Genomic DNA, 115343 nt, shown 5'->3' on the forward strand with positions numbered 1-115343 from the left:
GCCAGGGCGAAGCGGGTCTTGGCGCTGAGCGCGCCGTCGCCGGCGTCGAGTTCGGCGATGAGCTCGGCGTACTGGGCCGGGTCGGTCGCGACCGCGACGCGGGCGAAGTTCTTCGCCGCCGAACGCAGCATCGCCGGGCCGCCGATGTCGATGTTTTCGATGATGTCGTCGAAGCTGCTGGCCGGGTTGGCCGCGACTTTCTCGAACGGATACAGATTCAGCACCAGCAGGTCGATCGCGGCGATGCCGTGTTCGGCCATCACCGCATCGTCGGTGCCGGCGCGGCCGAGCAGGCCGCCGTGGACCAGCGGATGCAGGGTCTTGACCCGGCCATCCATCATCTCCGGGAAGCCGGTGACCTCGGACACGTCGCGCACGGCCAGGCCGGCGTCGCGGATGGCCTTGGCGGTGCCGCCGGTGGAAAGCAGTTCGACCCCGCGTGCGGCCAGGGCCTGGGCGAGTTCGAGGAGACCGGTCTTGTCGGACACGGACAGCAGGGCGCGGCGGATTTTAACCGGCGTGCCGGGCAGGCGATCGGAGGTCATTCGGGGAGGTAGGGCAGCGGAAGGGCGCGGGAATTATAGGCTGCGGGGGACCCGGGCGCCGGCCGTTCATGCTGGTATGGCGGGGATTGCGTGGTTCCGGGCGGTTTGGCAGGACTCGGAGCAACGGGCAAATCCCCCGCGTCTGCTGCGCAGGCGCCGCCCCCTCTACCAAGGGGGCAACCGCCTGAGGGTCTGCAGCTCTCCGGCCTCGAACCTCCAACCGGTAACCGGCAGCGCGAAGCAGCAAGTTCGCCACTTCTGCGTCGGCCTCTGTCGTTCCCCCCTTTGGAAAAGGGGGGCAGGGGGGATTTCGCTCTCCGCATCCGGCGAAACGCCACGAGCGCGCAACTGCCCGGCGACCCCAGCGGGCACGGCACTGTCATCGCCCCGGCCAACGGCTAAGCTGATGCGCGACGGCCCACGCCGGGCAGGATGGAACGCACAGGGAATGGCATCGATCTACGCTTTGAAAGGGCGCTTCCAGGCGCTGCTGCGGCCGCTGGTGCGCCGCCTGCATGCGCTGGGCGTCAGCGCGAACCAGGTCACCGTCGCGGCGGCCGTGGTCTCGCTCGCGGTTGCGGCCGCGGTCGGCTGGGGCGCCGTCGCGCGGCCCTGGCTGTTCGCGCTGTTGCCACTGTGGATGTTCCTGCGCATGGCGATGAACGCCATTGACGGCATGCTGGCGCGCGAGTTCGGCCAGCAGTCGCGCCTCGGCGCTTACCTCAACGAGCTGTGCGACGTGGTCTCCGACAGCGCCCTGTATCTGTCGCTGTTCGCGGTGCCGGGCCTCGCCGCGGCGCCGCTGTTCGTGTTCGTGCTGTTGGCCGCATTGACCGAGTACGCCGGCGTGCTCGGGCTGATGGTCGGTGCGCCGCGCCGCTACGACGGGCCGATGGGCAAGAGCGATCGCGCCTTCGGCATCGGTCTGCTCGGGGTCCTGCTCGCCGGCGGCTGGATCGGCGCGGCGATTACGGAACTCGCGCTCGTCTTGATGGGTCTGATGTGCGTGTGGACCGTGGCGCGCCGGGTGCGCGCCGGTTTGCGGCATGATGCCGCGCAAGACAGTGTCGGCCAACGACAAGGAGAACAGCGATGAGGGAACATCAGGAACGTCATTACGCGAGCTTCGACGACGCGCAGTTGTTCTATCGCCATTGGCCGGCGACGCAGGCCGCGGCGGGACAGCCGCGCCGCGCCGTCGTGCTGTTGCACCGCGGCCACGAACATTCCGGCCGGGTCGCGCACCTGGTCGGCGAGTTGAACCTCAACGACTGCGACTTTTTCGCCTGGGACGCGCGCGGCAACGGCCGCTCGCCCGGCGAACGCGGCGATGCGCCCGGTTTCGAGGCCCTGGTGCGCGACCTCGACCGCTTCATCGCCCACATCGCCGAGGCCCACGGCATCGCCGTCGAACAGATCGCGCTGGTCGCGCAGAGCGTCGGCGCGGTGGTCGCGGCGACCTGGGTCCACGACTACGCACCGCGCCTGCGCGCGCTGGTGCTGGCCTCGCCGGCCTTCAAGGTCAAGCTGTACGTGCCGTTGGCACGGCCAGGTTTGAAGCTGATGCAGAAGCTGCGCGGCAACTTCTTCGTCAACAGCTATGTGCAGCCGCAATGGCTGAGCCACGACCCCGAACGCATCGCCAGTTACCGCAACGACCCGCTGATCGCACGGCCGATCTCGGTGCGCGTGCTGCTGGGTCTGTACGAAGCCGCCGACCGTATCGTCGCCGACGCCCAGGCGATCACGGTGCCGACGCAGTTGCTGGTGTCGGGCGCCGACTTCGTCGTGCACCGCGGCCCGCAGGACCGTTTCTACGAACGCCTGGGTTCGGGCATCAAGGAACGCCACCTGTTGCCGGACTTCTATCACGACACCCTCGGCGAGAAAGGCCGGGCGGCGGCGGTGAACCGCATCCGCAGTTTCGTCCAGGCGCGTTTCGCCGAACCCTTGCGCCGCGCCGATCTGCTCGATGCGCATCGCCATGGCCCGAGTTTCGAGGAATCGGAAAAGCTGTCCTGGCCGCCCGAGCGCTGGTCGCTGGCCGACCTGCGTTGGCGTTTCGTCCGTGCTGGCCTGCGCTTCGGCGGCAGGTTCTCGGAAGGCATCAAGCTCGGCATCGACACCGGTTTCGATTCCGGCAGCAGCCTGGACTACGTCTACCGCAACGAGGCGCGCGGCAGCGGGCCGCTCGGCCGCATGATCGATCGGAATTATCTCGAAGCGATCGGCTGGCGCGGTATCCGCGTGCGTCGCACCCATCTGCACGAGTTGTTGCGCATCGCCATGCGTCGCCTGCGCGCGGCCGGCCTGCCGGTCGATGCGGTCGATATCGCCGCCGGTCATGGCCGCTATGCGCTGGAAGCGTTGGCGGGCGGCGCCGAGCGCGCCGACTCGATCCGCCTGCGCGATTACAGCGAGCTCAACGTCGACAAGGGCCGCGCCCTGATCGATGAGCTCGGCGCCGGCGCGATCGCGCGCTTCGACCAGGGCGACGCCTTCGACCGCAACGCGTTGGCGGCCCTGGATCCGCGCCCGACCCTGGCGGTGGTGTCTGGGTTGTACGAATTGTTCCCCGACAACGAGCAAGTGCGGCGTTCGCTCGACGGCCTGGCCGCGGCGGTGCCGGTGGGAGGCTATCTGGTCTACACCGGCCAACCCTGGCACCCGCAGCTCGAATTCATCGCCCGCGCCCTGACCAGCCACCGCGGCGGCGAAGCCTGGGTGATGCGGCGGCGCAGCCAGCAGGAGATGGACGACCTGGTCGCCGCAGCGGGCTTCCGCAAGATCGACCAGCGCATCGACGCCTGGGGCATCTTCACCGTATCGCTGGCGCAGCGGGTCGAGGCATGACCGCTGCGCCGGCGCGGCGCGGCTCACAGTCTGGGGCGCCAAAGCGGCGTCCGTGGGGCAGGGCGCTGCTGTGGTTGCTGTTGCTGGGGCCGCTGTTCTTCCTGAGCTACGGCTACGCCAATTCGGTGGCGGCCGCGCGTACCGACGTGCCGCACATCGTCTTCGCCTGGGAGCACGCGATTCCGTTCTGGGCCTGGACCATCGTGCCGTACTGGTCGATCGACCTGTTCTACGGCATCTCGCTGTTCGTTTGCCGCGACCGCCGCGAGCTCGACAACCAGGCGCTGCGTCTGTTGACCGCGCAGGCGATCGCGGTCGGTTCCTTCCTGTTGCTGCCCCTGCACTACACCTTCCAGCGCCCCGACAGCGACGGCGTGTTCGGCTGGTTGTTCGACGTGCTGCTGGGTTTCGATAAACCCTTCAACCAGGCGCCGTCGCTGCACATCGTGCTGCTGATCGTGCTGTGGGTGCGTTTCGCCCACCATCTCGGCGGGATCTGGCGCTGGCTGCTGCACCTGTGGTTCGCCCTGATCGGCGTGTCGGTGCTGACCACCTTCCAGCATCACTTCATCGATATTCCGACCGGCCTGCTGGCCGGCTGGCTGTGTGTGTGGTTGTGGCCCGAGCGCGTCGCCGCACCCTGGCGCGGCGCGGCTCTGGCGCGCGATCGGCAGCGCTGGAAGTTGGCGGCGGCTTATTGCGCCGGTGCGGCGGTGCTCGCGTTCGCGGCGTGGTCGCTCGGTGGGGCGGCGTGGTGGCTGCTGTGGCCGTCCTGGTCGTTGGCGATGGTCGCCTCGAACTACGCCCTATTCGGCGCCGCGGGTTTCCAGAAACGCGACGACGGGCGTTTGAGCCTGGCCGCGCGCTGGCTGTACGCGCCCTACCTGCTAGGCGCCTGGCTCAATTCGCGCTGGTGGACGCGGCATGCGCCGCAACCGGTGGCGGTGGCCGACGGCGTTTGGCTCGGCCGTGTGCCGGGGGCGGGCCAGCGTGGCGAATTCGCCGCACTCGTCGATTGCAGCGCTGAGCTGTCGCTGCCGGCGTGGCGCGAAGGCGATGCGGTGCGGCCGATGCTGGACCTGGTCGCGCCGACGCCGACGCAGTTGCGCGAGGTGGCGCAGGACATAGAGCGTGTGCGCGAACGCGGCAAGACCCTGGTCTGCTGCGCCCTGGGCTATTCGCGCAGCGCCGCAGCGATCGCCGCGTGGTTGCTGCTCAGCGGGCGAGCCGCCAACGTCGACGAAGCCATCGCGATCCTGCACAGGGCGCGGCCGGCGATCGTGCTCGGCGCGGCGCATCGGAGCGCACTGGAGGCCACGCTCGGCAGTGGAGACGCTGTCGATGCTGGACTGCCGGGAGGGCAGGTGGCATGACGGGCTCAACCACGACGTCGTTCGACCTGCGCGCCATGGCGGCCCTGCTGGCGCAGGGGAGGCAACTGCACGCGCTGTCGCTGCTGTTGCTGGCGGCGGCACTGCTCCTGGCGGCGCTGCCCGCGGCGGCCGTGGCGACGGCTACGCCGGGCGCGTTGCCGCTCGCGCTCAGCCTCGTCGCCGGCTTGCTGCAGTGCTATTACGCGCTGCGGGTGGATTTCGACGCGCGCCTGTTCCAGGCCGCTTCCGAAGTCGAGGACAGTGCGCGCGCGGCACAACGGCTCGACGCGGGTCTGCTGGCGCTGGGTTTGCTCAAGCCCGGTCGCGAAGGCCGCGACTGGCCGGCGCGTTGGCGCGGTGCGCGTGGTCTGATGGTGCGCCAGGCGATCGCCCTGTCGGTGCAGACGGCGGCTCTGGTGTGGGCGTATGGACGAGTGTGGGCATGAACGGAGTTCCCTTGGACCACCACCATATCTGGACGCCGCAACGGCAGGCGTTGTGGCAGCGTCTCAGCGATTACCGCTTCAGCGGCGATCAGCCCGAGGCGTTCGTCGATCGCGTCGCGCACGCCTGCCAGTCGACCCGCGAAACCGCGCAGGCGGCGATCGAGGAGTACCGGCGCTTCTGTTTTCTCGCCGTCGGCGCCGGCCATGCGGTCACCCCGAGCGAGATCGTCGATCGGGTCTGGCATACGCATATGACCGACACCCGCGACTACTGGCTGAAGTTCTGCCCCGAGGCGCTCGAACAGCCGCTGCATCATTCGCCCTCGCTCGGCGGGCTGGCGGAAGACGAGCGCCATCGCCGCCAATACTTCGCCACTGTCGACAGCTACCGGCGTTACTTCGGCGATCCGCCGACGCGGTTCTGGGCCGGCGAGCCGCAGCCGGCGCGCCTGACGGCGGACGAATCGGTGTGGTTGCCGCTGACCGAGGTCAACTCGCCCTGGTTGTTCGAGCCGAAGGGGCTGGGCCGGTGGTTCTGGGGCTGGAGCGGGCTGTTGGCCGCGGTCTTTCTGCTTGGCGGCGCCGGGAACGGCACCTTCGATCCGCTGGAGTGGCGCGGCGGTTGGTTCCTGACCCTGTATTTCGCCGTGATCGGTTGGACGTATACGGCCGGCAACGCGGTGCAGCGCTTCATGCGCGGCCGCGACGGCCCGAGTGCGCAAACGCCGGCCGATTCGATCGAACTCGGCTTCCTGGCCGGCGGCGCCGAGCGCGCCGCCGATGTGGCGTTGGTCGAATTGCTCACCCGCGATGCGATCAGGCTGGACTATCCGGGCGCGGCGGAAAGAGTCGCTTCGTCGCGTTCGCCGGTGTGGCTGCGCGCCAGTGCCGGCGCAGCCGGTGTGCCGTCGCGATTGCTGGGGTTGGCGAAGATCGTGCAGCGCACCCAGCAGCTCGCCGAGGCGCTGCCGGCGCTGCAGGCGCACTACGCGCGCCTGGCCGAACCGATGCGAAGCAAGGGCTGGTGGCTCAGCGCGGGACAGCGTTGGCGCGGGCGCCTGGCCGCGGCGCTGCCGATGTACGCCGTCGTGGTTCTCGGCGTGACCAAGATATCGATCGGCGAAGCCCGCGGACGGCCGGTCGGGTTCCTGGTGGTGCTGACCGCCCTGGCCGGATTGATGGTGCTGGTGCAGCTGTGCACGGCGCAGCGCCGCACTCGCGCCGGCGACCGGGCGCTGCTGGACGCGACGATCAAGACGCGCCGTTCCGACGATCTGGCCGAGCGCGTCGCGCTGGCCGGGACGATGGCGTTGGTCGGTACGCCCTTGGCCGAATACCACACCTTGCGCACGCCGGTGTCGAGTTCCAGCGACTCGAGCAGCAGTTCCAGCGGTTGCGGCAGCGGCGGCGACAGCGGCGGCGGCGGTTGCGGCGGTTGCGGCGGTGGTGGCGATTGAACGGAGTACAGCGATGACGACACGACCCGATCCCGACCGGCCAGGCTCCGACCGGCCCGGCTTCGATCGAGACCAACCCGAACCGGCAACCAACGAACCGGTGCCGTTGCAGCGCCGGGACTGGCGCCTGGCCTTGGCCGCGCGCTTGCGCGCACACGGCGCCACGCCCAACGGTATTTCCCTGTTCGCCATCGGCTTGTCGGCGCTGGCGGGGCTTTCGTTCTTCTTCGCCTTGCGCGACCCACCGCATTACGGCGCGGTCTTGTTGCTGTTCGCGGCGCTGTGCCTGGTCGGGCGCTTGCTGTGCAACCGGCTCGACGGGTTGCTGGCGCGTCGCGGCGGCATGGTCGGCAAGGCCGGCGAGATCTACAGCGACGCGCCGGACCGGCTCGCCGATGCGCTGGTGTTCCTCGGCGTGGGTTATGGCCTGACGCCGTGGCTGGCGTGGGCCTCGGACCTTGGCTGGGCGGCGTCGCTGCTCGCGGTCGGCACTGCCTACGTGCGTGTGCTCGGCATGGCCTGCGGCCTGCGCGAACACGACGAGGGCCCGATGCCGCGGCGCACGCGCATGATCGCTACCGCCGTCGCCGCCGTGCTCGCGGCGATCGGCCTGGCCCTGGGGCATGCCGTGGTGGTCGCGTGGAGTTTGCTGGCGGCCCTGGCCGCGGTGATCGTCGGCGCCGTTTGGACCATCGCCCAGCGTCTGCGCGCGATCGTGCGCGAGCTGGAGGCGCGATGATTTCGCAGTGGCTGGCCAGCGGTTTCAGCGGCGCGATCCGCCTGCTGACTGGCGCACGCGCGCTGTGGCGATGCGCGCCCTCGTCCGATCATCGGGTCTATTACGGCAACCACGTCAGTCACGGCGATTTCGTGATGATCTGGTCGGCGCTGCCGCCGGCCTTGCGGCGCGAAGTGCGGCCGGTGGCCGGCGCCGACTACTGGCAGCGCGATGCGCTGCGCCGCTATCTGATCCGCGAAGTCTTCAACGGCGTGCTGATCGAGCGCGACCCGGCGCAGCGCAAGCAAGATGCCATCGAGACCTTGTGCGAGGCGGTCGACGAGGGCTGTTCTTTGATCCTGTTTCCCGAAGGCACGCGCAACCAGAGCGACGAGCCGCTGTTGCCGTTCAAGAGCGGCCTGTATCACCTCGCGCACCGGCGGCCGGAACTCGAATTCGTGCCGGTATGGATCGACAACCTGGCGCGGGTGATGCCCAAGGGCAAGCTGCTGCCCTTGCCGTTGCTGTGCACGGCGACCTTCGGCGATACCTTGCGGCTGGGGCCGGACGAGGACAAACAGCAGTTCCTCGAACGCGCGCGCAATGCCTTGCTGGCGCTGTCGGACCATGCCCATGCGCACGACCACGGCAGCCGGGGAGTCGGCGCATGATCGATATGCTGCGCGGCCTGCCGCATTCGCTGTTGCTGTTCATCGGCGTGGCGGGGGTGTTGCTGATCGCGACCGCGATCGCCGAATACCTGCGTTGGCGCACGCGCGAGCGGCCGAGTGCGGTGATCGCCAACCTGGTGGCGCGCATCCGCGCCTGGTGGGTGATGGCGCTGGTGGTCGGGCTGGCGTTCGTGGTCGGCCGGGTCGGCATGATCGTGTTGTTCGCGCTGGTGTCCTTGTTCGCCTTGCGCGAATTCATCACCCTGACTCCGACCCGGCGCAGCGATTACTACGCCTTGTTGGCCGCGTTCTATCTCGCGTTGCCGCTGCAGTATTGGCTGGTCTACACCGACTGGTACGGCCTGTACACCTTGCTGATTCCGGTCTACGCGTTTTTGCTGTTGCCGATACTGGCGACGGTCGGCGGCGACACCACGCGATATCTGGAGCGCACGGCGAAGGTGCAGTGGGGCTTGATGATCTGCGTGTTCTGCATTTCGCACGTGCCGGCGCTGATCAATCTGCGCATCCCCGGTTACGAGGGGCGTAACTTGTTGCTGATCGCGTTCCTGGTGATCGTGGTGCAGTCCTCGGACGTGCTGCAATACGTCTGGGGCAAACTGTGCGGCAAGCGTCTGATCGCGCCGAAACTGTCGCCGTCGAAAACCGTCGAGGGCTTCGTCGGCGGTGTCGCCTCGGCGACCGCGCTCGGTGCGGCATTGTGGTGGATCACCCCGTTCACGCCCTGGCAGGCGGCAGCCTTGGCTTTGGTCATCAACCTGATGGGTTTCTACGGCGGCCTGGTGATGTCGGCGATCAAGCGCGATCGAGGCATCAAGGACTGGGGCCACATGATCGAAGGCCACGGCGGCGTCCTCGACCGTCTCGACTCGGTCTGCTTCGCCGCCCCCGTCTTCTTCCATCTGATCAGATATTGGTGGGTGTGACCGGACCGCTCAGCGCGCACTGCGCGCTGGTCCGGTCACACGCCCGGCCAAGGATGGCCGGGCCGGGCATCACGAAGCCCGCGCAAGTCTTGCCAGGGACGGCAGCGAGTACAAGAAGAAGCGCCGTACACGCGCACTGCGCGCTGGTCCGGTCACACGCCCAACCGCAGCGACGTACGTAAGCGTCGTAGCCGAAGGCCAGACAATCGGAAGCCCGCAGAGTCGGCGCTCCGGCAACTGCGTGGTATTCGTCCCCTTCGCCTGTCGCGGCTTACGCCGCTCCTACCCCGAGGATTCGTCGCCTTTGTAGGAGCGGCGTAAGCCGCGCCAACCGCAGCGACGTACGCAAGCGTCGTAGCCGAAGGTCAGACAATCGGAAGCCCGCAGAGTCGGCGCTCCGGCAACCGCCTGGTATTCGTCCCCTTCGCCTGTCGCGGCTTGCGCCGCTCCTACCCCGAGGGTTCGTCGCCTTTGTAGGAGCGGCGTAAGCCGCGACAACCGCAGCGACGTACGTAAGCGTCGTAGCCGAAGGCCAGACAATCGGAAGCCCGCAGAGTAGGCGCTCCGGCAACCGCGTGGTATTCGTCCCCTTCGCCTGTCGCGGCTTACGCCGCTCCTACCCCGAGGATTCGTCGCCTTTGTAGGAGTGGCGTAAGCCGCGACCAACCGCAGCGGTGCACGCAAGCGCAACGGCCGAAGTCCGGACAGTCGGGAACTGCCCCGCAGAGTCGGCGCTCCGGCAACCGCGTGGTATTCATCCCCTTCGCCTGTCGCGGCTTGCGCCGCTCCTACCCCGAGGGTTCGTCGCCTTTGTAGGAGCGGCGTAAGCCGCGACCAACCGCAGCGGTGTACGCAAGCGCAACGGCCGAAGTCCGGACAGCCGGGAGCTGCCCCGATGAGTCGATGGCTGCAGAAACTGCGCGGTATTCGACCGCTGCGCCTGTCGCGGCTTACGCCGCTCCTGCACAGGGTTCGCGTGAGAGGGTTTGCGCGCGCAGGCCTTTCGCTGCGCTGCGACGGCTGTTATTCCAGCCCGTACTCGCGCAGCTTCTTGCGCAGGGTCGCACGGTGAATACCGAGCATGGCCGCGGCGCGGCTCTGGTTGCCGTCGCAATGCTGCAGGACTTCGGCGAACAACGGGATTTCCAGCTCGCGCAAGGCGATCTCGTAGAGGTTCTCGGTGCCGCTGCCGTTCAAGTCGCCCAGGTAACGACGGATCGAAGTCGCGACATGGTCGCGCAACGGAACGCGAGGTCCGGAGCGGGCGGCTTCGTTGCGGTCGTTGAGAGCGTTCAAGTGCATCCCCGTGGCAAGTGACTTCCGCCGGGAGCTTGCCGATACGCTCGCTGCGCATCGCCGACGGGAGGGGGAGTCTAGCGCGGGGGAGTCGCTGTAGACAACGCGACGGCGCGATATTTCAACGGAAATCGAACGTGAACGCGACTACGCGCGGCGCCGGTTCGAGCACGTCGAACTGCACCGCGGCGCTCTGCCCCGGCGCGATCAGTTCGCCTTCCCTGTACCCCTTGCGATAGTCCTCTGGAGAGAACGCACGTTGGCCGACGCGGCGGCCATCGACGTCCTCCAGGCTCAGCACCAGGGTCGGCCAGGGCTGCGCCCAGCGCGCATCGTTGCGGAAACTGGCCGATACCCGCAATACACCCGCGCGCTCTGCGACCGGCAGCACGTTGCGATTGAGCATGGTCAGCGCGGCCGGTTCGCGCCATGCCGGAATCGTGCACGGCAGCGTCCCGCACAAGGCGCCGACGAGCGGGCGCCAGCGCGCGTCGGCGGCCAGTTCGTTGCGTTGCGCAAGCAGCAGTTGCAGGGCCAGCAACAGGCCGAGCGCGACCGCCACCGCCGGACCGCTCCAGTGCCGGCGCGCCGCCGGCGCAGCGGCGCGGGCGCGGCTGCGTACGAAGCTCGGCGCGAGGCGCGCATGCGCTACCGCGGTTTCGGATTTGCCGGCGCGCTTGCGCGTCGCGCGCTTCGGCACGACCGCATCGGCGGCGGCGCTGAGTGGCGCCAGCGCGATGGTCGGGGCGGCCTTGACCGTGGCGTCGTCGCTCGCGTCGGCGGCGTCCTGCGCGCCGAGCGTTGCCGCCTCCGGCGAGGCGGCAAGATGGCCGGCCTGGTCGTGCTCGGCGACGGTATCGCCGGCTTGAACCGGTGTTGCGCTGGCCTGCGCCGCCGAAGCTTCGGCCGACAGCGCATCGGCGCCCGTCGCTGCGTTCGCAACCGGCGCGCTCGCCGCGCCGATCGCAGCCGATTCGACCAAGGCCGGTTCGTTTGTGGCCGGCTCGACGGCGGTCGATTCGGCGGGCGCCGACTCGATCGCCGCCGCGGCGGCGAGGTCGCCGCCGCAACGCGGGCAGGCCCGGGTCGGACCGTCCTTGGCGACGATGAGGGCGACGAGGTATCCGCAATGGGGGCAGGCAGCGAACATTTCAGTATTCAATCATGCCGTCGCGCTCAGCGCCGGCGTATGCCTGTGACGCGCATCCAGTCTTCGAGACGGTCGGCGCGCAGCCCCTCGAAGTCCGCGGCATAGCGCGCGAGCACCTCGTCTTCCTGCCCGGCCAGGATGCCCGACAGCGCGATGCGCCCGCCCGGTGCGACGCGCGCGGCCAGGGTATCGGCCAGGGCGACCAGCGCCGAGGCGAGGATGTTGGCGACCACCACCGGATAGGTCGCGGCCGGTTCGTCCTGCGGCAAATGCACCTCGATGCGTTCGGCGACGTCGTTGCGTTCGGCGTTGTCGTGGGTGGCGATGACCGCCTGCGGATCGTTGTCGACGCCGACCGCGTGCGCGGCGCCGAGCTTGAGCGCGGCGAGGGCGAGAATGCCGGAGCCGCAACCGAAGTCGAGCACGCTGCGCTCGGCGAGCGCGCCTTCGTCGGCCAACGCGTCGAGCCATTGCAGGCACAGCGAGGTGGTCGGGTGGGTGCCGGAGCCGAACGCCAGGCCCGGGTCGAGGCGCACCACCGCGGCATCGGCCGCATCCGCGCCCGCGGGCAGTTCGTGGTTCCACGGCACGATCCAGGTGCGGCGGCCGAACTGCAGCGGTTCGTACTGGTCCATCCAGGCGCGCTCCCAGTCCTGATCCTCGACCTGGCGAAAACGCACCTGGGTCCATTCCAGACCCGGGTCGAACGATTCCAGCGCGGCCAGGATCACCAGCGCGTCGGCATCGTGCGGAAACAGGGCGCTGAGCACGATCGACTGCCACAACGGCGTTTCGCCGACGCCGGGCTCGAGGATCGCGTGCTCGTTGCCGGTGTCGGCATCGGCGTCGAGCATCGTCACCGCCAGCGAGCCGACATCGTCGAGCGCGGCTTCGTAGCGCGGTTGTTCGGCTTCGCTGCAGCGCAGGGTCAGTTCGAGAAAGGGCATCGGTTACGGCGAGAGGCGAAAACGGCGGTCATTATTGACCCGTTTCGCGGCGATCAGATAGCGTGCGGGCTCTTCTCAGGAGTCAGACGCCATGGAATCGCAGGCCAACCCCTCTACCGCCGCCGTCGCGCGGGCCTGGATATTGCTCGGATCGCTGGCCCTGGGCGCCTGCGCGGCCGGCGAAGGCACTACCCCCGTCGGCACCGCTCCTGACCACGCTAGCCAGGTCGGCGCGAGCCGGGTCGATGCTACCCGGGCAGAGGCTGCCCGAGTCGACACGTCTCAGGTAGATGCTGCGCAAGTGGGCGCCAAGGGCCAGGTCGAGCAATTGCGCCTGGAAGCGGTGACCGAGCTGCCCCGCTATGTCGCGCCCACCCCGCCGCTGGCCGACGACGGCAGCGTCCCGGACTGCGCCGAGGATGCCAAGTCGAGCGAGGCGCGGGCTGCGGTCGCGGCCGGCTGGACCATCCGCGCCGACATGGCCTGGGGCAAGGACTACCGTGTGGTCGGGGTGGCGCCGCGCGCGACCCAGGTGGCGGGCTTCGGCTGCATGTTCCCGGCCGCGCGGGTGCTGTTCTTCCGCGATGGCCGGGCGGTGGCGCAGTTGCGCGACCTCAAGGCCGACGAGGAAAGCTTCGACAGTGGCGTGCAGGGCGTGTTCGAGCACAGCGCCGAACCAGCCGACCCGGCCGGCAAGGCGGGCAGCGAACTGCGGGTCGGCGAATGGCAGGTGGCGCGTGCTCGCGTGCTCGCGACCGCCGCCGGGCTGGAGCTGACGGCCTTACCGGCGCTGGACGCCTACTGCGGCGGCGGGGCGAAGGTGCCGCGGATCGAGGGCCTGAGCCTGCCGCAGGCGCGGGCGAAGTTGCTTGCCCAGGGCTGGCGCGGCGTGCAGCCGGACCGAGAGGAGGGCGCCGAGCGCTTCCTGGGCGGCCTGATCGAAGCCGGTTACCCCGAGGTCGTCGATTGCGCCGGCACCGGCCAGGGCTATTGCAGCTTCGAATATGCCGCCGACGCCGGCCACGGCCTGGCGGTCACCACCGCCGGCGAGCACGGCGAGGACGGCGGCAAGACCTATTGGCCCACGGTCGTCGGCAGCGAAGTGACCTGCGCGGCCAAGGCCACCGCGGCTCCCGCTCCGGGCGGCTGAAGCGCCGTCTCGCCGAAGTTCGAGATCCATCACGGTTCAGCGTCGTGCGGGCATCGGCACGGCGCTTGACTTACTATCGGCATCTCGACGAAACACAGTTCAGGCCGGCCCATGCCAGCTCATGCCGACCCCGGCCCTTGCGGGGCGGCAGGCGGGCTGGGTGGCGCCAGTGCGGCGGCCCGCACCTGCGTTGCGTCCGGTTCCTGCCAGCAGCGTAGAGGCTCAGAGAAACGGTCTTGATGTCCGATGCCTACCCCTCCGGTTACAAGCCAGGCCCTGGCGGGGCGCCGGTCGGTGTGCGCGTGTCCGGACGCTCGCTGATCGCGATCATGGGCTTCGCCTTGTTGGCCGCCGCTTTCGTCTATGCCGGCCGACGCAATGGCGGCGAACAGGCCGTGCCCGACGAGAGCGTGCCGGTCCGGGTCGCGGAGAAGGCGCAGCCGACGGCGCGCGGCCAAGCCGATGCGCCGCGCGACGACTCGGTGCCGGTGGTCGAAAAGAAGGCCGCGCCGCGGGGTGCGGTCGCGTCGTCGCCGCTGCGCGTGCAGTTCGAGCAGGCGCCGGACTTGTACGCGTATGCGCAGTCGATCCGCTCGCGCGCCGATGCCGGCGAGCCCGAGGCGATCTGGCTGTTGAGCCGGGTCTACGACTACTGCTCGAACTACGCCAATGCACCGGTCGACTACGGCAACGACACGCGCACGATCGAGAGCATGAAGCTGCGCGGCGCCTCGACGATGACCGAGGCGCGTAACCGGGTCAGCTCGCGCTGCGCGCGTTTCGCGCCGAGCGACAACCTCAGTTACCAGATGATCTTCCTCAAGCGGGTCGAGGCCGCCCAATCGGGCAGCCTGCCGGCCGAGGCCTCGTTGCTGGCCGCCGGCAAGCCGCTGGAGAAGACCGAGGAATACCGGCTCAACCTGGTCGATCGCGTGCAGCGCTCGAAGGACCCGGAAGCGTATTCGGCGTTGTCGCCCGGCATGGGCATCGCTGCGAACGGCCGGCGTTGGGGCGACATGCGCGTGGCCGGCACTCAATTCGCGGAACTGGCTTGGCAGTTGGCGGCATGCGAGCTCGGGCAGGATTGCAGTCCGAAAGGCTCGTTGATGACGTCCTACTGCGCCAACGGCGGAATTTGCTCGCAAGACGCCAAACAGGATTTTGCGAGTTTCGTATACGACGCGGCGATCCCGCGTCAGGGGGCGGATGTGGTGGAAGACATGGTCGATTCGCTGCTAGGCGAACAGAGGACAGTGCAATGAAACGCGAGCACTTCGTAAACACGGCCAAGATCGGTTTCTGGGCATTGCTGCTCAGCGCGTACTCGGTCGGCGCAGCCGGCGTGATGATCGACGTATTCGGCGAGGACTACCGCGAGCTGGGACAGGTCGCGGTGACCTCGGTGGATTCGAAGACCGAGTTGCGTTCGTTGAGCGCCGCCCAGATCGCGGCCGTCTATCGCGCCCAGAGCGGCGCGCCCTTCTCGACCCTGCCGCCCGGCAGCACCTTCAAGGTGGTCTGGCCGGACGGTTCGAGCGAGTACGTGATGGTGGTCAGTCCATCGACGAGCGGCGGCGTGCAGCCGATCCCGGGCACCCAGGTGCCGGGTTCGGGCAAGAAGCCGTCGGGCACCTCGGGCAGCTCGGCGAAGGGGCCGACCCTGTTGCCGGCTTCCTCGTCTACGGAGCTCACCGAAGCCGACGTGCAGGAGATGGCGTCCTGGGTCGAGCCGGTATTGCGATGAAGCCGGGCGCAGCACCGGCGACGGTCCGCTGGCGGTAGCAGCGGCCTAAACCGCGACCGCCGACGGCGGTGTCGCGGTTTAGGCTGATGCTGCGGCGCGGTCGCGCCGACGCGTCGCCTGGTGCGTCACTCAAAACGAAACGGCCCGCGTCGACGACGCGGGCCGTTTCGTTTTTGTCGCAGGCGTTCTTGCCGCAAGCCCGTCGAGTGCGGGCGCCGGCTCAGACGAGCGAGCGCAGACGATCGAGCTCAGACGATCGAGATCGTCTTTTCCTTCTGTTCCTTGAGCCGCTTTTCCAGGTAGTGGATGTTCATCCCGCCCTGCTGGAAGCCGGCATCCGACAAGATCCGCTGTTGCAGCGGGATATTGGTCTTGATGCCGTCCACGACCATCTCGCTGAGCGCCACGCGCATGCGCGCGATCGCGGTGTCGCGGTCGGGCCCGTGCACGATCAGCTTGCCGATCATCGAGTCGTAGTTCGGCGGCACGCGATAGCCTTCGTAGATGTGGCTGTCGACGCGCACGCCGGGGCCGCCGGGTGCGTGGAAGTGCTGGATCAGGCCCGGGCAGGGCATGAAGGTTTCCGGGTCTTCGGCGTTGATGCGGCACTCGATGGCATGACCTTCGAGGACGATGTCGCTCTGCTGGATCGACAGCTTGCGGCCGGCCGCGATCATCAACTGCTCGCGCACCAGGTCGATGCCGGTGACCAGCTCGGTGACCGGGTGCTCGACCTGGATGCGGGTATTCATTTCGATGAAGTAGAAGCGGCCGTTCTCGTACAGGAACTCGAACGTGCCGGCGCCGCGGTAACCGATGCGGATGCAGGCTTCGACGCAGACCTTGCCGATCTCGGCGCGCTGTTCCCGGGTGATGCCCGGCGCCGGCGCTTCCTCGACCACCTTCTGGTGGCGTCGCTGCATCGAACAATCGCGTTCGCCCAGGTGGATCGCGCTGCCCTGGCCGTCGGCGAGGACCTGGATCTCGACATGGCGCGGGTTCTCGAGGAACTTCTCCATGTAGACCATGTCGTTGCCGAACGCGGCCTTGGCCTCGGACTTGGTGGTCTGGATCGCGGCGTTGAGGTGGGCCTCGGTATGCACCACGCGCATGCCGCGACCGCCGCCGCCGCCGGCGGCCTTGACGATGATCGGATAGCCGATCTCGCGCGCGATCTTGATGTTGGCGGCGTTGTCGTCGCCGAGCGGGCCGCCGCTGCCGGGCACGCAGGGCACGCCGGCGTCCTTCATCGCGCGGATCGCCTCGACCTTGTCGCCCATCAGGCGGATGGTCTCGGCGCGCGGGCCGATGAAGATGAAGCCGGACTGCTCGACGCGCTCGGCGAAGTCGGCGTTCTCGCTGAGGAAGCCGTAGCCCGGGTGGATCGCCTGGGCGTCGGTGACTTCGGCCGCGGCGATGATCGAGGCCATGTTGAGATAGCTCTCCGACGACGGCGCCGGCCCGATGCAGACCGACTCGTCGGCCATGGCGACGTGCTTGAGATTGCGATCGACGGTGGAATGCACCGCGACCGTGCGGATGCCCAGCGCGTGGCAGGCGCGCAGGATGCGCAGCGCGATTTCGCCGCGATTGGCGATGACGACTTTATCAAGCATGGGATTGGGGATTCGGGATTTGGGATTCGTGAAGCGCGGGCGTCTCGCTGACGGCGCGCGGCGATGAGCCGAGCGAGCGGATCAGAGCATTCAGACGGGCGAAAGTTCGGTCCAGCAAGTCTGTGTCCGTGGCGTTGTCGGTGAGGTAGCCGAGGCGGCGGGCGATCTCGTACTGGGTACTGATTTCGGCGAGCGAGCCGCGTGCCATCGCCAGAAACCGCAAGTAGTCCGGTCTCGATCGCCGGGCTGCGCCTTCGGCGATGTTCGACGGAACGCTGACCGCCGCTTTGCGCAACTGCATGCTCAGGCCCAGCCGCTCCGTTTCGGGAAAAGATGCGGTGATGCGATAAATCGATTCGACCAACGACATCGCATCGCGCCAGACATCCAGGCGCTCGTGCGGTCGCTGCTTGTCCGAATCCCGAATCACGAATCCCTATTCCCGTCGTGACCGGCTTCAGCCGATCACGAACAAAGGCTGATCGAACTCGATCGGCTGGCCGCTCTCGGCCATGACCTTGAGCACCGTGCCGGAGACGTCGGCTTCGATCGGGTTGAACATCTTCATCGCTTCGATGATGCCGAGGGTGTCGCCGGCCTTGACCGCCTGGCCGACGGCGACGAAGGAGGGCTTGTCCGGCGCCGGCGAGGCGTAGAAGGTGCCGACCATCGGCGCGCGCACGACGTGGCCGTCGGGCAGGTCGCTGCCGGGCTTGGCGCTGCCGCCGGTGGCCGCTTCGGTCGGCGAATGCATCGGCATGGCCGGGGCCGGGCGCTGCTCGGCGTAGGGCGCGGCCTGCATCTGCGGCGGCGCGTAGGCATAGCCGCCCTTCGGGGTGCGGGCCAGGCGGACGGATTCTTCGCCTTCCTTGATCTCGATCTCGGCGAGGTTGGATTCCTCGAGCAGGTCGATCAGTTTCTTGATTTTGCGCAGGTCCATGGAGCGGGCCTCTGGTTGGATCGTCGTTGCGGCCCGCGCGAACGCGGCCCGGGCTGGGTGGGTATCAGGTCGCCAGTCGCTTGATGGCGGCGTCGAGCGCGTAGCGGTAGCTGTCGGCGCCGAAGCCGCAAACCACGCCGACGGCGTGGTCGCTGAAATAGCTGTGGTGGCGGAACGGCTCGCGGGTGTGCGGGTTGGACAGGTGGATCTCGATGAACGGGATCGCCACCGCGGCCAGGGCGTCGCGGATCGCGACGCTGGTATGGGTGAAGGCGGCCGGATTGATCAGGATCATCGCCGTGCCGTCGGTGCGCGCCGCCTGGACCCGGTCGACCAGGACGTGCTCGGCGTTCGACTGCAGGCTGTCCAGGGCGTGTCCGGCAGCCTGGGCGTGCTCGCGCAGTCCGGCATCGATCTCGGCCAGGGTGGTGCGGCCGTAGACCTCCGGCTCGCGCGTGCCGAGCAGGTTGAGGTTGGGGCCGTGCAGGACCAGAAGCTTGGCCATTGGGACCGGACGGTTGCCTTCAAAGGGCGGCAGTTTGCGTGAAGGCCGGCCAGGTGTCCAGAAGTTGCCCGCCAAATCGGCGAAGTTGCCGCGATTTAAGCGGTTGTTTGAGTGGCGACTCTAGAATGCCGGCACGTTCGCCGGCGTCGCCGTGTTTTCGTGACCGGTTCGGCGCATTTGCCGGCACGACGGCGATTCTGGGGGTGGTCCCCGGAGCCCATTCGAGCACGATCGGGCCAGGCAAGCCGGTAACCCGTTGGCGGAATCGGCGCGTGCCGGTCGTTCGCGGCTGGCGCGGCTAGCCGACGATCGGCGAGTTTTCGCGGAGGTTGCCGCCGCGAGGTGGCGCGGGCATGACGGCGCGGCTTCGGCCCCGGACCGGTTTCAGTCGACCCAGCCCTCGATCTCGCCGTCCTCGAACGGGCCGATGCGCTGCTTGATCAGCTTGCCGTCTGCGCCGATCAGCACCGTATACGGCAGCACGCCCTTGAGATTGCCGAGGCGGACGCCGGCGTCGCGCGGGCCGGGCGCGTCGAGCAGGATCGGGTAATCGACCGGCACCCGCTGCAGGAAGGCGGCGACGTCCTCGGCGTTGTCGAGGGCGATGCCGACCACTTGCGTACCCTGGCCGCCCTGGGCCTTGGCGTAGCGGTTGAGCTCGGGCATTTCCTTGATGCAGGGGCCGCACCAGCTGGCCCACAGATTGATCATGATCGGCCGGCCGGCGTAGGCCTGCGGCAGCTGCGACGGCCGGCCGTCGAGGCCGGGCAGGGTCAGCGCCGGCATGGCCTGGCCCGGGCTCGCCACGGCGAGGTCGGCCGGCGGCTTGGGCGCGCTGCGGGTCATGCGTTCGTGCAGGAAGTACTGGCCGAGTTCGGTGCGGGCCAGCCAGCCGCCCCCGCCGACGAGTTGCCCGGCGAGCAGGCCGAGCGCGCCCGCACCGAGCGCCAGGGCGACGAGTTTGACGGTCGAGGAGATCGCCATCGCCCGGCCTCAGCGAGTCGCGGCGCGCGCGCGTTGCGCGCGCTCGGCGAAGGCCGCGGCCTTCTCGAAACCGAACAGGCGCAGTTCGCGGCGTTCGGCGCCGGCGACGAAGTACAGGGTCGCCGGCGGGCCGATGATCTCCAGACGCTTCATCAACGCCTGGTCGATTTCGTCGTTCGCGGTCACGTCGACCTTGAGCAGGACGAAGCCCTTCAGCGCTTCGTGCACCTGCGGCTCGGGGAAGGTGTACTTCTCCATTTCCTTGCAGGCCACGCACCAGTCGGCATAGAAGTCGAGCATCAGCGGCTGGCCGGAGGCCTGCGCGGCGGCGATCTCGCGGTCGAGGTCGGCGCCGGACTTGATCTTGCGGAACGGTAGCTCGGTGCTCTGCGCGGCGTGGCCGCCGCGCAGGCCGGCGAGCGGCTGCAGCGGGTCGTCGCTGCCGGCGAGGGCGCCGACGACCTGCGCCGCGCCGGCCAGGCCCAGCAGCAGCGCCAACAACCAGGCGAACACGCGCACGCCCTGGCCGAGCGTCTTGGCGCCGGCCGACAGGGCGACCATCACCGCCGCGCCGAGCAGCAGTGCGCCCCACAGCGCCAGCGTCACCGGGCCGGGCAGGATGCGCGAGAGCATCCACACCGCCATGCCGATGAAGATCAGGCCGAACGCGCGCTGCACCGCGACCATCCACGGGCCGGTGGTCGGCAGGCCCCTGCCGGCGGCGACGCCGAACACGATCAAGGGCGCGCCCATGCCCATGGCCAGCGCGAACAAGGCCGCGCCGCCGAACAGCGGGTCGCGGGTCTGGCCGATATAGAGCACGGCGGCGGCGAGCGGCGGCGCGACGCAGGGGCCGACGATCAAGGCCGACAGCGCGCCCATGCTGGCGACGCCGAGCCAGGAACCGCTGCGTTGGCGATTGCTGGCTTCGCTGAGGCGGCTGCGCAATGCATGCGGCAACTGCAGTTCGTACAGACCGAAGCTCGACAGCGACAGCACCACGAACAGCAGGGCGAACAGCACGATCACCCACGGCGTCTGGAAGGCGATCTGCAGATTGGCGCCGGCCAGCCCGGCGACGATGCCGGCGAGGGTGAACACCACCGCGCTCGCCAGCACGTAGACCAGCGACAGCGAGAACGCGCGGCGCGTGCTCAGGCCGGGGCCCTGGCCGACGATCAGGCCCGACAGGATCGGCACCATCGGCAACACGCAGGGCGTGAACGCGAGCAGCAAGCCGAAGCCGAAGAACGTCAGCAGCGCCCAGTAGCGGTTGGCGCCCTTGAGCGAGGCGGCGAGCAGGCTGTCTTCGGCCTGCGGGGCGGCCGCGTCTGAGGGATCGGTCGCGGGCGTTGCCGCGTCGTTGGCGGGCGCCAGGTTGGCTGCGTCGGTGGCGGGCGTCGCATTGCTCGCGGCCATGCCGACGGCGGAGGCATTGCCGGCGATGTTCGCGGCGTTCGCTTGCGTCGATGCTGCGGCGGTCGCAGGCGATACAGCGCTCGCAGCGGCTGCAGCGGCCGTGGTGCCGGCGGCCGGCTCCGTCGGCGCGACCACGCTCGCCGCCACGGTGCCGCGCGGCAGATCCAGGGTCACTTTGCGCGTCATCGGCGGATAGCAGATGCCGTCGGTCTGGCAGCCCTGGAAGTTCGCGGTCAGGGTCAGCTTGGCGGCGTCGGCCTGCTTGCGCAGCAGCGGCAGCGGCACGTCGATCTGGTCGAAGAACACGGTGACCTCGCCGAAGTGCTCGTCGCGGTGCGCGGTGCCGCGCGGCCACTGCGGCTTGCCGGCGGCGATCGCGGCCTGGTCGGTCTTCAGCGAGGTCTTGTCGCGATACAGGTAATAGCCGCGCGCCGGGGTGAAGCGCAGCAGCAGGGTGTTGCCGTCGCTGACGATGGCCTCGAAGCCGAAGGCCTGCTCCGGCGGCAACGGCAGGGCATCGGTGCCGGTGTTGGCGGCCGAGGGCGCGCCGAGCGGGCTGCTGCCGAGCAGCGGATTGGCGCCGCCGCGCGGGCCGAAGGAAACCAATGGCGCGGCCGCCGGAGCCGGGTCCATCGCGGCGGCGGCGGGCGCAGCCAGCGCCACGCTGACGGTGCGGGTCTGCGGCGGATAGCAGATGCCGGCGTCGGCGCAGCCCTGGTACTTGATGGTGAGCTTGGCGCTGCCGGCCTTGGCCTGGCCGGGCAGGGTGGCGACGACGCGGTCGCGGTAAGTCTCGACGTCGCCGAAGAACTCGTCCTTATAGGCCTTGCCCTTCGGCAACTGCAGCGCCTGCGCGGCGAAGCCGGCGTCGCTCTTGACCGAGATGCGGTGCTTGTAGAGGTAGTAACCCGGCGCGACCTTCCACGACACCGCGATGCGATCCGCGCCACTGGCCTCGGTCGCGAGCACGAAGGCCTCGTCGACCGGCAGCAGGTCTTTTTCGTCGACCGCAAGCGCCGGCGCGGCGAACAGCGCGGCCAGGCAGGCGAGGGTGAAGGCGAAGGCGGCGCCGGCGCGCGGGCGCCGACCGGGAAGCAGGTCGTCAGTCATCGGTCTCGGGTCTGTTCGGCCACCCAGTGCAGGTACGGGTCGAGGCCGTCGCGGACTTCGACCACCAATGCCTCCGGCAGTTCATACGGATGCAGCTCGGCGATCCGCTTGAGCACGGCCGAGGCCAGGGCGGGGGTGGTCTTGATCAGCAACTGGACCTCGGTCGCGTGTTCGATGCGGCCTTGCCAGCGATAGGTCGAGCGCACGCCCGGCCAACGGCTCACGCAAGCGGCGAGCCGTTCCTCGACCAGGGCCAATGCGATGGCGTCGGCCGTGGCCTCGTCGGGGCAGGTGCTGAGCACCAGCCTCGGCAGCGGGGTGGAGTCGGTGAGGGACATCCGGGCAAGTGTAAGGCCGCCGCCGGGACCGGCCTAACCCGATCCGGTCGGATGGTGCAGGATCGAGGCCGGAACGGGCCGGACCGGAGCGGGCCGGAGCGGTGCCCGACAGGCCTGGAACTCCGCCGGCGTCACAAAACCCCGGGCTACGCGTTTCCCCCCTTTGAAAAAGGGGGCAGGGGGGATTTGTTTTGGGGCCAACCCCGGCCAACCCCGATGGTATAAGCCCTGCATCGAGGAGATGCCCCGCGTGCCCGTAACGATCCCTGCCCGCCTGATCCTGTTCCTGCTGTTGGCCACGGTGTTGTGCAGCGCGACGGCGCAGACCGCATCCACGGCCGCGCCTGCGCTCGCGCGCAGCGTCTCCCACGGCCGCTTCCACAACATTCCGGTGCGTCTGCCCTCCGGCGAGGCGCGCCGCTTCGTGCTCTGGTTCGCCGACGGTCTCGACGGCGCGCAACGCAAGGAGCGCGTCGACGCCTTGGTCGCCGACGGCGCGATGGTCGCGACCGTCGACGTCGCCGCGCTCGAACGCGACCTGCGCAAGGACGGCGGCGCCTGCGCGTTCTCCTCCGGCGACGTCGAGAACTTCTCGCGTTTCGTGCAGGCCTATTACCGTTTGCCGACCTACCGCCTGCCTTTGTTGCTCGGCGACGGCGAAGGGGCGGCGTTCGCGTATGCGATCGCTGCGCAGGGCGGCGGCATGCTGTTCGCCGGTGCGATAGCGGTCGATTTCTGCCCGCGCCTGGCCCTGGCGCGTGCAATGTGCCCGTCCGGCGCCTTGAAGCTGATGCCGGCTCGCAACGCGGGTTCGGCGCAGTTGCAGCCTTCGCCGTTGTCGTTGCCCTGGTTGGTCGCCGCCGCGCGCGCGGACGGCCATGGTGTGCAATGCCCGAAGGCGGCGAGCGATGCCTTCGTCGCGGCCATCCCGCAGGCGCGCCGTTTCGCCCGCGATGCGCGCGGCGATGCTACGCCGGGCCTGCGCGCGGCCTTGATCGGCCTCGGTGCGCAAGGCCATGTCAGCGCGCCGTTGCCGCCGGCCGATCTGAAGGGCTTGCCGCTGACCGAGGTCGCTGCAAGCAGCGGCGGCCACCGCGACAGCTTCGCGATCTTCGTGTCCGGCGACGGCGGTTGGGCCGGCTTCGACCAGAGCGTGGCCGACCGCTTGGCGAAGGCCGGCGTGCCGGTGGTCGGCATCGACTCGCTGCGCTACTTCTGGAGCCCGCGCACGCCGCAGGGCTTCGCCGCCGACCTCGATCGCATCGTCCGCTACTACCGCGCTCAGTGGCGGCGCCCACGCGTGCTGTTGCTCGGTTTCTCGCAAGGCGCCGACGTATTGCCGGCGGCCTATAACCGCTTGCCGTCGCTGAGCCGCGAGGCGATCGCGCTGACCGCGTTGATTTCGGTCGGCGAGAAAGCCGAGTACGAGTTCCACCTCAGCAACTGGATCGGCAGCAGCGACCGCGGCCTGCCGATCGCACCCGAGATCGCGCGCATGCCGGCCGCGCGCACGCTATGTTTGTACGGCGCCGACGACGGCGATGCGCTGTGTCCGAAGTTGCCAGTGGCTGCGGCACGGATCGAAAAACTGCCGGGCGATCACCACCTCGACGGCGATTACGACGGCGTCGCCGCGCGCGTGTTGTCGGCGGCCGGTATCGCGCCGGGTTCCTGAGCCTCGGGCGCGCGGGTCGGGAAACGCGCGATGCGCGGCTCGCCGTCGTCGTGCCGGCGCGGGTCGAGCGAGATCAAGCGGGTGACGTCGATCAAGGCCGCCGGCAGATGCATGCCGCCCGGCGCGGCGAGGTAGCGCGTGCGCCAGACCGGGTCGTACTTGGCCTTGAAGCGGCGCAGGCCGACGAAACCGTAGAAACGTTCGCCGTGGCGCGCGACCAGGTTGGCGAAGCGGTTCCAGCGCCCGGCAAGGCGATGCTGAGACAAGCCCGACAAGGGCGCCATGCCGAGCGAGAAACGTTCGTAGCCGTGTTCGCGGCCCCAACCCAGCAACTCGGCGAACAAGAAATCCATCGTGCCCTTCGGCGCGGTCTCGCTGTGACGCATCAGGTCGACCGACAGCTCGCGGCCGTTGGTGGCGTTCCACAGATTGGCGAAGGCGACGATGTGGCCCTCGCGTTCGACCAGGGCGACCGGCAAACGCTCGAGATAAGCGGCGTCGAAGTGGCCGAGCGAGAAGCCTTTCTCTTCGCCGGATTTGTGTTCCAGCCAATCCTCGGAAATTTCCGCGAGCACCGGCAGCAAGGCTTCGACCTCGTCGGCCGGGGCGATGCGGAAACTCAGCCCGGCGCGCTTGCCGCGGTTCCAGGCCTGGCGCAATTCGGCGCGGGTCGAGCCCTGCAGGCTGAAATCGGTCAGCGGCACCAACGCTTCTTCGCCGAGCTTGACCAGGGTCAGGCCGAGGTCGAGGTAGGTCTGCCAGTACTGCTCGCCGACCTGGTAGAACACCGGCCGCATGCCGAGCCGGTCGGCTTCCTCGCGAAAACGCCAGATCAGCGCGCGGGCGACCTCGGGCGGCCCGACCGGGTCGCCCATCGCGATCAGCGAGCCGCCGTAGCGCTGCATCATCGCGAAGCCGCGTTGTTGCGGATCGAGCAGCAGCGCTTTGTCGCCGGTCAAGGCCAGGTGCGCCTGGCTGTCGTCGGCCTGGGCGAGGATAGGCCGGATCGCCGCGAGTTCGGCATCGCTCGCCGCCGGCAACGGCGCGCGCGCCGCATGCAGCAAGCGCGCCAGGCCGAAGGCGATCACGGTGACGCTGACCAGCAGCATCGCGCGCAAGGCGCGCGGCGCGTTGCTCGACACCAGGAATTCCCACCACAGCTCGTTGCGGTATTCGACATGGCTGTAGGCGAAGAACAGCAGCCAGATCGCGGCGATCAGCACCAGGCCGAGATTGCGCAGCCAGCGCCACGACCAGGCTTCGTCGAGCAGGGCGCCTTCGCGATAGAACTCGCGCCGCGCCGCCCACAAGGCGACTGCCACCAGCGGCGGCGCCAGGGCCAGGCTGAGGTGGCCGCCGCGCAACCAGGTCGGCAAGGGCAGCACGATGCACACGGCCAGCGCCAGCGCCCACGCGGCATGGCTGCGGCGCTGCAGGCCCTGGCCGATCAGCAACAGGCCGACGCCGCCGAGGCTGGCGAGCAATTGCGAGGTCTCGATCAAGGGCAGCGGCGCGCCGACCAGGCGATGGCGCGGTTTCGGCAAGGTGCCGTCGAGGATCAGCGCGGCACCGAGCACGAACGCGGCGAGCGCGATCACATGCGGCAGCCACGGCCGGATCGCGAGCCAGGCGGTGCGCAGGGCGCCGGCGCGCGCCGCAACGGGTCCGCGCACGGCGCCGATCATGCCGACCAGCGTCGCCAAGGCCAGCGGCAAGGCGTAGTAAGTGATGCGATAGGCCAGCGCCGCCGCCAGCAAGCTGGCCGGCGCCACGCCCGGCAGCAGTTTGAGCAGGCTCCACTCGAACACGCCGATGCCGGCGGGCACGCTCGACAGCAGGCCGGCGACCACCGCGACCAGATACAGGCCGACGAAACCGATGAAGTCGGTACCGGCGATCGGTGCGAGCAGGACATACAGCGCGCTGCCGGCCAGGGCCAGTTCGACCACGCTCAAGGCGGTCACTTCGAGCACGGTGCGGCGATCCGGCAGCCACAGGGCATGGTCGCGCCAGCGCAGGGTGCGGCCGTCGCGCCCGACCGCGAACCACAGGCCGACGAAGGCGAGCGCGATCGCTGCGCCGATGGCGCGGATTGCGCCTTCGCCGAGCGGCAGCAACAACGCCGCCGGGGCCGGCTCGAACAACAAGGCGCAGGCCAGCAATACCCAGGCGCCGAACACGAAGCCGAGGGTGCTCATCAACACGACTTGGCCGATGTCGGCGAGCGACAGACCGGCCGCGCCGTAGCCGCGCAAGCGCACCGCGCCACCGGTCAACGCCGCGAAACCGAGCGTGTGCCCGACCGCATTGGCGAGGAAGGCGGTGACGACCAGGCGCAGCGGTTTGACCTTGCTCGCATTGCGGCGCAGGCCGATGGCGTCGAAACCGACCAGGCAGGCATAGCTGGCCAGGCCGAGCAGAAAGGCCAGGACGATGCGGCGGTCTTCCAACTGCGCGAAGGCATGCCGGATCGAGCGATAGCCCTGTTCGCTGAACTCGCCGGCGAGCGCATGCAGCGCCAAGGCGAGGATCGCCAGGCTGGCCAGCATCGACAGCGCGCGGCGCCAGGAACTGGAGGTCGTTGCAGCGGGAATCGGCGGAGTCATCGGCGGGCCGTGGGGGCGATGAGCAAGCTTTCAGCAAACCACGCGAAAGCGGAATGAGGGACGGGGCTTGGAGTTTGCCGGGGGCGGTTGGTTCCGGACTTGAGGGCAGGAGCAAATCCCCCCGGCCCCCTCTTCAAAGGGGGAATCCTTCGGGTGGGTGCTTGGTGGCCGGAGGTCTCGTGCTCCTGCCCGCGCTCGCGCTTTAGCGGCGAGTTTGAGCCGACAGGCGACACCGACATAAGCGCGATCGATCATCGCCCCCTTTGACAAAGGGGGAGAGCGCCCCGCACAGATTCGATGCCGATGCCGATGCAGAACCGCAGCGCGGGGGATTTGCTTTGTGCCCGAAGCCGGGCACGCGCCAAACGCGCGTCACGTCTGCCCGGCGATCACCCGGTCCCACACCGCCGGCTCGCCGATCGTCGCTTCGACGAAGTCGATGAAGGCTTCGACCTTGCGAGGCCGGTAGTCGCGGCTCGGGTACACCGCGTAGATGCCGATCGGCAGCAGGCTCCAATCCGGCATCACTTCGACCAAACTGCCGCTGGCGAGCTCCTCGGCGACGGCGAAGGTCGCGGTCTGCAGGATACCGCGGCCGTGCACGGCGGCATCGACCAGCGGCAGGCCGTAGTTCGCTTTCAAGCGCCCTCGCACCGGTACGCGCAGCGGTTCGCGGTCGCGATGGAATTCCCAGGTCGGGGTGTCGCGGAATAAGGTGTAGTGCAGGCAGTCGTGCTCGATCAGCTCGGCCGGCGTACGCGGTGCGCCGCGCCGTGCGAGGTAGTCGGGCGAGGCCACCAGGATCCGCCGCGTCTGCGCGATGCGGCGCGCGACCAGGCGCGAATCGCTGAGCGCGCCGATGCGGATCGCGGCGTCGAAGCCGGCGCCGATCAGGTCGACGAAGCGGTCGTCGAATTGCAGGTCCAGGTCGATGCCGGGCCAACGCTGCAGGAAGGCCTCGACGTGCGGCATCACGTACAGGCGACCGAAATTCATCGGCACCGACACCCGCAACTCGCCGCGCGGCTGCGCCGACAGGTCGTGCACGCGTTCGCCGGCGGCGAGGATCTGCGCCAGCGCCGGCGCGACTTCGGCGTAGTAGTGGCGTCCCGACTCGGTCAGGCTCAGCCGCCGGGTCGAACGGTTGAGCAACTTGGCGCCGAGCCGCGCCTCCAGGGTATTCAGGCGGCGAGTGATCGCGCCCGGGGTGACCTGCAGTTGCTTCGCCGCGGCGGTGAAGCTGCCGTGCTGGAGGATGGCCTCGAAGGCCTCGAGTTCGGAATAGAGCCCGCCGATCATTGTTGAGACATCCTCAATGATGAGTTGCCATCGCGATCCTATATCAGTAGTCGGCTCAACAATAGTCTGGGCATCCCCCCACCCGGCCGGTCCGCGCACCGGCAGCGGAGAACCACGATGGATGCCTACCAACTCCAGGGCCACAGCCTCGACAGCCTGCGCCGCATCGACTTGCCCGAACCCCAGCCCGGCCCCGGCCAAGTCCGGATCCGCGTCGCCGCGGCGTCGGTGAATTACCGCGATTACGCCCTCGCCACCGGCCGCTATCAGCCGGAACTGCCGCGGCCGTTCGTGCCGCTGTCGGACGGGGTCGGCCGCATCGAGGCGGTCGGCGACGGCGTCGAGGGCTATGCGCCCGGCGATCGCGTGCTCGGCCATTACACCACCGGCTGGATCGAAGGGCCGTTCAAGTCGGCGAACCACCTCAGCAAACTCGGGGGCCCGCTCGATGGCTGGCTCGCGCGCCAGATCGTATTGCCCGCCGGCGCGATCCTGCCCGCGCCGGAATTCCTCAGCGACGAAGCGGCCTCGACCCTGCCGGTGTCCGGTCTCACCGCTTGGAGCGCGCTGCAGCGCATGGACCTGCGGCCTGGCGCCAGCGTACTCGTGCAAGGCACCGGCAGCGTGTCCTTGATGGCCTTGCAACTCGCGGTCGCGCGCGGCGCCGACGTGATCGCGACCACCGGCGATGCCGGCAAGGCCGAACGCTTGCGTGCGCTCGGTGCGCGCGCGGTGATCGATTATCGGCAGCGCCCGGATCTGGCCGCGGCGGTGCGCGAACTCACCGACGGCCGCGGCGTGGACGGCATTGTCGACGTGGTCGGCGGCCCGCAGTTCCTCGAGCTGCTGCAGGCGGCGGCCGACAACGCCCATATCGCGGTGATCGGCTTCCTGCACGGCATGCAGGTCGACGGCAATCTGATCGGGCCGATCATGGCGCGCCAGCTCAACATCCACGGCATCAGCGTCGGCAGCCTGCGCGATTTCGAGGCCTTTCTAGCCGATGTGGAACGGCATCGCATCGAGCCAGTGGTCGGCGCGAGTTATGGCTTCGACGACGGCGCCGCGGCGATCGCTTCGATGGCCGGCGCGCGCGAGATGGGCAAACCGGTGGTGGTGTTCGATTGAGTGGGGATGCTATCGCCGGACCTTCATCTGGAGGTTATCGCCAGGTCGCTACGCCCCGGCCGGGGCGCTCCGCGCCCACCGGACTTTCATGCGAGGACGCTTGAGGTCTCTAGGACGATGCGGCGGTATCCCCTGCGCGGGGATGACGCCAGATGGGCTACGACCCATACGGCCATACGATCAATCAATATGGGCAATGCAAGCAAGCGCACTGCCCAGGTTGCGCGGTTCTCGTTCCCCAAAAAACGAACGCCCGCATCCGCGGGCGTTCGTTCTTGCGCGTTACTTGCCGATCACGGAATCAGCTGGCAGCTCGCCGGCTTGGCCGAGTTGAACAGCGAGGCGGTGGCCCACTCCGGATGATCGATGAAGGGGTTGCGGTTGCCCTGGAAGCTGAAGATCACTTCATTGCGCGCCTGTTCGGCGGCATCCGGCGGGTCGGCCTGGTGCCAGGACAGCAGCGTGGTCAACAAGCCCATGTAGGCCGGCGAGGACGAGGTGATGACGATCTTGCTGCGGTCGTCGGTCAGCTCCAGGTCCGGTTCGCTCTGGCCGTTGTTCGGATCGGTGCCGCCTTCGTAGCGGATCGCCATATACAGCACCGCGCGCGCCATATCGCCCTTGCGCTTGCCCCAGACCTGGAACGAACCGGCATTGCCGTCGGGCGTCTTGAACCAGTTCGAGTTGCCCGGGTACACGCCGCTGCCGCCGCCGTTGCCGTTGTTGACCTCGGTGACGCGCTCGCCGCAGCCGCTCGACAGCGAGCAGTCGGCGAAAGGCTTGTTGCCGCGGTCGGCGTTATAGCCGGCATCGGTGAGGTACAGCATGTGGGTGTCGGTGTAGGGCGCGTACGGCAGGCCGAGGTTGCCGGTGGCCGAGCCGAAGCCGAGCGAGTTCGGCCAGGTGTGTTCGCGGTTGTATTTCACGCCGCTGCCGCTGCCCGCGCGGTCGGTGACCTTGACGAAGCTGCGGTTCTTGTAAGCGTCGAGGATGCGGCCGGCGTTGTTGGGGTCTTCGTCGGCGATTTCCAGGATCGTCCAGGTGTTGGTGGTGCCGCCGCTGTACGGATAGACCGTGTGGCCCTTGATGGTTTCGTGCAGCGAGCAACGCAACTGGCTGGCGCTGCTGGTGTTGACGTGCGAGTAGTAGCCGGTGCCGCCACCGCCGCCGCTGGCGACGGTGAAGTTGGCGACCGTGTTGGCCGCCGGATGCGCGCCGCCGGCGTCGCTGACCTTGCTGGCGACGACGGTGAAGGTGCAGCTTTCGCCGGCGCGCAGGGCGGTGCCGGTGGAGGCGGTAATGGCGGTGCCGCTGGACGGATGGGTCAGGGCGACCGTGCCGGAGGTCGCGCACTGCAGGGTCAGCGCGCCGCTGGCCAGGGTCACCGCTTCGCTGAAGTTCGCGACCAGGTCGCCGGCGGCCGGGAAGTTGCTCGCGCCGTTGCTCGGCGTGGTCGAGGTGACGCTCGGCGGCGTGTTCGGCGTCGAGGTGGTGAAGCTCTGGCCGTTGTTGCAGGCGCCGAAGGTTTGGGCCGCCGAGTTCTGCCAGGCGAATTGCGAATAGGCGCTGCCGCTGCCCGACAGCTGCAGCGAGGTGCCGGCCGCGGTCGAGCCGGATTCCGACACCGGCAGGTTGGTGCTGGTGCGGCCCGAGGCGGGACCGCCGCTGGCGGTGATCTGGCCTTCGTAGCTCAGGAACTGGACCACGTTGCCGCTGCCGTCGACCAGGGCGAAGCCGTCGTTGGAACCGTTCTGGATGCCGTTGGTGGGATAGCTCAGTGTCGCGATGCGCACGCTGCCGCCGCAGGTGACGACGCTGCCGGCCGGCACCAGGTCGTTGTCGTAGGTCACCGCCGACGAGGGCGAGCTGCCGTTGTACAGATAGACGCGGTAGTTGCTCAGCGTTTCGCCGGCGGTCGCGACGATCTCGATGCGTTCGCCGACGTCGCCGGCGGAGGTCGCATCGTCGTAATGGAATTCGTTGATGAAGACGGCGGCCGAGGCCAGCGACGGCAACAGGGCGCAGATCGCCAGGGCCAGGCGCGCGGCTTGGCGCGGCAGGGCGGGGCGGGGGCGTGCGGGGTGTGAACAGCGCAGGGCGGTGGATCGGCCACGAACGGACATCGGCATCGAACGGCTCCTTATGTATTGACGACGCGTGCGTGCGGAACGACGCGGTCGATGCACCCTCCCCGGGCGCATACGGTCGAGTCTAGTCGGGGTTTATGACATCGCCCGCTGCCCTGCGTCACGGTTCGCGCCCGAACTTGCGACGGCCTTCTCAGGTCGTTGTGCGCTTGCCGCTGCTGGCGACCGAACGCACCGGGCGGCCGGTGCGCAATTCGGCCATCTGTTCGACGACCTCGACCAGCGGTGCCTTGGCGCGTGTCGGCGCCTCGCGGAAGGCCAGGATCAGGCGCAGTTCCAACGGGTCGTCGATCAGCAAGGCCTCGGCCGCGGCGACCGAGTCCATCGCCGTGTCCAGCGACAGGCTCATCTTGCCGCGACCGGTCGCCAGCCATTCGAACTGCACCCCGGTGACCAGGGCCAGTTCGCGCAGGTGGGCGACGCTCGGGAATTTGCTCTGCGCCGACTCCCAGTGACCGACCGCGCTGCGTTGCACCCCGACCGCCGCCCCGAGCGCGGCTTGCGAGAGTCCGGCGTGACGCCGGGCGAGGCGGATGCGCTGTTGCGGCGTCATATGACAGTTCCTGACAGGTTTGTGGCCGAAATCACACGTTCAGCTACCAATAGTCACCAGGTGATCGATAGTCGCATCAGCCCGTGCGTTTACGCTGTCGTGCTGCATCATTCAGCCTATTTATTACAATGACTTAGGCCGATAAGCAATCGTCAGCGCTACCAAAAGTAGCGTAATTTCCGGTCGCGCTCCCTAGCAACCGTAGCGTGGACTTTGGAATATGGCCGCACGCCGATAAGGACTTCGGAAAGACAAGAGGTCGGTTCGGGGGGAGGGCGCCGGATAGCGCCATGCAGAGGACAGGCCATCTCCGCACCAAAGAGCGCGTTCCACGGGACGCGCTCTTTTCTTTTGTGGCGTCGGGTCTTCGGCGTCGACAGCGAATCGTCCGGCCCGACCGGCCGTGAGCATCGGTAGCGGCAACCGCGATCGAGCGATGATGCGTCCATCGACGACGCGGCGGCTGCCAAGCCATCGCGTTCGCAGGTCGTCTCGTCGATAGATTCGGTCGCGTCGGCTCAGCCCAAGGGGCGCAGTTGCTCGTCGAGCGAGCGAGTCTTGTCGGTGACCACGTCGCCTGTGTGCAGGGTGGTCTTGCGCTCGATCAGCATCAGATGGCATTCCTCGTCGGCGATCGGGTTGTGGCGCACGCCCTTGGGCACGACGAACATCTCGCCCTCGCCGAGTTCGACCTTGCGGTCTTCCATCTCGATCACCAGCCGGCCCTTGAGCACGAGGAACAGCTCGTCCTCGTCGGCGTGGCTGTGCCAGGCCAGTTGCCCTTGCACGCGGGCGACCTTGATGTAGGCGTCGTCGACTTCGGCGACCACGCGCGGCGACCAGAATTCGGTCAGCGACGCGGCGATCTGTTTCGGTGAGGTCACGGATGACATGCGGCGGTCCTGGCGATGGCGGGGATGGCTGCAGTCTAGTGCGCGGCGTAGCGGGGCGCGCGGTAGGGAAGTCATGGGTAGCGTGGAATGTCGGGCACCGCAGCGACGCGGCAGGCGGAGCGATCACGGTCGCGGCTCGCGCCGCTCCTACCCAAGCGCCGCGACGATCGTTGCCGTTGCCGTTGCCGTTGCCGTAAGTGCTTGGCGCAGTTCCGAACTAGCGATGCAACCGTAGACCCGGAGGGCGCCGCACAGGACGTGCGGCGTTTTCCGATAAGACAAGGATGTCTTATCGGAAAATCCCGGCGCAGGCTGCGTGCTCGCAGGGGAGCTTCGTCAAGGAGAGCCCTTTTCTTTGGTTAGCTTTCTTTTGGGCTTAGCAAAAGAAAGTAACCCGGCCGCGTAGCGGACGGAAGCTTTAGATCTTGATGTTGTTTCACCGCTCTGCGGCAAGACACGTGGTCACGGCAAGCAGCGCGGTCGCGGCTTACGCCGCTCCTACAGGGGGCTACGGCCAGGAGCGCCGCGAGCCGCGACCGCGAACCAGGGACGCGACGAAACCTCGGCCCTTACGCGTCCGCCATTCCTATCCTTGCCCGGCAACCCACGCACGCAGCCCCGGATCGCGAATCTCCAATACCTCGAACAGACCCAACGCGCGCAAGGCCGGCAACGCCTCGGCGATATGCCGTTCGGCCTGCGCACGCGCATCGGCATCGCCATCCGACCAGACCCGCGCATTGGCGAGAAACGCGCCGACCGATCCTTTGCGGACGAGGACGCCGTCGATGCGGGTGTGGTCGAGATGGTCGGGCAACAAGTCTTCGGCTCGCATGGCGCGGCTCCGTTCGGGATGAAGCGATCATGCTGGGTTCGGCGACGGCGCTCTGCTACGTTGCCCCGGCCATTCGATAGCGCGTTCCAGCCAATGTCCGACCCTCTGCTCGCCGCGCTCCGCGCCGATTCCGCCGACGGACCGGTGGTGATCGCCGTGACGATGGCCCGCGCCGGCGTGCGCGACACCGCCGCGCACCGACACGCACGCGGGCAGTTGTTCGGCGCGCACCGCGGCTTGCTGACGGTCGGCACCGCGCAAGGGCGTTGGGTCGTGCCGGCCACCGATGCGGTATGGGTGCCGCCGCAGGCCGAGCATTCCTTATGCTCGCACGGCGCCGCCTTTTCCGGCTGGAGCGTCTACGTCGCCGAATCCGCCTGCGCGGCGCTGCCGGCGCAAGCCTGCGCCCTGCGCGTGTCCGGTCTGTTGCGCGAGGCGGTCGCGCGGGCCGCGCAATGGCCTGGCGACGCGCCCCTGGGCCCGGCCCAGGCCCGGCTCGCCCAGGTGCTGCTCGACGAGATCGCCCTGGGCGAGCCTGCTCTAAGCGGGTTCGCACTGGATGGGCCCGCTCTCAGCAGGCCCGCGGACCCGGCGCAGCGGCCGATCGGCCTGCCGATGCCGACCGACCCGCACTTGCTGCGCGTCGCCCAGGCCCTGGCCGACGATCCGGCCGACCCGCGCGGCCTGGCCGAGTGGGCCGCGTTCGCGCATCTGTCCGAGCGCAGCCTGAGCCGGCGCTTCGCCGCGCAGACCGGCCAAAGCCTGCTGCAGTGGCGGCAGCGCGCGCGCCTGATGCGGGCGCTGGAGCGCCTGGCCGCCGGCGATGCGGTTACCGCCATCGCCCTGGACCTGGGCTACGACAGCGTCAGCGCCTTCATCGCCATGTTCCGGCGCAGCCTCGGCGCCACCCCGACTGCCTACCTGAAGCGGCTCGGGACCTGAGCGGTCGGGCTGCGCGAGCGGGCCGGTACCCGGCCTGTCATCGGCCGGCGCCAGGATTTCGTCGCCCACCCCTTGAAAGGCTCCCGGGACCGCCTCATCTAGCGTGCAGTCCCGGTTCGTCCGGGCGCTTTTGTCCCCGGCGTTGGCACTCTCCGGGGGCGACTGCTAAAATTCCCGTCCTTTCTCCACCCATTCAAGCACTTACAGAGGGTTGCCATGAATCTCAAGCCGCTTTACGACCGCGTTGTGGTCAAGCCGATCGAAGCCGACGAAATCTCGGCCGGCGGAATCATCATTCCCGACGCCGCCAAGGAAAAGTCGACCAAGGGTGAAGTCGTCGCCATCGGCGAAGGCAAGGCCCTGGACAACGGCAGCGTGCGCGCGCCGAAGCTCAAGGTCGGCGACAAGGTCATCTACGGCCAGTACTCGGGCAGCTCCTACAAGCAGGACGGCGTCGAATACAAGATCCTCAAGGAAGACGACGTCCTCGCGATCGTCGGTTAAGAGCCGCGATTGGGGATTGGGGATTGGGGATTCGCAAGCGCTTGCGCTGCGATCTCCGGCCCCGCCCCGACCTCCCGCTTCCGCTCTTGCCAATCCCGAATCCCTAATACCAAATCCCGGAGTTACACATGTCCGCTAAAGAAATTCGTTTCGGTGAGGACGCGCGCGCCAAGATGGTGCGCGGCGTCAACGTGCTCGCCAATGCCGTGAAGGCCACCCTCGGTCCGAAGGGCCGCAACGTCGTGCTCGAGAAGAGCTTCGGCGCGCCGACGATCACCAAGGACGGCGTGTCCGTCGCCAAGGAAATCGAGCTGGCCGACAAGTTCGAGAACATGGGCGCGCAGATGGTCAAGGAAGTCGCTTCCAAGACCTCCGACAACGCCGGCGACGGCACCACCACCGCGACCGTGCTGGCCCAGGCGCTGATCCGCGAAGGCATGAAGGCCGTTGCGGCCGGCATGAACCCGATGGACCTCAAGCGCGGCATCGACAAGGCCGTGATCGAGGCCGTGGCCGAGCTCAAGAAGCTCTCCAAGCCGTCCTCGACCAGCAAGGAAATCGCCCAGGTCGGCGCGATCTCCGCCAACTCCGACGCCGACATCGGCGACCTGATCGCCCAGGCGATGGACAAGGTCGGCAAGGAAGGCGTGATCACCGTCGAAGACGGTTCGGGCCTCGAGAACGAACTCGACGTCGTCGAGGGCATGCAGTTCGACCGCGGCTACCTGTCGCCGTACTTCATCAACAACCAGCAGTCGATGTCGGCCGAGCTCGACGACCCGTTCGTGCTGCTGTACGACAAGAAGATCTCCAACGTCCGCGACCTGCTGCCGGTGCTGGAAGGCGTGGCCAAGGCCGGTAAGCCGCTGCTGATCGTCGCCGAGGAAGTCGAAGGCGAAGCGTTGGCGACCCTGGTGGTCAACACCATCCGCGGCATCGTCAAGGTCTGCGCCGTCAAGGCCCCGGGCTTCGGCGACCGTCGCAAGGCGATGCTGGAAGACATGGCCGTGCTGACCGGCGGCACCGTGATCTCCGAGGAAGTCGGCCTGCAGCTCGAAAAGGCCACGATCAAGGATCTCGGCCGCGCGAAGAAGGTGCAGGTCTCCAAGGAGAACACCACCATCATCGACGGCGCCGGCGACGGCGATTCGATCCAGGCCCGCATCAAGCAGATCAAGGCGCAGATCGAAGAGACCTCTTCGGACTACGACCGCGAGAAGCTGCAGGAGCGCGTGGCCAAGCTGGCCGGCGGCGTGGCGGTGATCAAGGTCGGCGCATCGACCGAGATCGAGATGAAGGAAAAGAAGGCTCGCGTCGAAGACGCGCTGCACGCTACCCGCGCTGCCGTGGAAGAAGGCATCGTCCCGGGCGGCGGCGTCGCGCTGCTGCGCGCCAAGGCCGCGATCTCGGGCCTCAAGGGCGCCAACGAAGACCAGAACCACGGCATCCAGATCGCCCTGCGCGCGATGGAAGCCCCGCTGCGCGAAATCGTCACCAACGCCGGCGAAGAGCCGTCGGTCATCCTGAACAAGGTCCAGGAAGGCAAGGGCGCGTTCGGTTACAACGCCGCCAACGGCGAATACGGCGACATGCTCGAGTTCGGCATCCTGGACCCGACCAAGGTCACCCGCACCGCGCTGCAGAACGCGGCTTCGATCGCCGGTCTGATGATCACGACCGAAGCGATGGTCGCCGAGCTGCCGAAGAAGGACGAGCCGGCGATGCCGGGCGGCGGCGGCATGGGCGGCATGGGCGGCATGGATTTCTGATCCACCGATCGCCATGAAGCAACCTAAGGAACCCCGCCGAAAGGCGGGGTTCTTTTTTTGCGGCATGCCGTGCGGCGCCGATCGCGCCGCGCACCACGATCGCGGTATCGATTTCCGATCCAGCCGTTCGCCGTCGCACGCATCGAAAAACCCCGTCGGAAGGCGGGGTTTCTGTCGATTCGGCGCGCGACCGCGGGCTAGAGAATCGTGCCGAGGAAATCGCGATTGAGCGGCATCACGTAAGCGGCCATGTCCAGCACGGTATGGCGCGCGCTGGCGCCGGAACCGGCGAACTGATCGATCACGCTGACGCAGCGGTCGCGTTGTCGGGCAGGCAGGAAACGCAGGATCGGCACCAGCCGGCGATGGCCGATGGTTTTCCATAGCTCCACCGCGTCCAATCCGGCCATCCATTGCAGGGCCAACTCGTCCGACAGGCCCAGCGCCGGATGCCCGCCGACGGTGCGGATGCTCTGCTCGCGCAACTGGCGGATGTGGCGATGATTGGAGCGCTGCTGGTCGGCGCTGGCGAAGCCGATGTCGCCGCTGGCCGGGCCGAAGCGGGTCGGCGCGTCCTTCGCGGCGGCGCCGAAACCGAAGCCCGACAGCAACTGCTCCTGCTCCTGCAGGTCTTCGCTGATCGCGCTGAGCGTGCGCATGCGCGTGCCGCCGAGCAAGGCCTCGCACGGGAAGAAATAACCGAACGCGGCGAACACGCGCTCGTGCAGCGCTTCGTATTGTCCGGCCCGGCCGGGCGTCGCCAGCGCGCGGTCGACGGCTTCGACCAACTCGGGCGCGACGTCCAGATCGGTGTCCGGGTCCAGCATCAGCACGACTCTGGGCGCGATCATCTCGTCGGTCAGATGGATCGTGGTGACTTCGTTGCGTTGCAAACGCTCGAGATCGCGGCGGAAATCCGCGGCCAGGCCGAAGCCGTTGACGCCGCCGCCGGCGTTGGCGTTGTGGATGCTGCGCGTGTGCAGTTCGTGCAGCACCCGGCTGGCGGTGGCGCTAATGGTCCAGCGCGAGGTGAAGGACACTCCGCCCGAACGCGGCGGCCGCTGCGGATGCCGGTAGACCACCGGCGAACGAGGCGAGCGTGCGCCGAACAAGGCGTCGCCCGGATCGGGGCCGAAACGCAGGCCGCGGTCGAGCCGGCGGGCGGCGAACAGCGCCTGCACCGTCGCCAGCGGCAGCGCGGTGAACTCGTCGGGCGTGCGCACGCTGAACCCGGCCAACCGGCCCTGCAGGTTCGCGAGCAAGTCCGGGGCTTCGTCTTCGTTGCGCAGCCCCCAGCTCGCTTCGGCGGGCTGCGCCGTGGGCGCGGTGGGGCGCAGCGCCGGACGCGGCGGCGCGGGCGCCGGTGCCGGTTCGGGTTCGGGCTCCGGCTCGGGTTCTGGCTCAGGTTCCGGTTCCGGCGCGCGCGGCGCCGGACGTACGCTGAGCACGTCGTCCTCGCCGATCACTTCCTTGAGTTTGGTCTCGGCCTCGATCGACGGATCCAGGCGGGCATTGCCGAAACCGAAGCGGTCCCCCGGCGCCATCGCGTCCAGGCCCGCGAGTTGTTCGCGAACCTGCCGCAACGAGGTGTCCGGCATCAGGCGCAGGACGAGGTCGCGATCGGGTTCGCCGGCGAATGCGATGGTGACGAGCATGCGGAGCCCTCGGTTGGGCGATGCGGCGGGCGCGGCGCGCGGCCGCTCAATCCGGATCGACGACGAAAAAATGCACCCGCAGCCGGCCGAAGAAGTCCCGATCCGGGTCGCCTTCGTCTTGCACCTGGATGCGTTCGAAGGTTTGCTCGGCGCTGCCGTCGGCCCAGACGACCCCGGCGTTGACCTGCAGCGCCGCGCCGCCGCCCGCCTCCAGCGCGGTGCCGCGCCGGGTGTCCAGCCGCCCGGCGGGCGGCGTCGGTGGGAAGCGCCGATTGTTCCGGGTATAGACCTGCGCGGTGATCGGGTCGAGAAACTGGTGCACGTCCCAGGTGATGATGTCGCAGGTCCACAGCTGTTGCAGCGCGGCCAGGCGGTGCGAATGGCCGAGCCGCGCGCGCATCAGATCGACGGTGATCAGATTCGCTTCGTGCTGGAACCGGCGCACGGTGACGCTACGAAAGCCCAACGGGTCGTCGCGCTGGACCGCGTAAAGGCGATCCACCACCGGCTCGGCACCGGTGGCGATGCGGAAACCGAAGCCCAGCGGCCCAGGCGATCGCGCGCGGATCTGGATCGACAGCGCCGCGCCGCGGCTCACCGCGAGCAGATTCGGAAACACGCGATCGGGTGCGAGCTGCGGCAGGCGCGCGTCGGTGAACATATGCGCCTGCGCGCCGCGATTGCGATGGCGGGCATCGGCATCCTCGTCGTTGAGGCCGAAGCGGACCAGCAGATCTTCGCTGTCGCGCAGCCAATCGGTGGATTGGCCTTCCAGCGCGTGGGACGCGGTCATGGTCGGACGCCTCAGATGCGGTTGATCGAAAAGCTCAAGGTAGTGCCGCGCACGCTGAAGGTAGCGGTATGGCCGTTCGGCGCGTAGGCCACCGACGGGCCGTCGCGGCGCGTCCCTCCGATCGCGCGCGCGCGCACGCGCACGCGTTCTCCCACGCGCAGCGCATCGCCGTGGAAGCGCATCGCGGACAGGTCGACGCTGCGGGTCAGCCCGGCCGCGAATGCGCCGCCGGCCGGGGCCTGGCTGATGGCCCGGTCGCCGTCCAGGCGCTGGATGATGAAACGCAGCACGAACGCGGCGTTGTTGGCGCAGGCGATGTGCTGCACGTGAAGTTCGGGCTGGCCTGACTCTGCGGGATTTCCGGATGGATGCATGACGGGCGCCTCGTGCGCGCAAGACAGAAAGCGGAGGAGTCGATACGGGGAACGCCCTGGCGGGCTGGGCGTGAAGGCGAGCCGGTGTTTACGCCGGAGCGGGCGCGCTCGACAATGCGAACGGTTTTTTGCCCGGTGGATAGGACATGCGTGCTTGGGTCGGCTTGTTGGCGGGACTGGTGCTGCTCGGCGGCAGCGGCTGCGCCGTGGTCAAGGTCAAGGAACGCGCGTTCGGCGAGGTCGCGGTCGAGCGCAACGTCGACGCGCTCAGCGGCGGGCGCCTGAGCACCGCGGCGGCGACCGCGCTGGGTTCGGCCGGCCTCGACCCCGAGCAATGCGCGCGCGAGCCCGAGCCCTGCATCGCGCAGTTGCGGCCGCTGGCGGCGGTCGAAGACTGGCTGGCGACCGCGGCGGAGTTGCAACTGCTGCGCATGAACGCCGCGCCGGCGACCGTGACCAAGGCCGCCGAGAGCGCCGGGATCGCGAAGCGGGCCGAACCGTCGGAGAGCCCGGTCGTGGCGCCGGACGTCGACAGCGACCTGCGCACGCGCGCGGCGATCGAGACCGCGCGCTATGCCTACGCCTATTTGTTCCTGAGCCCGCGCACGCCCGAGCAGCGCGTGTTCGAGGCGCGCCAGGAGCGCGTGCTGCGTTTCTACAACCGCGCCATCGACGTCGTCGCCCAGGCCGCGTTCGAGGCCAGCCGCGGCCAGATCGGCACTACGCCCCTACAGGTCGGCGGGCTGGAACTGAGCATCGCCCTGCACGGCTACGAAGCCACCGAGCTGACCCAGCAGCCCGAAGCCTTGCTCGCGTCCGACACCCTGGGTTTCGACAACCTGCGCGCGGTGTATCGCCGCGACGGTTTCGGCACCGCCCTGGTGGCGGTGTTCCCGCGCCGTTCGCGCAGCGACCCGGATGCCGCCGACACGCCCTACCGCGACACCCGCTACCTGCCGGTCACCGCGACCCTGCGTTTCGACGGCGACGGCGGGCTCGATGCCGTGCTCGCCAGCCGCACCGCGCGCATGGACGTCTACAACCCTTATCGCATCGACAGCGAGACCATCGCTGGGCGCAAGGTGCCGCTGGCGGCGAACTACTCGGCCGCCTACGGCATCTGGCTGGCGCGTTCGGAACTGGCGCGGCTGAGCCTGTCGAGCCTGTTGCGGCCGAAGCAGGCGCGCGCGTTCAAGCCGCGCATCTACCTCAACCAACCCTACGATCCGAACAAGCGCGTGATCGTGCTGGTGCACGGCCTGGCCAGCAGCCCTGAGGCCTGGGTCAACCTCGCCAACGAACTGCTCGGCGACGAAACCCTGCGCAAGCATTACCAACTGTGGCAGGTGTTCTATCCGACCAACCTCAGCATCCTGTCCAATCGCGCGGCGATCGATTCGGCCCTGACCCAGACCTTCGCCCATTACGACCCCGAAGGCGACGACGTCGCCGGCCGTAATGCGGTGCTGGTCGGGCACAGCATGGGCGGGGTGATCTCGCGCCTGCTCGTGAGCGACAGCGGCGACCGCGTCCTCGATGCGACCTTGCAGGCCTTCGACCCAGCCGCCGCGCAGCGCCTGCGCAACGAGCCGATGGTGCGCGAGCTGACCGTGTTCAAGGCGATGCCGCAGTTCGAACGCGCGGTATTCCTGGCCTCGCCGCATCGCGGCGCGGTGGTCACCGACGGTTGGCCGTTGCGGATGGTGCGCAAGCTGATCCGCTTGCCGTTCGACGTATTGCGCGAAACCGCCGAACTGGCCCAGCGCAACGAAGTCGGCCAGGACGAATTGCAGAAGATCGGTTTCCGCAAGGGGCGCCCGCCGACCGGCCCGGACGACCTCAGCCCGAACTCGTTGTTCATGCGCAGCACCGAAAACCTGCCGATCGAATCGGGCCTGCCCTACCACACCATCGTCGGCCAGCGCGATCTCAAGCTGCCGCTGCTGCAATCCAGCGACGGCGCGGTGCCGTACCGCAGCGCGCATCTCGATGGTGCGCTCTCGGAGAAGGTGATCCCCTCCGGCCACAGCGTGCAGGAGACCCCGCAGGCGATCCTCGAGCTGCGCCGCATCCTGCGCATCGACATGGCCGAGTACGCGAAGCGGGTGAAGCGCTGAGGCGCGGATCGCCTGGATCTGCGCTAGCGAGTAACGCCCCTTGTAGGAGCGGCGTAAGCCGCGACCGCGCTATCGCGGTAACGATGCCGGTCCGGTTTCGCGGGCGGGGCGCCGGGCTTCGGGATGAGGCGTGGGATCTATCGCTTCGGTCGGTCGCGGCTTACGCCGCTCCTACAGCAGACATGCGTGGATCGCGGCACGAGCGATCCGCTCGTGCCGCGATCTCGTCGTGCCTCAATGGTGGCCGTTGCCGATGCCTTTGCCCTTGCCGTCGGGCACCAGCATGCGCACGTTCTGCATCATGCCCTGGTCCTCGTGGTCGAGGATGTGGCAGTGCAGGACGTACTCGCCGATGTAGCGTTCGTAGCGGGTACGCACGAACAACTGGTAGCCGCCCTTGACGAACAAGGTGTCCTTCCAGGTGCCTTTGGTGTTGGCGTACTGCGAGTCGCCCGGGTCGCCGGTGACGCTGACGTCCTTGCCTTCCTTGTTCAGAATGCGGTCCACCTGGAACGGATTGACGTGGATGTGGAAGGGATGACTGCCGACGGTGGAGGTCAGGCGCCATTCCTCGACATTGCCGAGCACCAGGTCGCGCCCGCTCTTCGGGTCGTAGGTTTTGCCGTCGACCATGTAGTCCTCGCCCTTGATCGAGAATTCCAGTTCCTGCTTGCCGGTGAGGTCGCCGGTGGCGATGTCCTTGTGCGGCACGAACGCCGTCAGCCGCAGGCGGTCGTTGAGGTCGGCGACGACCTTGGCGCGGACGCCGTCCGGCATCAGGTACTTCGCCGAGGTGATCAGGTTCTCGGTCAGGTAGGCGCGGATGTCGGCGACCGGCGGCACCGCGGTCGCGGTGACGTTGGCCAGGCCGAGCAATTGCCGGTTTTCGGCGGCGTTGGTGATGCTGGCGGTGGCCGGTGCGGCGCCGTCGATCACGCAGTACTGGCCGGCCTGCGGGAACACGACCAGGGCGTCGCTGCGATAACCCGGCTGCAGGACGATTTCGCTTTTCTCGATCGCCTGGCCATGGGTCAGGCCGTCGGCGGCGACCTCGAACTGCGGCAGCAGCGGACCGGTGCAGTTCTGGGTCACCCAGCCGTCGAGCGCCGGTCCGGACAAGCCCTCGATGCTGGCGGCGCCCGCGCGTACCGCGCGCAGTTGCAGGTTGATGCTGTTGCGTACGCCGGCGTGCACCAGGCGCCAGCGTTCGATGCGGCCGGCTTTCAGTTCGTAGAAATTGGGCAGCACTTCGCCGTTGATGCTGGTGTAGCGGCCGGAGAGTTCCCACAGGCTCTTGCCACCCGGGAACCCGAACTGGTCGTAGGCTTCGATGCCGCCGACATCGCCCGGATCGCAGCGCCAGAAGCCGTTCTCGTCGGTCTTGATCTTGCCGAGCGTCTTGCCGGGCTCGGGCCGATCGCGACAGGCGTAGGCGACCTGCTGGAACAGCAACAGACGTTCCTGGTAGGGCGTGCCGCCTTGATCGCGCAGCAGCGTGTCGAGGTCGCCGTTGCGATCGTTCGAGGGCAGGCGGTTGCCGCGTACGATCAGCGCGCCGGCCATGCCGCTGGACACCTGCAGCGCGGTCGAGCCGTGCAGGTGCGGGTGATACCAGAAGGTGCCGGCCGGGTGATCGGCGGGCAGGTTGTACTCGTATTCGAACTTCACTCCGGGACGCAGGGTCAGCAGCACGTTGTCGCTGTTGCCGGTCGGGCTGACCCACAGGCCGTGCGAGTGCAGGTTGGTCGAGTTGAAGCAATGCGGCACGTTGATGCCGACCGGCGCGCAATCTTCTTTCGGCAGGCTGTTGTCGAGGCGCACGCGCACGGTTTCGCCGGGTGCGGTGACGATGGTCGGCGCCACGAACGGCACCTTGGGATTGGTGCCGGGGCTTTGATAGGAACGCAGCTTGACGGTGTCGAAGCGCGTATGCCCCGGGTCCCAGATCTTCGACTCGGTATACACGATGCGCAGGTCGAGCACGGCCTCATGCGTGTCCAGCGGTTGCGGGCCGCTCTTGGTCAGAAGCAGAGACGGCGTTTTGGCGTCGCCCGAGCGCAGCATGCGCGCCAAGACCGGTTCGTCGAAATTGCGCGGCGCGTTGTCCTGCGCGGCGAGGGTCAGGGGGGCAGCGGCGAGCAGGCAAGCGAGAGCGAGAGGTTGCGCTCGCGGTGTCGGCCAGCGTTGCGCATTCACAGCCGAGGTCTGGGAATTGCGGTCCATGCTTGGGTTCCTGGTGGCACTACGGTGAAGTGCCGGATCGGCACTGGAAGGTGTCTCGGTGGACCGCCGGCGCCTTGCGCGCCGGCGTTCTGAATCGCCGCGGTGCTGTTGCTGCTGTTTACAGTGCGGGGGTCGCTCGCGATGCGGTCTGTTGCTGCCCTTGCGCGGCCTGCTGGGCCGGCGCCTGGGCCTGGTTCAGGGCTTCGAGTTGGCGGAAGGATTCTTCCGCCGGCGCGGTGCGATCGGTCGCCACGCTGACGCGCGTATGGGTGGGGCTGGCGAGGTCGCCCTGGACCAGGAACGCGGTTTTGCCGACTTCCTGGGTGGCCGGATCGACGCTCAGCACGACATGGTCCGGAGTGAGCCGGTTGCGCTTGCTCTCCAGAGTCAGGCCGGCGGCGATGCGGTCGGCGTCGCGCTCGGACACGCTGCCGCCGTGCTTGTGGAACTCGCCGTTGACCTTGTCGAGGATGCCGCGGAACAAGGCGTGGTCGGGATGCTCGGCATGGCGCGGGTCGCCTTTGCCGTGCGCATGCGGGTCGCCGCGCAGTTCGTTGAGCAGGTCCAGCGGCGAGGTGTTGATGTTGACGTGGGTATGGGTCGACTTGGTGTGGTCGAAGTGCCCGGCCCTGGGCGGCGTGCTGCTGGTGTCGAAGTAAGGCTGGCGGTTGGCGGAATTGGCGCCGAGGTCGATGCCGTTCTGCTCCATGATGTTTTCGTTGAGCTTGAGCTGGGTCAGGTTGACGTGCAGCTCGGGCTTGCCGCCGGCCGCGGTCTTGCCGTGGGCGTGTTCGAGCTGGCTGACGTAGCTGATGTAGCCGGCGCCGTAGTAGTTGGCGTAGTCCGAATTGCCGTTGTGGCCCAGGCGCGCCTGCGCCGGCGGCATGTCGAAGTAGTACTTGCCCATCGCCTTGACGTTGTCGGCGCTCATCGCCATCGACAGGTTCGCATCGACGGTCAGGTCGGCCTTGAGCGCATAGGTGAAGTTGGGCGCGGTGCCGCCGCGGGTCATGAAGTCGCCGGCGCGGCCGGGCGAGGCGTTGTAGACGTCGGCCAGGGTCGCGGTCGGCTTGGCTTCGCGCACGCTGCCGACCAAGGCGTTCCAGCCGGCGATGTGCGCCTTGGCTTCGTTGTCGCGGTCGGCCTGGATGACCTTGCCGATGGTCGCGGTGTAGTCGTGCTTGTCGCCGACGGTCTTGGCCAGCGCGGTGGCTTCGGTGGCGAAGGTCTTGAGCGCGGTGTCGCGATCGGTGCGGTAGAAGCCGTGCTGCACTTCGTGGCCGAGCACGAAGGTCATGTTGCCGGCGTTGTAGCTGCCCGCCGGCGGCTTGGTCAGGCCGTTGATCGGCAACAGCATGGCCTGCTCTTTGCCGTTGTAGGCGCCGCCGGCATGTGCGTCGGTAAGCGGCTTGAACGATTTCAGGTGGCCCTTGGCGATGGCGTCGTCGACCTGCGCCGCCAGGGTGGGCGAATTGGCGATGGTGGTCTTGAGGTTCGCGGTGACCTCGGCGGTGACGCCGGGTTGCTTGGCGAATTCGTCGAGCAGCTTCTGCAGCTCGGTGCTGGTCGGAGTCGGCATGACGGCTTCCCTGCCTTATTCGATGGTGATGGTCTTGACGCAGCGATGGCCGATCTTCTCCGGCGAATCGTTGGACTCGCCCTCGATGAAGACCTGCAGCGTCAGCGTCGGGCGCTGGAAATTCCAGTGGTCGACGCGGCCGTGTTCGCCGTACGAGGCGCTGTCCTGGAATCCCATGCCCTTGAGCTCCTTGGCATAGGCGTCGAAGTCGAGGCCGCAGATCGGGGTCATCGGCGCACGCTCGTTGCCGGTGCGGGCGAAGTCGAAGATCAGCTTGTTCTTCTGCGAACCGGCCGGGCGGGTGACGTAGAGGTTGTACGACCAGTCCGGATGGATCTGGGCGCCGGCGCCGAACGAGCCGTCGCCGCTGTCGGCCTTCCGCATGGCCAGACCGGTGTGTTTCTCCAGGTGCTCGGCGGTCAGGTCGGCATTGGACGCCAGGCTGCCGATCAGCTTGAGCATGCGGCGGCTGACCTCGTCGCCGCTGAGTGGGGTGGTGCCGGTGGCGGTCATGGGGTCCTCCTTGGGTGCGTTGGTACTTGAACGGGGCGATGAGGCATGGCTGCAGGCCGACAGGGCCAGGCACATGGCCCAGGCCGTCAGCAAGCTGCGGGGGAATGCTGGATTGCGGGGCATGGCGCCTCCTCCGTGGACGCGGGTGGCTTCCATATAGATACGGGGAGCACGCCAAATCAACGGCAGGAGCGTGGCCGACAGGACAAAGCGGTTCATGAGCGCGCGCAGCGTCACGCTATTCATGCCGCCGGGCTGCGACCGTTTGGCGCAAGCGAGCGCAGGGCTTCCCTATTCAGGTTTCTTCGGCCGCGAGAGCGCCACGCGCTTACGGTCACAGCGATGAATCCGATGTCATCGGTAACATCCGCGCCGCGACAGGCTTTGCCGATCCGTATCGGGAATCGTTCTCAGTGCTTCAAATGAACTGGGGAGTTCTGTTTTGCAGTGCAGCGTGCAAAGGGGATAACGCTTCCTTCACGATCGCCCCGCATCCCGACGTGGGGGAGGGAGCAAGCCCGCAACCGGTTCTACCGGAAGCGGGCTTTTTTACGCCCGAAGGTTTTGTGGCGGGTCCGGCGTCGTCGCGAACGCCTACATCGGCCGATCGGGTTCGTGCGAACGGGGCCGACGAAAGCAAGGTGCGAGCGCGTTGACTGCCGCCACGCCCGGCGCCGCGCCGCACGGCCGAATGCAGGCATCGGAATCGCTGCTCGTTCGATGCACCGGTCAGGCGCGCAGCGAGCGCGGCATCGGTCGTCGCTCCGCTGGCCTCGCTTCTCACTCCTCGCTTCTCACTCCTCGTTCCTCATCCACGCCGATCGCGATTCCGATGCCGCGCAACGGCATGCCATCATCGCCGCATGTCCGCGTCTTTCTCTTCGACTCTTCCCCACGATGGTCCCGCACTCGAACACGCGCTCGCCGAGCGCGCGCTGACGCGCTTGCGCGCCGCCTCGCCGGAGGCGCGCGCCGCGCTCGACGATGCCGGCCTGGCCGCGCGGGTGGCGCGCGTCGCCGCGGTCAGCGACTTCGCCATCGACACCTTGGTGCGGCAACCGGCCTTGTTGCTCGCGCTCGGCGCCGACGACGGCGCGAGCGAACCGCCGCCGCCTTCGCTCGAGGCCGAGTTCCGCGCCGACTGGGGCGCGCGCCTGCGCCGTTACCGCGCCGCCGGTTCGACGCGCCTGATCTGGCGCGACACGCTCGGCCTGGACCGGGTCGAGGACACCTTGGAGGGCAGCACTCGCTTGGCCGAGGTTTGCCTGCAGGTCGCATTGAGCGCGCTCGAAGACGAATTCGAACGCCGCCACGGCGCGGTGCGCACCCGCGACGGCGAACGCGTGCGCCTGGTCGTGTTCGGCCTGGGCAAACTCGGCGGCGGCGAACTCAATTTCAGCTCCGACGTCGACCTGGTCTACGCCTACGAGCACGACGGCAGCACCGAGTTCGACGGCCGCGACGCCGCGCGCGCGCTCGACGCCGAGGCTTATTTCGCCAAGCTCGGCCAGCAACTGGCGCGCTTGCTCGACGAGATCACCGCCGACGGCTTCTGCCACCGCGTCGACTTGCGTCTGCGCCCCTACGGCAACGCCGGTCGCGTGGCCTGGTCGTTCGCGGCGATGGAACAGTATTTCCAGCGCGAAGGCCGCGACTGGGAGCGTTATGCCTGGCAGAAGGCGCGCCCGGTGGCCGGCGACCTCGAGGCCGGCGAACGCTTCCTGGATGCGTTGCGGCCGTTCGTGTATCGGCGTTATCTCGACTTCGGCGCGCTCGACGGTTTGCGCGCGATGAAGGCGGCGATCAGCGCCGAGGTCGCGCGCAAGGAACTGGCCGACGACATCAAGCGCGGCCCCGGCGGCATCCGTGAGATCGAATTCCTGGTCCAGGCCCTGCAACTGATCCGCGGCGGCCGCGAAGCCGAACTGCGCGGGCGCCGTCTGTTGCCTGCGCTGCGCGAATTGATCGCGCTGCGCCAGATCGCCGAAGAAACCGGCGAGTCGCTGGCCGAGGCTTATCGCTTCCTGCGCCGTCTGGAGAACCGCCTGCAGATGCTGCGCGACGCCCAGACCCATGCCTTGCCGGCGGCCGAAAGCGACCGCCTGCGCATCGCCGTCGGCCTGGGCTATCCGGATTGGTATGCGCTGGCGGGCGAACTCGAACGTTGGCGCGAACGCGTGACCGGCGAGTTCGAGGCCTTGCTCGCGCCGCGCCGCCGCCGCGCCGCGCCCGATGCCCTGACCGCGTACTGGCGCGCGCTGCCCGAGTCCGGCGATGCCGAGACCTTGGCCGAGGCCGGCTTCGAGGCCGCTGCCGATGCCGACGGCGCGCTGCGCGATTTCGCCCGCAGCCCCGGCGTGCGCGGTTTGTCGGATGCCGCGCGTACGCGCCTGGACCGAGTGTTGCCGGCGCTGCTGCAGGGCGCGGCGACCTCGTCGCAGCCGATGCTCGCGCTCAAGCGACTGCTCGCATTGCTGCACAACGTCCTGCGCCGCAGCGCCTACCTGGCCTTGCTCGATGAGCAGCCGGCGGCGTTGTCGCGCCTGGTCGAGGCGGTGTCGCGCAGCGCCTTGCTGGCCGAGCGCCTGGCCTCGCATCCGCTGCTGCTCGACGAGTTGCTCGACGCGCGCGTGGTCGGCCCCTTGCCGGGCCGGGAAGAACTGCAGGCGGCCAGCGCCGAGGTCGACGGCGGCGACGATGCCGAGGCGACGCTGCAGGCGCTCAACGAGGTGCGGCAGTCGCTGAGCTTCCGCATCGCCATGGCCCTGCGCGACGGCCGCCAGAGCGCCGAGCAGAGCGCGCGCCAGCTCGCCTGGCTCGCCGACGGCGTGGTTATGCGCATCCTGGCCTTGGCCGAGCAGGAAGTGGCGAGTGCGCATGGCCGCGTGCCGGGCGCGCGTTTCGCCGTGCTCGGTTACGGCAGCCTCGGCGGCGAGGAACTCGGCTTCGGTTCCGATCTCGATCTGGTGTTTCTCTACGACGCGCCGGCGATCGAAGGCGGGGCGCAGTCCGACGGCGCGCGTCCGCTCGACGCCGGGCGCTGGTTCGCGCGCCTGGCGCAGAAGATCGTCGCCCTGCTCGGCGCGGTCACCGCGGCCGGGCGTTTGTTCGACGTCGACGTGCGCCTGCGCCCGGACGGCGCCAAGGGCCTGCTGGTGTCGTCCTTGGCCAGCTTCAGCGACTACCAGTACGAGCGCGCCTGGACCTGGGAGCACCAGGCCCTGGTGCGTGCGCGCTTCGTCGCCGGCGATACCGGCCTGCACGAGCGCTTCGAGGCGGTGCGCGAACGCACCCTGGCGCGCGAGCGCGACCTGGCCAAGTTGCGCGACGACGTCGCCAAGATGCGCTTGAAGATGCGCGCCGAGCTCGACCGTAGCGACGCCGCCTATTTCGACCTCAAGCAGGGCGAGGGCGGCCTGGTCGACCTGGAGTTCTTGCTGCAATACCTGGTGTTGCGTGATTCGGTGCGCGAGCGCGCCTTGTTGTCGCCGCGCGACTCGGCCGGCCTGATCGAGGCGGCGCGTCGCTGCGGCGCCTTCGACGACACCCAGGCCGCCTCGCTGCGCGTGGCGCATACGACCTTGCTGGCGGCGGGCCTGGAATGCACGCTCGACCGGCGCCCGCGCCGGGTGGTCGAGACCGAGGCGATCGCTGCCTCGCGCGCGGCCATCTCCACGGCGATGCAGGCGCACGGCCTGCGCGAGGCGTCATGAGCGGGCCGCAGGCATGATCGACGACACCGCGCGCGGCATGATCTCGGTGTGGATGGGCACGACCACGCAATCGCCGCAGGCGTTCGAGCGCTATCTCGACGGCATGGAAGCGAGCGGTTCGGGCTGCCCGGCGCATCGCGACTTCGGCTGCGACTTTCTCGATGCGGATTTCTTCATCGCCTATGCCACCGCCGGGCATCGGCGCGTGCCGATCGAGGAACTGGTGCGGGAAGTAGACACGCATACGCCGCAGACCGAACGCGCGATCCTCGCGCGCTGTCATGAGCTCGGCGTGATCGAAGGCAATGCGCTGTATTTCTACGACCACGCCGTTTTCCACGAAGCGCAGCCCGGGCGGCGTTACAACGAGTTGTATTTCATCGGCAACTTCGCCAACCCGCGCCAAGCCCGCTAGGCGCGGCCGTCGGCCGAATGCTCAGTCGCGCAGGCCCAGCCGTTGCCGGACTTCCTGCGCGACCCGCGCGGTTTCGCGCAACGGCGTCACCGGGTAGGCCGACAAGCGTTGGTCGAAGGGCCGTACGCGGCCGAGGCTGAGCAGGCTGTCGACGAAACGGCCCGGGCGGCCGTCGACGCGCTCGATGCCGAAGGCGAACACCGGCACGCGCGTGGCCGCGGCTTCCGACAGCATGTTGACCGAGTCGGCGGTGCAGACGATGCGGTCGGCCCAGCCGAGCAGGCCGGGATACGGGTTGCTGCCCTCGCCGGGCTCGTACCAGGACACCCGCGGCAGGCGTGCCAGACGCTGGCGCAGGCGCGCGCGGATCTCGACCGGCGTGCGTCGCGAGGTGGTCGCCAACAGGCTGCCCGACTCGCGTTCGAGCAGGGTCTGCAACTGCGTCGCCAGCACGTCGAACGCGGCCTGGTCGAACTTCGCGTGCGCGCTCGGGCCGCCGAGCAACAAGGCCGTACGCGGCCCGGGCAGGGCGCCGAACGCGGGAAAGGCGCTGCGCGCGCCGGCCAGCCACAGGTCGTCGACCGGGTTGAGGCTGCCGAGCAGGGTGACGACGTTGCTGCCGTGCAGGCCGTCGTGCTCGGGCGCGATCACCAGGTCCCAGTGTTTCGGCGAGATGCGCGGGTCGAGGATCTGCACCGCCGCGCAGCCGTCGCCGCGCAGCAGCCGGGTGGCCAGCGCGGCCTGGCGGCCGCAACCGATCACCAGCGCCGGGCAGGCGCCGCGGGCGCGAACGAATTCGGGGCCGAAGGCCTGGCCGGCGCCAGGCAGGCACCGTGGCGAGGCCCAGCGCCAGGGCGCACGCGGGCTCAGCGTCCAATCGATCGCCGGCCGGCCCAGGGCCTGGGTCAGGGCATTGGCTTGGCGCTGATTGCCGGCATGGCCGTCGGTCAGGATCCAGGTTGCAGCCGTGGAGCTAGTTTTGGCAGAAAGACCGTTTCGTTGCACAGATGCGCTTAATCCGTTCCGGGATTGTCGGTTCTAAGGTCAGATTGAGACTCTACACTTCGTCTCCCGATCAATGCCCAGCGCGGCAGCCTCATGGAGAAGACGATGTCCAGGCCCCTGAACGACGAAGCCCTCGATCAACTGTTCCGCACCGCCCGCACGCATAACGAGCTCGGCGGCGAGGTCAGCGACGAGACGCTGCGCCAGCTGTACGACCTGGTCAAATGGGCGCCGACCAGCGCCAACGGCTCGCCGGCGCGCTTCGTGTTCGTGAAGTCGGCGCAGGCCAAGGAAAAGCTGCGCCCGGCCCTGTCGGAAGGCAACCTGGCCAAGACCATGGCTGCCCCGGTCACGGTGATCGTCGCCCACGACCTGGAGTTCCACGACAAGCTGCCCTACCTGTTCCCGCATGCCGATGCCCGCAGCTGGTTTGCCGGCAACGACGAGCACATCCGCACCACCGCGTTCCGCAACGGCAGCCTGCAGGGCGCCTACCTGATCCTCGCGGCGCGTTCGCTCGGCCTGGACACCGGCGCGATGTCGGGCTTCGACAACGCCAAGGTCGACGAGGCCTTCTTCGCCGGCACCCAGGTCAAGTCCAACTTCCTGATCAACCTCGGCGTTGGTGCGCCGGCGGCGCTGTTCCCGCGTTCGCCGCGCCTGCCGTTCGACGAAGCCGCGCGCATCGATTGAGGCGTGCGCGCCGCCACGCTTCCGGCGCGGGCCGAAGCCGGCCCGCGCTTGCTTGCGCAATAGTGCCGTGATGTCGTTACCCCCGACCCATACGATCCATCCCCTTACGACTCCATTCGAGGAACTCACCATGAAGCGCATCCTGCTTGCCGCTGCCCTGGGCCTGGCCTTCGCCGGCACCGCCAGCGCCGCCGCCGTGACCTACAAGATCGACCCCAACCACACCGACGTGGTGGTCGGCTGGAGCCACTTCGGCTTCTCCAACCCGGTCGCGCATTTCGGCAAGGTCGACGGCACTATCACCTACGATCCGGCCAAGCCGGCGGCGTCCTCGGTGCAGGTGACCATCCCGTTGGACGGCCTGGATTCGCACGTGCCGGATTTCGACGAGCACCTCAAGAGCGCCGATTTCTTCGACGCCGAGAAATTCCCGACCATCACCTTCAAGAGCACCAAGGTCGAAGCGGCCGGCGACAAGAAGCTCAAGGTGAGTGGCGAGCTGACCGTGCACGGCGTGACCAAGCCGGCCGTGCTCGACGTCACCATCAACAAGATCGGCGAGCAGCCGATGGCCAAGCGCGCCGCCGCCGGTTTCGACGCCAGCACCACGCTCAAGCGCAGCGATTTCGGCCTCGGCAAGTACGCGCCGAACGTCAGCGACGAAGTCAGCATCCGCATCACCACCGAAGCGTTGGTGCCCAAGCCCGAAGCCAAGAAGTAAGCGCGACCCCATGATCATCGAACGTCCATCCAGCGCCCGCGGCCAGGTCCAGGCGGGTTGGCTAGACAGCCGCCACACGTTCTCGTTCGGCGGCTATTACGACCCGGCCTGGATGGGCTTCGGTGCCTTGCGCGTGATCAACGAAGACCGCGTCGAAGCCGGCGCGGGCTTCGCGCCGCATCGCCACGCCAATATGGAAATCCTCAGCTACGTGCTGAGCGGCCGCCTGTCGCACAAAGGCAGCGCCGACGACGGCGGCGTCATCGGCCCCGGCGAGCTGCAGTGGATGAGCGCCGGTCACGGCGTCGAACACAGCGAGTACAACGGCTCCGACAGCGAGCCGGTGCATTTCCTGCAGATCTGGGTCCAGCCCGACCGGCTCAACGCCCAACCCGCCTACGCCAAGCGCGAGGCGGCCGAAGCGCGCGACGGCGAGTTCGTTCTCCTGGCCTCGCGCGACGGCGCCCACGGCGGCCTGCCGGTGCGCCAAGACCTGCGCCTGTATTCGCTGGCCCTGGCGCCCGGGTCCAGCGCGCGACGCCTGCTCGACGCGGGACGGCTGTATTGGCTGCAGGTCGCGCGGGGGCGGGTCGAGGTGGGCGGACGCACGCTCGAAGCCGGCGATGCGCTGGGGTTTCGCGAAGAATCGGTCGAGCTGGTGTCGACCGGGTTGGGCGATACGACGGCGGAGCTGTTGTTCTTCGATCTGCCGCCGGTGGGGTGAAGCGCAAGGGCAAGAATCAAGAGCAAATCCCCCCTGGCCCCCTTTTTCAAAGGGGGGAACCCGTTACGGGGATTTCGCCGATCTGAGCCTTGATCGCTTCGATCAATCTTTAGCTGATCGAGCCGTTCGCTTCGTCGTTACGAGATCAAGAGCACCCGGAGGCGACCAAGCCGCCAGTGCTGCCATACCCACCAGAAGGATTCCCCCCCTTTGAAAAAGGGGGCTGGGGGGGATTTGCTCCTAACGTACCCAACCCGGCCGCCGAGCTCCGTACACGGCCCGACCCCGCAACGCTGCTAAACTGCCACCCCCGCGTCGCCATCCGTCGTCCCTCATGACCGCAGCCAACGCCCATCCCACCCAGGCCAACGCCGAGCAGCGCTATACCGTCACGCGCGCCGACCTGCCGTTGAGCTGCCCGCTGCCGTCGATGGCGCTGTGGAACTCGCATCCGCGCGTGTACCTGCCGATCGAGGCCGAGCGCGAATGCCAGTGCCCGTACTGCGGCGCGCATTTCACCCTGGTCGACGACTGATCGCGGCCGCGTGACACCGCCCACGCCGACCATGCGCCGGCTGACGGTGATGCAATTGCTGCCGAAGCTGGAATCCGGCGGCGTCGAACGTTCGACTCTCGAAGTCGCCGAAGCGTTGGTGCGCGCCGGCCACCGCGCCATCGTGGTCTCGGCCGGCGGCCGCCTGGTGCCGCAACTCGTCGCCTCGGGCGCCGAACACATCGAACTGGCGATCGGGCGCAAATCGCCTTCGACCCTGCGCCATGGCTTCACCTTGCGCCGGCTGTGGGCCGAACACTCGGTCGACATCGTCCACGCGCGTTCGCGCCTGCCTGCCTGGATCGGCCTGCTGGCCTGGCGCGGCATGGACGAGGCGACGCGGCCGCGCTTCGTAACCACTGTGCATGGGCTCAATTCGCCGTCGCGCTACAGCGCGGTGATGACCCGGGGCGAACGCACCATCTGCGTCTCGCGCACGGTCCGCGACTACGTGCTCGAACACTATCCCGATACCGACCCGGACAAGCTGCGCATCATTGCGCGCGGCATCGACCCGGCGGCGTTCCCGCACGCGCCCTGGCCCGATCCGCAGGCGCGGGCCTGGGCCGCGGCGCGGCATCCCGCGCTCGCCGGCGACGGCCCCTTGTTGCTGTTGCCCGGACGCGGTACGCGCCTGAAGGGCCATGCCGATGCGCTGGCCTTGCTCGCCGCGATCCGCGCCGACGGCCGCGATGCGCGGCTGTGGCTGCCGGGCGCGCGCGAAGCCGGGCGCGAGGCGTATATCGTCGAACTGGAACAGGCCGCGCAGCAACTCGGCATCGGCGAGGCGATCGCCTTCACCGCACCGACCGACGAGATTGCCCGCGCCTATGCCGCGAGCGATCTGGTCCTGCAGCTCTCGCGCAAACCCGAGGCCTTCGGCCGCACCGTGGTCGAAGCCTTGTCCTGCGGGCGTGCGGTGGTCGGTTGGAATTACGGCGGTGTCGGCGAGCTGCTGACCCAGTTGCAGCCGCGCGGCGCGGTCGCGCCGTTCGACCTGCAGGCCCTGCGCGCGGCGGCTTGCGAATTGCTAACGCAAGCGCCCGCGGCTGTGGATACGATGGCGTTTTCCCTGCGGGCGATGCAGGAGGCCACGCTTGCCGTCTATGCCGAACTCGTCGATGCCTCACACCGCGCCTGATCCGGCGACGGCTTCGTCCGGGCCGCCGCCCGCCGAGGCACCTCATGCGATCGTCGGCTGGCGCTGGGCGCCGGCCTGGATCCTGGCCTATGTCGCGCTGTTGTTCGCGCCGGGCTATGCCGAAACCGTACTCACCCTCGGTGCGCTGACCGCCTTGGTGCGACTGGTGCTGGTGCGCTTCAACACCGGCGCGCGCCTGCTCAGCGATCCGGCCTGGGTGCTGACCAGCGCCCTGTTCGCGGCGTACTGGTTGCCGGAACTGATCTCGGCCACCGATGCGGTCGACCCCGGGCGCGCCTTGCGCGAGGCCGCAGTCGATCTGCGCTATCTGCCGTTCCTGTGGTTGGTCGCGGCGGCGGTCGCAACCCGGCAGGGGCAACGCACCACCTTCGGCGGCCTGGCCATCATCATCGGCCTGTGGACCGTCGACGCCTTGCTGCAAGGCCTCACCGGCACCAGCCCGCTGTTCTTCGGCATCGACTCGCTGAAGCAGGCGATCAGCGGCCACGGCATGTGTTCGGACGCCGAGATCGCCAGTGTCGACCGCCTCAGCGGCGTGCTCGGCCCGTGCAATCTCAAGCTCGGCCAGGTGATCGCGAGCTTCTCGCCGTTCGTGCTGTACGCGGTCGGCCGCCGTTTCCGTCTCGGCGGTTGGTTGGTCGCAGCGGCAGCAGTAGGCGTGGTCGTGGTGCTGGCCGGCTCGCGCGCGTCGTGGATCACCTACGGCCTGGTGCTGGTGCTGTCGGGTTGGCGCCTGCTCGGCTGGAAACGCCTGCTCGGCGTATTTGCGTTCGGCGTGCTGGCACTGGCGGTGCTCGACCAGACCAGCCCGCAGGTGCACGACCGCCTCGCCCGCACCGCGCACATCGTCAGCGCCGACGTCGAAGGCCTCGACAGCGCGCTGTCGGGGCGCACGCGCATCTGGCGCGCGGCGCTGTGCATGGTCGGCGAGCATCCGCTCAACGGCGTCGGCGCGCGCGGCTTCCGCGAAGCCTTCCCGGCCTGCGACCCGCAACCCGGGCGCACCACGTCCTGGGGCGAAGGCCCGGCGCTGCATGCGCACCAGTTGCTGCTCGAAGTGCTCGCCGAAACCGGCGCTTTCGGCTTGTTGCTGTGGCTGGCCGGCGCCGCATTGGCCTGGCGCGCGTGGGCGGTCGCCGACGTGCGCGCGCGCGAAGCCGCGCGGCCGGCGATGCTGGCCCTGCTGGTGACGGTGTTCCCGTTCAACACCCACCTGGCCTTCTATTCGACTTTCTGGGGCGGGCTGACCTTGCTGTTGGCGGCCTTGTACGCCGGCAGCCTGCTGGCGCAGCCGCCGGACGAGGGCGACGCGACGGCGTAAGCGGTCGCGTTGTTCTGGTCCCGACCGGGCCGATCAGGCCGGAGCGTTGTCGACGGGCTTCTTGTACGGCGAACGCAGCCCCGGCGGGCGGCGCTTGAAGCGGCGGTGGATCCACAGGTACTGGCTCGGCGCTTCGCGCACCATCGCCTCGATCTGGGCGTTGACGCGGGTGCTGTCCTGCGTGGCATCGCTGGACGGGAACTCGGCCAGCGGTGCGCCGACGCGCAATATGTAATCGGCGCCCTCGCGGCGATGGAAGAACGGCACCACCGCGCAGCCGCTGAGGCGCGCGAACTGGTGGGTGGCGGTGATCGTCGCCGCCGGCACGCCGAAGAACGGCGCGAACACCGTGTCCTTGCCGCGCATGTCCTGGTCTGGCGCATACCACAGGAAGCCGCCCTGCTTGAGGTGGCGCATCGCCGGACGGATCTCTTCGTTGGTGAACATGGCCGCGGCGTAGCGCAGGCGGCCGCGCTTGACCGCCCATTCCATGACCGGGTTGCGGTGCTTGCGGTACATGCCGGCCAGCGGCAAGTGGTCGCACATCAGCCGCCCGCACATCTCCAGGGTCATGAAATGGCCGGAGATCATCAGCACGCCGCGTCCGGCCGCGCGCACCTCGTCGAGCCGCTCCAGGCCTTCGATGCGCACCGTGCGCCGCATCGGCGCGACCCCGCCCCACCAGGCGCGGGCGAATTCGAAGAAGCCGATGCCGAGATCGCGGAAGCTTTGCCGCAGCAGGGTTTCGCGCTCGGCCTCGGTCTTTTCCGGGAAGCACAGGGCCAGGTTGATGCGGGCCGCGCGTCGGCGCTGGCCCGCCACGCGCAGGGCGAAGACCCCGATCAGGCGGCCGAGCGCACGTTGCAGGCCCCAGGGCAGGCGCGCGCCGAAACACATCGCGGCCAGCGCGAGCCACATCGGCCACAGGCGCGGCACCAGCAGGGAAGGGCGAGGGGGCAGGACAGGTTCGGCCATGGCCATAGTTTATGCGGTGAGCGTGCAGTGCCGGTGCAATACGGGCCACGAGCGCGACCGCGGCGGGCATCCGCACGTCGGGGTTCGATGCCGGCGGTGTGTGGTTTGCGCTGCGCTGCGGGCCTCGCAGCCTCCGCGCCGATGAGCTGCGAATGCCCGCGTATCGCCGGTTCTGCGCATCCGGTCGAGTCCGGTACGGTGCGCGATGACGGCATCCACGACCGGATCACCTCCGCAAGCTTTATCCTTGTCGGATGCGGAAGGACTTGATCGAGCGCCTGTTGCGCGGCCTGTATTCGGTCGCGCTGTATCTGTTGGCGCCGGTGACGATCTATCACCTGATCTGGCGCGGTTTCCGCCAGCCGGCCTATTTCCAGCGCTGGCTCGAGCGTTACGCGATCTATCGCGGCCCCGCGCAGACCCGCACCCTGTGGCTGCACGCGGTCTCGGTCGGCGAGGTCAACGCCGCGATTCCGCTGGTGAACGCCTTGCGCCGCGGCCGTCCCGATTTGCGCCTGCTGGTGACCACGATCACCCCGACCGGTTCGGACCGCGCGCGTTCGGCCTGGGGCGATTCGGTCGAGCACGTGTATCTGCCTTACGACCTGCCCGGCGCGGTCGGGCGTTTCCTGCGCCATCACCAGCCCTGCGCGGCGCTGATCATGGAAACCGAGTTGTGGCCGAACCTGTTGTTCGGCTGCCGCGACCGCGGTATTCCGGCCTATATCCTCAATGCGCGCCTGTCGGAGCGTTCGCTGCGCGGCTATCGCGTGTTGGCGCCCTTGGTGGGGCGCGCCCTGCGCACGGTGCGCACGGTGGCGGCGCAGTCGCGCGCCGACGGCGAGCGTTTCGTCGAACTCGGCGCGCGCCCCGAGCAAGTCACCGAGACCGGCAACCTCAAGTTCGACGTCAACGTGCCCGACGCACTCGACGAGTTTGCGCTCGAATGCCACCGCCACACCGGCGAACGGCCGGTGTGGATCGCGGCGAGCACGCACGAGGACGAAGAGGCCGCGACCGTGACCATGCATCGGCGCCTGCGCGAGCGTTTCCCCGACCTGCTGCTGTTGTGGGCGCCGCGCCATCCGGAACGCTTCCGGGTCGTCGCCGAACATGCCCGCAGCGCCGGCTGGCAGGTGTCGACGCGTTCGCGCGCGCGCTGGCCGCAGCCGGGCGACGATGTCTTCGTCATCGACACCCTCGGCGAACTGATGAGCTTCTACGCCTGTGCCGACGTCGCTTTCGTCGGCGGCAGCCTGCAGGCGATCGGCGGGCACAACCTGCTCGAACCGGCCGCGACCGGCACCCCGATCGTGACCGGCCCGCACCTGCACAACTTCGTCGAGATCGCGCAGCGCCTGGAAACCGCCGGTGCCTTGCGGATCGGCGCCGACGCCGAAGCGGTCGAGGCCGCGGTCGAGCGCCTGCTGGCCGACCCGATCGAACGCGCCAAGATGATCGACGCCGGCCGCGCTCTGGTCGAACTGGGCCGTGGCGCGCTGGCCCGCACCATGGCCTTGCTGCAGCCGGCCTTGCCGCCGCTGCGCTGAGCGCAGTGCATCCACCCCTGTAGGAGCGGCGTAAGCCGCGACCGCGGGGCGGGCGGAAACGCCATCGGCGTCGTAAATCGTCGACGCGAAATACCGGCACGCGGGTAGGAGCGGCGTAAGCCGCGAGCGCGAACCCGCAACCATTGCGCAGCCATCCGCAGAGCGTCGTATTCGCAGCGGTGCCCGCGGTTGCACGGTCGTTGCCAGGGCGCGGTCGCGGCTCGCGCCGCTCCTACCCTGGTCCCCTGACGGCCGCTGCTCTTAGGAGTAGGAGCGGCGCAAGCCGCGACCGCGAATCCGCATCCATTGCGCCGCCGTCCGCGGAGCCTCGTCTTCGCAGCGGTGCCCGTGGTCGCGTCGTCGTTGCCAGGGCGCGGTCGCGGCTTGCGCCGCTCCTACAGGGGAAGAAGGCGCGGCCACAAACGAAAAAACCGCCGGTGGGCCGGCGGTTTTTCGTGGGGCTCCGAAGGTATCCGGATCGCCGGTTTACTGCGCCCGCGGCGGTGCCAGGTTGGTCGCCGCGTCGGCGGTCAGCAGGCGGTTGATGTCCTGCACGTCGGCGACGTCGAGCGAGCCGGCGGCCTGTTCCAGCAACAGGCGATTCTGCAGGTAGTTGTACTTGGACTGGGCATAGGCCTGCTGGGCTTCCAGCAAGGTGCGCTGGTTGTTCAACACGTCCAGCACGGTGCGGGTGCCGACTTCCAGGCCGACCTGCGAGGCGTCGTAGGCGGCCTGCGCCGAGACCAGGGCGAGGCGGCGCGCTTCGACTTCGCTGATGCCGGCGACCAGGGTCTGGTAGGCGTTGCGGGTGGTGCGCACGAGCAGACGCTTCTGGCGTTCGAGTTCGTCCTGGGCGGCGTCGCGACGCGCCAGGGCCTGGCGCACGCCGGACTGGATGCGGCCGCCCGCGTACAACGGGACCGACAGTTCCAGGCCGATGCTCGGGCCGTGGTTGGCATTGCCGGGTGCGTTCATGGTCTGGCCCATGAAGGTGCGGTCGCCCCAGCTGGCGTTGTCGCCGTAGCTGCCGTTCAAGCTCAGCGTCGGCCAATGGCCGGCGCGCGCGGTTTCCACGCCGATTTCGGCGGCGCGCACCTGCAAGTCCTGCGCGCGCAGCGAAGGATTGTTCTGCACGGCATTGTTGACCCAGCCTTCGACGTCCTGCGCTTCCGGCAGGTTCGGCTTGAAGTCGGCCGGCAAGGCCTTGAGCGCGCGCACCGGTTGGCCGGTGATCTGGCTCAGGCCCTGGTAGGCGTCTTCGACCGCGTTGCGCGCGGTGATGGTGCCGGCGCGGGCGGTGTCGTACTGGGCGCGCGCTTCGTGCACGTCGGTGATCGGCGCCAGGCCGACTTCCAGGCGCTTGGAGGCGTAGTCGAACTGCTTTTGCAGCGCGGTTTCGGCGGCTTCGGCGGCGGCGAGGTTCTCCAGCTTGACCAGTACGTCGAAGTAGGCCGCCGAGGTGCGCGTGATCAGTTCCTGGCTGGCCGATTCGAGGGTGAAGTCGCTGGCCTGGCTGATCGCATTCTGACCCTGGTAGGTCTTGATGCTGGCGCGGTTGTAGATCATCTGGCTCGCGGCGAGCGAGTAGTTGCGCGAGGTGCTGTCGGAGCGAACATCGACGCCGGCCGGGATCGGGTCCGGATCGGTCGGATCGCTGCTGCCCGAACCGCCTTCGCTGGTGGTGCGGCTGCGGGTCAACCGCGCCGTGCCCGACAAGGACGGCAGCAACGCGGCGCGGGCCTGGATGCGGTCTTCCTTGGTCGCCAGACGGTTGGATTCGGCCGCCGACAGCTGCGGGTCGCCCTGGCGCGCGAGTTCATAGGTCTGCAGCAAGTCTTCCGCCGACGCGACGGCCGGCAGCAGGGATAAGGCCAGGGCAAGAACGAGAGGGCGGCGGGTCATGCGGCTTCCTTGAGCGTTCAGAACTCGAAGGCAGGCGCGGGGGCCGCGCCGACGAGATAGGGGAGGTCGGTTTCGAACAACGATTGGATGCGCACAGCGTTGACATCGTTGCGTTCGCCGGCGGTGACCCGCAGTCCTTCCATGGCCGGCGAACGGCCGCGGACGACGAACAAACGGCCGTTGGGCTGCAACCACTGCAACCACTGCGGCGGAATTTCCGAGACCGCGCCGGTCACGCAGATCGCGTTGAAGCGGCGGTCGGTGCGGTAAGTCAGGGCGTCGGCATCGACGACCTGGACGTTGTTGATCGATTGCGCGGCCAGGCGCTTGCGCGCGGTCGCGGCGAGGTCGGCGTGGCATTCCAGGCTGACCACTTCGCGGGCGAGGCGGCCGAGGCAGGCGGTCAGGTAGCCGCTGCCGGTGCCGATCTCGAGCACGTCGTCGGTCGGGTCGACCGCGAGCGACTGCAGCGTGCGGCCTTCGAGCACCGGCTTCATCATGAATTCGCCGTGCGCCAACGGCAGCTGCACGTCGGTATAGGCCAGATTGCGGTGCGCTTCGTCGACGAAGGCCTCGCGCGGCAAAGCGGCCAGCACATCGAGCACGCGCGGGTCGAGCACGTCCCACGGCCGAACCTGTTGTTCGACCATCAGTTCACGTGCTTTTGCGTAATCGAGCGTAGTCATCGGGGCGTCTTCATGTTGCGTGGGAACTGCGAATTCTACCGGGACCACGCGACCCCCGGAGCAAAAGAATTAACCACGCCCGGGCCCGGGCTTAGTGCCGAAAGTCACCGGAACTCTCGGCACCGTGCGGGTTTCGGGCCGTGCCAAGGCGGTTTCAGCGCTCGCGGCGGGCATAGGCGCGCAGGAACATCGTCACCGAGGCGTCGATGTGCGCGCGCACCTCGGTCCGGCCCGGCGCGCCGCAGCCGAACATCAGCAAAGCGTGCGGTTCGCCCTTGACCAGGCAGAAGAACTGCGGCGCGGCGCGGGGCACGTCGTCGATTTCCAACTCGCCGGCCTCGACCCGGCGCTGCAGCAAGGCGGTGAATTCGTCGTGCAGGCGCTGCGGCCCGGCCTCCCAGAACATCTTCGACAGCGGCGATTGGGCGACCTGGGGCGAGCACAACAGACGATGAATCTGGATCGCCTCGGGCGAGCTGACCATCTCGTAGAAGGCGTTGGCGATCGCCAGCAGGCGCTCGCGCAGCGGCGTGGCCGGGTCGGGCACGAACATCAGCGGCGGCAGGTGCTGCTCGCAATACGCCTTGACCGCGGCGCCGAACAGGGTCTCTTTGTCGCCGAAATGGCTATAGACGGTGAGCTTGGAGACCCCGGCCCCGGCGGCGATCTGGTCCATGCTGACCCCGTCGAAGCCGTCGACCAGGAACAGCCGTTTGGCCGCGTCGAGGATTGCGTTGCGCTTGCTGAGGTCCTTCGGGCGGCCTGGGCCGGCCGGCTTGGCCGGCGGCGTCGGGGGGCTGGAGGGTCGGGGCGAGGACATAGGGAATACTGGACTACCGGGTTCGTTATTTATACAGTACTGGCAAGTACATTAATTCGCGATGAGGCCAACCGCAATGCGCCACCGGACTTTTACCGCCGCGCCCACCGCTCCGATGCTGTTCGGCGCGGCGCTCATGCTGGTCCTGACGGCCTGCGGCAACGGCCCACAGGTCGAAGAGTCCCCGCGGCCGGTGCTGGTCGCCCGCCCGGGCGGTGCGGTCAACGGGGTCTCGGCCTTCGCCGGCGAGGTCCGGGCCCGCGAGGAGAGCCCGCTGTCGTTCCGGGTCGGCGGCAAGCTGATCGAGCGCAAGGTCGACGTCGGCGCCCATGTTGCCGCAGGCCAGGTGCTGGCGATACTCGACGCCGGCGATCTGGAGGCCCAGGCGCGCGCGGCCCAGGCCCAGCTCGCCGCTGCCGAGGCCGATTACGGCCGCGCCCGTGCCGACCAGGTGCGTTATTCGCAGCTGGCCAAGGACCAACTGGTCAGCCGTTCGACCCAGGACGCCCAGGACGCCGCGGCCAAAGCTGCGCTCGGCCAGGTCAACGCCGCCCGCGCCAACCTCGAGGTCGCGCGCAACCAGTCCGCCTACACCCATCTGCGTGCGCCGAGCGCCGGCGTGATCGCGAGCCGCAGCGCCGAGGCCGGCCAGGTGGTCGCCGCCGGCCAGCAGGTGTTCGCGCTGGCCGCCGACGGCGCCCGCGAAGTCGCCTTCGCCGTGCCCGAGGGTGCGATCGCGACCTTCAAGCCGGGCCAGCAGGTCTTGATCGAACTGTGGTCGCAATCCGGCCAGCGCTGGCCGGGCCGGGTCCGCGAAGTGTCGCCGGCGGCCGATCCGGCCTCGCGCACCTACGCCGCGCGGGTCACCGTCGACGCGCCGGCCGGCACCCTGGAACTGGGCCAGAGCGCGCGCATCTACCTGCCCAACCACGCCGCCAGCGGGCTCAGCGTGCCGCTCGCGGCCGTGCAGCGCAGCGCCAACGGCACGGCCGTATTCGTCGCCGACCTCAAGAGCGGCACGGTCAAGCTGCGGCCGGTGCAGACGGGAGCCTACGGCCCCGAGCGGGTGCCGGTGAGTTCGGGCCTGCAGCCCGGCGACTGGATCGTCGCCGCCGGCGGCCACCTGCTGCGCGACGGCCAGAAAGTCGTCGCCGTCGACCGCGACAACCACCCGGTTGAGCGCTGATCGCTGCGACGTTGAGCGTTAACCGCCTCCGCGACTCCGACCAGGCCGGCCATGCCCTCGCGCGACCGCCCGCACTCTCACCCCAACCCTGTCCCGCCGCCGGGACAGGGGCCTACGAAGTGAGCTGATCCATGCGCTTCAATCTTTCCGAATGGGCCCTGCGCCATCGCAGCCTGATCGTCTACGCCATGCTGGTGCTGGCTATCGCCGGTGCGATGTCCTACCTGCGCCTGGGCCGCAGCGAGGACCCGGCCTTCACCTTCAAGGTGATGGTGGTGCGCACCCTGTGGCCCGGCGCGACCGCAGAGGAAGTCTCGCGCCAGGTCACCGAGCGCATCGAGAAGAAACTCATGGAGACCGGCGAGTACGAGTTCATCCGCTCGTACTCGCGCGCCGGCGAATCGCAGGTGATCTTCGCCGCGCGCGATTCGATGCGCTCCAGCGAGATCGGGCCGTTGTGGTACCAGGTGCGCAAGAAGATCGGCGACATCCGTCCGACCTTGCCCAGCGACGTGGTCGGCCCGTTCTTCAACGACGAATTCGGCGACACCTTCGGCAACATCTACGCGCTGACCGGCGAGGGCTTCGACTACGCCGTGCTGAAGGACTACGCCGAGCGCGTGCAACTGGCGCTGCAAAGCCAGACCGACGTCGGCAAGATCGAACTGATCGGCGTGCAGGACGAAAAGATCTGGGTCGAGCTGTCCAACGTGAAGCTATCGACCCTGGGCGTGCCGGCGCAGGCGGTGCAGGAAGCGCTGAATCAGCAGAACGCGTTGGCCCCGGCCGGTTTCTTCGAGACCCCGACCAGCCGGGTGCCCTTGCGCGTCGGCGGCCAGTTCACCTCGGTCGAACAGATCCGCGAGTTCCCGATCCGCGTCGGCGACCGCACCTTCCGCCTGGCCGACGTGGCCGACGTGCGTCGCGGCTTCTCCGACCCGCCGCAGCCGCGCATGCGCTTCATGGGCCAGGACGCGATCGGTATCGGCGTGTCGATGAAGCAGGGCGGCGACATCCTGCAGCTCGGCAAGACCCTGGAATCGGAATTCGCGCGGCTGCAGAAAACCCTGCCGGCCGGCATGGAACTGCGCAAGGTCGCCGACCAGCCCGCCGCGGTCGAGGAATCGGTCGGCGAGTTCGTGCGCGTGCTCGCCGAGGCGGTCGCGATCGTGTTGCTGGTGAGCTTCTTCTCGCTCGGCCTGCGCACCGGACTGGTGGTGGCGCTGTCGATTCCGCTGGTGCTGGCGATGACCTTCGCGGTCATGGATTTCTTCGGCGTCGGCCTGCACAAGATTTCGCTGGGCGCGCTGGTGTTGGCGCTCGGCTTGCTGGTCGACGACGCGATCATCGCGGTGGAGATGATGGCGATCAAGATGGAGCAGGGCTTCGACCGCCTGCGCGCCGCCGCGTTCGCCTGGGACAGCACCGCCTTCCCGATGCTGACCGGCACCCTGGTCACCGCGGCCGGCTTCCTGCCGATCGCGACCGCTGCCTCGAGCACCGGCGAATACACCCGATCCCTGTTCCAGGTGGTGACCATCGCCTTGCTGGTGTCGTGGATCGCCGCGGTCGCCTTCATTCCCTTCCTCGGCGACAAACTGCTGCCCGACTACGGCCATGCTGCGGCGCCGCCGAAGCCCGGTTCGCTGGCCGCGCGCTGGCACGACGCGCGCGTGGCCTGGGCCGAGCGCCTGCCGATGTTCGCCAGCGTGATCGCGCCGAAGCCGCCGATCGACGGCCACGCCCACGATCCCTATGAATCCAAGTTCTACGTGCGATTCCGCGGCTGGGTGACCTGGTGCGTGCGCCGGCGCTGGCTGGTGATCGGCATCACCGTCGGCGCCTTCCTGCTGTCGGTGTTCATGTTCCGCTTCGTGCCGCAGCAGTTCTTCCCGGACTCGGTGCGCCCGGAGCTGATGGTCGACATGGAGCTGGCCGAAGGCAGTTCGCTGCGCCAGACCGGCGAACAGGTCCAGCGCCTGGAAGCCATGCTCAAGCAGCGCAAGGACCTGGCCAACTACGTGTCCTACGTCGGCACTGGCTCGCCGCGTTTCTATCTGCCGCTCGACCAACAGCTGCCGGCGGCGAACTTCGCCCAGTTCGTGCTGATGCCGAAGGACTTGCAGGCCCGCGAAACCCTGCGCACTTGGATCATCCAGGACGTGGCGCCGCGCTTCCCCGAACTGCAGTTGCGGGTGACGCGACTGGAGAACGGCCCGCCGGTCGGTTATCCGGTGCAGTTCCGCGTGTCCGGCGAGCACATCGACCAGGTGCGCAAGATCGCCAACCAGGTGCGCGAGAAGATCCGCGCCAACCCGCACGTGGCCAACGTCAATCTCGACTGGGACGAGCCGAGCAAGGTCGTCCGTCTGCAGGTCGACCAGGAGCGCGCGCGTGCGCTCGGCATCAGCTCGGCCCAGCTGTCGCAGTTCCTGTCGAGTTCGCTGTCGGGCTCGCACATCAGCACCTACCGCGAAAGCAACGAGCTGATCGAGATGCTGCTGCGCGGCCCCGACCAGGAGCGCCTGCAGCTCGACATGCTCGGCAGCCTGATGGTGCCGACCGGCAACAACCGCAGTGTGCCGCTGACCCAGATCGCCACCCTCGAGTACGGATTCGAGGAAGGCATCATCTGGCATCGCGACCGCCTGCCGACCATGACCGTGCGCGCCGACATCTACGACGGCACCCAGCCTTCGAGCGTGATGGCGCAGATTTCGCCGACCCTGGACGGACTGCGCGCCAAGCTGCCGTACGGCTATTCGATCGACATCGGCGGCAGCGTCGAGGACTCGGCGCGCGGGCAGAAGTCGATCAACGCCGGTATGCCGCTGTTCCTGTTCGCGGTGTTCACCCTGTTGATGGTGCAACTGCGCAGCTTCTCGCGCAGCTTCATGGTGCTGTTGACCGCGCCGCTGGGCCTGATCGGCGTGACCCTGTTCCTGCTGGTGTTCCGGGTGCCATTCGGCTTCGTCGCGATGCTCGGCACGATCGCGCTGGCCGGCATGATCATGCGCAACTCGGTGATCCTGGTCGACCAGATCGAACAGGATCGCAGCGAAGGGCACGAGCCCTGGAAGGCCATCGTCGATGCGACCGTGCGGCGATTCCGCCCGATCGTGTTGACCGCGCTGGCGGCGATCCTGGCGATGATTCCGCTGTCGCGCAGCGCTTTCTTCGGTCCGATGGCGGTGGCGATCATGGGCGGCCTGATGGTCGCGACCGCGCTGACCTTGTTGTTCCTGCCGGCGCTGTACGCGGCGTGGTTCCGGATCAAGGTGCCGAACGAGGCGTGAGACCTGCCCTCACCCCAACCCCTATCCCATGAATGGGAGAGGGGCTAAGGCACAGGGTTTGGCGTCGAACTTATCCGTCGCACCGAGCACTCCCTCTCCCGTTTACGGGAGAGGGCTGGGGTGAGGGCAGTCGGCATCGCAATGGCGTCGCGAGCCTGAGTTTCGCGTGCCCTCACCCCAACCCCTCTCCCATGAATGGCAGAGGGGCCAAGGCAGAGCCGTATTGCCTCAGGCGTGCTCGACGCTGAAGGCCAAGGTCGCGTCGATCGCCCGCTTCCAGCCCGCATACAAACGCTCGCGCTCGGCTTCCAGCATCTGCGGTTCGAAGCTGCGCTCGACCTGCCATTGCTGGGCAATCTGTTCGCGGCTTTCCCAGAATCCGACCGCCAAACCCGCCAGGTATGCCGCGCCGAGCGCGGTGGTCTCGCTGACCCGCGGGCGCTTCAAGGGCACGTCGAGAATGTCGGCCTGGAATTGGGCGGTGAAATCGTTGGCGATGGCGCCGCCGTCGGCGCGCAGGGATTTCAGTTCGATGCCCGAATCGGCCTGCATCGCGCTCAGCACGTCGCGAGTCTGGTAGGCCAGCGATTCGAGCACGGCGCGGACGAAGTGCTCCTTGCTGGTGCCGCGGGTCAAGCCGAACATCGCGCCGCGCACGTCGCTGCGCCAGTACGGGGCGCCCAGGCCGACGAAGGCCGGCACGAAGTACACGCCTTCGGTGGAGCGCGCGCGTTCTGCATAGGCCTGCGAGTCGCCGGCCTTGCCGAGCATGCGCAAACCGTCGCGCAGCCACTGCACCGCCGAACCGGCGACGAAGATGCTGCCTTCGAGCGCGTACTCGACCTTGCCGTCGATGCCCCAGGCGATCGTCGTCAGCAGGCCGTTGTCGGAACGTACCGCCTTGTCGCCGGTGTTCATCAGCAGGAAACAGCCGGTGCCGTAGGTGTTCTTGGCCATGCCGGCCTCGAAGCAGGCCTGGCCGAACAGCGCCGCCTGTTGGTCGCCGGCGACGCCGCAGATCGGTACCGAGTTGTTGAAGAAATGGCGAGCGCCGGTGTGGGCATAGACCTCGCTGCTGGAGCGTACCTCCGGCAGCATCGCCGCCGGCACGCCGAGCATCTTCAACAGGTCCGGGCACCATTGGCGTTTGTGGATGTCGTACATCAGCGTGCGCGAGGCGTTGCTGTAGTCGGTGACGTGGGCCTTGTTCTCCGACAGGTTCCAGATCAGCCAGGTGTCGATGGTGCCGAACAGCAGGTCGCCGCGTTCGGCGCGTTCGCGCGCGCCTTCGACGTGGTCGAGGATCCACTTGACCTTGGTGCCGGAGAAGTAGGCGTCGATCAGCAGCCCGGTGCGTTCGCGCACCAGTTCCTCATAGCCATCGGCCTTGAGCTGGTCGCAGATCGCCGCGGTCTGGCGCGACTGCCAGACGATGGCGTTGTGGATCGCCTGGCCGGTGTGGCGGTCCCAGACCACCGTGGTTTCGCGCTGGTTGGTGATGCCGATGCCGGCGATCTGCGAAGCGCTGATCTGGGCCTTGGTCATGACCTCGATGGCGGTGGTCTGCACGCTGGCGAGGATCTCCCGCGGGTCGTGTTCGACCCAACCCGGGCGCGGGAAGATCTGCTCGAATTCGCGCTGGGCCACGCCGACCACGGCGCCATTGCGATCGAACAGCATCGCGCGCGAACTCGTGGTGCCCTGGTCGATGGCGAGGATGTAGGTTTTGGTCATGGCCTTGATGAGGAATGAGTGGAGAGGAGGGAGAAGCTAGGAACTAGTACAGAGGAGTGAGTAAGAGCGGCTCTCGGCTGGTTTGAAGATGGTGGCTGTGCGAATTGCGAAGGAACTCGGATGACGACGTCAGCCGCTTCTACTCATTCCTCACTCCTCTTCACTCGTTCCTGGTCCTCTTGCCATCAACCGTAAACCGCCTGGAACGCAAAGGCGCCGAGTAAGGCGCCGATCACCGGCGCGACCACCGGCACCCAGGCATAGCCCCAGTCGGAGCCGCCCTTGCCGGCGATAGGCAACAGCGCATGGGCGATGCGCGGGCCGAGGTCGCGCGCCGGATTGATCGCATAACCGGTCGGTCCGCCAAGCGACATGCCGACCACCACCACCAGCAATCCGACGCCGAGTGGGCCCATGCCGGGCGCGAGCGTGTTGGCGCCGATCGCGAGCGCGCCGAAGGTCAGGGCGAAGGTGCCGATCGTTTCGGTCAACAGGTTGGCCTTGGTGTCGCGCACCGCCGGTGCGGTGCAGAAGATCGCGAGTTTGGCCGCCGGGTCGTCGCTGATCCGCCAATGGGCGAGATAGGCCAGCCACACCAGTACCGCGCCGGCGAAGGCGCCGGCGATCTGCGCGGCGATGTAGCCCGGCACCACTGCCCACGAGAGCTTGCCGATGCTCGCCAGGGCGATGGTCAGCGCAGGATTCATGATCGCGCCGCTGGTCGGCCCGGCGATGAAGATGCCGATCAGCACCGCCAGGCCCCAGGCCGCGGTGATCACGCCCCAGCCGGCGCCTTGCGCCTTCGACCGATTGAGCAGTGCGCCGGCGACCACGCCGTTGCCGAGCAGGATCAACATGCCGGTGGCGATGAACTCGCTAAGGTATTGCGACATCGGTGTGACCATTGCGATGACTCTCCTGATGCTGGGCTGTCGCTCGTGGTGTCGTCCTGTTCGCTGGCCGCTGCCTTAGGTGCCGGCGACGCGGCGGGCGAGGTAATCCTGCAACCTGCGATGCCCCGCCGCATCGATGCGCAGCCCGAGCTTCGAGCGCCGCCACAGAATGTCGTCGGCGCTGCGCGCCCACTCGCAATCGATCAGGTAATCGACCTCGGCGGTGTACAGGTCGGCGCCGAAACATTCGCCCAGCTCTTCCAGATGCGAGCAGCTCTCGACGATGCGCAGCGCCCGGCTGCCGTAGTTGCGGCACAGGCGCAGGGCCAGTGCGTCCGGCAGCCACGGCCGGCGCAGGCCGAAGTCTTCGTGGAAGGCGTCGAAATCGGCATCGGGCAGATCGCCGCCCGGCAACGGCGCGGTGCCGGTCCAGGCCGGGCGCAGTCCGCCGAACAGCGGTGCGAGCCGGTCGCAGGCTTCTTCGGCCAGCTTGCGCGCGGTGGTCAGTTTGCCGCCGAACACGTTGAGCAGCGGCGCGCCTTCGCGGTCGAGGGTGAGTAGGTAATCGCGGGTGATTTCCGAGGCGGCGTCGCTTTCGTCGTCGAGCAAGGGCCGCACGCCGCTGTAGGTCCAGGCCACATCGCTCGCTTGGATGGCGCGCTTGAAATAGCGCGAGGCGGCCTCGCACAGGTATTGGGTTTCGGCCTCGTCGATGTGCGGCGCCGAAGGATCGGCGCGGTAGTCGACGTCGGTGGTGCCGATCAGGGTGTAGTCGTGTTCGTAGGGGATCGCGAACACGATGCGGCGATCGGGTTGTTGGAAGATGTAGGCGTGATCGTGTTCGAACAGCCGCGGCACGACGATGTGGCTGCCCTTGATCAGGCGCAGGTTGTGCCGGTGCGGCGCCTGTGCGACTTCGTCGAGGAAGCGTACCGCCCACGGGCCGGTGGCATTGATCAGGACGCGCGCGCGCACTCGCCGCGACACGCCGTCGGCACTGCGCAGCTGCACGTCCCAGGCCTCGGCGCCGCGCTGCGCCGCGACGCAGGCGGTGCGGGTCAGCACGGTCGCGCCGCGTTCGGCCGCATCCATCGCATTGAGCACCGCCAGGCGCGCGTCCTGCACCCAGGCGTCGGAGTAGACGAAGCCGTGGACGAAGTCGTCGCGCAACGGCCGCCCGGTGATGTGCTTGCGCAGATTGACGGAGCGCGAACCGGGCAGTCCGCGTCCGCGCCGGCCGCCGAGCCGGTCGTACAGAAACAGGCCGATGCGGATCATCCAGGCCGGGCGCAGATGCGGTTGATGCGGCAGGACGAAGCGCAGCGGCCAGATGATGTGCGGCGCCATGCGCAACAGGCGCTTGCGTTCGGCCAGGGCCTTGCCGACCAGGGCGAACTCGAACTGTTCGAGATAGCGCAGGCCACCGTGGATCAGCTTGGTGCTGGCGCTGGAGGTGTGCGAGGCGATGTCGTCGCGTTCGCACAGCAGCACCGACAAGCCGCGGCCGGCGGCGTCGCGGGCGATGGCGACGCCGTTGATGCCGCCGCCGACGACCAACAGATCGATGTCGGGCAGGACGGCATCGGACGGGTTCGCGACGGGCGATTCGTGGGCGGGTCGGTCGGGAGAGGATGCGGGTTCGGTCATGCGCTCTCGCGAATGCTGCGGGCCGCGGCGTCGACCCAGGACACGTCAGGATGATGGCATACGGTGACGAATCGATTGTGGCCGGGGTTCACATCAACGACGGGTGACGGCGGTGTTGCGGTGCGGCCGGGCGAAGGGCAAAAAAAACCCGATGCACGAGCATCGGGCTAGGAGTTACCAGAACTTTGGAGAGAGCGGTCTTGCGCTTGTCGCAGGCCGCCGGGGCGGCCTGCGGTGGATGGAGCTAGCCAGATGGAGCCAGGCGTCAGTCGCGCAGTTCGGGGATGTGACAGGGCAGTTCGAGTTGCGCCAGCACCGCGTCGGTGACCGCACGGGTGCCGACGGCTTGGCCGGCCGGGGCGAGGTCGGCGGTCAGCACGCCGGCTTCGAGCACCGCTGCGACCGCCTGCTCGATGCACTCGGCCTCCGCATTCAGGCCCAGCGAATGACGCAGCAACAGCGCTGCGCTGAGGATGGTGCCGCAGGGGTTGGCGATGCCGCGGCCGGCGATGTCGGGCGCCGAGCCATGGATCGGCTCGTACAGACCGACCTTGCCTTCGCCGAGCGAGGCCGACGGCAGCAGGCCCAGCGAGCCGGCCAGCATCGAGGCCTCGTCGGTGAGGATGTCGCCGAACATGTTTTCGGTGACGATGACGTCGAACGCGCGCGGCTTGGCGATCAGATGCATCGCCATCGAATCGACCAGTTGATGTTCCAGGGTGATGTCGGGGAACTCGTCGCGGGCGACGCGGCTGGCGACTTCGCGCCACAGCCGCGAGGTTTCCAGCACATTGGCCTTGTCGACCGAGACCACGTGCTGGCGGCGGCCGCGGGCGAGCTGGCAGGCGCGGCGCACGACGCGTTCGATTTCCTCGACGCTGTATTCGCACAGGTCGCTGGCGCTGGTCTCGCTGCGTTGCTTCTGGCCGAAATAGATGCCGCCGGTGAGCTCGCGCACCACGATCATGTCGACGCCGGCCAGCAGATGCGGCTTGATCGGCGAAGCGCCGAGGGTGGCCGAGTGCGGCTGCACCGGGCGCAGGTTGGCGTACAGGCCCAGGCCCTTGCGCAGCGCCAGCAGGCCCTGTTCGGGACGCACTTTCGCCTTCGGGTCCGACCACTTGGGGCCGCCGACCGCGCCGAGCAGCACCGCATCGGCGCGTTGGCAGGCGCTCAGGGTCGCGGCCGGCAAGGGCTCGCCGCTGGCGTCGATGGCGGCGCCGCCGATCAGGTGCTCGTTGAGGATGAACTGATGGCCGTAGCGACGGCCGACCGCGCGCAGCACTTCGACCGCGGCGGCGGTGACTTCCGGACCGATGCCGTCGCCCGGCAGAACGACGATGTCAGCGCGCATGTTGATTCTCCTGGCGGGGGTTCAGCGCCGTCGCACGGCGCTGTTCGTATTGGTTGATGGTGTCGAGTTGGCGCAGCAGATAACCGAGCTGGTCCACGCCTTCGATCAGACAGGTCTGGGCGAAGGCGTCGAGGGGGAACTCGATCGCGCGGCCGTCGGGCAGGTGCAGGCGGCGTGTGCGTACGTCGATGCGCAGCTCGATGCCGGGCTGTTCGAGCAGTTCGTCCAGCAGTTCCTGCGACACCACGATCGGCAGCAGGCCGTTCTTGAGCGAGTTGCTGCGGAAGATGTCGGCGATCTCGCTGCTGATGACCGCGCGAAGACCCAGGTCGGTCAGCGCCCACGGCGCGTGTTCGCGCGAGGAGCCGCAGCCGAAGTTGCGGCCGGCGACCAGGATCGAGGCACCGGCGTTCTCCGGACGGTTGAACACGAACTCCGGGTTCGGCAAGCCGTCCGGCAGCGCGCGCCAATCGTTGAAGGCGAACCGGCCCAGGCCCTTGCGCTCGGTGGTGGTGAGAAAGCGCGCCGGGATGATCTGGTCGGTGTCGATATTGCGTTCGCGCAGCACCACGGTGCGCGCGATCAACTCGACGAAGCCGTCGCCGGACTGCGGCGCGGCGTGGTTGGGGGACTGGGACGCGGACATTACGCGACCTCCTTCACGGCAGTGAGATAAGGACGCGGGTCGGTGACGTGGCCGGCGATGGCGCAGGCGGCGGCGGTCAGCGGCGAGGCCAGCAGGGTGCGCGAGCCTTTGCCCTGGCGGCCCTCGAAATTGCGGTTGCTGGTCGACACCGCGAGCTGGCCGGGACCGACCAGGTCGCCGTTCATGGCGATGCACATCGAGCAGCCCGGCTCGCGCCATTCGGCGCCGGCCTCGCGCACGATGCGGTCGATGCCTTCGGCCTCGGCGTCGCGCTTGACCTGCTCCGAGCCCGGTACCACCAGCATGCGCACGCGCGGATGGATGTGGCGGCCGCGCAGCACCTCGGCGGCTTCGCGCAGGTCCGACAAGCGCGAGTTGGTGCAACTGCCGACGAAGACCACGTCGACCGGCCGGCCGGCCATCGCCGCGCCGCCGTCGAAGCCCATGTAGGCCAGGGCCTTGGCTTCGTCGGTATCGCGTGCCTGCGGCAGATGCGCATCGATCGCCGCGACCTGGCCGGGATGCGTGCCCCAGGTCAGGGTCGGCTTGATCGCGCTGGCGTCGATATGCACTTCGCGATCGAATACCGCGCCGTCGTCGGTCTTGTAGGCGCTCCAGCGTTCGACGGCGCGATCGAAGTCGGCGCCGCGCGGCGCGCGCGGGGTCGCGGCGAGGTAATCGAACGTGGTCTGGTCGGGCGCGATCAGGCCGGCGCGCGCGCCGGCTTCGATCGACATGTTGCACACGGTCATGCGCTGGTCCATCGACAGCGCGCGGATGGTCGAGCCGCGGTATTCGATGACCTGGCCGGTGCCGCCGTTGACGCCGATCTCGCCGATGATATGCAGGATCAGGTCCTTGGCGCCTACACCCGGCGCCAGTTCGCCCTCGACGTTGATCGCCAGGGTCTTGGGCTTGCGTTGCAGCAGGCACTGGGTGGCCAGGACGTGTCCGACCTCGCTGGTACCGATGCCGAAGGCGAGCGCACCGAAGGCGCCGTGAGTGGCGGTGTGGCTGTCGCCGCAGACGATGGTCATGCCGGGCTGGGTCAGGCCGAGCTCCGGGCCGATCACGTGGACGATGCCGCGGTAGGCGCTGTCGAAATCGAACAGCTCGACGCCGTGGCGCGCGCAGTTGCGGCGCAGGGTGTCGACCTGGCTCTCGGCCTCGGCGGTGAAATAGGGCAGGCGGCCGTCGGCGCCGGCCGGCAGGGTCGGGGTGGAGTGGTCGAGCGTGCCCTTGGTCAGGTCCGGGCGGCGCGGCGCGAGCCCGCGCGATTCGAGTTCGGCGAACGCCTGCGGCGAGGTGACTTCGTGGATCAGGTGCAGGTCGATGTAGAGGACCGCGGGCACGGCATCGCTTTCGGGCGATACCAGGTGCGCGTCCCACAGTTTGTCGAACAAGGTGCTGGGAGGAGCCGAGGTGGTAGTCATGGAGTCCGGTGTTCTGTCTGGCTGCTATGGCTGGAGTGGTTCGTAGTGGCGCCGGAGTTCGGTGGTTTCGTCCCTAGCCGAGTCTTTCGGCTGTCGTCCCCGCGACGGCGGGGACCCAGGGCTCTATCGCAGCAGCACTCTGAAGTCTCTGGATCCCCGCCTTCGCGGGGATGACGACTTCGGGAAGACGCGACGGCCGGAGAGGGGCGAGATTCATGCCGTAGCCGTCAGCCGCTGCGGCGCCTGTTGCGTGCGGCGAATGCGATTGGCGACATCGAGCCAGGCCAGGGCGCTGGCCTCGATGATGTCGGTGCTGGTGCCCGAGCCGGTCATCTCGATGCCGTCGATGCGCGCGGTCACGCTGGCCTGGCCCTGGGCGTCGTCGCCGGTGGTCACGCTCGATACGTTGTAGCTGTCGATGCGCAAGGCCACGCCGGTCGCGCGCGCGAGCGCGGCGAACAAGGCGTGCACCGGGCCGTCGCCGATCGCCGCCTCGCTGACCGCGGCACCGTCGGGATCGAGCAACTGCACGCTCGCGGTCGGCAGGCTGCCGTCGGCGACGCCGGTGCTGACGTGCGCGCGCACCAGGCGATGGCCGCGGGCGGCCTTGGCGTCGGCGCCGAGCACCAGCGACTCCAGGTCGGCGTCGAACACCTCGCGCTTCTTCTCGGCCAGGGCCTTGAAGCCGGCGAACACCGCGTTCAAGCGTGCCTCGTCCAGGGTGAAACCCAGGGTCTGCAGGCGGTCGCTCAAGGCGGCGCGGCCGCTGTGGCGGCCCATCACCATCTGCGACTGCGCCCAGCCCACGTCTTCCGGATGCATGATCTCGTAGGTGCCGCGGTGCTTGAGCATGCCGTGCTGGTGGATGCCGGATTCGTGGGCGAAGGCGTTCTGGCCGACAATGGCCTTGTTGCGCTGGACCACCATGCCGGTGATGCGCGACAGCAGGCGCGAAGTCGGCACCAGCCGGCGCGTGTCGATGCGGGTGCCGACGTTGTAATAGGCGTTGCGCACCCGCAGCGCCATCACCAGTTCTTCCAAGGCGCAGTTGCCGGCGCGCTCGCCGATGCCGTTGATGGTGCACTCGACCTGGCGCGCGCCGCCTTCGATCGCGGCCAGGCTGTTGGCCACGGCCAGGCCCAGGTCGTTGTGGCAGTGGGCGCTGAACACGGCGCGGTCGGCATCGCGCACGTTCGCGCGCAGGTACTCGAACAGGCTGCGGATTTCGCTCGGCGTGGTGTAGCCGACGGTGTCGGGGATGTTCAGGGTACGCGCGCCGGCCGCGACGGCGGCGCTGCAGATCTGCGCCAGATAGTCGTGTTCGGTGCGCAGCGCGTCTTCGGCCGAGAATTCGACGTCGTCGACGTACTTGCGGGCCTGCTCGACCGCGGCGATCGCGCGTTCGATCACCTGCTCCTTGTCCAGGTTGAGCTTGTGCTGGCGGTGCAGCGGGCTGGTCGAGATGAACACGTGGATGCGCGGCTTGGCGGCGCCTTCGAGCGCGCGCGCGCAGGCTTCGATGTCGCCGGAATGGCAGCGCGCCAGGGTGGCGAGGGTGGAGCCGCGCACCTCGCGCACGATCGCGCGGGTGCCTTCGAGATCGGCTTCGGAGCTGGCCGGGAAGCCGGCTTCGATGACGTCCACGCCGAGTTCGGACAGGGCGTGGGCGAAACGGAGCTTTTGCGAGGCGGTCATGCTGCAACCGGGCGATTGCTCGCCGTCGCGCAGGCTGGTGTCGAAAATGGTGACGTGTTGAGGCGCGTCGGTAATCGGTACTACCGGTCCTGGCGAGTCGTTCATGCGGGGACTTCCTCTGTTACAGCTGAATGGCGGATGGAATACGGGGCGTCGGTGGCGGGGCGGGAGTCGGGGCCGCTCGGGCCCCGGCTAAGTCGCAGCGCGGGAGGAAGATTGGCCAGCGTATAAATGTCCGCCTCGATGGTTGCGGTCTCGCGACCGAGCGCTTCGCGAGTGCGGCGGCGCGGGCGCCGCGGCGCGCGCGGGCGCACTTCCGAGAGCAGGCGTGCCAGCACGCCGGCATCCAGGTTGCCGCCGGAGACGACCGCGCATTTGCGCTTGCCGACGATGCGGCGGCCCGCGGCCAGGGCCAGGGCGCCGGCGCCTTCGGCGATGATGTGTTCTTCCAGGGCCAGGCGGACCAGGGTCTCGCGCAGCTCGGCTTCGCGGACGATGACGATGTCGTCGAGCATGCTCTCGAGCACGCGTTCGGTCAGGCGGCCCGGGTCCTTGACCCGCACGCCGTCGGCCAGGGTCGCGACCGGTTCGATCAGGCGGCGGTCGCCCTTGAGCGCGCGCGCCATCGAGTCGACGCCTTCGACCTGGGCGCCGATCACGCGGATGCGCCGCGCCGCGGGGGTGCGCGCCAGCAGTTCGGACTTCAGCGCCAGGACCACGCCGGCGGCCAGGCCGCCGCCGCCGATCGGCACCATCACCACGTCGGGCGCGAACGCCGCCAGTTCCAGACCGACCGTGCCCTGGCCGGCGATCACGTCGGGGTCGTCGAAGGCCGACAGCAGGCGGTAATCGTGCTGGTCGGCCAGTTCGATCGCGAAGGCCTTGGCCTCGTCGTAGGTCTCGCCGTGCAGGCGCACGGTGGCGCCCCAGTGGGCGACGCCGGCGATCTTGGTCTGCGGCGCGCAGCGCGGCATCACCGTGATGACGTTGATGCCCAGGCGATAGGCCGCCCAGGCCAGGCCTTGCGCATGGTTGCCGGCGGAAGCGGCGATCACGGTGCGGTGATCGCCGCGTTCGCGCGCCGCCAACAACGCGTTGAGCGCGCCGCGCACCTTGTAGGAGCCGGTGCGCTGCAGGTTCTCCAGCTTCAGCCAGCAACCGAAACGTTCGGCGTGGTGCAGCGGGGTGGGTTCCAGATAACGCCGCAGCCGCGCCTGCGCCGCCAACAGATCGGCGGCGCTGACTTGGGCCAGGCTGGCTACGTCGCAGTCCACGGCGTCAGACCGGGGTCAGCCACGAGGCGTAGCGCGATTCCTCGCCCCGCACCACGCGTGCATACAGGGCGGCGAGCTCGCGCGTGACCGGGTTGTCGCCGAACTCGCGGCGGTCGAGCACGGCGATCGCGGTCGCTTCGGCGGCGGTGCCGCAGACGAAGACTTCGTCGGCGTCGAGCAGTTCGTGCAAGGTCACTTCGCGCGACTGCGCGCCCGACAGCTCGATCATGGTGTCGCGGGTGATGCCGGGCAGGGCGTCGCGATGGTCGACCGAGGTGATCACGCCGTTCTTGACCATGAACACGTTGGCGCCGGTGCACTCGACGACATAGCCCTTGTCGTCGGTGAACAGCGCTTCGTCGAAGCCGCGTTGCTTGGCTTCGCGCTTGGCCAGGATCGAATTGACGTAGGCGCCACTGAGCTTCAGTGCCGGCAGCGAGGTGGCCGGGTTGCGCTTCCACGGCGACACCGTCAGTCGGGTGCGCGCGCCGCCCAGGTGCACGACCTTGGCCAGAGTCGCGATCATCAAATGCTGGGTCAGCGGATCGACGTCCAGGCCGATGGTGCCGGTGCCCATCCAGGTCAGCGGACGGATGTAGGCATCGCGATGGCCGTTGGCGCGCAGGGTCGCCAAGGTCGCCTCGCTCGCGCGTTCGACATCGAAGTCGATGCCGAACATCTGCGCGCCCTTGCGCATGCGCTCCATGTGCTCGGGCAGGCGGAACACCGCCGCGCCGCCGTCGGCGGTGGCGTAGCTGCGGATGCCCTCGAACACCGCGGTGCCGTAATGCATGGCGTGAGTGGTCAGCGGCGCTTCCGGAGTGTCGCCGGAGATGAAGTTGCCGTCGAACCAAATGAGCGGTTGATCAACCGCAATCGGGACTTCGCTGGCAATGCGGGACTCAGAACCACGAGCGGCGGTCGAACTAGCGACTTCAGCGCTTGGGACTTCACTGCGAGCGCGGGACTCAGAGTTTTCAGCAGAGGTCGGCGCTTCGACTTCAGCACGGGGGACTTCACTGCGAGCATGGGACTCAGAGCCACGAGCCGCGCTCGAACCATCGACTTCAGCGCTCGGGGCTTCGCTGCGAGCCGGCGCATAAGCCCGCTCGCGCATCGTCGAGGCGGCCTGTGCGGGCGATTGCGCCTCGGCTTGCGCCGGACGCTCCAGGATTTCGGCATTCAGGTGCATGGGGAAACCTCGACAACAAGACAGTCGTAAAGCTTGGCGAGCTGGCTCTGCAGGGCGGAGTCGGCGCGGTCGCCCTCCACCGTCATGCGCAGATGCCAGCGATCGCCGTCGGGTTGCGCCTCGCCGTCCACAGACAGGGGACGGAAGCCGCGACGTTCGGCGGCGCCCAATACGCGAGCCAGCGCGCCTTCGGCCTGGCGCAGGGTCAGTTCAAGCTGGTATCGCATGGGCGTCCTCCTTTTCGGCGGTGGTGGGGGGCGTCAGGCTGACGATCGCGTCGGCGTCGTTGGCCTCGGGGTCGAGCATCTGGGCGTTGTTGTGGTTCGGCGGCACCAGCGGCCAGACGTTGGCGGCCTGGTCGATGGCGACGTGCAGCAGCACCGGGCCCGGGGTGTCGAGCATGTAGGCCAGCGCTTCCTCGACCGAGTCGGCGCGGTCGACGTACATGGCCTTGATGCCGAACGCGGTGGCCAGGGCGCAGAAGTCCGGGTTGTCGGACAGGTCGATCTCGGAATAACGGCGTTCGAAGAACAGTTCCTGCCACTGCCGCACCATGCCCAGGGCCTGGTTGTCGAGCAGGACGATCTTCACCGGCAGGCGGTAACGCGCGGCGGTGGCCAGCTCCTGCACGTTCATCAGGAACGAGCCGTCGCCGCTGACGCAGATGACCTGCGGCTCCGGTTCGCCGTCGCGGCGCAGCGCCAGTTGCGCGCCGATCGCTGCGGGCAGGCCGAAGCCCATCGCGCCGAGGGCGCCGCTGGTCAGGTGCTTGCGCGGGTCGTCGAAGCGCCAATGCTGGGCGACCCACATCTGGTGCTGGCCGACGTCGCAGCTGACCACCGCTTCAGGCGCCAGTTCCGACAGGCGCTTGAGCAGCGACGGCGCGTACACGCTTTCGCCGGGCGCGTCGTAGCGCGGCGTGCAGTCGCGTTTGCGTTGCAGGCAGGTGTCGCGCCAGCTGCGGCGTGCGTTGCCGTTGCGGCCGCGCAGTTGCGCGGTGCAAGGCGGGGTCAGCGCATCCAGCGCACGGCGCAGGTCGCCGTTGACCGCGGCATCGGCGTGACGCAGCTTGCCGATTTCGCAGGCGTCCAGATCCATGTGGACCACGCGTGCGTTCGGTGCGAACTCGGCCAGCTTGCCGGTGGCGCGGTCGTCGAAGCGCGCACCGACCACGATCAGCAGATCGCATTCCTGCACCGACATATTGGCGGCGCGGTTGCCGTGCATGCCCAGCATGCCCAGGTTCAAGGGATGCGCGGCCGGCAGGGCGCCCAGGCCCTTCAGGGTCAGCACCGCCGGGATCTGGCAGCCGTCGACGAAGGCGCGGAAGGATTCGACCGCATCGCCCAGAGCGATGCCGCCGCCGCCGTAGATCAGCGGCTTCTGCGCATGTGCGATCAGCGCCGCGGCTTCGTGATACGCCGCGTCCGGCGCGCTAGGCACCGGATCGGTCGGCAGCGGCACGTGCGCGGCCAGATGGGTGGCGTCGGCGTTCTGCACGTCCTTGGGCAGATCGATCAACACCGGGCCCGGACGGCCCGAACGCGCCAGCCGGAAGGCTTCGGCGACCATGCCCGGCAGATCATCCACCCGGCGCACGATGAAGCTGTGCTTGACGATCGGCATGGTCATGCCGAACACGTCCAGTTCCTGGAACGCGTCGGTGCCCATCAGCGAGGTCGCGACCTGACCGGTGATGGCGACCATCGGCACCGAGTCCAGCATCGCGTCGGCGATGCCGGTGACCAGGTTCGACGCGCCCGGACCGGACGTGGCTACGCATACACCGACTCGCCCGCTGGCACGGGCATAGCCGTTGGCCGCGAAAGCCGCGCCTTGCTCGTGACGGACCAGCACATGCTTGAGGTCCGACCCGTGCAGGGCATCGTAGAAAGGCATGATCGTGCCGCCCGGATAACCGAACAGCGTGTCCACGCCTTCTGCGGCCAGTGCTTGCACCAGCCAGCGGGCACCGTTCATCAGGCGGCCTCTTCCTGTCGTTCGCCGCGGGGCGCGGCGGGTGCGGCGGTCTGCGCTTTGGGCGCGGTGTCCAGCCACTTCATGTTGGCGCGCAGCTTCTTGCCGACGGCTTCGATCGGATGATCGAGGTCGCCCTGCTTGAGCTTCTTGTAGTTGGCGTTGCCCGAGGCGTATTCGGCGATCCACTGGCGGGCGAAGGTGCCGTCCTGGATTTCCGCCAGCACCTTGCGCATCTGCGCCTTGGTGTTGTCGTCGACCACGTAGGTGCCGCGGGTCAGCGCGCCGTACTGGGCGGTTTCGCTGATGAACTCGTGCATGCGGGTCACGCCGCCTTCGTAGAACAGGTCGACGATCAGCTTCAGTTCGTGCAAGCACTCGTAGTAGGCCACTTCCGGCTGATAACCGGCCTCGACCAGGGTTTCCCAACCGGCCTGGACCAGCTTGGTCGCGCCGCCGCACAGCACCGCCTGTTCGCCGAACAGATCGGTCTCGGTCTCTTCTTTGAAGGTGGTCTTGATCGCGTTCTGGCGCGCGCCGCCGATGCCGCCGCAATAGGTCAGGGCGAACTCTTCAGCGCGACCGCTGGTGTCCTGGTGCACGGCGTAGACGCTCGGCACGCCGCGGCCGATTTCGTATTCGCGGCGGACCAGCGCGCCGGGGCCCTTCGGCGCGACCAGCACCACGTCGAGGTCGGCGCGCGGGGCGATCTGGCCGTAGTGCACGTTGAAGCCGTGCGCGAACAGCAGGCAGGCGCCCTGGGCGATGTTGGGTTCGATCACGTCGCGGTAGAGCTGCGCCTGGACCATGTCCGGGGTCAGTACGGCGACCAGCTCGGCGCCGGCGACGGCTTCGGCCGGCGACTTGACGGTGAAGCCGTCGGCCTTGGCCTTGATCTCGGTCGGGCCGCCCGGGCGCAGGCCTACGGTGACGTCGAAGCCGGAGTCGCGCAGGTTCAGCGCATGGGCGCGGCCCTGGCTGCCGTAGCCGACGATGGCGATCTTGGGGCGGGAGGCGGTGCTGGTGGTCATGACGGATCTCGGTAGGAAGGAGTGAGTGCGGAGGAGTGAGGAGTGAGCGGAGGTGCGGTCACGCGGGTTCTGGAAACGGGGTGTCGATCAGCGCTGCGTCGATCTTTTTCGATGACGGCGATTGCAGCGGGCCGGGCGCGGTAACCGCGCCCTGCGAGGCCGAGCCGACCAGGCGCGCGTACTTGGCCAACACACCGGTGGTCACGCGCGGTTCGATACGCGCGGGCTCGCGCGCGGCGAGGTCGGCGGCGACGTCGAGACGACGCGTCTTGACGTCGATGCTGACCACGTCGCCTTCGCGCAGACGCGCGATCGGGCCGCCGTGCGCGGCTTCCGGCGAGATATGGCCGACCATGAAGCCGTGGGTGGCGCCGCTGAAACGGCCGTCGGTGATCAACGCGACGTCGTTGCTCAGGCCCTGGCCGACCAGCGCGGCGGTGACCGCCAGCATTTCGCGCATGCCGGGGCCGCCGGCGGGACCCTCGAAGCGGATCACCACGATGTCGCCGGCGTTGATCCGGCGCGCCTGCACCGCAGCGAACGCGGCTTCTTCGGAATCGAACACGCGCGCCGGGCCGGCGAAGTGTTCGCGGCCGTGACCGGCCAGCTTGAGGATGCAGCCTTCGGGCGCCAGGTTGCCGTACAGGATCGAATAGCCGCCGCGCGGCTTCAGCGGGTCGGAGATCGGGCGCACCACGTCCTGGGTGTCGGCCATCCGGGCCTCGGCCAGTTCCTGGAAAAAGGAACGGCCGGTGACCGTCGGAATATCCTCGATCAAACCGGCCGCTTTCAATTCGCGAGCCACCAGTGCCGCACCGCCGAATTCGAACATCTCCGCGGCGGTGTAACGGCCGCCCGGTTTCAGGTCGGCGATGACCGGCGTATGCGCGGCGGCTTCGAACTCTTCCAGGTCGAAGGCGACGCCGGCTTCGTGGGCGATCGCCAACAGATGCAGGGCCGCATTGGTGGAACCGGCGGTGGCCGAGACCGCGCGCGCTGCGTTGCGCAACGCATGGGGAGAGAGAAGCGCTCGCGGTCTCGGCCCGCCATTGCGCAACTGTTGCATGACCATTTCGCCGCAGGCGCGCGCGGCCTCGGGCTTGTCGGCGTGGATCGCCGGGATGTCGTTGAGGCCCAGCGGCGACAGGCCCAGGAAGGTCAGCACCATCGCCATGGTGTTGGCGGTGAACTGGCCGCCGCAGGCACCGGCGCCGGGGCAGGCATGCGATTCGATGCGATGCAGCTCGGCGTCGTCGATGCGCCCGGCCGAATGCGCGCCGACCGCCTCGAACACGTCCTGCACGGTCAGCGGCTTGTCGTCCTGGCCGGCCTTCGACGGGCAATGGCCCGGCATGATCGTGCCGCCGTAGAGGATCACGGTCGGGATATCCAGACGCGCCGCGGCCATCGCCGCGGCCGGGATGGTCTTGTCGCAACCGACCAGCAGCACCATCGCGTCCAGGCAATGGCCGGACACCGCCAGCTCGATCGAATCGGCGATGGTTTCGCGCGAGGCCAGCGAGGCGCGCATGCCGTCGGTGCCCATCGCGATGCCGTCGGTGACGGCGATGGTGTTGAACTCGATCGGCGTGCCGCCGCCGTCGTGCACGCCGCGGCGCACGTGCTGGGCCAGGTCGCGCAGGGTGATGTTGCACGGCGAAACGTCGGACCAGGTGTGGACGACGGCGACCAGCGGTCTGGCGATGGCCGCGTCGTCGAGGCCGGTCGCACGCAACATCGCGCGTGCGGGGGCTCGGGCCGGGCCTTGCTTGATGGCGTTGCTTCTCACGAACAGGTGTTCCTAAGTCGTTGGCGACAGGAACCCAGGGCCTTAAAACGAAAAACCCCGCGCCTTTCGGGCGCGGGGTCTAGGTTCTTTCGACCTGGGTTGTGTGGTTTTGCTACACGAACCCGACTCCCGCGCTGGTAAGCGAGGTAATAAGTACGAGGACGAGAATAATCGTGGCGATGGCCGGACCGTGTCGGAGCGCAACGCGCGCGGCGTCGTTCGAGGCCTGCTGGGCCTGGACCGAAGTCGTCTGCGAGTGGTTGTTGCGCTGCGTCATGTCAGCGAGAAGAACATGCCCGTTCTGGGCTTGTCAATAGTTTCTGGAAAAACCATCCGGACGCGTGCGAGCGGTCACAGCCCGCCTGGTCCGGCGAATGTGTCTTGCCACCATTGCCGGTCCTTCTACTCCAAAGAGTGCGATCGCTGGCCGCCCCACTTTGGAGAGGGGGATTTGCTTTGGCTTCGATCTCAGCGGTGGAAGCAAATCCCCTCGCGTCGGCGCGTTCAGACTTCATGTTCACGCGCCAGGCGTGGCCCCGTCTTCAAAGGGGTACATAGACCGCGGGCGATCCCTTTAGGCGCCATCCGCCAACAAGCGCTCCCGCAGCGCCGCATAGTCGGCCGCCAACGGCTCCGCGTTCGCCGGCCGGGCCAACGACTCGGCCAGCGCCGGCGGCGGTTCCACGGCATGACCGATCAAGGGCTCGACGATGCTGTCGAACTTGGCCGGGTGCGCCGTCGCGACCACCGCCCAGGGGCGTTCGTCGCCTTGCGCGCGCAGGGTCTCGAGCAAGTGCAGGCCAGTCGCGGTGTGCGGGCAGGGCACGATGCCGTGGCGCTGCGGCGCGTTGCGGATGGTCTCGGTGATGGTGGCATCGTCGACGCCGGCCGCGCGCACCGCGGCACGCAGTTCGGCATCGTCGCGGTGCCAATGGCGCAGGCGCTCGAAGTTGCTCGGCGCGCCGACGTCCATCGCGTTGGCGAGGGTCGCCCGGGTCGGCTGAGGAAGATAGTCGGCGCCGGCGAAATAGCGCGGCAAGGTGTCGTTGGCGTTGGTCGCCAGCACGATCTCGCCGATCGGCAGTCCCATGCGCTTGGCCACGAAGGCGGCGCAGGCGTTGCCGAGGTTGCCGGTGGGGACGATGAAGTTGAGCGGCTCGCCGCGTTCGGCGTAATGGCGTGCGGCGGCATGCGCGTAATACGCCGCCTGCGGCAGCAGCCGCCCGAGGCTGATGCTGTTGGCCGAACTCAGCGGCCGTTGCGCGCGCAGGGCTTCGTCCGACAGCGCTTGCTTGGCCAGGCGCTGGCAGGCATCGAAATCGCCGTCGACGCGCAGCGCGCGGACGTTGTCGCCCCAGCAGCCCAGGCCGTGCGCCTGGCGCGGCGAAACGCGCCCATCGGGATAGAGGATCACCACCTCGAAACCGGGGCGGCGATGGAAGGCGGCCGCGACCGCGGCGCCGGTGTCGCCCGAGGTCGCGACCAGAATCGTGGTCTGCGGCGCATCGGCCTCGCGCAGGCCGGCGAGCGCTTCGGCGAGAAAACGCGCGGCGTAGTCCTTGAATGCGGCGGTCGGGCCATGGAACAACTCGAGCAACCAGTCGTCGGTACGGGCGAGCGGGCGCAGCGGCGCATCGAAGGAGAATGCGCGCTCGCAGATCTCGGCAAGTCGTTCGCGCAGGCGCGAGTGCTCGAAATACGGTGCCAGGACTGTCTGCGCCGTGTCGGTGAGGCGTTCGGCTTTAAGCGGCTGCGACAAAGGCGGGATGCGTTCGGGCACGTAGAGCCCGCCGTCGGGCGCGAGACCGGCGACGAGCGCCTGATCGATCGCGGTCGGCGGGGTGTTGCCGCGGGTGCTGAGGAAGTTCATGCGATGTCCGGAAGTGATGGTGTTGCGCTTGCAGGGAGAGCAGTCCCCTCGGTCCCCCTTTATCAAAGGGGGAAGACAAGCACGTCGAATAGGTGGAAGCAGGAAGTAGGTGAAAGCCGGAAGCTCTTGCCGTTGCTGTTCCCCCCCCTTTGGGAAAGGAGGCAGGGGGGATTTGCTCTGCTTTTCCGCTACCCGATCACCTCCGCGCGCGGTCCCGCCACCGGCGTGACGTAAGCGCGCGAATCGAAGCCGGCATCGGCGAAGGCTTGCTGCATCGCCGGTGCCGCCGCAGCGGCTTCGGCGCGCGAAGCGAACCAGGCGAAGCAACTCGGGCCGGCGCCGGAAATGCTCGCGCCGAGCGCGCCGTGATCGAGCGCCGCCGCCTTGACCGCGGCGAAGCCGGGGATCAACGGTGCACGGCGCGGTTCGACCAGCAGGTCGACCAAGCCTTCGCGCAGCAGGCCGGCGTCGCCGCGCTGCAAGCCGGTCAGGAACAGGGCCAGGTGCGCGCTCTGCTTCACCACCAAGGGCAGCGCATACGGATCGGCGAGCACGGCGCGGGCGCGCCGCGTTTCCAGCACCTGGTCGGGATGCACGACGACCGCGTACAGCCAGTCGGGCACCGACAGCGGAATCATCCGCGTCGAGGTCGCCATGACCACACCGCCCAGCAACATCGGCGCGACGTTGTCGCCGTGGCGGCTGCCGCTCGACACCGATTCGCCGTCGAGGGCGAATTCGTACAGCGCATCGCGCGACAGCGGTTGCGCGAGCACCGCATTGGCCGCTACCAGGGCGGCGACGCAGGACGCCGCCGAGCCGCCGAGCCCGGAGCCGAGCGGTATGCCTTTGTCGAGCTCGAGTTCGAAGCCGTGCTCGAGACCGAGTTTTTCGCGCAGCGCGATCAAGGCCTGGCCGGCGGTGTTGCGCGCGGCTTCCAGCGGCAGCGAGTCGGCGCCGGGCACCTCGCCGCGGATCGCGCGGATGCGTACTTCGGGCGCCTCGATGCGCCGCACCGTGGCGACATCGCGCGGTCCTTCGATCGAATGGCCGAGCAGGTCGAAGCCCACGCCGATGTTGCCGACGCTGGCCGGCGCGAACGCGCTGGCCTGGCGCCGCTGCGCGGCTGCGTCGGCGGCCGACGGAGCGGAGGAGGAGGCGGAAGAAAAAGCGGCGCTCATGCACGGGCTCCAAGGGTTTGCGCGATCGTCAGCAGGTCGCCGAATACGCCGGCGGCGGTGACGTCCGGGCCCGCGCCGGGGCCTTGCACCACCAGCGGATTATCGGCGTAACGGCGCGTGCGGAACTGGATCAGATTGTCGGTGAGCGCGCCGTGCAAGGCGGCATGGCCCGGCGGCGGCGAGACCACGCCGACGCTGGCGCGGCCTTCGCGATCGAGACGGGCGAGGTAGCGCAGGCTGAGGCCGGCGGTGCGCGCGGCGTCGAAGCGCTGCTGCAGCGGCGCATCGAGTTCGTGCAGGCGCTCGAAGAATTCTTCCTTCGATACGCTGCGCAGCGCTTCCGGCACCAGGCTCTCGACCTCGATCTGGTCGAGCGACAAGGCGCGGCCGGCTTCGCGGGCGAGGATCACCAGCTTGCGGGCGACGTCGGTGCCGGACAGGTCGTCGCGCGGATCGGGTTCGGTATAGCCCAGCGCATGCGCTTCGCGCACGAGTTCGGAGAACGCGGTCTGGCCGTCGTAGCGGTTGAACAACCAGGCCAGCGTGCCCGAGAGGATGCCTTCGACTTCAGTCAGTTCGTCGCCGGTGTCGAGCAGCGAGCGCAGGGTCTGGATCACCGGCAGGCCGGCGCCGACCGTGGCTTCGTAGCGGAACTGGCCGCCGCTGCGCTCGGCCTCGCGGATCGCCTCGTAGCGCGCCAGCGGGCCGGAACCGGCGTGCTTGCTCGGCGTGACGATATGAATGCCGGCGGCGATCCATTGCGGATAGAACGCGGCGACCGCGTCGCTGCCGCTGCAATCGACGATCAAGGCATGCGGGATGTGCTCGGCGCGTACGTGCGCGGCGAAGCGTTCCAGGTCCAGGGTTTCCATGCCATCGGCGGCCAGCGCCTCGTGCGCATCCTCGAAGGCCATCGCGCGCGGCGCCAAGTGCATGCGGCGGCTGTCGGCGATCGCGCGCAGGCGCAGGTCGACCTTGTTGTGGCGGCTGTCGCGCTGGAAACGCGATTGCGCTTCGTGCAGTTGCGCGAGCAGGGCGCGGCCGACCTTGCCGGGGCCGATCAACCCGATCGACAGGCAATGCGGCGACAGCCAGAACGCCGAATGCGCGGCGCGCAGGGCGCGGGTGGCGTCGCGCGCGGCGATGGCGACCGAGATGTTGCGCTCGCCGGCGCCCTGGGCGATCGCGCGCAGGTTGATGCGCGCCTTGGCCAGGCCGTCGAACAACTGCGCGGCGACGCCGGGCGTGCCGACCATGCCGTCGCCGACCGCGGCGAGCACGCAGATGTCCGGGGTGACGGTGACTTCCTGGGCCTGGCCGTCGGCCATGGCATCGGCGAAGGCGGCGACGATGGCGTCGCGGCCGCGTGCGGCCTGGTCGGCGCGCACCACGCAGCAGATCGAATGCTCGGACGAGCCCTGCGAAATCATCGTCACCGACACGCCGGCGCTGCGCAGCGCGCCGAACAGGCGTTCGGCGGTGCCGGGCACGCCGACCATGCCGTTGCCGATCAGTTCCAGCACCGCCAGGTCGTGGACCAGGCTCAAGCCCTTGACCGGCGCCGCATCGGGTTCCGACACCAGGCTGATCAAGGTGCCGGGCGCCTGCGGATTGCGGGTGTTGCGGATGCGCAGCGGGATGCCGCGTTGCTGCACCGGCGCCAGCGTTTGCGGGTGCAGGACCTTGGCGCCGAAATAAGCGAGTTCGCAGGCCTCGGCATACGACATCGTCGGCAGGCACACCGCATCGGGCACCAGGCGCGGGTCGGCCGACAGCACGCCGTCGACGTCGGTCCAGATCGTCAGCGCATCGGCGTCGAACAGGTTGGCGAAGATCGCCGCGGAGTAATCGCTGCCGTTGCGGCCGAGCGTGGTGTCGTGGCCCTGGGTGTCGCGGGCGACGAAACCGGTAACGACGACATCGTTGTCGGCATGGTGTTTGCGCCAGTCGGCGAGGCGCGCGCGGCTCAGCGCCCAATCCACGCCGACGCCCATCTCGCCCGGATGCACCACCAGCACCTCGCGCGCGTCGAGCCGCGTCCAGCCCGCGCCATCGCTGCCGAGTGCGGCATGCATGAGGTAGGAAGACAGAACTTCGCCGAGGCCGGGCAGGGCATCGGCGTAGGCGCCGTCGGAGGCGGTCGCGAGCGCTTCGAGCGCCGCGCGCAGGCCATCGAAGTCGGTCTCGATCGCCGCGTGTGCACCGTGACGGTGTTGGCCGTCGAGTGCGTCGGCGGTGTCGAGATGACGCTGGCGCAGCTCGGACCAGGCCGGTACCCAGTTCTGGCCGGCGCGGGCGTCGGCGACCAGGGCGACCAGCGCATCGGTGACGCCCTGCATCGCCGAGACCACCACTACCCGCTGCGGTGCGCCGTCGTCGAGCAGGCCGGCGGCGACGCGGTAACGGCCGGCGTCGGCCAGGCTGCTGCCGCCGAATTTGTGAGCATGGCGTGCGGGCGCGCGTACCGGGGCATAGGCCGATTCCTGCGCCGGTGACGCGGCGAAGGCTTGCGCGGGTTTGGACGGTTCGGCGTCGGACCCAGCCGCTTCGGGCGGGTCGTCGGGGCCTTGTTGAGCGAGGCCTGGCTGAGCGAGGGCGGGCTGAGGTTGAGCGGACGACATGGAAAACTCCTGATGGAGCTCCGTGTCCCGGTTCGGGTGAGGCTGGCAGCCCGCACCCTGGTCGGGTGCGGAGCGGCGTGGTCGATTAGCTGGACACGCCCGTCCGCACCTTGTGAGAGGTGGTACCGGTACCGGTGGTGGTAATCGACATCGACACAATCGCCGATACCCCGCCTTGCGGCTGGGTCGAGACGTTGTGGGCGATGGCGAAGGCGGGGTGCATGGGGCTAGCAATAACCCGTCGTTGTGCGGCGCGTCAAGTGGGGGGCGGCAGGAATGTGGCGAACGGCGGAATCGGCCGCCGCCCGGGCCCCTGTCCCCAGCCGGACGCGGACCCGGGCGGGGGACGCGCCGGCGCGGACTCAGCGGCCGTAGTTCGCGGTGATCCGGGCCTGGCCGATGACGTGATCGCGCAGCATGAAGGCGGCCAGGGCGCCGCCGGCGTTGGCGTCGACCTTGAGTTTGTCGACCTTGAGCGCCCACACCGTGAATTCGTAGCGATGCGTGGTGCCGGCCGGCGGGCAGGGCCCGGCATAACCGGGCTTGCCGAAATCGTTGCGGGTCTGCACGGCGCCCGGCGGGAAGGCCTTCGCAACCGCGCTCGCGCCGCTGTCGAGAAACGTGGCCTTGGCCGGGATGTTGACCACCACCCAATGCCACCAGCCCTTGCCGCCCGCGGCGTCGGGATCGTGCACGGTGACCGCGAAACTGCGGGTGCCGGCCGGTGGGTTGTGCCAGGCCAGCGCCGGCGATTGATTGGCGCCCTTGCAGCCGAAACCGTTGAACACGTAGCGCGCGTCGATCGTGTCGCCGTCGCGGATGTCGGGGCTTTCGACGACGAAGTCGGCGGCCGATGCCAGCGGCGAAGCGAGCAGCAAGGCGATGGACAGAGCATGGCGCAACAGGTTCATGGCGTGGCATCCGTGTGGGCGATGGACCGAGGCGAAGGCATCGGCGGGTCATGGGCGTGCAAGCAGCACGATCATGAAAGGAGCGGCTGTGCATTATCGCCAGCCGGCGCGGCCTGGCGAGTGTCGGCGCGTCAGGCGTGGCTCAGCTGCCCCACGGCGGCGGAGGCGCCGACACCGGTTGGGTCAGGTCGAATTCGACCCGGAACAATCGCCCCGGGCGGGCGAGTTCGTAGACGAAGCGGCGCTCGTCGATCTCGATCGCCCAGACATTGGGAATCGAGACCGCGCGGCCGAGCTTGCCGAACAAGGCCTTGCTTTCGTCGTCGGCGGGAAACTCGTAGCGGCCGGCGCGCGGCGATTCGCGCCAGTCGCCGCCGTATAGCGTCATGGCGTCGGCGCTGCCGTCGGCGTGGCGATGATCGTGCTTGAGATTGAAGCGCACGCCATCGTCGCGCAGCACCCAGGTGCGCGAGCGGTCGTCGCCGACATGGAACGGCACCCGGATTTCGTTCGCCCCGCATTCGCGCACGTGCATGACCAGCGGCTTGCCGGCGAACGGGTCGTCGGCGCTCTTGGGGGTGTCGACGACGACGCGCCCGGCGAAGGCCTGGCCGCACAGCGGGCGCAGGCGGTCGAGCAGGTCGGAGCGATGGCTCGCCGCGGTGGCGGCTGGCGCGGCGGCGCCGGGGGCGGGGCCGGGCTTCGCCGCCGGGCCGGAGCAGGCGGACAGAGCGATGGCCAGCGGGGCCACGACCAGCGCGGCGAGGGTGGGCAGAACGTGGGCGCGTCGGCGCGGCAGGGTCGGTTTCATCGCCGAACCCTAGCCGGCCCGGTCATCGCGGGCAATCGCCGCCGTCGCCGGATTGGCGCCGTCGCCGGTTTCCATGTCTAATGCGCGTTGAAGCGGGGGTACCGCCGATGGCCTGAACGGCCCGGTGGTTGAGACAGACCCTTCGAACCTGATGCGGTTTAGACCGCCGTAGGGAAGCTTCGCCGGAGGCGCCTTCAGCGCGTCCGCGCGCCGCCCGCTTCGTCCCGGCTCGAATGAGCGAACTACAGGACGAATTCCGATGAATGCGGTGCCCTCCGAACTGATCCAGCAAGCCGAGAAGCTGTCGGCCGACGTTACCCGCCCGATCCCCGGCTCGCACAAGATCCACGTGCAAGGCTCGCGTCCGGACCTGCAAGTACCGATGCGCGAGATCGCGCTGGCACGCACCCCGACCATCTTCGGCGGCGAAGACAACGCGCCGCTGGCGGTCTACGACACCTCGGGCATCTACACCGACACCGGCGCGGTCATCGACCTGGCTGCCGGCCTGGCGCCGCTGCGCGCCGGCTGGATCGCCGAACGCGGCGACACCGAGGCGCTGACCGGCCTGTCCTCGGAGTTCGGCCGCAAGCGCGAGCACGACCCCAAGCTCGCCCATGTGCGTTTTGGCAACCGGCCGTTGCCGCGTCGCGCCATGGGCAGCGCCAACGTCACCCAGATGCATTACGCGCGCCGCGGCATCGTCACGCCGGAAATGGAATACATCGCGATCCGCGAGAACCAGCGCCTGGAAGCGATCCGCGAAGGCCATCTGCTGACCCAGCACCCGGGCCAGAGCTTCGGCGCGAACATCCAGAAAATCATCACCCCGGAATTCGTCCGCGACGAAGTCGCGCGCGGCCGCGCCATCATCCCGAACAACATCAACCACCCGGAAAGCGAGCCGATGATCATCGGCCGCAACTTCCTGACCAAGGTCAACGCGAACATCGGCAACAGCGCGGTGTCCTCGGGCATCGCCGAAGAAGTCGAGAAGCTGGTGTGGTCGATCCGCTGGGGCGCCGACACGGTCATGGACCTGTCCACCGGCAAGCACATCCACGAAACCCGCGAGTGGATCATCCGCAACTCGCCGGTGCCGATCGGCACGGTGCCGATCTACCAGGCACTGGAAAAGGTCGACGGCCGCGCCGAAGAACTCAACTGGGAGATCTTCCGCGACACCCTGATCGAACAGGCCGAGCAGGGCGTGGATTACTTCACCATCCATGCCGGCGTGCTGCTGCGCTACGTGCCGCTGACCGCCAAGCGGGTGACCGGCATCGTCTCGCGCGGCGGCTCGATCCTGGCCAAGTGGTGCCTGGCGCACCACAAGGAGAATTTCCTCTATACCCACTTCGAGGAAATCTGCGAAATCATGAAGGCCTACGACGTGGCCTTCTCGCTCGGCGACGGCCTGCGTCCGGGCTCGATCGCCGACGCCAACGACGCGGCCCAGTTCGGCGAGCTGGAAACCCTGGGCGAGCTGACCAAGATCGCCTGGAAGCACGACGTCCAGACCATGATCGAAGGCCCCGGCCACGTGCCGATGCAGTTGATCAAGGAGAACATGGACAAGCAGCTCGAGGTCTGCGGCGAAGCGCCGTTCTACACCCTCGGGCCGCTGACCACCGACATCGCCCCGGGCTACGACCACATCACCTCGGCGATCGGCGCGGCGATGATCGGTTGGTTCGGCACCGCGATGCTCTGCTACGTCACCCCGAAGGAGCACCTGGGCCTGCCGAACAAGCACGACGTGCGCGAAGGCCTGATGGCCTACAAGATCGCCGCGCACGCGGCCGACCTGGCCAAGGGCCACCCGGGCGCGCAGGCGCGCGACAACGCGATGAGCAAGGCGCGTTTCGAGTTCCGTTGGGAAGACCAGTTCAACCTCGGCCTCGATCCGGAGCGCGCCCGCGAGTACCACGACGAGACCCTGCCGAAGGACGCGCACAAGGTCGCGCACTTCTGCTCGATGTGCGGCCCGCATTTCTGTTCGATGAAGATCACCCAGGACGTGCGCGACTACGCCAAGGAACACGGCGTCGAAGAAGTCGCCGCGCTCGACGAGGGCATGGCCGAAAAGGCCGCCGAGTTCCGCGCCCAGGGCGCGGAAGTCTATCGCCGCGCCTGATCGTCGCAGGCCGTCGAGAAAATCCGGCGCGACGCGGCTGCGTCGTGCCGGATTTCCAACATCGCGCCGCTTCTCCTGTAGGAGCGGCATAAGCCGCGACCAACCGAAGCGTCGTACGAAAGCGTCGCAGCCGAAGTTCCGATGCGCGGATGCCCGATCTTTTGCCGTTGGGTAGGAGCGGCGCAAGCCGCGACTAACCAAAGCGTCGTACGAAAGCGTAGTAGCCGAAGTCCCGAACTCCCGAAGCCCCACGGCTCTGATCGAATGCGATCCGGATGCCTGCCGCTTCGGAGGCTTGCGTGGTATTCGGCCTCCTCGGCTGATCGCGGCTTGCGCCGCTCCTACTCTTGAAGCGGTTGCGAGGCTCACCCCTCTGTGCGCCGTCCGCCAAGTCCTGCACACTCTCGCCGCATGAGCGACCGTAGCTACACTTCCCTCAAATGGCGCGTCCACGCGCGACGCCATCCCTCGGCCTTCCTGCTCGCGGCGCAACTGCTGAGCATGCTCGCCTATCCCCTGTTCGAGCCGTCCGGCGGCGGGCGGGTGGTGTTCGGCGCCTTCGGCGTGCTGGTGCTGGCGCTGGCGGTGTGGGTGGTCAACCGCAGCCCGGCGATCAAGTGGATCGCCTGGATCATCGCGGTGCCGGCGTTCGTGCTGTCGGTGTTGTCGGTGCTGTTCGCCAGCCCGGACCTGCTGATCGCCTCGTCGGCGCTGGAGGCGGCGCTGTACTTCTACGCCGCCGGCGCCCTGATCGCCTACATGATGAGCGACCATCGGGTGACCGCCGACGAACTGTTCGCGGCCGGGGCGACCTTCACCCTGTTGGCCTGGGGCTTCGCCTACGCCTTCCTGGTCTGCCAGGCCTGGTACCCGGGCAGTTTCACCGGTGCCGAGCGCCCGGGCGAGCCGCGTACCTGGCTCGAACTGTTGTTCCTGAGCTTCACCAATCTGTCGGCGGTCGGCCTCGGCGATATCTTGCCGATGAGTCCGGCGGCGCGGGTGCTGACCATGTTCGAGCAGTTCGCCGGGGTGGGGTATATCGCCGCGGTGGTGTCGCGCCTGATCGGCCTGACCATCCTGCGCAACGAGCGGCAGTGAGGCTGTAACACCCCCGGGTTACAGGACAATGCGCGGGCCCGGAGCCCTTTTGGAACGATACGTTCCGGGGTTTTGGCCGGTTTGGGGCCGCCTGCGTCACTCGAACAGGTCCGGCTCAGCTTCGCGGACGCTAGAATAGGCGGTTCCAACGCGCTTTTCCGATTGCGCCATCGCGCCATGCCGGATATGTCGGTTTGTCGTTTCGCCGCCCATGCGTTCAGGCACATGACCGGCGGCGGGCGAGTGCGCATCATCAGCAGGATTCATGCCGCGAATTCACGAGCCATCGTTACCGACTCCGCCCGCCGAGCAGCTGCGGGTGGGGGAGTGCCTGGTCGACATCCCCTTGCGCGAGATCCGCGCACCGGGCGCCCGTCGGCCTCGCCGCATCACGCCCAAATCGATGGGCGTGCTGCTGGTGCTCGTCGAACACGCCGACCGCGTGGTCAGCCGCGATGCGCTGCTGACCGAGGTCTGGCCCGACACCTTGCCTACCGACGACGTCGTCACTCAGGCCATCACCCAACTGCGCAAGGCCTTCGACGAAGACCGCGGCAATCCGCGCTACATCGAGACCATCGCCAAGAACGGCTACCGCCTGCTGGCTGAGGTCGAATGGCTGCCGCAGGAGAGCGCGGCCTCCACCCACCACGAGCCGGCCGACGACGTTGAAATATCGACCGCGCCGGCGGCGCTGATCGACGAGCGTGTCGAACCGGTGCCCTTGCCGAACCACCCGCGTCCGCGCGGCACCTGGCGTTCGATCGTCGGCGTGATCGCGCTGGTGATCGGCCTGGTCGGCGGCCTGGTGTGGTGGTCGCTCGCGCGCCAGCCGCAAACGCAGGCGGCCGTGCCGGCGGTCGACCCGGCGCGCGCGACCAATACCCCGCGCCCGTATCGCCTGATCACTTCCATGCCCGGCTTCGAGCTCGCCCCGACCTTGTCGCCGGATGCGGCGATGGTGGCCTACGTGGCGATACCCGAAGGCCAGCGCGGCACCGCCATCCTGGTGCAGACCACCGACCAGACCCCGCCGCGCCAGCTCACCCAACCTAATGGCCAGGCCGAGGACAGCGCCCCGGCGTGGTCGCCGGACGGTCGTTCGATCGCCTTCCTGCGTCTGGAACCCGGGGTGTCGTGCCGGGTGCTGGTGATCGCCGCCAACGGCGGCGCCGAGCGCGAAGTCGGCACGTGCGACTCGCGCAACCCGCCGACCTTCGACTGGACCGGCGACGGCCGTGGCCTGATCTTCGGCAGCATGTGGACCCCGCAGGGCATCGTCGGCATGCGCGTGCTCGACCTCGCCAGCGGCGAGTGGCGCGCGGTGCCGTATCAGCCCGGCGCCGGCAACCTCGACCTGTCGCCGCGGTTTTCGCCGGACGGGCGTTGGCTGGTGTTCGTTCGCAACAGCCCGCAGGGCGATTTCTGGCGCCTGCCGGCCGAAGGCGGCAAGGCCGAACGGCTCAGCCACCTCAGCGCCGACGTGCGCGGCTGGGACTGGTTGCCGGACAGCCGCAACATTCTGTTCGGGCGGATGATCGACGGCGACACCCGCATGTTTCGTCTCGACCTGGACACCGGTCAGGCCCGCGACCTCGGCATCGAGTCGGCGCAGGCGCCGGCGGTGGCGGCTGCGCGGCCGGCCGCGGCCTTCGTCCAGCGCAAGCCTTATTTCGGCCTGTTCCGGGTGGTGCTCGGCGACACCTCGCAAGGCGCGGTGCACGTGGTCGACCCGCTGTTCCCGTCCTCGGCCCGCGACATCCTGCCCACCATCGCCCCCGACGCGCACCAGATCGTGTTCGTCTCCGACCGCTCCGGCAGCACTCATTTGTGGTGGGCCGACATGGACCAGCCCGATTCGCTGCGCATGCTGCAGGGCGTGCAGCCCGGTACACGCTATGCGCCGTCGTGGTCCAACGACAGCGCACGGGTGACCGTGGTCGGGCCGGACGCCGAAGGCCGCAACGTGGTCCACGAGATCGTCCCGGCCAGCGGCCGCGTGACCCGCCTGCCGGTGCCCCTGCCGGACCCGATCCAGGCCGTGCAACTGCCCGACCCGCATCGCCTGTTGGTCCTGGCCGGCACCGGCGACGGCCGCCTGAGCCTGAATCTGTTCGACCGCCGGCTGACACCCTGGCGCCTGTTGAGCCAGTTGGCCGACGTCTCCGAGGTTCGCGTCGATGGCGCCCGCAACCGTCTGCTGTTCACCCGCCAGACCGAGGCCGGGCTGTGGCAGTCGGATCTGGGCCTGACGCCGGCCAGCGTCCGTCGCATCGGCGACGGCGAACCGGTCGCCGACCGCTACCGGCTCTGGGACGTGGCGACCGAGACCGGCGAGCTGCGCTATCTCGACCAGCAGCCGACCTGCCTGTCCCTACTGCGCCGGATCGCCTCGCCGGAGTTGCCGCCGTCGGTCCTGTGCCTGGACCAGAGCCGGCGCTCGGCGATCAACGGATTCAGCCTGAGTCCGCGCGGCGACGCGGTTTATCTGGCCCTGGCCAAGTGGGACGGCGCTGATATCGGTTACATGGACCTGCCCGAAGAGCCGAAGACCTTCGTGCCCGGCTGGCTCAACTGATTGATTCTGCAAACAAATGTGCTTTCGGAAAAGCTTCGGTTGTGACGTCGTTCCGAATTCGCCTAACTCTCCGTCAAATTTCTGAAGTCGCGCGCCGGACTTAGGCAAAACAACACCTCATTCTCGGCACATGAGGTGGACCAATGGAGCAAGCATTGTGGGCGGATCGCGGACAGCTGTTGCAGCTGGACGCTCAGGATCCCGCCATTCAGGCCAGTTGCGTCGGCGTCTCCCGTCTCGGCAGCGCCCAGCTGTCGGGCACGCATTTTTCGATCTGGGTCCAGCTGCGCGGCAGCTCCTGGGTCGAAGCCAAGGAAGGTAAGTTCCGCCTCAAGCGCGGCGACTGGATCGCGTTCGAACGCGACTCCAAGCCGGTCCTGCAGGCCGACCGCTACGGCGTCTGCGTCGGCCTTAACCTGACCGCCGACGCGATCAAGGCCATGACCCGGCTCGCCGAGTGCAGCCTCTATGCCGGCCGCGGCCGCATGAGCCGCCACGACGCCCGCATCGCCCTGCGCCTGTGGCGCCAGGCCCATGCCCGCAACGGCGAGGCCGACGGTGGCCTGGACATCAACGCCCTGCGTCCGATCCTGCTGCACCTGGCAGGCGTCCAGCGCGAGCTGACCGCTCGCATCCAGCGCTGCCCGGGCCGCTCGCGCAGCCGCAAGCGCCAGGTGTTCGGCCGTCTGCAGCGCGCCCGCCTGTACCTGGAAGGCAACTGCGACCGCGTGGTGCGGATCAGCGAACTGGCCGAACTGACGAGCTTCTCGAGCTGGTACTTCTCCAAGACCTTCCACAGTCTTTATGAGGAGAGCCCGCAGGCGGCGTCGGCGCGCATGCGTCTGGAGCACGCGGCCGATCTGCTCAAGAACACCTCGATGATGATCGGCGAAGTCGCCGCCGCCAGCGGCTTCGACAATTGCTGCAGCTTCGCCCGCGCCTTCCGCGCCCGCTTCGGCACCTCGGCGACGCGTTACCGCAGCGCCGCGGCCAGCGCCAAGCTGGAATCGGCCCAATTGGCATCGGCGAAACCGGCGGCCGCACAGCTGCGCAAGGCCGCATAAGTCGAGTCGATTACTGCGACAGGCATCGATCGCGATACACGGGTCGGCGCACGCGTCGTACGCAACACCTGCAATACGCAAACAGGACGACCGCTGAAGTTTCGAATGCGCGCCGCGCGCGCATCGAAACTTCGGCGACGATCGTGGCCCCGGCCACGAGCGCAGGGCCAGCCCGGCACGATCGCCGCACGCGATCTCCCAGCACGCAGCGCCATTGCGACTTCTTTCTCCAGCAACCTGCGCTGAATCGTTGCGCAGCCATGCGCGGTGCGATGCCGCGATCGCCGCCGTTTCGATTTATCGGTCGTTCATGCCGAACGCATCGACAGCATCGGCAAACTTTCTCGTCTTCGCGCGCAAACCTGCGCATCGCCTGAGTGCGTCGTCGCATCGACTCGCTGTCGAGGTTCGATCGCGACGCGCGCATCGCGTTTTCATCGGCGCTTGATTGCATCGTTGCGTTGTGACCACGACCGCGACGACTCAATCGGCAAAGTCTCCCGGCCTCAAGGGCAAAGCAGCATCGGCTTGCGGGTCGTACTTTTGCAAAGCGTTTTAACACGCCCATAACGAGATTACTGGAGAGAGATAGATGAACCATCGCAGTCTGCGCCCCGCGGCGCGGTACGGCTTGCTGCCGTCCGCCATCGCCACGGCGTTAGTGACGGCCCTGATTCCGGCGATCGCCGGCGCACAGGAAGCCGACGCCTCCAATCAGGCCACCACCACCCTCGACCGCATCGAAGTCACCGGTTCGCGCATCCGTCAGGCGAATCTGGAAACCTCGCAGCCGGTCGTCACGATGACGCGCGCCGACATCCAGAAGCAGGGCTTCACGAGCGTCGCGGACATCGTCCAGAACATCACCGCCACCGGTTCGCCGGCGATCTCGCGCGCCGACGCGCTGGCGTCGGGCGAAGACGTGGGCGGCCAGTACGTCGACCTGCGCAACCTCGGCCCGCAGCGCACGCTGGTGCTGATCGACGGTAAGCGCATGGGCATCAGCTCCAGCGGTTACTCCGACCTGGCGTCGATCCCGAGCTCGATCGTCGAGCGCATCGAAGTCCTCACCGACGGCGCTTCGGCCCTGTACGGTTCGGACGCGATCGCCGGCGTGGTCAACATCATCACCCGCAAGCGTTTCGACGGCCTCGAAGCCAGCGCCTACCTCGGCCAGTACGGCCAGGGCGACGGCAACAAGGAAGTCTATAACTTCGTCGTCGGCCAGACCGGCGAGCGCGGTTCGGTGACCTTGGGCGCCGAGTACAGCAAGGAAGATCCGGTCATGGCCCGCGATCGCGCCTTCACTCGCTACCCGAACGGTCGTGGCCATCCGTTCCCCGATCTGGGCGGCGCCAACGGCGGCGTGCGCAGCAACGGTTGGAGCGCTATCAATCAGTGGGGTACGTTGATCGATACCCTCGGCGACGCCGATCCGGACAACGACGTTCTCCTGACCGCGAACCGTGGCACGACGAACACCAAGGACAAGAACAACTTCCATGAGACCAACGGTCTCACGGACATGGCCAACGCCAACGAGCAGATGTATCTCTCGACCGGCCTGGAGCGTCGTTCGGTGTTCGCCAACGCCGAGTTCGACATCACCGACAACCTGCGCGCCAAGGCCGACGTCCTGTACACGGACCGCGAAGCCACCCAGCAGATCGCCGGCTATCCGTTCCGTTCCACCGGTTTCAGTGATCGCTACGAAGGCGACCTGAGCCTGAAGGCCGGCAGCGCATTCAACCCGCTGGGTCGTGATGCCGACTTCTTCCGCCGTGGCTGGGAAGTGCCGCGCCAGACCAAGTCCGAGCTGACCACCTATCGCTTCAGCGGCGGTCTGGAAGGTTCGTTCGAATTGGCCGGCAAGCCGTGGGATTGGGACGCCGGTTACATGTACAACCAGAACAAGGGCGTCAAGACCGGCACCGGCAATCTGTACCTGCCGCACGCCGAGAAGGCCCTGGGCCCGTCGTTCATCGACGCGAGCGGCGTCGCCCGTTGCGGCACCGCGGCCAACCCGATCGCCGACTGCTTGGCGTGGAACCCGCTGCTGGGTCCGGACGTCAACGCACCGGGTTCGTTGAACAACAAGGATCTGCAGAAGTACCTGTACCTGCCGACCCACGACACCTCGACCACCAAGACCGAGGTCTACAGCCTCAACCTCAGCGGCGTGCTCGCCACGCTGCCGGCGGGCGACCTCGGCCTGGCGGCCGGTTACGAGCACCGCAAGGAATCGGCGCACTACTCGCCGGACGCCCTGCTGCAGTCGGGCCTGAGCACCGACCTGGCCGGTAGCGAAACCCAGGGCGGCTACTCGCTCGACGAGTTCTACGTCGAACTCGCCGTGCCGGTGCTGGCCGACGTGGCCTTCGCGAAGGAACTGTCGTTCAGCCTCGCCGGCCGTTACTCGGACTACAACACCTTCGGCGACACCACCAACGGCAAGTTCAGCCTGAAGTGGAAGCCGATCGACGACCTGCTGGTGCGCGGCACCTACGCGACGGGCTTCCGCGCCCCGACCGTGGCCGACCTGTACGGCGGCGTCAGCGAGAGCTTCGACAACTACACCGACCCGTGCGACACCTCGTTCGGCTCGGCCGTGCGTAACCCGCAGGTCGCTGCACGTTGCGCAGGCGTGGTCCCGGCGAACTTCCGCCAGGTCGCTTCCGGCGGCCGTCCGGCCACCGGCCCGAACGCTCAGTCCGACAGCGCTTTCCTGTCCGGTTCGAACCCGAACCTGATGCCGGAAACCTCGAAGTCGACCAGCATCGGTTTCGTCTACAGCCCGAGCTACGTCAGCGGCCTCGACGTCAGCCTGGACTGGTGGAAGATCAAGATCGACGACGTCATCGCGGCTGAAACCGTCACCTCGATCCTCAACAACTGCTACGTGCTCGGTATCGATTCGGCCTGCGGCCGCTTCGTGCGCGACACCGACGGCCAGGTCGTGGGCGTGACCCGCAACCTGATCAACGGCGGTTACCAGGAAACGGCCGGTTACGACCTCGGCATCGCCTACCGTCTGACCGACACCCGCTTCGGCAACTTCTCGTTCACCTGGAAGACGACCTACGTCGACTACCTGGAATACAAGCGCGACGGCGAGTCCACCACGCCGGTCGAGCAGCGTACGAGCTGGGTCGCCGATGGCCTGAGCAACTTCCGCGTGCGTTCGAACTTGAACGCCGACTGGAGCCGCGGCGACTTCGGCGCAAGCTGGGGCGTGCGTTACTACTCCGGCCTGAAGGAAGAATGCGCGTATAACCTGAGCGGCGGCGCGGAATGCGACAAGCCGAACTACCAGTCGGGTTACAAGGGCATCCAGCCGATCCGCGAAGTGGGCGCCAACACGTTCCACGACGTGCAGGTTCGCTACAACACCCCGTGGAACGCCACGGTGGCGGTGGGCGCGAACAACGTGTTCGACCACGTCGGCCAGACCATGTACAGCCAGCCGAACAGCAGCTTCGCCTACAACGGCAGCTTCGACATCGGTCGCTTCGTGTACATGAAGTACACCCAGCGCTTCTGATAAGCGTCAGGTAGTACCGCAATACGACTACGGCCCCGAAAGGGGCCGTAGTTTTTTGTGGTGGCGGCCGGCGAGGTTGTGGGCGTTGGTTCTGGCCGATTAGCCAGGGAAACAAAAAGCCGCCCGAAGGCGGCTTTTTGTTGTTATGCCGATCTATCGAAGATCAGAACTTCGGCTTGTCTTCTTCCGAGGTGGCCGCGTAGCGCTCGATGGCTTCGACCAGGATCTTCTTGGCTTCCTCGGCGTTGCCCCAACCGTCGAGCTTGACCCACTTGCCCTTCTCCAGATCCTTGTAGTGCTCGAAGAAGTGGCCGATGCGCTCGAGCCAGTGCGGGCTGACCTGTTCGATGTCGTGGATGTGGCTGTAGCCGGCGAAGACCTTGTCGACCGGCACGGCGAGCAGCTTTTCGTCGCTGCCGGCTTCGTCGGACATCTTCAGCACGGCCACCGGACGGCAGCGGATCACCGAGCCGGGGATCAGCGGCAGCGGCAGGATCACCAGCACGTCGGCCGGGTCGCCGTCGCCGCAGACGGTGTGCGGGACGTAGCCGTAGTTGCAGGGATAGCGCATCGGGGTCGACAGGATGCGGTCGACGAAGATGGCGCCGGAGGACTTGTCGACCTCGTACTTGACCGGCTCGGCATCCTTCGGGATTTCGATGATGACGTTGATCTCGTGCGGCGGATTCTTGCCGGTGGAAACGAGGTCCAGACCCATGTGTGCTCCGACTGCTGAGGCCCGCCGGAAGGCGGGCGGTGAAAGAAAGAGGGCCATTCTACGCGGCTGGGTGCTGCGTTGCAGCACAGGGGCAGGTGGGCTCAGCCGGGAGCCGCGGCCCGCGTAAATGTCCAATCGGCGGTAAAACAACGGCTTCGTGCGCGCATCGGCGGCCAACCGCATCCGAGCGACGCGGTGATCGAACGCCGGTGGCGATCGTGTCAAAAAGCGTCCAGGCGCCGTCCAATACGAGGCGGGCAGGGTTTCGGCCGGTGCGCTTGCCGCTCTCCGCGTGGGGTGTTAATCCTGCATTTAGATCGATACAAATGCGAGGGCGGCGATGGCGTGGTGGGGCTATGTCGAGCAGGAGCTGATCGGTTTCTTCGGCCTGGGGGCCTTGCTGCAGCTGTTGGCCGAGCAGGGCTACCGGGCGCTGCTCAGCGCCGACGGGGCCGCGGCCTTGTTGTACCCGGTCATCCCGATCCTGCTGGTATACGAGCTGTTGCGCACCGTCGCCCAACGCCGCTTCAAGCTCGAGGACTACAAGCTCCCGTTCCTGACTCTGCTGGCCAACCGGCTGATCTCGACCTTCCTGACCTTCGGCGTGGTGACCTTGTGCATCGGCCTGTTCCAGCCGTATGCGCCGTTCCAGGTCGGCATCAGCGCGCCCGGGCTGATCTACGGCTACCTGGTCTGGGAGTTCGCTCATTTCGTCTACCACTACCTCGCCCACAAGGTGCGCTTGCTGTGGTGCCTGCACTCGACTCATCACGCGCCGGTGGCGATGAATCTGTCGGTCAATTACGCGCATTTGTTCCTGGAAGCGCCTTACGCGGATCTGGTGCGCACTACGATCTGCATCCTGGCCGGGGTCGAGCCGCCGCTGCTGTTGCTGATCATGTTCGTCGACGGGCTGTGGGGGCAGTTCATCCACCTGGGCGAGCACGCGCTCAAGGACGGGCGCCTGGGGTTGCTGCATCGGGTGATCCTGACGCCGGCGCACCACCGCGTGCATCACGCGCGCAACGCGGTCTACATGGACACCAATTTCTGCAATCTGCTCAATGTCTGGGACCGCGTGTTCCGCACCTATCAGCCGCAGCGCGAGGACGTGCGGATCGAATACGGCATCACCCGGCCGCTGAAACCCGGCAGTTTTCTCGATGCGTATCTGGGCGAATTCGCTGCCTTGCTGCGCGACGTCGCCACCGCGCCCGGATGGAGGAACAAGTTGCTGTATCCGATCATGCCGCCGGGTTGGAGCCACGACGGCGAGCACAAGACCGCCGAGGTCAGCAAACGCGCCTGGCTGGCGCAGCAGGGGGCGCCATGAATCGCTGGCCGATCGTGTGGGTAGTGCTCGCCGTGTCCTGGCCGACCGCCCTCGCATACGCGGGCGAGCCCGCGCGAGCCAATCTCGCCTTGCATCGCCCGGCCACCGGCTCGGCGATCTGCAAGCCCGGCGAGGAAGCGGAGAAGGCGGTCAACGGCTTGCTCGCCAGCAAAACCCACGACAAGTTCTGTTCGCTGCAGCGGCCGGCCTGGCTGCGCATCGATCTGCAAGCCGAGCGCGAGCTGCGCGGCTTCACCGTCAAGCATGCGCAAGCCGGCGGCGAAGCGGCTGCGATGAACACGCGTGCATTCGCGCTGTCGGTGTCGAGCGATGGCGCGAGCTGGCGGCAGGTGGCGAAGGCCGACGACAACGTCGACGGCGTCAGCGTGCATCGCATCGCCCCGACGCGGGCGCGTTATGTGCGCCTGGACGTGAGCCAACCGGCGCAGGACCCGGCCGATCCGGCGACCCGCATCTACGAAGTCGAAGCCTGGTAACTCCTCGTCGCGCGCCGTCGGGCCGGCGTTCGGGCGCTCCTGGGGTCGACCCTAGCGTGGGTACGCCCTAGCTTGGATGCGGCCATACGTCTGCGTATCTAGGAGGCTCGTACTCCGTCCATCGCAGGCTTGCCATGTCCGTACAGCTCGACGCCACCCGTTCCGCGCCGCCGGCCGATTCTTACTGGAACGATCCGATCGCCGCCGACCCGAACCGCCTGGCCGAGCCGCAGCCGCCGGTGACTGCCGAAGCGGCGGTCGCCGAGCTTGCCGAGCCGGACCGCCCGGCGCTGGACGGTGCGGTGGCGATCGACGGCAACGACACCAATCCTCAGCAGCGCAGCGAGGGCCGCACGCCGGACGGCAAGACCGTGCAGATCGATCCGCTGCACCAGGGCGCCGAAGTGTCGATAGCGCGCGAGCAGACCCTCGCCGACGCCGGCCTGGGGCGTACCTATGTCAGCACCGATCAGGTCGTGCTGACCACCGGCGCCAAGAACGACGACGTGCAGATCACCCAGCGCGACGACGGCACCCTCGATGTCGGCATCAACGGCGAGAAATACGAGGTGCGCCTGGGCGAGAATCAGGAGCTGACCATTCGCAGCGGCGCCGGCAACGACACCATCAACGTCGCCTCGAACGTGAAAGTGAACATCGTCGTTGACGGCGGCGCCGGCGACGACAAGATCGCTACCGGCGCCGGCAACGACCGCATCGACGGCGGCCTCGGCAACGATGTCGTCGCCACCGGCGCCGGCCGCGACGATGTGTTCGGCAACCGCGGCGACGACCGTCTCGATGCCGGCGATGGCGACGACGTGGTCTATGGCGGCGACGGCGTCGACACGCTCGGTGGCGGCAACGGCGTGGACTTCCTCGAAGGCGGCCAGGGCCAGGACACGCTCGACGGCGGCGCGGGCAAGGACATGCTGTCGGGCGGCCTCGACGACGACAGCTTGCGCGGCGGCGACGGCGACGATGCGGTCTACACCGGCGCCGGCAAGGACACGGTCGACAACCGCTCCGGCCACGATACGGTGTATGCGCAGCAGGCCAGCGACCTCATCAACGCCGCCACCGGCGCCCGCAACACGGTGATCAACGTCGAGATCAGCGCCAGCAAGGGCGTGACCATCGAGGGCTCGGACGCGTTCAGGCAGCGCGTCGGCGCCGAGATCGAGTTCCTGCGCAGCTCGCCGAACGGCCAGCAGATGCTGGCCGAGTTCGATAAGGCGGCCGCGCGCGGCAACTCCGTCACCATCAAGGAACTGGCGAACGAGCAGAACGGCTACGCCCAGACCTTCAGCAACGACGCCGACATCGTCAACGGCAAGCCCGGCGCCGGTGGCGACGTGCAGATCAGCTACAACCCTTCGTTCCACATGGCCGAGTTCCCGGCGCCGGTGGTGGTGCTGTATCACGAGATGTCGCACGCCTATAACGGTGTCACCGGCACCTTCCAGCCGGGCACCTATCGCGGCACCGGGCCCGACAACGGCGAGGTGCCGAACGCCGAACGCCAGGCGGTCGGCCTGGAGACCAGTGCGCCAGCCTACGATTTCGACGGCGACCCCAATACGCCCAAGACCACCGCCAATCCCGACCACCTGACCGAGAACGGCATCCGCGGCGAGCTCGGCTTGCCGGACCGGCCGAGTTATTCGCTCTGACGGCGCGCCATTCATCGCGCATCGCGACGACGGTCTCAGGAGCGACGAGCGGCAGCCCGCGTTCATCGCGGGCTGTCCGACTTTGTCTAGGATCGGCGGATAGTCGTTCTTATTCCTGGATAGGACGCGCGCTGTGGTGGCCGCGATCTTCTGCCGCGTGCGCCGATCCTCCGTACCCGAGACGAGTCCTGGCATGAAGTCGACGCAGTACCCTCGTTACGCCTGCATTCGCCGCCTGCTCGTGTGTTCGATGGCGCTCGCCGCGAGCGCCTGCGTGCATGCTCAACCCTCTTCATCCGCGGAGTCCGTCCCCATGCCTGCTGACCGCGCTTCGGCTGCCGTCCCTATCGCGAAGGTGCAAGGCCGCGGCGTCGCGCTCGAAGCCGAGTTCGCTTATGCGGCGTCGAAACGCGTGTTGACGGTGGGCTATCGCCTGCACAACCTCGGCGATGGACCGCTCGCGGTGTTCGATCGCGGCGACCGCCACGCCGTGGCGACAGGGCGACAGAAGGCCGGCGCGATCGCGGCGCCGACCGTGCAGACCGAGAACGGCGATGTTTCGTTGAGCCATGCGGCATCGCCCCTGCCGCGACCTGCGCCGACCTTGCCGCCGACGCCGTTGGCGATTCGTGTACCGGCGGGCGCGGAGACGGCAGGGCGTTTCGAGTTCGCGATACCTGGCGCCGATGCGCCGAAGCGCTTGCGCTGGTGTCTCGGCGTAGCGACGTTCGACGACGGCGATTTCAACGCGCCGGAGACGATAGGCGAGGTCGAGCTCTGGCGCGCCTCGTTTGCGGTCGCCGAACGGCAGCAACTCGTGTGCACGCCCTGGTTCGATATCGCGGCGAATGCATTCTCGAGGTAGCGGGTAGAGGCGGGAAGACAAGCAAAAGAAAACGGCGGCCCAGGCCGCCGTTTTCGGTTTTGCGAAGCGGCATCGGCTGTCGGGCCGATGCCGGTGCGCTTACTCGACTTTCACTTCCACTCGCCGCGCTTCTTCGGCGCTGCCGCCGCCGGTGGTGACCATCGGTTTGTCGAGGACGATGCGGTCGGCGCCGATGCCCTGCGATTCCAGCCAGCCCTGCACCGCTTGCGCGCGCTCCTTGGCCAGCTCGGCATTGGTCGCCGCGCCGCCGGACTCGTCGTGGAAGCCGGAGATGCGGGCCTTCGTCGACGGCTCGGCATTCAGTGCGGCGACCACGCCGGCCAGATCGGCCTCGGCGCTGGCCGGCGGGGTGGCCGAACCGACGTCGAAGTAGAGCTTGGCGCTGCCTGACGATGCCGGCGTGGATGCTTCGCTGTCGACGGCCTCGGTCGGACCCGATGCATCGATTGCGCCCGAGTCCACCGGCCCGCCGACGTCGGTCGCCGGCGCGGTCAGCGCGGCTTCGCTGACGCCGTGGGTGGCGGAAGCATCGCCCATTCCCGTCACCGGCAACAGCGGCACCAACAGCAAGGCGACGATGTTGATGATCTTGATCAGCGGGTTGATCGCCGGGCCGGCGGTGTCCTTGTACGGGTCGCCGACGGTATCGCCGGTGACGGCGGCCTTGTGCGCTTCCGAGCCCTTGCCGCCGTGGTGGCCGTCTTCGATGTACTTCTTGGCGTTGTCCCAGGCGCCGCCGCCGGTGGTCATCGAGATGGCGACGAACAGGCCGGTGACGATGGTGCCGATCAGCAAGCCGCCGAGCGCCTTCGGCCCGAGCAACAGGCCGACGACCACGGGCACTGCGACCGGTAGCAGCGAAGGCACGATCATTTCCTTGATCGCCGACTTGGTCAGCATGTCGACGGCGCGGTCGTACTGCGGCTTGCCGGTGCCTTCCATGATTCCGGGAATGTCGCGGAACTGGCGCCGCACTTCCTCGACCACCGCGCCGGCGGCGCGGCCGACGGCTTCCATCGCCATCGCGCCGAACAGGTAGGGGATCAGGCCGCCGATCAGCAGGCCGATGATCACCATGTGGTCGGACAGGTCGAAGTTGAACACCACGCCCGGATGCGCGGCCTGCAGGTTGTGGGTGTAGTCGGCGAACAACACCAGCGCGGCCAGCGCCGCCGAACCGATCGCATACCCCTTGGTCACCGCCTTGGTGGTGTTGCCGACGGCGTCGAGCGGGTCGGTGACCGCGCGCACGTCCGAGGGCAGCTCGGCCATTTCGGCGATGCCGCCGGCGTTGTCGGTGATCGGCCCGTAGGCGTCGAGGGCGACGATCATGCCGGCCATCGACAGCATCGAGGTGGCGGCGATGGCGATGCCGTACAGGCCGCCGAGCGCGTGCGAGCCCCAGATCGCCACGCACACCGCGATCACCGGCAGCGCGGTCGACTTCATCGACACGCCGAGGCCGGCGATGATGTTGGTGCCGTGGCCGGTGGTCGATGCGGCGGCGACGTGCTTGACCGGTGCGTACTGGGTGCCGGTGTAGTACTCGGTGATCCAGACGATGGCGCCGGTCAGGATCAGGCCGATCAGCGCGCAGCCGTACAGGTTCATCGCGCCGTGGCTGGCATCGCGCATCAGCTCGGTGGTGATCGGATAGAACGCGATCGCCGCGAGCACTGCCGAGACGATCACGCCCTTGTACAGAGCGCCCATGATCGAGCCGCCGGCCTTCACCTTGACGAAGAATGCGCCGATGATCGAGGCGATGATCGACACGCCGCCGAGTACCAGCGGGTACAGCACGCCGTTGGCGCCGACCGTGCTGGCCATCAGGCTGCCGAGCAACATCGTCGCGATCACCGTGACCGCGTAGGTCTCGAACAAGTCCGCGGCCATGCCGGCGCAGTCGCCGACGTTGTCGCCGACGTTGTCGGCGATCACCGCCGGGTTGCGCGGGTCGTCCTCGGGAATACCGGCTTCGACCTTGCCCACCAGGTCGGCGCCGACGTCGGCGCCCTTGGTGAAGATGCCGCCGCCGAGTCGGGCGAAGATCGAGATCAACGACGAGCCGAAGGCCAGGCCGACCAGGGCGTGCAGCGCTTTTTCGCCGGTCACGCCGAGCTTGGCCAGCGCGAGCCAGTAACCGGCCACGCCGAGCAGGCCCAGGCCGACCACGAGCATGCCGGTGATCGCGCCGCCGCGGAAGGCGACGTCCATGGCCGGGCCGATGCCCTTGCGCGCGGCCTCGGCGGTGCGCACGTTGGCGCGCACCGAGACGTTCATGCCTATGTAGCCGGCCGCGCCCGAGAGCACCGCACCGATCAGGAAGCCGATCGCGGTCGGCCCGCCGAGCGCGAACCAGATCAACACGAACAGGACCGCGCCGGCGATGCCGATGGTCATGTACTGACGGTTGAGATAGGCGCGTGCGCCTTCCTGGATCGCGCCGGCGATCTCCTGCATTCGTTCGTTGCCGGCGGGTTGAGCGCTGATCCAGCGCGCGGACACGATGCCGTAAAGGATCGCGATGACGGCGCAGCCCAGCGCCAAGGTCAAACCGTACTGCTCCAGCATGAACCCCTCCCCAAGTGTAGAAGTGGACATCACAGGACAACGGGTCGATCGTGTTGTGCCGCGGAAAGCTGTTGGCCGGTGTGCCGCGGAATCGCTTCTTGCGCTGATGCGTGTTGCATTGCAGCGACGCCGTGCTGCGAACACGGCGGTGTCGCGACTATCGCACACGCACTGGGCCGGTGAAACCTCGCGACCGCGGGCTGGCGCAAGGGCCCAGCGGCCATCGGCGGGGCTGCGACTGCAGTCACGGATCGGCTCCGGTTCGTTCCCGGGATCGACCCCGTTATCGCCTTGACCCGTGCACGCGCGCGCTGTGACGCAGCAGCTGAATACGCGCGGTGCGCAGCGACCGGCGCAGCGGCATGCATGGGCGCGCGGACGCTCGCACGGCGCCGACAGGCCATCGGTTTGACACTGCCTGCGCTGCGCCGCTTAGATCGATGGCGCGCATCGTGCCGGCCAGGGAATCGCCACGGTCTGCCGATGCGCACTGCGGGCACGGCCCGCAGGGGGAGCCACGGGCGGACGCGTCGTTGCGGCGCCGATGCCGGTGTGCGCTTGAGTACAGGAAAGGGTTTTCCATCGAACCTCAAGTCAGGAGATGTCCATGAGCAAGAAGCTGATCGCATGTTGTGTGTTCGTGTTCGGTATGGGGCTGGGGCTGACCGCCGCGGCCGGTGGGTCCAGCATCACGCCGGAAATGGCGCAGTGCATCTACGACTGCAAGCTGTCCGGCAACACCCAGGCCTATTGCTGGTCGTGCTGCGTGCAGAAGCAGTGCCCCATCCCGCTGGAATGAACCCGGCCGGTTGAACCCCGGGTCGCGTCGACCCGCGCGTCGGCCGCCGCTTGCAGGCGGCCGGCGCGTTCGCGGTTAGGGCCTGTGAGCGCCGTCGGCCGGGCTTCCGCCCCCGGCGGGCGAGGGTTCAGCCAATGCGTGCCAGTCTGCGCCGGCCTTGTGAGACCGGAGCCGACGATGCGATTCGTTCCCGTTTTATTCGTTTCGATCCTGTGCGCGGGCCTGCCTGCGCTCGCGACCGCCGCCGACCCGGTGCCCGAGATCAAGCGCGGGCCGATCCCGGCCCAGGCGGTCGCCCGCCTGCACACCCTGCGCCAGATTCCCGAAGCCTGCGCGCGGGTCGAGGGGATATTCACCGGCCAGGCCGCCGATCCCTACAAATTCGCGGTCGTGCGCACCAGCCCGAACTGTCAGCCCCGTGCGCGTTTCGTCGACGCCGCCAAGGCGCAGCCTTCCGAAGCCGGCGGCTGGAAGTTCAACGATCTGATCCGCGTGCCCAGCGCCGCCTGCCCACAGCAACAGGCGGTGGTGCGGATCTGGCGTAAGCCGGCCGCGGCCGCGGTGCCGCCGACCCTGGATGCGCAGGGTAAGTCGCGCTTGTACCTGCAGGACGAAAAGGAAAAGGCCGCGGCCAACAAGCTCGCCGCGATTCCGATGTTCGCTGCCGAAATGAAAGTCGAAGGCCAGGGCTGCGGCGGCTGAGCGAAGGCCTGCGCGCCTGCCGGACTTCAGCCGAAGAATCGTCGCGTGCCACGGCGCGCATAAAGAAAGGGCCGCAATGCGGCCCTTTCTTTCGTCCCGCTTCAGTGCGGCGGCTTCGTTGCGAAGCCGCTGCGCTTACTTGGCGACCCGGCAGTTGCCGATGTGGATCAGGCGCGTGTCGGCCTGGTAGGAGTCGAAGGTGCCGACCAGGTCGAGCTTGTCGCCCTTGCGCAAAGTCATCGAATAACCGCGCTGGTCCGAGGCCATGTGGCACATCACGCGGGTGAAGACGATGGCGTCGCGACTGCTCGGAATGAAGCCGGGCAGCAACGAGGGCTTCATGTCGTAGAACACGCTCAGGCCGCCGCTGCCGGATTCGGAACCCAGGAAGTAACCGCTGACGCGGTAGGTCTTGCCCTTGTTGCGCACGTCGATCATCGCGACGTTGTCTTCGACGGTCTTGGAGACTTCGTCGGCCAGCTTGATCGCCGAGATCGAGATCGGCTTGGCGCCGCCGGCGGCCTTCGGCGGTGCCTTGCCGGGCTTGAGCTGGTACAGCATCTTGCACATCGAGGTCTTGATCGAGTCGGCGTTGGCGAGCGCGCCGCGGCGCGTCTTCATCAACATCGTCACGGTGCCGTCCGGCACCGCGGTCACGTAGACCTGCAGGCCGCGATGGGCGACGTTCGGCGACACTTCGAGCAGCAGCGAGCCGGTCTGGCTGTTCGCGTCGATCACGTTCATGCCGTCGGACACGGCGATATTGTTCATCTGGCCGACCGCGCTGGCGACGCTGAGGCCCGGCACGGTTACCGAGGTCGAATACTCGGTGCCCTTGAGCGGGTTGCCGGACTTGGTGAAATTGTCTTCGCACTTGCCGGCCAGGGCCGAAGCCGAGGGCAGCAAGAGAATGAGCAGCGGTAACAGCTTGCCTTTCATGAAGGCCTCCTTGATGTGTCGAAACTCAGCGTCCGTGCGTCCGCCATTAGGTGCATGAACGCGCGCGATGGCAGAGTGCCGCAATCGCCCAGGCGATTCAACGGGTTTCGCCGCATGGTTAATGTGCTGTGTGCCTATTCCTGACGCAGCGCACAGCTTGCGGCGTCCGCGAAAACTGAACTCGCGCCCGCACGGGCGTCTGCAGCATCGCCTGCGCGCCAAGCCTCGATGGGCACGCGCCGCTGCGAGCGGCCCGTGCGCGCAGATATGCAGGCCGCGCGGGACGCGGCCTGCCGTCCTAGGTTCGCCGTCCTCAGCAATCCGGCTCCTGCTCGTAGCGGCGCTGCATTTCGTCGGGCTCGATCTGCTCGATGCTGTGGCCGATGTTCCAGCGATGTCCGAACGGGTCGATGACGGTGCCCGAGCGTTCGCCGTAGAAGTGATCGCGCGGGGCCATCGCCAGGTGCGCGCCGGCGGCGACCGCGCGTGCGACCACTTCGTCGGCATCGTCGACATGCAGGTGCAGGGTGTGGCTGTGGCCGCGCTCCGGTTCGGGACGGCGGATCTCGACCTCGGGGAATTCCTCGCACAGCATCAGGGTGGTGCCGCCGAGGTCGAGTTCGACGTGGCCGATGCGGCCGCCGGGTTCGACCAGGCGGAATTTTTCGGTGGCGTCGAAGACCTTGCAGTAGAACGCGATCGCGGCCTGGGCGTCGCCGACGCACAGATAGGAAAACAACTCGTGGACGGCCATGGCGGGCTCCGTGGTGGATGTCGGCGCCAGCATGGCTGCGGGCCACTCGCGAGGATTGGAGAAAATTGACCGGCGTCGTCGAGTAGGAGAACCGCGTGCCTAGCCCGGTCCGATCGGCAGATGATGCGGCGCGGCCAGCGGTGCGGCCAGGTACTCGCGCGGGCTGACCCCGGCGAATTCGCGGAACTCGCGGATCAGGTGCGACTGGTCGAAATAACCTTGCTCGAGCGCGAGCTGCGCCCATGCGGGCCGCGGCGTCGCCGACAAGGCCGCGAGCAGACGGCGGAAGCGCTGCACGCGCGCATAGCGCTTGGGCGCCAAGCCCACCGCATCGCGGAAGCCGGCGATGAAGTGGCGATGGCTGCGGCCGCCGGCTTCGGCGATCGCGGCGATGGTGTCGTCCGTGCCGGAGGCTCGTTCGAGCCGGGTTGCCGCCCGCGCGATCTGCGGGTCGAGGCCGCGCAACGGGCGCAGACGCTCGTGCAGGAAACGCTCGAACACCTGGCGACGACGGTGCGGATCGTCGGTTACGGCAAGACGCTCGTACAGCAGCTCGGCGGCATTGCCGCACAGATCGCCCAGCGCTACGTGTTGGCCGGCGAGCTCGGCCGCGGACACGCCGAACAAGGCCAGCGCCGCGCCGGGGCGCAGCACGACACCGACCGATGCGGCCGGAGTCGAGGTGTCCTTGATGCAATACGTGGCGCGGATGCCGGCGACGGTCGCGGCGGCGTGGCGACGGCCGATGCGATCGTCGGCATCGGCGTACAAGCGCAGCGCCGGTCCGTCCAGGCGCACGACCAGATGCATCGAGCCGTTCGGCAAGGAATGCTCGCGCTGGGCGCGCGCTGGCTCGGCCGGACGCGCCTGCACCCAGATGCGTTCGATCCAGGGATGCAGCGAAGCCGGCACGGGGCGTTCGGCAGTCATGGCGTACGGGATAGGGGCGACAGGTCGCGGCGGCGGCAATGCACGATCATGCGCTCTTATCCGATAACGGTGCTCGATGCCGGCGCGCATTCATATCGAAGCGGAGCGGACCGGGATGGCGGCGTTCTTGCACGATGCGCCCGCGCCGCTGGTGGTGTAGTCGTAGATGCTGCCTTTGCGGACCATGAACTTGACCGTGCAGCGGCCGGTTTCCGGGGCCGGTGCCGATGGGGGCGCCTCGCGCATCGGCCCGGTCGCGCCGAGCACGTAGTGCAGCCAGCGGCTGTCGTCTTCCTCGCGGTACGAGAGCGGATCGCCCCAGGTGCCGACCAGCAATTGCAGCGGCGCGTCGATCCAGCTTTCCAGCGCCGGGTTCGGCGTGCGCTGGCGACGTTCGCTCGCGCGAGCGCTGCGCGCAGAGGCTTCGGCCTGGGCGCGGGCATCGTCCTGCTGGTCGCGCAGTTCGGCGTGGACCTGGTTCATCGCGCCGGACAGGCGCGCGAGCGTGCTTTCGACCTCCTGCTGGCGCGCGGCGATCTGGGTCTTGGAGCGTGTGGTGGTGTAGCGCGGCCGCTTGCCGTCGGTCCAGAAGCGCTGCCAGGACAGGTCGACCACGGTCAGCTGGTTCGCCGCGCCGTCGAGCGGGGTCATGCCGTGTTCGGGCTTGCGCGAGGCCGGCTCGCAGGCGAAGCGCTGCGCCTGGGTCATCCAGCCGGCCGGCGTCGCGGCCCACTCGCTCGGCGCCCGGGTTTCTTCGGTGTCGTTGCGCCAATACACCTCGGCCGCGGTGCTGCGCGCCTGTCCGCGCGCGCAGTCGAACTGCAGGTGGTGGACGATCTTGTCCGGCGCGGACTTGTGTTCCATGACCTCGAACACCTGGATCGAACGCGGCGCCGCTTCGCGCGCGCTCATCGCCGCGTCGGGGCCGTCCGCGAACAGGATCCGGCTTTCCTCTTCGGGCGTCAGAGCGGTCCCGATCCAGCTGCTGTCGGCATAGATCAGGCCGCGCGCGGGTTTGTCGCCGTAGCGATGCAACAGATAACCCTCGCCGGCGCAGGCCGGTGCCGCCGCCAGTACGAGGGCGGCGAGGCTGGCCGACAGTACGGCTTTCTTGGTGGCCTTCGTGGCGGCCTTCGTCCAACTGTCCATGATCGAACGCGGTCCTTGGGGCGGCGACCCGCCGCCGCCCGAGGATAGCGCCGCCCGCTGCGGGCGGCGCGCTCAGGCCGGTTTCGCGATGGCGTTAACGGCCGGCCGTCGCAGTTCGGTCAGCCTTCGAAGGCCGGCAGCCTGGGTTTCACCGCGACGTTCTTCAGCGCCACGTACTTGGGCAGGCCGTCGCGGCCGTACGGCGGCGGGGCTTCGCCGCGGATCAGCGGCTCCAGATAGGCGCGGGCCTTGGCGGTGATGCCGTAGCCGTCCTTGCGCAGGAAACCGGCCGGCATCTTCTTCTCGTGGTTGGCCACCTTGCTTAGCGGCGCGGCCTCGATCTTCCAGCGATACGGCGCGTCCGAGGTGCGCACGATCACCGGCATCACCGAATTGTGGCCCTTCAGCGCGAACTCGACCGCGGCCTTGCCGACCGCGCGGGCCTGCTCGACGTCGGTCTTGGAGGCCAAGTGGCGGGCCGAACGTTGCAGATAGTCGGGCAGGGCCCAATGCACCTTGTAGCCCAGGGCGTCCTTGACCCGTCCGGCCAGGTGCGAGGCGACGCCGCCGAGCTGGGTGTGGCCGAAGGAGTCGTGGCCGCCGCCGGCATCGGCGACGAAGCGGCCGTCGGCGGTCTGGATGCCTTCGCTGGCCACCACCACGCAATAGCCGACGCGTTCGACCGTGGCCCGGACCTTGGCGAAGAAATCGGCCTCATCGAAGGGGCGCTCCGGGAACAGGATCAGGTGCGGCGCGTCGTCGGGGCCCTGGCCGGCCAGGCCGGCGGCCGCGGCCAGCCAGCCGGCGTGTCGGCCCATGGCCTCGTAGACGAAGACCTTGGTCGAGGTCTCGGCCATCGCCGCCACGTCGAGGGCGGCCTCGCGCACCGACACCGCGGTGTACTTGGCGGCCGAGCCGAAGCCGGGGCAGCAGTCGGTCACCGCGAGGTCGTTGTCGACCGTCTTCGGCACCCCGATGCAGGTCAGCGGATAGCCGAACTCGGCCGCGAGCCGGGACACCTTGAGGGCGGTGTCGGCCGAGTCGTTGCCGCCGTTGTAGAGAAACCAGCGCACGTCGTGGGCCTTGAGCACGGCCAGCAGGCGCTCGTAGCGGGCGCGGTCGGCCTCCAGCGACTTGAGCTTGACCCGGCAGGAGCCGAAGGCGCCGCCCGGGGTGTGACCGAGGGCGCGGATCGCCGCCGCCGACTCGCGGGAGGTGTCGATCAGCTCCTCGCGCAGGGCGCCGAGGATGCCGTTGCGGGCGGCCAGCACCTTGACCTTGCGGGCCCGGGCGGTTTCGATCACGGCCGAGGCCGTGGCATTGATGACGGCGGTCACACCGCCGGATTGGGCGTACAGCAAAGTTCCGTTGGGCAT

At 68.3% G+C, this 115343-nt stretch carries 92 protein-coding genes, 2 pseudogenes and 1 riboswitch (1 of these 95 only partly in view); of the genes and pseudogenes, 39 read left to right on the forward strand and 55 right to left on the reverse strand.

Going from position 1 to position 115343, the window contains the following annotated elements; all coding sequences use genetic code 11:
* A protein-coding gene (gene purH, locus LC490_RS16915; RefSeq protein WP_223620946.1) for a bifunctional phosphoribosylaminoimidazolecarboxamide formyltransferase/IMP cyclohydrolase crosses the window boundary here: on the reverse strand, window positions 1–545 show its start. The gene continues 1042 nt to the left of window position 1, outside the view; 545 of the gene's 1587 nt are visible here — the first part of the coding sequence; its start codon is at window positions 543–545; its stop codon lies off the left edge, out of view.
* Between the two features lie 448 nt (window positions 546–993).
* Here purH and LC490_RS16920 point away from each other — a divergent pair, with 448 nt between their 5' ends.
* The 8 genes from LC490_RS16920 to LC490_RS16955 are packed head-to-tail and all read left to right on the forward strand — an operon-like array spanning window position 994 to window position 9010.
* A complete protein-coding gene (locus LC490_RS16920) occupies window positions 994–1641 on the forward strand; it encodes a CDP-alcohol phosphatidyltransferase family protein (protein ID WP_223620947.1) in 648 nt (215 codons plus the stop codon).
* Entirely contained in the window at window positions 1638–3398 is a 1761-nt protein-coding gene (locus LC490_RS16925; protein ID WP_223620948.1) for a bifunctional alpha/beta hydrolase/class I SAM-dependent methyltransferase, read from the forward strand. Before LC490_RS16920 ends, LC490_RS16925 begins: the two co-directional genes overlap by 4 nt.
* A complete protein-coding gene (locus tag LC490_RS16930; protein WP_223620949.1) occupies window positions 3395–4771 on the forward strand; it encodes a phosphatase PAP2/dual specificity phosphatase family protein in 1377 nt (458 codons plus the stop codon). Before LC490_RS16925 ends, LC490_RS16930 begins: the two co-directional genes overlap by 4 nt.
* Window positions 4768–5217 (forward strand): hypothetical protein, encoded by a 450-nt coding sequence (locus LC490_RS16935; protein ID WP_223620950.1) that lies wholly within the window; start codon window positions 4768–4770, stop codon window positions 5215–5217. Before LC490_RS16930 ends, LC490_RS16935 begins: the two co-directional genes overlap by 4 nt.
* Window positions 5214–6674: a TIGR04222 domain-containing membrane protein gene (locus LC490_RS16940; RefSeq protein ID WP_223620951.1), complete on the forward strand. Its 1461-nt coding sequence runs from the start codon at window positions 5214–5216 to the stop codon at window positions 6672–6674. Before LC490_RS16935 ends, LC490_RS16940 begins: the two co-directional genes overlap by 4 nt.
* A gap of 13 nt (window positions 6675–6687) precedes the next feature.
* Window positions 6688–7413: a CDP-alcohol phosphatidyltransferase family protein gene (locus LC490_RS16945; RefSeq protein WP_081930667.1), complete on the forward strand. Its 726-nt coding sequence runs from the start codon at window positions 6688–6690 to the stop codon at window positions 7411–7413.
* A complete protein-coding gene (locus LC490_RS16950; protein ID WP_223620952.1) occupies window positions 7410–8063 on the forward strand; it encodes a lysophospholipid acyltransferase family protein in 654 nt (217 codons plus the stop codon). The genes LC490_RS16945 and LC490_RS16950 overlap by 4 nt, the downstream gene beginning before the upstream one ends.
* A complete protein-coding gene (locus LC490_RS16955; protein ID WP_031371187.1) occupies window positions 8060–9010 on the forward strand; it encodes a phosphatidate cytidylyltransferase in 951 nt (316 codons plus the stop codon). Before LC490_RS16950 ends, LC490_RS16955 begins: the two co-directional genes overlap by 4 nt.
* 1023 nt (window positions 9011–10033) lie before the next feature.
* Here LC490_RS16955 and fis read toward each other — a convergent pair.
* The 3 genes from fis to prmA all read right to left on the reverse strand — a co-directional run bounded on the left by fis (window position 10034) and on the right by prmA (window position 12403).
* Window positions 10034–10306: a DNA-binding transcriptional regulator Fis gene (gene fis, locus LC490_RS16960; RefSeq protein WP_031370276.1), complete on the reverse strand. Its 273-nt coding sequence runs from the start codon at window positions 10304–10306 to the stop codon at window positions 10034–10036.
* A gap of 121 nt (window positions 10307–10427) precedes the next feature.
* Complete coding sequence (locus LC490_RS16965) at window positions 10428–11456, reverse strand: DUF3426 domain-containing protein (RefSeq protein WP_223620953.1); 1029 nt, start codon at window positions 11454–11456, stop codon at window positions 10428–10430.
* Between the two features lie 26 nt (window positions 11457–11482).
* A complete protein-coding gene (gene prmA / locus LC490_RS16970; RefSeq protein WP_223620954.1) occupies window positions 11483–12403 on the reverse strand; it encodes a 50S ribosomal protein L11 methyltransferase in 921 nt (306 codons plus the stop codon).
* Between the two features lie 91 nt (window positions 12404–12494).
* Here prmA and LC490_RS16975 point away from each other — a divergent pair, with 91 nt between their 5' ends.
* The 3 genes from LC490_RS16975 to LC490_RS16985 all read left to right on the forward strand — a co-directional run bounded on the left by LC490_RS16975 (window position 12495) and on the right by LC490_RS16985 (window position 15297).
* Window positions 12495–13553 carry a hypothetical protein gene (locus tag LC490_RS16975; RefSeq protein ID WP_223620955.1) on the forward strand — a complete coding sequence of 353 codons (1059 nt, stop codon included), beginning with the start codon at window positions 12495–12497 and terminating at the stop codon, window positions 13551–13553.
* A gap of 239 nt (window positions 13554–13792) precedes the next feature.
* Window positions 13793–14815, forward strand: a complete 1023-nt coding sequence (locus LC490_RS16980; protein ID WP_223620956.1) for a hypothetical protein — start codon at window positions 13793–13795, stop codon at window positions 14813–14815.
* Window positions 14812–15297: a hypothetical protein gene (locus LC490_RS16985; protein ID WP_318025777.1), complete on the forward strand. Its 486-nt coding sequence runs from the start codon at window positions 14812–14814 to the stop codon at window positions 15295–15297. The genes LC490_RS16980 and LC490_RS16985 overlap by 4 nt, the downstream gene beginning before the upstream one ends.
* Before the next feature lie 248 nt (window positions 15298–15545).
* Here the strand turns inward: LC490_RS16985 and accC are convergent, their stop codons facing one another.
* The 7 genes from accC to cutA all read right to left on the reverse strand — a co-directional run bounded on the left by accC (window position 15546) and on the right by cutA (window position 22209).
* On the reverse strand, window positions 15546–16913 hold the full coding sequence (gene accC / locus LC490_RS16990) for an acetyl-CoA carboxylase biotin carboxylase subunit (protein WP_223620957.1): 1368 nt from the start codon (window positions 16911–16913) through the stop codon (window positions 15546–15548).
* A complete protein-coding gene (locus LC490_RS16995; protein ID WP_223620958.1) occupies window positions 16906–17343 on the reverse strand; it encodes a four helix bundle protein in 438 nt (145 codons plus the stop codon). Before LC490_RS16995 ends, accC begins: the two co-directional genes overlap by 8 nt.
* Window positions 17344–17370: 27 nt before the next feature.
* Window positions 17371–17853 carry an acetyl-CoA carboxylase biotin carboxyl carrier protein gene (gene accB / locus LC490_RS17000; RefSeq protein ID WP_031370285.1) on the reverse strand — a complete coding sequence of 161 codons (483 nt, stop codon included), beginning with the start codon at window positions 17851–17853 and terminating at the stop codon, window positions 17371–17373.
* A 64-nt stretch (window positions 17854–17917) separates the two neighbouring features.
* Complete coding sequence (gene aroQ, locus LC490_RS17005; RefSeq protein ID WP_223620959.1) at window positions 17918–18358, reverse strand: type II 3-dehydroquinate dehydratase; 441 nt, start codon at window positions 18356–18358, stop codon at window positions 17918–17920.
* A 384-nt stretch (window positions 18359–18742) separates the two neighbouring features.
* Window positions 18743–19342 carry a TlpA disulfide reductase family protein gene (locus LC490_RS17010; RefSeq protein WP_081930545.1) on the reverse strand — a complete coding sequence of 200 codons (600 nt, stop codon included), beginning with the start codon at window positions 19340–19342 and terminating at the stop codon, window positions 18743–18745.
* 9 nt (window positions 19343–19351) lie between these two features.
* Window positions 19352–21871 (reverse strand): protein-disulfide reductase DsbD, encoded by a 2520-nt coding sequence (gene dsbD / locus LC490_RS17015; protein WP_223620960.1) that lies wholly within the window; start codon window positions 21869–21871, stop codon window positions 19352–19354.
* Window positions 21868–22209, reverse strand: a complete 342-nt coding sequence (gene cutA / locus LC490_RS17020) for a divalent-cation tolerance protein CutA (protein WP_031370289.1) — start codon at window positions 22207–22209, stop codon at window positions 21868–21870. Before cutA ends, dsbD begins: the two co-directional genes overlap by 4 nt.
* A gap of 250 nt (window positions 22210–22459) precedes the next feature.
* Between cutA and LC490_RS17025 the strand changes: the two genes are divergently transcribed.
* On the forward strand, window positions 22460–23884 hold the full coding sequence (locus LC490_RS17025) for an AcvB/VirJ family lysyl-phosphatidylglycerol hydrolase (RefSeq protein WP_223620961.1): 1425 nt from the start codon (window positions 22460–22462) through the stop codon (window positions 23882–23884).
* Between the two features lie 47 nt (window positions 23885–23931).
* Here LC490_RS17025 and mprF read toward each other — a convergent pair.
* Both mprF and LC490_RS17035 read right to left on the reverse strand, forming a co-directional pair.
* A pseudogene (gene mprF / locus LC490_RS17030) lies at window positions 23932–26490 on the reverse strand (bifunctional lysylphosphatidylglycerol flippase/synthetase MprF); the annotation flags it as partial.
* Window positions 26491–26862: 372 nt separating this feature from the next.
* Window positions 26863–27789, reverse strand: a complete 927-nt coding sequence (locus tag LC490_RS17035; RefSeq protein WP_031370292.1) for a LysR family transcriptional regulator — start codon at window positions 27787–27789, stop codon at window positions 26863–26865.
* A 117-nt stretch (window positions 27790–27906) separates the two neighbouring features.
* Here LC490_RS17035 and LC490_RS17040 point away from each other — a divergent pair, with 117 nt between their 5' ends.
* A complete protein-coding gene (locus LC490_RS17040) occupies window positions 27907–28917 on the forward strand; it encodes an NAD(P)-dependent alcohol dehydrogenase (RefSeq protein WP_223620962.1) in 1011 nt (336 codons plus the stop codon).
* Between the two features lie 293 nt (window positions 28918–29210).
* Here LC490_RS17040 and LC490_RS17045 read toward each other — a convergent pair whose 3' ends face one another.
* The 4 genes from LC490_RS17045 to LC490_RS17060 form a co-directional block, all read right to left on the reverse strand.
* Window positions 29211–31040 (reverse strand): endonuclease, encoded by a 1830-nt coding sequence (locus LC490_RS17045; protein ID WP_223621011.1) that lies wholly within the window; start codon window positions 31038–31040, stop codon window positions 29211–29213.
* 157 nt (window positions 31041–31197) lie between these two features.
* A complete protein-coding gene (locus tag LC490_RS17050) occupies window positions 31198–31617 on the reverse strand; it encodes a helix-turn-helix transcriptional regulator (RefSeq protein WP_223620963.1) in 420 nt (139 codons plus the stop codon).
* Between the two features lie 518 nt (window positions 31618–32135).
* Window positions 32136–32510 carry a cupin domain-containing protein gene (locus LC490_RS17055; protein ID WP_031370296.1) on the reverse strand — a complete coding sequence of 125 codons (375 nt, stop codon included), beginning with the start codon at window positions 32508–32510 and terminating at the stop codon, window positions 32136–32138.
* A gap of 586 nt (window positions 32511–33096) precedes the next feature.
* Window positions 33097–33345, reverse strand: coding sequence for a hypothetical protein (locus LC490_RS17060; RefSeq protein ID WP_031370297.1), 249 nt, complete (start codon window positions 33343–33345; stop codon window positions 33097–33099).
* 93 nt (window positions 33346–33438) lie between these two features.
* Between LC490_RS17060 and LC490_RS17065 the strand changes: the two genes are divergently transcribed.
* From LC490_RS17065 to groL, 3 genes are all read left to right on the forward strand, one after another.
* Window positions 33439–34287, forward strand: a complete 849-nt coding sequence (locus LC490_RS17065; protein ID WP_223620964.1) for a helix-turn-helix transcriptional regulator — start codon at window positions 33439–33441, stop codon at window positions 34285–34287.
* Window positions 34288–34503: 216 nt separating this feature from the next.
* On the forward strand, window positions 34504–34791 hold the full coding sequence (locus LC490_RS17070; protein ID WP_031370299.1) for a co-chaperone GroES: 288 nt from the start codon (window positions 34504–34506) through the stop codon (window positions 34789–34791).
* A gap of 128 nt (window positions 34792–34919) precedes the next feature.
* Window positions 34920–36560: a chaperonin GroEL gene (groL, locus tag LC490_RS17075; RefSeq protein ID WP_031370300.1), complete on the forward strand. Its 1641-nt coding sequence runs from the start codon at window positions 34920–34922 to the stop codon at window positions 36558–36560.
* Window positions 36561–36757: 197 nt separating this feature from the next.
* Here groL and LC490_RS17080 read toward each other — a convergent pair whose 3' ends face one another.
* From LC490_RS17080 to LC490_RS17090, 3 genes are read right to left on the reverse strand one after another with little or no spacing between them, the layout of a single operon-like run.
* On the reverse strand, window positions 36758–38215 hold the full coding sequence (locus LC490_RS17080; protein ID WP_223620965.1) for a hypothetical protein: 1458 nt from the start codon (window positions 38213–38215) through the stop codon (window positions 36758–36760).
* Between the two features lie 46 nt (window positions 38216–38261).
* Window positions 38262–39008, reverse strand: coding sequence for a hypothetical protein (locus tag LC490_RS17085; RefSeq protein WP_223620966.1), 747 nt, complete (start codon window positions 39006–39008; stop codon window positions 38262–38264).
* 11 nt (window positions 39009–39019) lie between these two features.
* Window positions 39020–39334 carry a hypothetical protein gene (locus tag LC490_RS17090; RefSeq protein ID WP_031370303.1) on the reverse strand — a complete coding sequence of 105 codons (315 nt, stop codon included), beginning with the start codon at window positions 39332–39334 and terminating at the stop codon, window positions 39020–39022.
* Window positions 39335–39528: 194 nt separating this feature from the next.
* Here LC490_RS17090 and LC490_RS17095 point away from each other — a divergent pair, with 194 nt between their 5' ends.
* Entirely contained in the window at window positions 39529–41499 is a 1971-nt protein-coding gene (locus tag LC490_RS17095) for an alpha/beta fold hydrolase (protein WP_223620967.1), read from the forward strand.
* A 234-nt stretch (window positions 41500–41733) separates the two neighbouring features.
* Here LC490_RS17095 and LC490_RS17100 read toward each other — a convergent pair whose 3' ends face one another.
* From LC490_RS17100 to LC490_RS17110, 3 genes are all read right to left on the reverse strand, one after another.
* Window positions 41734–43722 carry a multicopper oxidase family protein gene (locus tag LC490_RS17100; RefSeq protein ID WP_223620968.1) on the reverse strand — a complete coding sequence of 663 codons (1989 nt, stop codon included), beginning with the start codon at window positions 43720–43722 and terminating at the stop codon, window positions 41734–41736.
* 118 nt (window positions 43723–43840) lie between these two features.
* Window positions 43841–45301: an XVIPCD domain-containing protein gene (locus LC490_RS17105; RefSeq protein ID WP_223620969.1), complete on the reverse strand. Its 1461-nt coding sequence runs from the start codon at window positions 45299–45301 to the stop codon at window positions 43841–43843.
* Window positions 45302–45316: 15 nt separating this feature from the next.
* Window positions 45317–45814: a hypothetical protein gene (locus LC490_RS17110; RefSeq protein ID WP_051884314.1), complete on the reverse strand. Its 498-nt coding sequence runs from the start codon at window positions 45812–45814 to the stop codon at window positions 45317–45319.
* An 863-nt stretch (window positions 45815–46677) separates the two neighbouring features.
* Here LC490_RS17110 and glnE point away from each other — a divergent pair.
* Together glnE and LC490_RS17120 are read left to right on the forward strand one after the other, a co-directional pair.
* Window positions 46678–49527, forward strand: a complete 2850-nt coding sequence (gene glnE / locus LC490_RS17115) for a bifunctional [glutamate--ammonia ligase]-adenylyl-L-tyrosine phosphorylase/[glutamate--ammonia-ligase] adenylyltransferase (protein ID WP_036147824.1) — start codon at window positions 46678–46680, stop codon at window positions 49525–49527.
* A gap of 13 nt (window positions 49528–49540) precedes the next feature.
* The gene (locus LC490_RS17120; RefSeq protein WP_031370309.1) at window positions 49541–49942 is read left to right on the forward strand and encodes an immunity 22 family protein; all 402 of its coding nucleotides are present in this window, start codon (window positions 49541–49543) and stop codon (window positions 49940–49942) included.
* Between the two features lie 21 nt (window positions 49943–49963).
* On the opposite strand, the gene LC490_RS17125 is transcribed toward LC490_RS17120, so the two are convergent.
* Window positions 49964–50947: a mitochondrial fission ELM1 family protein gene (locus tag LC490_RS17125; protein WP_223620970.1), complete on the reverse strand. Its 984-nt coding sequence runs from the start codon at window positions 50945–50947 to the stop codon at window positions 49964–49966.
* 105 nt (window positions 50948–51052) lie between these two features.
* Here LC490_RS17125 and LC490_RS17130 point away from each other — a divergent pair, with 105 nt between their 5' ends.
* The 6 genes from LC490_RS17130 (at window position 51053) to LC490_RS17155 (ending at window position 56121) form a co-directional block, all read left to right on the forward strand.
* The gene (locus tag LC490_RS17130; protein ID WP_031370311.1) at window positions 51053–51640 is read left to right on the forward strand and encodes a malonic semialdehyde reductase; all 588 of its coding nucleotides are present in this window, start codon (window positions 51053–51055) and stop codon (window positions 51638–51640) included.
* A 130-nt stretch (window positions 51641–51770) separates the two neighbouring features.
* Window positions 51771–52361, forward strand: a complete 591-nt coding sequence (locus LC490_RS17135) for a YceI family protein (protein ID WP_031370312.1) — start codon at window positions 51771–51773, stop codon at window positions 52359–52361.
* A 10-nt stretch (window positions 52362–52371) separates the two neighbouring features.
* Window positions 52372–53085 carry a pirin family protein gene (locus tag LC490_RS17140; protein WP_223620971.1) on the forward strand — a complete coding sequence of 238 codons (714 nt, stop codon included), beginning with the start codon at window positions 52372–52374 and terminating at the stop codon, window positions 53083–53085.
* A gap of 334 nt (window positions 53086–53419) precedes the next feature.
* Entirely contained in the window at window positions 53420–53620 is a 201-nt protein-coding gene (locus tag LC490_RS17145; RefSeq protein ID WP_031370314.1) for a zinc-finger domain-containing protein, read from the forward strand.
* Between the two features lie 31 nt (window positions 53621–53651).
* Window positions 53652–54779 carry a glycosyltransferase gene (locus LC490_RS17150; RefSeq protein WP_223621012.1) on the forward strand — a complete coding sequence of 376 codons (1128 nt, stop codon included), beginning with the start codon at window positions 53652–53654 and terminating at the stop codon, window positions 54777–54779.
* The gene (locus LC490_RS17155; protein WP_223620972.1) at window positions 54760–56121 is read left to right on the forward strand and encodes an O-antigen ligase family protein; all 1362 of its coding nucleotides are present in this window, start codon (window positions 54760–54762) and stop codon (window positions 56119–56121) included. Before LC490_RS17150 ends, LC490_RS17155 begins: the two co-directional genes overlap by 20 nt.
* A 33-nt stretch (window positions 56122–56154) precedes the next feature.
* Here LC490_RS17155 and lpxL read toward each other — a convergent pair whose 3' ends face one another.
* Window positions 56155–57096, reverse strand: coding sequence for an LpxL/LpxP family Kdo(2)-lipid IV(A) lauroyl/palmitoleoyl acyltransferase (lpxL, locus tag LC490_RS17160; protein WP_223620973.1), 942 nt, complete (start codon window positions 57094–57096; stop codon window positions 56155–56157).
* Between the two features lie 254 nt (window positions 57097–57350).
* Here lpxL and waaA point away from each other — a divergent pair, with 254 nt between their 5' ends.
* Window positions 57351–58646, forward strand: coding sequence for a lipid IV(A) 3-deoxy-D-manno-octulosonic acid transferase (gene waaA / locus LC490_RS17165; protein ID WP_031370318.1), 1296 nt, complete (start codon window positions 57351–57353; stop codon window positions 58644–58646).
* A 486-nt stretch (window positions 58647–59132) separates the two neighbouring features.
* Here the strand turns inward: waaA and LC490_RS17170 are convergent, their stop codons facing one another.
* The 3 genes from LC490_RS17170 to LC490_RS17180 all read right to left on the reverse strand — a co-directional run bounded on the left by LC490_RS17170 (window position 59133) and on the right by LC490_RS17180 (window position 62054).
* Window positions 59133–60548: a TolC family outer membrane protein gene (locus tag LC490_RS17170; RefSeq protein WP_223620974.1), complete on the reverse strand. Its 1416-nt coding sequence runs from the start codon at window positions 60546–60548 to the stop codon at window positions 59133–59135.
* A gap of 17 nt (window positions 60549–60565) precedes the next feature.
* Entirely contained in the window at window positions 60566–61234 is a 669-nt protein-coding gene (locus tag LC490_RS17175; RefSeq protein WP_223620975.1) for a protein-L-isoaspartate O-methyltransferase, read from the reverse strand.
* A 154-nt stretch (window positions 61235–61388) separates the two neighbouring features.
* A complete protein-coding gene (locus tag LC490_RS17180) occupies window positions 61389–62054 on the reverse strand; it encodes a TetR/AcrR family transcriptional regulator (protein WP_031370321.1) in 666 nt (221 codons plus the stop codon).
* Between the two features lie 76 nt (window positions 62055–62130).
* Here LC490_RS17180 and LC490_RS17185 point away from each other — a divergent pair, with 76 nt between their 5' ends.
* Window positions 62131–63240, forward strand: coding sequence for an efflux RND transporter periplasmic adaptor subunit (locus LC490_RS17185; RefSeq protein WP_223620976.1), 1110 nt, complete (start codon window positions 62131–62133; stop codon window positions 63238–63240).
* A gap of 131 nt (window positions 63241–63371) precedes the next feature.
* Window positions 63372–66536, forward strand: a complete 3165-nt coding sequence (locus LC490_RS17190; RefSeq protein WP_031370323.1) for an efflux RND transporter permease subunit — start codon at window positions 63372–63374, stop codon at window positions 66534–66536.
* A gap of 228 nt (window positions 66537–66764) precedes the next feature.
* Here the strand turns inward: LC490_RS17190 and glpK are convergent, their stop codons facing one another.
* The 18 genes from glpK to LC490_RS17280 all read right to left on the reverse strand — a co-directional run bounded on the left by glpK (window position 66765) and on the right by LC490_RS17280 (window position 90595).
* Window positions 66765–68270 (reverse strand): glycerol kinase GlpK, encoded by a 1506-nt coding sequence (gene glpK, locus LC490_RS17195; protein WP_223620977.1) that lies wholly within the window; start codon window positions 68268–68270, stop codon window positions 66765–66767.
* Window positions 68271–68455: 185 nt separating this feature from the next.
* Window positions 68456–69175 (reverse strand): MIP/aquaporin family protein, encoded by a 720-nt coding sequence (locus tag LC490_RS17200; protein ID WP_305067585.1) that lies wholly within the window; start codon window positions 69173–69175, stop codon window positions 68456–68458.
* 63 nt (window positions 69176–69238) lie between these two features.
* Window positions 69239–70738: a glycerol-3-phosphate dehydrogenase gene (glpD, locus tag LC490_RS17205; protein WP_223621013.1), complete on the reverse strand. Its 1500-nt coding sequence runs from the start codon at window positions 70736–70738 to the stop codon at window positions 69239–69241.
* Between the two features lie 337 nt (window positions 70739–71075).
* Window positions 71076–72164 (reverse strand): 3-isopropylmalate dehydrogenase, encoded by a 1089-nt coding sequence (leuB, locus tag LC490_RS17210; protein ID WP_031370327.1) that lies wholly within the window; start codon window positions 72162–72164, stop codon window positions 71076–71078.
* Window positions 72154–72810: a 3-isopropylmalate dehydratase small subunit gene (leuD, locus tag LC490_RS17215; RefSeq protein WP_223620978.1), complete on the reverse strand. Its 657-nt coding sequence runs from the start codon at window positions 72808–72810 to the stop codon at window positions 72154–72156. Before leuD ends, leuB begins: the two co-directional genes overlap by 11 nt.
* On the reverse strand, window positions 72810–74243 hold the full coding sequence (leuC, locus tag LC490_RS17220) for a 3-isopropylmalate dehydratase large subunit (protein WP_223620979.1): 1434 nt from the start codon (window positions 74241–74243) through the stop codon (window positions 72810–72812). The genes leuD and leuC overlap by 1 nt, the downstream gene beginning before the upstream one ends.
* 213 nt (window positions 74244–74456) lie before the next feature.
* Complete coding sequence (locus LC490_RS17225; protein WP_223620980.1) at window positions 74457–76043, reverse strand: 2-isopropylmalate synthase; 1587 nt, start codon at window positions 76041–76043, stop codon at window positions 74457–74459.
* Entirely contained in the window at window positions 76040–77212 is a 1173-nt protein-coding gene (locus LC490_RS17230; protein ID WP_031370331.1) for a threonine dehydratase, read from the reverse strand. Before LC490_RS17230 ends, LC490_RS17225 begins: the two co-directional genes overlap by 4 nt.
* 4 nt (window positions 77213–77216) lie before the next feature.
* Entirely contained in the window at window positions 77217–78005 is a 789-nt protein-coding gene (locus LC490_RS17235) for an aminotransferase class IV (protein ID WP_223620981.1), read from the reverse strand.
* A gap of 389 nt (window positions 78006–78394) precedes the next feature.
* Entirely contained in the window at window positions 78395–78631 is a 237-nt protein-coding gene (locus tag LC490_RS17240) for an ACT domain-containing protein (protein ID WP_223620982.1), read from the reverse strand.
* Window positions 78615–80384, reverse strand: a complete 1770-nt coding sequence (ilvG, locus tag LC490_RS17245) for an acetolactate synthase 2 catalytic subunit (RefSeq protein ID WP_036147827.1) — start codon at window positions 80382–80384, stop codon at window positions 78615–78617. The genes LC490_RS17240 and ilvG overlap by 17 nt, the downstream gene beginning before the upstream one ends.
* Window positions 80384–81412, reverse strand: coding sequence for a ketol-acid reductoisomerase (gene ilvC / locus LC490_RS17250; RefSeq protein WP_051884318.1), 1029 nt, complete (start codon window positions 81410–81412; stop codon window positions 80384–80386). Before ilvC ends, ilvG begins: the two co-directional genes overlap by 1 nt.
* Window positions 81413–81470: 58 nt before the next feature.
* Window positions 81471–83201, reverse strand: coding sequence for a dihydroxy-acid dehydratase (locus LC490_RS17255; RefSeq protein WP_223620983.1), 1731 nt, complete (start codon window positions 83199–83201; stop codon window positions 81471–81473).
* A gap of 574 nt (window positions 83202–83775) precedes the next feature.
* The gene (gene thrC, locus LC490_RS17260) at window positions 83776–85071 is read right to left on the reverse strand and encodes a threonine synthase (protein WP_223620984.1); all 1296 of its coding nucleotides are present in this window, start codon (window positions 85069–85071) and stop codon (window positions 83776–83778) included.
* A gap of 188 nt (window positions 85072–85259) precedes the next feature.
* Complete coding sequence (locus LC490_RS17265) at window positions 85260–86252, reverse strand: homoserine kinase (protein WP_223620985.1); 993 nt, start codon at window positions 86250–86252, stop codon at window positions 85260–85262.
* Window positions 86249–88873 carry a bifunctional aspartate kinase/homoserine dehydrogenase I gene (thrA, locus tag LC490_RS17270; protein WP_223620986.1) on the reverse strand — a complete coding sequence of 875 codons (2625 nt, stop codon included), beginning with the start codon at window positions 88871–88873 and terminating at the stop codon, window positions 86249–86251. The genes LC490_RS17265 and thrA overlap by 4 nt, the downstream gene beginning before the upstream one ends.
* 362 nt (window positions 88874–89235) lie before the next feature.
* Entirely contained in the window at window positions 89236–89784 is a 549-nt protein-coding gene (locus LC490_RS17275) for a YbhB/YbcL family Raf kinase inhibitor-like protein (protein ID WP_223620987.1), read from the reverse strand.
* Between the two features lie 142 nt (window positions 89785–89926).
* Complete coding sequence (locus tag LC490_RS17280; protein WP_223620988.1) at window positions 89927–90595, reverse strand: hypothetical protein; 669 nt, start codon at window positions 90593–90595, stop codon at window positions 89927–89929.
* A gap of 84 nt (window positions 90596–90679) precedes the next feature.
* Window positions 90680–90788: riboswitch (TPP riboswitch) on the forward strand.
* A 66-nt stretch (window positions 90789–90854) separates the two neighbouring features.
* Between LC490_RS17280 and thiC the strand changes: the two genes are divergently transcribed.
* Window positions 90855–92732, forward strand: coding sequence for a phosphomethylpyrimidine synthase ThiC (gene thiC / locus LC490_RS17285; protein ID WP_223620989.1), 1878 nt, complete (start codon window positions 90855–90857; stop codon window positions 92730–92732).
* A gap of 411 nt (window positions 92733–93143) precedes the next feature.
* Window positions 93144–93830 (forward strand): ion channel, encoded by a 687-nt coding sequence (locus LC490_RS17290; RefSeq protein WP_031370343.1) that lies wholly within the window; start codon window positions 93144–93146, stop codon window positions 93828–93830.
* Between the two features lie 96 nt (window positions 93831–93926).
* Here LC490_RS17290 and LC490_RS17295 read toward each other — a convergent pair whose 3' ends face one another.
* The gene (locus tag LC490_RS17295) at window positions 93927–94097 is read right to left on the reverse strand and encodes a hypothetical protein (protein WP_161786062.1); all 171 of its coding nucleotides are present in this window, start codon (window positions 94095–94097) and stop codon (window positions 93927–93929) included.
* Between LC490_RS17295 and LC490_RS17300 the strand changes: the two genes are divergently transcribed.
* From LC490_RS17300 to LC490_RS17310, 3 genes are all read left to right on the forward strand, one after another.
* Window positions 94096–96408 (forward strand): winged helix-turn-helix domain-containing protein, encoded by a 2313-nt coding sequence (locus tag LC490_RS17300; RefSeq protein ID WP_051884320.1) that lies wholly within the window; start codon window positions 94096–94098, stop codon window positions 96406–96408. The genes LC490_RS17295 and LC490_RS17300 overlap by 2 nt on opposite strands.
* A gap of 143 nt (window positions 96409–96551) precedes the next feature.
* The gene (locus LC490_RS17305; RefSeq protein WP_223620990.1) at window positions 96552–97472 is read left to right on the forward strand and encodes a helix-turn-helix domain-containing protein; all 921 of its coding nucleotides are present in this window, start codon (window positions 96552–96554) and stop codon (window positions 97470–97472) included.
* A gap of 592 nt (window positions 97473–98064) precedes the next feature.
* Entirely contained in the window at window positions 98065–101013 is a 2949-nt protein-coding gene (locus LC490_RS17310; protein ID WP_223620991.1) for a TonB-dependent receptor, read from the forward strand.
* 163 nt (window positions 101014–101176) lie between these two features.
* On the opposite strand, the gene ppa is transcribed toward LC490_RS17310, so the two are convergent.
* Window positions 101177–101731: an inorganic diphosphatase gene (gene ppa, locus LC490_RS17315; RefSeq protein ID WP_031370347.1), complete on the reverse strand. Its 555-nt coding sequence runs from the start codon at window positions 101729–101731 to the stop codon at window positions 101177–101179.
* A gap of 340 nt (window positions 101732–102071) precedes the next feature.
* Between ppa and LC490_RS17320 the strand changes: the two genes are divergently transcribed.
* The 4 genes from LC490_RS17320 to LC490_RS17335 all read left to right on the forward strand — a co-directional run bounded on the left by LC490_RS17320 (window position 102072) and on the right by LC490_RS17335 (window position 106099).
* The gene (locus LC490_RS17320) at window positions 102072–103064 is read left to right on the forward strand and encodes a sterol desaturase family protein (protein ID WP_223620992.1); all 993 of its coding nucleotides are present in this window, start codon (window positions 102072–102074) and stop codon (window positions 103062–103064) included.
* Window positions 103061–103561 carry a discoidin domain-containing protein gene (locus tag LC490_RS17325; protein WP_223620993.1) on the forward strand — a complete coding sequence of 167 codons (501 nt, stop codon included), beginning with the start codon at window positions 103061–103063 and terminating at the stop codon, window positions 103559–103561. Before LC490_RS17320 ends, LC490_RS17325 begins: the two co-directional genes overlap by 4 nt.
* A gap of 134 nt (window positions 103562–103695) precedes the next feature.
* Window positions 103696–105234: a M91 family zinc metallopeptidase gene (locus LC490_RS17330; RefSeq protein WP_223620994.1), complete on the forward strand. Its 1539-nt coding sequence runs from the start codon at window positions 103696–103698 to the stop codon at window positions 105232–105234.
* 136 nt (window positions 105235–105370) lie between these two features.
* On the forward strand, window positions 105371–106099 hold the full coding sequence (locus LC490_RS17335) for a hypothetical protein (RefSeq protein WP_223620995.1): 729 nt from the start codon (window positions 105371–105373) through the stop codon (window positions 106097–106099).
* Between the two features lie 99 nt (window positions 106100–106198).
* Here the strand turns inward: LC490_RS17335 and LC490_RS17340 are convergent, their stop codons facing one another.
* A complete protein-coding gene (locus LC490_RS17340; RefSeq protein ID WP_223621014.1) occupies window positions 106199–106657 on the reverse strand; it encodes an OmpA family protein in 459 nt (152 codons plus the stop codon).
* 12 nt (window positions 106658–106669) lie between these two features.
* Window positions 106670–108694, reverse strand: a pseudogene (locus LC490_RS17345) (sodium-translocating pyrophosphatase); the annotation flags it as partial.
* Window positions 108695–109301: 607 nt separating this feature from the next.
* On the opposite strand from LC490_RS17345, the gene LC490_RS17350 reads away from it, so the two are divergent.
* Together LC490_RS17350 and LC490_RS17355 are read left to right on the forward strand one after the other, a co-directional pair.
* Window positions 109302–109493 (forward strand): hypothetical protein, encoded by a 192-nt coding sequence (locus tag LC490_RS17350; protein WP_152566055.1) that lies wholly within the window; start codon window positions 109302–109304, stop codon window positions 109491–109493.
* A 177-nt stretch (window positions 109494–109670) separates the two neighbouring features.
* A complete protein-coding gene (locus LC490_RS17355) occupies window positions 109671–110195 on the forward strand; it encodes a hypothetical protein (protein WP_223620996.1) in 525 nt (174 codons plus the stop codon).
* A 135-nt stretch (window positions 110196–110330) separates the two neighbouring features.
* Here LC490_RS17355 and LC490_RS17360 read toward each other — a convergent pair whose 3' ends face one another.
* The 5 genes from LC490_RS17360 to LC490_RS17380 form a co-directional block, all read right to left on the reverse strand.
* Window positions 110331–111134 (reverse strand): hypothetical protein, encoded by an 804-nt coding sequence (locus LC490_RS17360; RefSeq protein WP_031370355.1) that lies wholly within the window; start codon window positions 111132–111134, stop codon window positions 110331–110333.
* A 313-nt stretch (window positions 111135–111447) separates the two neighbouring features.
* Entirely contained in the window at window positions 111448–111888 is a 441-nt protein-coding gene (locus tag LC490_RS17365; protein ID WP_223620997.1) for a VOC family protein, read from the reverse strand.
* A 99-nt stretch (window positions 111889–111987) separates the two neighbouring features.
* A complete protein-coding gene (locus LC490_RS17370) occupies window positions 111988–112818 on the reverse strand; it encodes an AraC family transcriptional regulator (protein ID WP_223620998.1) in 831 nt (276 codons plus the stop codon).
* A 90-nt stretch (window positions 112819–112908) separates the two neighbouring features.
* Window positions 112909–113967, reverse strand: coding sequence for a hypothetical protein (locus LC490_RS17375; protein WP_223620999.1), 1059 nt, complete (start codon window positions 113965–113967; stop codon window positions 112909–112911).
* A 119-nt stretch (window positions 113968–114086) separates the two neighbouring features.
* The gene (locus tag LC490_RS17380; protein WP_223621000.1) at window positions 114087–115343 is read right to left on the reverse strand and encodes a 6-phosphofructokinase; all 1257 of its coding nucleotides are present in this window, start codon (window positions 115341–115343) and stop codon (window positions 114087–114089) included.

The sequence above is a fragment of the Lysobacter sp. ESA13C genome (genome assembly GCF_019970005.1).
Taxonomy (GTDB): domain Bacteria; phylum Pseudomonadota; class Gammaproteobacteria; order Xanthomonadales; family Xanthomonadaceae; genus Lysobacter; species Lysobacter antibioticus_B.

What these genes read in the sequence shown, in the direction of transcription:
- accC (WP_223620957.1), bottom strand. Translation starts at nt 16,913, where the DNA reads ATGCTTGATAAAGTCGTCATCGCCAATCGCGGCGAAATCGCGCTGCGC.
- LC490_RS17300 (WP_051884320.1), top strand. Translation starts at nt 94,096, where the DNA reads ATGCCGCGAATTCACGAGCCATCGTTACCGACTCCGCCCGCCGAGCAG.
- LC490_RS17070 (WP_031370299.1), top strand. Translation starts at nt 34,504, where the DNA reads ATGAATCTCAAGCCGCTTTACGACCGCGTTGTGGTCAAGCCGATCGAA.
- LC490_RS16955 (WP_031371187.1), top strand. Translation starts at nt 8,060, where the DNA reads ATGATCGATATGCTGCGCGGCCTGCCGCATTCGCTGTTGCTGTTCATC.
- LC490_RS16985 (WP_318025777.1), top strand. Translation starts at nt 14,812, where the DNA reads ATGAAACGCGAGCACTTCGTAAACACGGCCAAGATCGGTTTCTGGGCA.
- LC490_RS17145 (WP_031370314.1), top strand. Translation starts at nt 53,420, where the DNA reads ATGACCGCAGCCAACGCCCATCCCACCCAGGCCAACGCCGAGCAGCGC.
- LC490_RS17010 (WP_081930545.1), bottom strand. Translation starts at nt 19,342, where the DNA reads ATGGCGATCTCCTCGACCGTCAAACTCGTCGCCCTGGCGCTCGGTGCG.
- ppa (WP_031370347.1), bottom strand. Translation starts at nt 101,731, where the DNA reads ATGGGTCTGGACCTCGTTTCCACCGGCAAGAATCCGCCGCACGAGATC.
- glpK (WP_223620977.1), bottom strand. Translation starts at nt 68,270, where the DNA reads ATGACCAAAACCTACATCCTCGCCATCGACCAGGGCACCACGAGTTCG.
- ilvC (WP_051884318.1), bottom strand. Translation starts at nt 81,412, where the DNA reads ATGACCACCAGCACCGCCTCCCGCCCCAAGATCGCCATCGTCGGCTAC.
- LC490_RS17155 (WP_223620972.1), top strand. Translation starts at nt 54,760, where the DNA reads ATGCCTCACACCGCGCCTGATCCGGCGACGGCTTCGTCCGGGCCGCCG.
- LC490_RS17110 (WP_051884314.1), bottom strand. Translation starts at nt 45,814, where the DNA reads ATGACCGCCACCGGCACCACCCCACTCAGCGGCGACGAGGTCAGCCGC.
- LC490_RS16925 (WP_223620948.1), top strand. Translation starts at nt 1,638, where the DNA reads ATGAGGGAACATCAGGAACGTCATTACGCGAGCTTCGACGACGCGCAG.
- LC490_RS17225 (WP_223620980.1), bottom strand. Translation starts at nt 76,043, where the DNA reads ATGAACGACTCGCCAGGACCGGTAGTACCGATTACCGACGCGCCTCAA.
- LC490_RS17180 (WP_031370321.1), bottom strand. Translation starts at nt 62,054, where the DNA reads ATGTCCTCGCCCCGACCCTCCAGCCCCCCGACGCCGCCGGCCAAGCCG.
- LC490_RS17380 (WP_223621000.1), bottom strand. Translation starts at nt 115,343, where the DNA reads ATGCCCAACGGAACTTTGCTGTACGCCCAATCCGGCGGTGTGACCGCC.
- LC490_RS17235 (WP_223620981.1), bottom strand. Translation starts at nt 78,005, where the DNA reads ATGCATTACGGCACCGCGGTGTTCGAGGGCATCCGCAGCTACGCCACC.
- leuD (WP_223620978.1), bottom strand. Translation starts at nt 72,810, where the DNA reads ATGTCCGCGTCCCAGTCCCCCAACCACGCCGCGCCGCAGTCCGGCGAC.
- waaA (WP_031370318.1), top strand. Translation starts at nt 57,351, where the DNA reads ATGCGGAAGGACTTGATCGAGCGCCTGTTGCGCGGCCTGTATTCGGTC.
- LC490_RS17355 (WP_223620996.1), top strand. Translation starts at nt 109,671, where the DNA reads ATGCGATTCGTTCCCGTTTTATTCGTTTCGATCCTGTGCGCGGGCCTG.
- LC490_RS17190 (WP_031370323.1), top strand. Translation starts at nt 63,372, where the DNA reads ATGCGCTTCAATCTTTCCGAATGGGCCCTGCGCCATCGCAGCCTGATC.
- LC490_RS17290 (WP_031370343.1), top strand. Translation starts at nt 93,144, where the DNA reads ATGAGCGACCGTAGCTACACTTCCCTCAAATGGCGCGTCCACGCGCGA.
- thrA (WP_223620986.1), bottom strand. Translation starts at nt 88,873, where the DNA reads ATGTCGTCCGCTCAACCTCAGCCCGCCCTCGCTCAGCCAGGCCTCGCT.
- LC490_RS17045 (WP_223621011.1), bottom strand. Translation starts at nt 31,040, where the DNA reads ATGTCCGTTCGTGGCCGATCCACCGCCCTGCGCTGTTCACACCCCGCA.
- leuB (WP_031370327.1), bottom strand. Translation starts at nt 72,164, where the DNA reads ATGCGCGCTGACATCGTCGTTCTGCCGGGCGACGGCATCGGTCCGGAA.
- ilvG (WP_036147827.1), bottom strand. Translation starts at nt 80,384, where the DNA reads ATGAACGGTGCCCGCTGGCTGGTGCAAGCACTGGCCGCAGAAGGCGTG.
- LC490_RS17060 (WP_031370297.1), bottom strand. Translation starts at nt 33,345, where the DNA reads ATGCGAGCCGAAGACTTGTTGCCCGACCATCTCGACCACACCCGCATC.
- lpxL (WP_223620973.1), bottom strand. Translation starts at nt 57,096, where the DNA reads ATGGCCGAACCTGTCCTGCCCCCTCGCCCTTCCCTGCTGGTGCCGCGC.
- LC490_RS17265 (WP_223620985.1), bottom strand. Translation starts at nt 86,252, where the DNA reads ATGAGCGCCGCTTTTTCTTCCGCCTCCTCCTCCGCTCCGTCGGCCGCC.
- LC490_RS17280 (WP_223620988.1), bottom strand. Translation starts at nt 90,595, where the DNA reads ATGAAACCGACCCTGCCGCGCCGACGCGCCCACGTTCTGCCCACCCTC.
- LC490_RS17305 (WP_223620990.1), top strand. Translation starts at nt 96,552, where the DNA reads ATGGAGCAAGCATTGTGGGCGGATCGCGGACAGCTGTTGCAGCTGGAC.
- LC490_RS17135 (WP_031370312.1), top strand. Translation starts at nt 51,771, where the DNA reads ATGAAGCGCATCCTGCTTGCCGCTGCCCTGGGCCTGGCCTTCGCCGGC.
- LC490_RS17055 (WP_031370296.1), bottom strand. Translation starts at nt 32,510, where the DNA reads ATGTCATCCGTGACCTCACCGAAACAGATCGCCGCGTCGCTGACCGAA.
- prmA (WP_223620954.1), bottom strand. Translation starts at nt 12,403, where the DNA reads ATGCCCTTTCTCGAACTGACCCTGCGCTGCAGCGAAGCCGAACAACCG.
- thrC (WP_223620984.1), bottom strand. Translation starts at nt 85,071, where the DNA reads ATGAACTTCCTCAGCACCCGCGGCAACACCCCGCCGACCGCGATCGAT.
- LC490_RS16920 (WP_223620947.1), top strand. Translation starts at nt 994, where the DNA reads ATGGCATCGATCTACGCTTTGAAAGGGCGCTTCCAGGCGCTGCTGCGG.
- LC490_RS17085 (WP_223620966.1), bottom strand. Translation starts at nt 39,008, where the DNA reads ATGACCGCGTCCCACGCGCTGGAAGGCCAATCCACCGATTGGCTGCGC.
- thiC (WP_223620989.1), top strand. Translation starts at nt 90,855, where the DNA reads ATGAATGCGGTGCCCTCCGAACTGATCCAGCAAGCCGAGAAGCTGTCG.
- LC490_RS17150 (WP_223621012.1), top strand. Translation starts at nt 53,652, where the DNA reads ATGCGCCGGCTGACGGTGATGCAATTGCTGCCGAAGCTGGAATCCGGC.
- LC490_RS17370 (WP_223620998.1), bottom strand. Translation starts at nt 112,818, where the DNA reads ATGACTGCCGAACGCCCCGTGCCGGCTTCGCTGCATCCCTGGATCGAA.
- LC490_RS17350 (WP_152566055.1), top strand. Translation starts at nt 109,302, where the DNA reads ATGAGCAAGAAGCTGATCGCATGTTGTGTGTTCGTGTTCGGTATGGGG.
- LC490_RS17065 (WP_223620964.1), top strand. Translation starts at nt 33,439, where the DNA reads ATGTCCGACCCTCTGCTCGCCGCGCTCCGCGCCGATTCCGCCGACGGA.
- LC490_RS16940 (WP_223620951.1), top strand. Translation starts at nt 5,214, where the DNA reads ATGAACGGAGTTCCCTTGGACCACCACCATATCTGGACGCCGCAACGG.
- LC490_RS17100 (WP_223620968.1), bottom strand. Translation starts at nt 43,722, where the DNA reads ATGGACCGCAATTCCCAGACCTCGGCTGTGAATGCGCAACGCTGGCCG.
- LC490_RS17375 (WP_223620999.1), bottom strand. Translation starts at nt 113,967, where the DNA reads ATGGACAGTTGGACGAAGGCCGCCACGAAGGCCACCAAGAAAGCCGTA.
- LC490_RS17365 (WP_223620997.1), bottom strand. Translation starts at nt 111,888, where the DNA reads ATGGCCGTCCACGAGTTGTTTTCCTATCTGTGCGTCGGCGACGCCCAG.
- LC490_RS17130 (WP_031370311.1), top strand. Translation starts at nt 51,053, where the DNA reads ATGTCCAGGCCCCTGAACGACGAAGCCCTCGATCAACTGTTCCGCACC.
- LC490_RS16980 (WP_223620956.1), top strand. Translation starts at nt 13,793, where the DNA reads ATGTCCGATGCCTACCCCTCCGGTTACAAGCCAGGCCCTGGCGGGGCG.
- LC490_RS17140 (WP_223620971.1), top strand. Translation starts at nt 52,372, where the DNA reads ATGATCATCGAACGTCCATCCAGCGCCCGCGGCCAGGTCCAGGCGGGT.
- leuC (WP_223620979.1), bottom strand. Translation starts at nt 74,243, where the DNA reads ATGACTACCACCTCGGCTCCTCCCAGCACCTTGTTCGACAAACTGTGG.
- LC490_RS17330 (WP_223620994.1), top strand. Translation starts at nt 103,696, where the DNA reads ATGTCCGTACAGCTCGACGCCACCCGTTCCGCGCCGCCGGCCGATTCT.
- LC490_RS17275 (WP_223620987.1), bottom strand. Translation starts at nt 89,784, where the DNA reads ATGAACCTGTTGCGCCATGCTCTGTCCATCGCCTTGCTGCTCGCTTCG.
- LC490_RS16930 (WP_223620949.1), top strand. Translation starts at nt 3,395, where the DNA reads ATGACCGCTGCGCCGGCGCGGCGCGGCTCACAGTCTGGGGCGCCAAAG.
- LC490_RS17120 (WP_031370309.1), top strand. Translation starts at nt 49,541, where the DNA reads ATGATCGACGACACCGCGCGCGGCATGATCTCGGTGTGGATGGGCACG.
- LC490_RS17310 (WP_223620991.1), top strand. Translation starts at nt 98,065, where the DNA reads ATGAACCATCGCAGTCTGCGCCCCGCGGCGCGGTACGGCTTGCTGCCG.
- LC490_RS16935 (WP_223620950.1), top strand. Translation starts at nt 4,768, where the DNA reads ATGACGGGCTCAACCACGACGTCGTTCGACCTGCGCGCCATGGCGGCC.
- LC490_RS17320 (WP_223620992.1), top strand. Translation starts at nt 102,072, where the DNA reads ATGGCGTGGTGGGGCTATGTCGAGCAGGAGCTGATCGGTTTCTTCGGC.
- LC490_RS17040 (WP_223620962.1), top strand. Translation starts at nt 27,907, where the DNA reads ATGGATGCCTACCAACTCCAGGGCCACAGCCTCGACAGCCTGCGCCGC.
- LC490_RS16945 (WP_081930667.1), top strand. Translation starts at nt 6,688, where the DNA reads ATGACGACACGACCCGATCCCGACCGGCCAGGCTCCGACCGGCCCGGC.
- LC490_RS16950 (WP_223620952.1), top strand. Translation starts at nt 7,410, where the DNA reads ATGATTTCGCAGTGGCTGGCCAGCGGTTTCAGCGGCGCGATCCGCCTG.
- LC490_RS17095 (WP_223620967.1), top strand. Translation starts at nt 39,529, where the DNA reads ATGCGTGCTTGGGTCGGCTTGTTGGCGGGACTGGTGCTGCTCGGCGGC.
- LC490_RS17035 (WP_031370292.1), bottom strand. Translation starts at nt 27,789, where the DNA reads ATGATCGGCGGGCTCTATTCCGAACTCGAGGCCTTCGAGGCCATCCTC.
- aroQ (WP_223620959.1), bottom strand. Translation starts at nt 18,358, where the DNA reads ATGGCCAAGCTTCTGGTCCTGCACGGCCCCAACCTCAACCTGCTCGGC.
- groL (WP_031370300.1), top strand. Translation starts at nt 34,920, where the DNA reads ATGTCCGCTAAAGAAATTCGTTTCGGTGAGGACGCGCGCGCCAAGATG.
- LC490_RS17105 (WP_223620969.1), bottom strand. Translation starts at nt 45,301, where the DNA reads ATGCCGACTCCGACCAGCACCGAGCTGCAGAAGCTGCTCGACGAATTC.
- dsbD (WP_223620960.1), bottom strand. Translation starts at nt 21,871, where the DNA reads ATGACTGACGACCTGCTTCCCGGTCGGCGCCCGCGCGCCGGCGCCGCC.
- LC490_RS16975 (WP_223620955.1), top strand. Translation starts at nt 12,495, where the DNA reads ATGGAATCGCAGGCCAACCCCTCTACCGCCGCCGTCGCGCGGGCCTGG.
- LC490_RS17325 (WP_223620993.1), top strand. Translation starts at nt 103,061, where the DNA reads ATGAATCGCTGGCCGATCGTGTGGGTAGTGCTCGCCGTGTCCTGGCCG.
- LC490_RS17295 (WP_161786062.1), bottom strand. Translation starts at nt 94,097, where the DNA reads ATGAATCCTGCTGATGATGCGCACTCGCCCGCCGCCGGTCATGTGCCT.
- LC490_RS17080 (WP_223620965.1), bottom strand. Translation starts at nt 38,215, where the DNA reads ATGCTCGTCACCATCGCATTCGCCGGCGAACCCGATCGCGACCTCGTC.
- glnE (WP_036147824.1), top strand. Translation starts at nt 46,678, where the DNA reads ATGTCCGCGTCTTTCTCTTCGACTCTTCCCCACGATGGTCCCGCACTC.
- LC490_RS17170 (WP_223620974.1), bottom strand. Translation starts at nt 60,548, where the DNA reads ATGACCCGCCGCCCTCTCGTTCTTGCCCTGGCCTTATCCCTGCTGCCG.
- LC490_RS17200 (WP_305067585.1), bottom strand. Translation starts at nt 69,175, where the DNA reads ATGGTCACACCGATGTCGCAATACCTTAGCGAGTTCATCGCCACCGGC.
- LC490_RS17185 (WP_223620976.1), top strand. Translation starts at nt 62,131, where the DNA reads ATGCGCCACCGGACTTTTACCGCCGCGCCCACCGCTCCGATGCTGTTC.
- LC490_RS17240 (WP_223620982.1), bottom strand. Translation starts at nt 78,631, where the DNA reads ATGCGATACCAGCTTGAACTGACCCTGCGCCAGGCCGAAGGCGCGCTG.
- LC490_RS17050 (WP_223620963.1), bottom strand. Translation starts at nt 31,617, where the DNA reads ATGACGCCGCAACAGCGCATCCGCCTCGCCCGGCGTCACGCCGGACTC.
- LC490_RS16965 (WP_223620953.1), bottom strand. Translation starts at nt 11,456, where the DNA reads ATGTTCGCTGCCTGCCCCCATTGCGGATACCTCGTCGCCCTCATCGTC.
- accB (WP_031370285.1), bottom strand. Translation starts at nt 17,853, where the DNA reads ATGGACCTGCGCAAAATCAAGAAACTGATCGACCTGCTCGAGGAATCC.
- LC490_RS17340 (WP_223621014.1), bottom strand. Translation starts at nt 106,657, where the DNA reads ATGGGCGATGCTTCCGCCACCCACGGCGTCAGCGAAGCCGCGCTGACC.
- LC490_RS17175 (WP_223620975.1), bottom strand. Translation starts at nt 61,234, where the DNA reads ATGACTACGCTCGATTACGCAAAAGCACGTGAACTGATGGTCGAACAA.
- cutA (WP_031370289.1), bottom strand. Translation starts at nt 22,209, where the DNA reads ATGTCCCTCACCGACTCCACCCCGCTGCCGAGGCTGGTGCTCAGCACC.
- LC490_RS17360 (WP_031370355.1), bottom strand. Translation starts at nt 111,134, where the DNA reads ATGAAAGGCAAGCTGTTACCGCTGCTCATTCTCTTGCTGCCCTCGGCT.